This window comes from uncultured Aquimarina sp. (assembly GCF_947492405.1).
In the GTDB taxonomy this organism is placed as follows: domain Bacteria; phylum Bacteroidota; class Bacteroidia; order Flavobacteriales; family Flavobacteriaceae; genus Aquimarina.
Window position 1 is genome coordinate 115344 of the sequence record NZ_CANLMP010000007.1, and the last position, 115343, is coordinate 230686.

Annotated in this window: 93 protein-coding genes and 1 tRNA gene (2 of these 94 cut by a window edge); 49 read left to right on the forward strand and 45 right to left on the reverse strand. The window is 32.7% G+C overall.

The features are described 5' to 3' along the window. The 13 genes from Q0829_RS22135 to Q0829_RS22195 form a co-directional block, all read left to right on the forward strand. Positions 1-555 carry the 3' portion of an alpha/beta fold hydrolase gene (locus Q0829_RS22135; protein WP_298547067.1) on the forward strand. Its footprint begins 294 nt before the window's first position, so the window shows 555 of its 849 coding nt (coding positions 295-849); the start codon falls outside the window, past its left edge; it ends in the stop codon at positions 553-555. A 57-nt stretch (positions 556-612) separates the two neighbouring features. Further along, a complete protein-coding gene (locus tag Q0829_RS22140) occupies positions 613-900 on the forward strand; it encodes a hypothetical protein (protein ID WP_298547070.1) in 288 nt (95 codons plus the stop codon). Positions 901-971: 71 nt separating this feature from the next. After that, the gene (locus Q0829_RS22145; RefSeq protein WP_298547072.1) at positions 972-3365 is read left to right on the forward strand and encodes a TonB-dependent receptor; all 2394 of its coding nucleotides are present in this window, start codon (positions 972-974) and stop codon (positions 3363-3365) included. Between the two features lie 12 nt (positions 3366-3377). Beyond that, the gene (locus Q0829_RS22150; protein ID WP_298547074.1) at positions 3378-3950 is read left to right on the forward strand and encodes a type 1 periplasmic binding fold superfamily protein; all 573 of its coding nucleotides are present in this window, start codon (positions 3378-3380) and stop codon (positions 3948-3950) included. A gap of 828 nt (positions 3951-4778) precedes the next feature. Next, positions 4779-6389 (forward strand): tetratricopeptide repeat protein, encoded by a 1611-nt coding sequence (locus Q0829_RS22155; protein WP_298547076.1) that lies wholly within the window; start codon positions 4779-4781, stop codon positions 6387-6389. A gap of 233 nt (positions 6390-6622) precedes the next feature. After that, the gene (locus tag Q0829_RS22160) at positions 6623-7354 is read left to right on the forward strand and encodes a hypothetical protein (protein WP_298547078.1); all 732 of its coding nucleotides are present in this window, start codon (positions 6623-6625) and stop codon (positions 7352-7354) included. Positions 7355-7439: 85 nt separating this feature from the next. Further along, on the forward strand, positions 7440-8000 hold the full coding sequence (locus tag Q0829_RS22165) for a hypothetical protein (RefSeq protein WP_298547079.1): 561 nt from the start codon (positions 7440-7442) through the stop codon (positions 7998-8000). Further along, a complete protein-coding gene (locus tag Q0829_RS22170; RefSeq protein ID WP_298547080.1) occupies positions 7987-8604 on the forward strand; it encodes a hypothetical protein in 618 nt (205 codons plus the stop codon). Before Q0829_RS22165 ends, Q0829_RS22170 begins: the two co-directional genes overlap by 14 nt. Before the next feature lie 55 nt (positions 8605-8659). Continuing rightward, positions 8660-11143 (forward strand): WG repeat-containing protein, encoded by a 2484-nt coding sequence (locus Q0829_RS22175; RefSeq protein ID WP_298547081.1) that lies wholly within the window; start codon positions 8660-8662, stop codon positions 11141-11143. A 12-nt stretch (positions 11144-11155) separates the two neighbouring features. Further along, positions 11156-11713 carry a hypothetical protein gene (locus Q0829_RS22180; RefSeq protein ID WP_298547082.1) on the forward strand — a complete coding sequence of 186 codons (558 nt, stop codon included), beginning with the start codon at positions 11156-11158 and terminating at the stop codon, positions 11711-11713. Between the two features lie 257 nt (positions 11714-11970). Next, positions 11971-13461, forward strand: a complete 1491-nt coding sequence (locus Q0829_RS22185; protein ID WP_298547083.1) for an FGGY family carbohydrate kinase — start codon at positions 11971-11973, stop codon at positions 13459-13461. After that, positions 13461-14786, forward strand: a complete 1326-nt coding sequence (gene xylA / locus Q0829_RS22190) for a xylose isomerase (protein WP_298547084.1) — start codon at positions 13461-13463, stop codon at positions 14784-14786. The genes Q0829_RS22185 and xylA overlap by 1 nt, the downstream gene beginning before the upstream one ends. 63 nt (positions 14787-14849) lie before the next feature. Continuing rightward, positions 14850-15881 (forward strand): aldose epimerase family protein, encoded by a 1032-nt coding sequence (locus tag Q0829_RS22195; protein ID WP_298547085.1) that lies wholly within the window; start codon positions 14850-14852, stop codon positions 15879-15881. Positions 15882-15922: 41 nt separating this feature from the next. On the opposite strand, the gene Q0829_RS22200 is transcribed toward Q0829_RS22195, so the two are convergent. After that, entirely contained in the window at positions 15923-16954 is a 1032-nt protein-coding gene (locus Q0829_RS22200) for a LacI family DNA-binding transcriptional regulator (RefSeq protein WP_298547086.1), read from the reverse strand. Between the two features lie 545 nt (positions 16955-17499). Here Q0829_RS22200 and Q0829_RS22205 point away from each other — a divergent pair. The 11 genes from Q0829_RS22205 (at position 17500) to Q0829_RS22255 (ending at position 37111) form a co-directional block, all read left to right on the forward strand. After that, positions 17500-18222, forward strand: coding sequence for a glycoside hydrolase family 11 protein (locus tag Q0829_RS22205; RefSeq protein WP_298547087.1), 723 nt, complete (start codon positions 17500-17502; stop codon positions 18220-18222). 102 nt (positions 18223-18324) lie between these two features. Beyond that, positions 18325-19173, forward strand: a complete 849-nt coding sequence (locus tag Q0829_RS22210) for a formylglycine-generating enzyme family protein (protein WP_298547088.1) — start codon at positions 18325-18327, stop codon at positions 19171-19173. 378 nt (positions 19174-19551) lie between these two features. Continuing rightward, positions 19552-21168, forward strand: coding sequence for a sodium:solute symporter (locus Q0829_RS22215; protein WP_298547089.1), 1617 nt, complete (start codon positions 19552-19554; stop codon positions 21166-21168). A gap of 108 nt (positions 21169-21276) precedes the next feature. After that, entirely contained in the window at positions 21277-25443 is a 4167-nt protein-coding gene (locus Q0829_RS22220) for a hybrid sensor histidine kinase/response regulator transcription factor (protein WP_298547090.1), read from the forward strand. A gap of 543 nt (positions 25444-25986) precedes the next feature. Then, the gene (locus tag Q0829_RS22225) at positions 25987-28647 is read left to right on the forward strand and encodes a glycoside hydrolase family 3 protein (RefSeq protein ID WP_298547091.1); all 2661 of its coding nucleotides are present in this window, start codon (positions 25987-25989) and stop codon (positions 28645-28647) included. A gap of 132 nt (positions 28648-28779) precedes the next feature. Continuing rightward, the gene (locus tag Q0829_RS22230; RefSeq protein ID WP_298547092.1) at positions 28780-31917 is read left to right on the forward strand and encodes a TonB-dependent receptor; all 3138 of its coding nucleotides are present in this window, start codon (positions 28780-28782) and stop codon (positions 31915-31917) included. 30 nt (positions 31918-31947) lie between these two features. Next, the gene (locus tag Q0829_RS22235; RefSeq protein ID WP_298547093.1) at positions 31948-33498 is read left to right on the forward strand and encodes a RagB/SusD family nutrient uptake outer membrane protein; all 1551 of its coding nucleotides are present in this window, start codon (positions 31948-31950) and stop codon (positions 33496-33498) included. A gap of 4 nt (positions 33499-33502) precedes the next feature. Then, positions 33503-34699, forward strand: coding sequence for a hypothetical protein (locus Q0829_RS22240; protein WP_298547094.1), 1197 nt, complete (start codon positions 33503-33505; stop codon positions 34697-34699). A gap of 133 nt (positions 34700-34832) precedes the next feature. Further along, positions 34833-36215: an endo-1,4-beta-xylanase gene (locus Q0829_RS22245; protein ID WP_298547095.1), complete on the forward strand. Its 1383-nt coding sequence runs from the start codon at positions 34833-34835 to the stop codon at positions 36213-36215. Positions 36216-36581: 366 nt separating this feature from the next. Beyond that, positions 36582-36884: a hypothetical protein gene (locus Q0829_RS22250; protein WP_298547096.1), complete on the forward strand. Its 303-nt coding sequence runs from the start codon at positions 36582-36584 to the stop codon at positions 36882-36884. After that, on the forward strand, positions 36881-37111 hold the full coding sequence (locus tag Q0829_RS22255; protein WP_298547440.1) for a tyrosine-type recombinase/integrase: 231 nt from the start codon (positions 36881-36883) through the stop codon (positions 37109-37111). Before Q0829_RS22250 ends, Q0829_RS22255 begins: the two co-directional genes overlap by 4 nt. Before the next feature lie 26 nt (positions 37112-37137). On the opposite strand, the gene Q0829_RS22260 is transcribed toward Q0829_RS22255, so the two are convergent. The 9 genes from Q0829_RS22260 to Q0829_RS22300 form a co-directional block, all read right to left on the reverse strand. Then, on the reverse strand, positions 37138-37362 hold the full coding sequence (locus Q0829_RS22260) for a hypothetical protein (protein ID WP_298547097.1): 225 nt from the start codon (positions 37360-37362) through the stop codon (positions 37138-37140). A gap of 8 nt (positions 37363-37370) precedes the next feature. Further along, complete coding sequence (locus tag Q0829_RS22265; protein WP_298547098.1) at positions 37371-37853, reverse strand: hypothetical protein; 483 nt, start codon at positions 37851-37853, stop codon at positions 37371-37373. Between the two features lie 296 nt (positions 37854-38149). After that, positions 38150-38767 carry a hypothetical protein gene (locus Q0829_RS22270; protein ID WP_298547099.1) on the reverse strand — a complete coding sequence of 206 codons (618 nt, stop codon included), beginning with the start codon at positions 38765-38767 and terminating at the stop codon, positions 38150-38152. A 51-nt stretch (positions 38768-38818) separates the two neighbouring features. Continuing rightward, entirely contained in the window at positions 38819-39388 is a 570-nt protein-coding gene (locus Q0829_RS22275; RefSeq protein ID WP_298547100.1) for a transposase, read from the reverse strand. 580 nt (positions 39389-39968) lie between these two features. Next, entirely contained in the window at positions 39969-40913 is a 945-nt protein-coding gene (locus Q0829_RS22280; protein ID WP_298547101.1) for an RHS repeat-associated core domain-containing protein, read from the reverse strand. A gap of 482 nt (positions 40914-41395) precedes the next feature. After that, complete coding sequence (locus Q0829_RS22285; RefSeq protein WP_298547103.1) at positions 41396-41947, reverse strand: hypothetical protein; 552 nt, start codon at positions 41945-41947, stop codon at positions 41396-41398. A 652-nt stretch (positions 41948-42599) separates the two neighbouring features. Then, the gene (locus tag Q0829_RS22290; RefSeq protein ID WP_298547105.1) at positions 42600-43481 is read right to left on the reverse strand and encodes a tyrosine-type recombinase/integrase; all 882 of its coding nucleotides are present in this window, start codon (positions 43479-43481) and stop codon (positions 42600-42602) included. Next, the gene (locus Q0829_RS22295; RefSeq protein ID WP_298547107.1) at positions 43468-44403 is read right to left on the reverse strand and encodes a tyrosine-type recombinase/integrase; all 936 of its coding nucleotides are present in this window, start codon (positions 44401-44403) and stop codon (positions 43468-43470) included. The genes Q0829_RS22290 and Q0829_RS22295 overlap by 14 nt, the downstream gene beginning before the upstream one ends. A gap of 89 nt (positions 44404-44492) precedes the next feature. Beyond that, a complete protein-coding gene (locus Q0829_RS22300) occupies positions 44493-46019 on the reverse strand; it encodes a hypothetical protein (protein ID WP_298547109.1) in 1527 nt (508 codons plus the stop codon). A gap of 138 nt (positions 46020-46157) precedes the next feature. Between Q0829_RS22300 and Q0829_RS22305 the strand changes: the two genes are divergently transcribed. Further along, positions 46158-46532 carry an RstR family transcriptional repressor gene (locus Q0829_RS22305; protein WP_298547110.1) on the forward strand — a complete coding sequence of 125 codons (375 nt, stop codon included), beginning with the start codon at positions 46158-46160 and terminating at the stop codon, positions 46530-46532. 86 nt (positions 46533-46618) lie between these two features. On the opposite strand, the gene Q0829_RS22310 is transcribed toward Q0829_RS22305, so the two are convergent. From Q0829_RS22310 to Q0829_RS22335, 6 genes are all read right to left on the reverse strand, one after another. Further along, a complete protein-coding gene (locus tag Q0829_RS22310) occupies positions 46619-46912 on the reverse strand; it encodes a hypothetical protein (protein ID WP_298547112.1) in 294 nt (97 codons plus the stop codon). A 48-nt stretch (positions 46913-46960) separates the two neighbouring features. Then, positions 46961-47881 carry an RHS repeat-associated core domain-containing protein gene (locus Q0829_RS22315; RefSeq protein ID WP_298547442.1) on the reverse strand — a complete coding sequence of 307 codons (921 nt, stop codon included), beginning with the start codon at positions 47879-47881 and terminating at the stop codon, positions 46961-46963. Positions 47882-48875: 994 nt separating this feature from the next. Further along, on the reverse strand, positions 48876-49412 hold the full coding sequence (locus tag Q0829_RS22320) for an ORF6N domain-containing protein (protein WP_298547114.1): 537 nt from the start codon (positions 49410-49412) through the stop codon (positions 48876-48878). Between the two features lie 69 nt (positions 49413-49481). Continuing rightward, positions 49482-50363: a tyrosine-type recombinase/integrase gene (locus Q0829_RS22325; RefSeq protein WP_298547116.1), complete on the reverse strand. Its 882-nt coding sequence runs from the start codon at positions 50361-50363 to the stop codon at positions 49482-49484. Continuing rightward, positions 50350-51285: a tyrosine-type recombinase/integrase gene (locus Q0829_RS22330; protein WP_298547107.1), complete on the reverse strand. Its 936-nt coding sequence runs from the start codon at positions 51283-51285 to the stop codon at positions 50350-50352. The genes Q0829_RS22325 and Q0829_RS22330 overlap by 14 nt, the downstream gene beginning before the upstream one ends. Before the next feature lie 89 nt (positions 51286-51374). Beyond that, positions 51375-52901, reverse strand: coding sequence for a hypothetical protein (locus Q0829_RS22335; RefSeq protein WP_298547109.1), 1527 nt, complete (start codon positions 52899-52901; stop codon positions 51375-51377). A gap of 138 nt (positions 52902-53039) precedes the next feature. On the opposite strand from Q0829_RS22335, the gene Q0829_RS22340 reads away from it, so the two are divergent. Continuing rightward, positions 53040-53414, forward strand: a complete 375-nt coding sequence (locus tag Q0829_RS22340) for an RstR family transcriptional repressor (protein ID WP_298547110.1) — start codon at positions 53040-53042, stop codon at positions 53412-53414. 86 nt (positions 53415-53500) lie between these two features. Here Q0829_RS22340 and Q0829_RS22345 read toward each other — a convergent pair whose 3' ends face one another. From Q0829_RS22345 to Q0829_RS22360, 4 genes are all read right to left on the reverse strand, one after another. Continuing rightward, complete coding sequence (locus Q0829_RS22345; protein WP_298547112.1) at positions 53501-53794, reverse strand: hypothetical protein; 294 nt, start codon at positions 53792-53794, stop codon at positions 53501-53503. 48 nt (positions 53795-53842) lie between these two features. Next, positions 53843-60829: a DUF6443 domain-containing protein gene (locus tag Q0829_RS22350; RefSeq protein ID WP_298547118.1), complete on the reverse strand. Its 6987-nt coding sequence runs from the start codon at positions 60827-60829 to the stop codon at positions 53843-53845. Positions 60830-60833: 4 nt separating this feature from the next. Continuing rightward, positions 60834-64016, reverse strand: coding sequence for an RHS repeat domain-containing protein (locus Q0829_RS22355; protein WP_298547121.1), 3183 nt, complete (start codon positions 64014-64016; stop codon positions 60834-60836). Between the two features lie 304 nt (positions 64017-64320). After that, the gene (locus tag Q0829_RS22360; protein ID WP_298547123.1) at positions 64321-64890 is read right to left on the reverse strand and encodes a sigma-70 family RNA polymerase sigma factor; all 570 of its coding nucleotides are present in this window, start codon (positions 64888-64890) and stop codon (positions 64321-64323) included. A 471-nt stretch (positions 64891-65361) separates the two neighbouring features. Here Q0829_RS22360 and Q0829_RS22365 point away from each other — a divergent pair, with 471 nt between their 5' ends. The 7 genes from Q0829_RS22365 to Q0829_RS22395 all read left to right on the forward strand — a co-directional run bounded on the left by Q0829_RS22365 (position 65362) and on the right by Q0829_RS22395 (position 75327). Continuing rightward, entirely contained in the window at positions 65362-67074 is a 1713-nt protein-coding gene (locus tag Q0829_RS22365; protein WP_298547125.1) for a helix-turn-helix domain-containing protein, read from the forward strand. A 106-nt stretch (positions 67075-67180) separates the two neighbouring features. Continuing rightward, complete coding sequence (locus tag Q0829_RS22370; RefSeq protein WP_298547127.1) at positions 67181-68800, forward strand: helix-turn-helix domain-containing protein; 1620 nt, start codon at positions 67181-67183, stop codon at positions 68798-68800. 100 nt (positions 68801-68900) lie between these two features. Beyond that, the gene (locus Q0829_RS22375; RefSeq protein ID WP_298547129.1) at positions 68901-70568 is read left to right on the forward strand and encodes a S8 family serine peptidase; all 1668 of its coding nucleotides are present in this window, start codon (positions 68901-68903) and stop codon (positions 70566-70568) included. A 26-nt stretch (positions 70569-70594) separates the two neighbouring features. Then, positions 70595-72559, forward strand: a complete 1965-nt coding sequence (locus tag Q0829_RS22380) for a hypothetical protein (protein WP_298547131.1) — start codon at positions 70595-70597, stop codon at positions 72557-72559. 217 nt (positions 72560-72776) lie between these two features. After that, positions 72777-73433 carry an outer membrane beta-barrel protein gene (locus tag Q0829_RS22385; protein ID WP_298547133.1) on the forward strand — a complete coding sequence of 219 codons (657 nt, stop codon included), beginning with the start codon at positions 72777-72779 and terminating at the stop codon, positions 73431-73433. A 216-nt stretch (positions 73434-73649) separates the two neighbouring features. Next, the gene (locus Q0829_RS22390) at positions 73650-74147 is read left to right on the forward strand and encodes a DUF2628 domain-containing protein (RefSeq protein ID WP_298547134.1); all 498 of its coding nucleotides are present in this window, start codon (positions 73650-73652) and stop codon (positions 74145-74147) included. Positions 74148-74517: 370 nt separating this feature from the next. After that, positions 74518-75327 carry an endonuclease/exonuclease/phosphatase family protein gene (locus tag Q0829_RS22395; protein WP_298547136.1) on the forward strand — a complete coding sequence of 270 codons (810 nt, stop codon included), beginning with the start codon at positions 74518-74520 and terminating at the stop codon, positions 75325-75327. On the opposite strand, the gene Q0829_RS22400 is transcribed toward Q0829_RS22395, so the two are convergent. From Q0829_RS22400 to Q0829_RS22470, 15 genes are all read right to left on the reverse strand, one after another. Continuing rightward, on the reverse strand, positions 75328-76146 hold the full coding sequence (locus tag Q0829_RS22400) for a hypothetical protein (RefSeq protein WP_298547138.1): 819 nt from the start codon (positions 76144-76146) through the stop codon (positions 75328-75330). Positions 76147-76152: 6 nt separating this feature from the next. Continuing rightward, positions 76153-77730: a hypothetical protein gene (locus Q0829_RS22405; protein WP_298547141.1), complete on the reverse strand. Its 1578-nt coding sequence runs from the start codon at positions 77728-77730 to the stop codon at positions 76153-76155. 2 nt (positions 77731-77732) lie between these two features. After that, entirely contained in the window at positions 77733-81296 is a 3564-nt protein-coding gene (locus tag Q0829_RS22410) for a cell division protein FtsA (RefSeq protein ID WP_298547144.1), read from the reverse strand. Between the two features lie 14 nt (positions 81297-81310). Further along, the gene (locus tag Q0829_RS22415; RefSeq protein WP_298547147.1) at positions 81311-82846 is read right to left on the reverse strand and encodes a hypothetical protein; all 1536 of its coding nucleotides are present in this window, start codon (positions 82844-82846) and stop codon (positions 81311-81313) included. Between the two features lie 4 nt (positions 82847-82850). Further along, positions 82851-83240: a hypothetical protein gene (locus Q0829_RS22420; RefSeq protein ID WP_298547148.1), complete on the reverse strand. Its 390-nt coding sequence runs from the start codon at positions 83238-83240 to the stop codon at positions 82851-82853. A 4-nt stretch (positions 83241-83244) separates the two neighbouring features. Then, positions 83245-84558, reverse strand: a complete 1314-nt coding sequence (locus tag Q0829_RS22425) for a hypothetical protein (protein WP_298547150.1) — start codon at positions 84556-84558, stop codon at positions 83245-83247. A gap of 9 nt (positions 84559-84567) precedes the next feature. Further along, entirely contained in the window at positions 84568-84846 is a 279-nt protein-coding gene (gene yidD / locus Q0829_RS22430; protein ID WP_298547152.1) for a membrane protein insertion efficiency factor YidD, read from the reverse strand. Further along, complete coding sequence (locus Q0829_RS22435) at positions 84846-85082, reverse strand: hypothetical protein (RefSeq protein WP_298547154.1); 237 nt, start codon at positions 85080-85082, stop codon at positions 84846-84848. The genes yidD and Q0829_RS22435 overlap by 1 nt, the downstream gene beginning before the upstream one ends. Positions 85083-85204: 122 nt before the next feature. Then, entirely contained in the window at positions 85205-85423 is a 219-nt protein-coding gene (locus Q0829_RS22440) for a hypothetical protein (RefSeq protein WP_298547156.1), read from the reverse strand. A 22-nt stretch (positions 85424-85445) separates the two neighbouring features. Continuing rightward, complete coding sequence (locus tag Q0829_RS22445; protein WP_298547158.1) at positions 85446-86513, reverse strand: type I restriction endonuclease; 1068 nt, start codon at positions 86511-86513, stop codon at positions 85446-85448. 36 nt (positions 86514-86549) lie between these two features. Beyond that, on the reverse strand, positions 86550-86729 hold the full coding sequence (locus tag Q0829_RS22450) for a hypothetical protein (protein ID WP_298547160.1): 180 nt from the start codon (positions 86727-86729) through the stop codon (positions 86550-86552). Positions 86730-86738: 9 nt separating this feature from the next. Next, complete coding sequence (locus tag Q0829_RS22455; protein WP_298547162.1) at positions 86739-86945, reverse strand: hypothetical protein; 207 nt, start codon at positions 86943-86945, stop codon at positions 86739-86741. A 228-nt stretch (positions 86946-87173) separates the two neighbouring features. Beyond that, positions 87174-87851 carry a DNA-binding response regulator gene (locus Q0829_RS22460; protein WP_298547164.1) on the reverse strand — a complete coding sequence of 226 codons (678 nt, stop codon included), beginning with the start codon at positions 87849-87851 and terminating at the stop codon, positions 87174-87176. An 11-nt stretch (positions 87852-87862) separates the two neighbouring features. After that, positions 87863-89836: a hypothetical protein gene (locus Q0829_RS22465; protein WP_298547166.1), complete on the reverse strand. Its 1974-nt coding sequence runs from the start codon at positions 89834-89836 to the stop codon at positions 87863-87865. 37 nt (positions 89837-89873) lie between these two features. Then, positions 89874-90029: a hypothetical protein gene (locus Q0829_RS22470; protein ID WP_298547168.1), complete on the reverse strand. Its 156-nt coding sequence runs from the start codon at positions 90027-90029 to the stop codon at positions 89874-89876. 382 nt (positions 90030-90411) lie between these two features. On the opposite strand from Q0829_RS22470, the gene Q0829_RS22475 reads away from it, so the two are divergent. Then, positions 90412-91188 carry a hypothetical protein gene (locus Q0829_RS22475; protein WP_298547170.1) on the forward strand — a complete coding sequence of 259 codons (777 nt, stop codon included), beginning with the start codon at positions 90412-90414 and terminating at the stop codon, positions 91186-91188. 103 nt (positions 91189-91291) lie between these two features. Here Q0829_RS22475 and Q0829_RS22480 read toward each other — a convergent pair. Then, a tRNA-Ala gene (locus Q0829_RS22480) sits at positions 91292-91365 on the reverse strand. 80 nt (positions 91366-91445) lie between these two features. Next, on the reverse strand, positions 91446-92252 hold the full coding sequence (locus tag Q0829_RS22485; protein ID WP_298547173.1) for a universal stress protein: 807 nt from the start codon (positions 92250-92252) through the stop codon (positions 91446-91448). A gap of 187 nt (positions 92253-92439) precedes the next feature. Here Q0829_RS22485 and Q0829_RS22490 point away from each other — a divergent pair, with 187 nt between their 5' ends. From Q0829_RS22490 to Q0829_RS22510, 5 genes are all read left to right on the forward strand, one after another. Then, positions 92440-92940, forward strand: a complete 501-nt coding sequence (locus Q0829_RS22490; RefSeq protein WP_298547175.1) for a GNAT family N-acetyltransferase — start codon at positions 92440-92442, stop codon at positions 92938-92940. Then, positions 92937-94268 (forward strand): MATE family efflux transporter, encoded by a 1332-nt coding sequence (locus Q0829_RS22495; protein WP_298547177.1) that lies wholly within the window; start codon positions 92937-92939, stop codon positions 94266-94268. The genes Q0829_RS22490 and Q0829_RS22495 overlap by 4 nt, the downstream gene beginning before the upstream one ends. Before the next feature lie 213 nt (positions 94269-94481). Continuing rightward, a complete protein-coding gene (locus Q0829_RS22500; protein WP_298547180.1) occupies positions 94482-95249 on the forward strand; it encodes an enoyl-CoA hydratase/isomerase family protein in 768 nt (255 codons plus the stop codon). Between the two features lie 138 nt (positions 95250-95387). Continuing rightward, on the forward strand, positions 95388-95843 hold the full coding sequence (locus tag Q0829_RS22505; protein WP_298547182.1) for a 6-carboxytetrahydropterin synthase: 456 nt from the start codon (positions 95388-95390) through the stop codon (positions 95841-95843). A 38-nt stretch (positions 95844-95881) separates the two neighbouring features. Next, positions 95882-96655, forward strand: a complete 774-nt coding sequence (locus tag Q0829_RS22510) for a UDP-2,3-diacylglucosamine diphosphatase (protein ID WP_298547444.1) — start codon at positions 95882-95884, stop codon at positions 96653-96655. Between the two features lie 43 nt (positions 96656-96698). Here Q0829_RS22510 and Q0829_RS22515 read toward each other — a convergent pair whose 3' ends face one another. The 4 genes from Q0829_RS22515 to Q0829_RS22530 form a co-directional block, all read right to left on the reverse strand. Continuing rightward, on the reverse strand, positions 96699-98255 hold the full coding sequence (locus Q0829_RS22515) for an Ig-like domain-containing protein (RefSeq protein ID WP_298547185.1): 1557 nt from the start codon (positions 98253-98255) through the stop codon (positions 96699-96701). 220 nt (positions 98256-98475) lie between these two features. After that, entirely contained in the window at positions 98476-99444 is a 969-nt protein-coding gene (locus tag Q0829_RS22520) for an ABC transporter ATP-binding protein (protein ID WP_298547188.1), read from the reverse strand. A gap of 79 nt (positions 99445-99523) precedes the next feature. Beyond that, entirely contained in the window at positions 99524-101692 is a 2169-nt protein-coding gene (locus tag Q0829_RS22525; protein ID WP_298547191.1) for a prolyl oligopeptidase family serine peptidase, read from the reverse strand. Positions 101693-101997: 305 nt separating this feature from the next. Next, positions 101998-102369 (reverse strand): DoxX family membrane protein, encoded by a 372-nt coding sequence (locus tag Q0829_RS22530; RefSeq protein WP_298547193.1) that lies wholly within the window; start codon positions 102367-102369, stop codon positions 101998-102000. Between the two features lie 142 nt (positions 102370-102511). Here Q0829_RS22530 and Q0829_RS22535 point away from each other — a divergent pair, with 142 nt between their 5' ends. Next, entirely contained in the window at positions 102512-105058 is a 2547-nt protein-coding gene (locus Q0829_RS22535) for a M14 family zinc carboxypeptidase (RefSeq protein WP_298547196.1), read from the forward strand. 290 nt (positions 105059-105348) lie between these two features. Here the strand turns inward: Q0829_RS22535 and Q0829_RS22540 are convergent, their stop codons facing one another. The 4 genes from Q0829_RS22540 to Q0829_RS22555 all read right to left on the reverse strand — a co-directional run bounded on the left by Q0829_RS22540 (position 105349) and on the right by Q0829_RS22555 (position 108847). Beyond that, positions 105349-106341 (reverse strand): aspartate-semialdehyde dehydrogenase, encoded by a 993-nt coding sequence (locus Q0829_RS22540; protein ID WP_298547198.1) that lies wholly within the window; start codon positions 106339-106341, stop codon positions 105349-105351. Positions 106342-106577: 236 nt separating this feature from the next. After that, positions 106578-106994: a large conductance mechanosensitive channel protein MscL gene (gene mscL, locus Q0829_RS22545; RefSeq protein WP_298547200.1), complete on the reverse strand. Its 417-nt coding sequence runs from the start codon at positions 106992-106994 to the stop codon at positions 106578-106580. A 100-nt stretch (positions 106995-107094) separates the two neighbouring features. Further along, complete coding sequence (gene alr / locus Q0829_RS22550) at positions 107095-108207, reverse strand: alanine racemase (RefSeq protein WP_298547201.1); 1113 nt, start codon at positions 108205-108207, stop codon at positions 107095-107097. Further along, positions 108200-108847, reverse strand: coding sequence for a thymidine kinase (locus tag Q0829_RS22555; RefSeq protein ID WP_298547202.1), 648 nt, complete (start codon positions 108845-108847; stop codon positions 108200-108202). Before Q0829_RS22555 ends, alr begins: the two co-directional genes overlap by 8 nt. Positions 108848-109018: 171 nt before the next feature. Here Q0829_RS22555 and Q0829_RS22560 point away from each other — a divergent pair, with 171 nt between their 5' ends. From Q0829_RS22560 to Q0829_RS22600, 9 genes are all read left to right on the forward strand, one after another. Then, positions 109019-109819: a hypothetical protein gene (locus tag Q0829_RS22560; protein WP_298547203.1), complete on the forward strand. Its 801-nt coding sequence runs from the start codon at positions 109019-109021 to the stop codon at positions 109817-109819. A 60-nt stretch (positions 109820-109879) separates the two neighbouring features. After that, positions 109880-110227, forward strand: coding sequence for a DoxX family protein (locus Q0829_RS22565; protein WP_298547204.1), 348 nt, complete (start codon positions 109880-109882; stop codon positions 110225-110227). Positions 110228-110230: 3 nt separating this feature from the next. Next, positions 110231-110902: a 16S rRNA (cytidine(1402)-2'-O)-methyltransferase gene (gene rsmI / locus Q0829_RS22570; protein WP_298547205.1), complete on the forward strand. Its 672-nt coding sequence runs from the start codon at positions 110231-110233 to the stop codon at positions 110900-110902. 3 nt (positions 110903-110905) lie between these two features. Continuing rightward, the gene (locus tag Q0829_RS22575) at positions 110906-111253 is read left to right on the forward strand and encodes a HopJ type III effector protein (RefSeq protein WP_298547208.1); all 348 of its coding nucleotides are present in this window, start codon (positions 110906-110908) and stop codon (positions 111251-111253) included. A gap of 364 nt (positions 111254-111617) precedes the next feature. Further along, positions 111618-112286, forward strand: coding sequence for a M50 family metallopeptidase (locus Q0829_RS22580; protein WP_298547447.1), 669 nt, complete (start codon positions 111618-111620; stop codon positions 112284-112286). 142 nt (positions 112287-112428) lie between these two features. Then, entirely contained in the window at positions 112429-113223 is a 795-nt protein-coding gene (locus tag Q0829_RS22585; RefSeq protein WP_298547209.1) for a hypothetical protein, read from the forward strand. 220 nt (positions 113224-113443) lie between these two features. Beyond that, the gene (locus tag Q0829_RS22590) at positions 113444-113917 is read left to right on the forward strand and encodes a hypothetical protein (protein WP_298547210.1); all 474 of its coding nucleotides are present in this window, start codon (positions 113444-113446) and stop codon (positions 113915-113917) included. Then, entirely contained in the window at positions 113893-114675 is a 783-nt protein-coding gene (locus Q0829_RS22595; protein ID WP_298547211.1) for a sensor histidine kinase, read from the forward strand. Before Q0829_RS22590 ends, Q0829_RS22595 begins: the two co-directional genes overlap by 25 nt. 30 nt (positions 114676-114705) lie before the next feature. Beyond that, positions 114706-115343 carry the 5' portion of a response regulator transcription factor gene (locus Q0829_RS22600; protein WP_298547213.1) on the forward strand. Its footprint extends 16 nt past the window's final position, so the window shows 638 of its 654 coding nt (coding positions 1-638); its start codon is at positions 114706-114708; its stop codon lies beyond the right edge, outside the window.

A 115343-nucleotide genomic window follows, 5' to 3' on the forward strand; every position in this document is an offset into this window, starting at 1 on the left:
CTAGCATCTGTTTTAGATCATATTACTACTTCTAATTTCGAATACAAACAATTAATAAATCAAGAAAACGTAACGCTGATAGGACATTCTCGAGCAGGTGGAATTACAACTATCAAAACCTCAGAAGATACTAGAATTACAAAACTAATTACCTGGGCTGGTGTTTCAGATTATGAAAAGAGATTTCTTATTGGAGAAGCATTCCAAACCTGGAAAGATGATGGGATATTTTATGTCGAAAATGGTAGAACCAAACAACAAATGCCACATAGGTTTCAATTTTATACATCATTTATAGAAAACAAAGAAAGGCTTACTATTTCTAATGCAACAAAAAAAATTGATGTTCCACATTTAATTATTCACGGAACAGAAGATCCTACAGTTGCCTTACAAGAGGCCGAAGATTTACATAGTTGGAACCCAAGAAGTGAGTTGTTTTTGGTAAAAGGAGCAGATCACGTTTTTGGAGCAAAGCATCCCTGGAAACAAAAAGAAATGCCTAAAGATTTAACAATAATTACTGAAAAATCCATAGCATTTGCAATACTTTAACACACTTTAGTTATTGAATTTAGATAGGTTTTGATTTTTTTTTGTTTATTTGCGATTGTGAAGACCAATAAAAGACATATTATAGCTTCTGTATTTCTGATAGTTTTCAGTCTTATACAGGTATTGGATTTGCATGCCTTAAGTCATGATGCTAATGACTTAGATTGTAAAATATGTCAACTGGCTTCAGAAAATCTGGATGATGATTTTGTTTCTGTGGACACTACAGAAATACCAAAAGAGATTATTATTCCAGAAGATCGTATTAAGATCAATAATTCAGACACCTATTTTGATAGAGAAGCACACTATTCTTTTCTCAATAAAGCACCTCCTGTAGCTTAATCAATCAATCAGGTTTTTATACCGATTTTACTATTGCTTGTCAGCAATAGAGACCCTTTTTTATTTTTAGAATGAAACGAAACACATTATGTATTGTGTTTCTTCTAGCAGTTAATTATTTATTCGCTCAAGATTGTAATAAAACACTCTCTGGTCGTGTAATTGATTTTCACGATGGAGTTTCCCTAGAAGGAGCAACGATTACTTTTAATAGTACAACAATTAAAACTGATAGTAACGGGATGTATAAAATCTCAGGACTTTGTGCCACATCTTACGCATTTACGATTTCACATGAGGATTGTAATTCTCAGGTGGTTACTATTGATATCAATGAGATTTCCAATAAAGACTTTTATTTGGAACATCATTTGAACGAATTATTAGAGGTAAAAGTTTCTGGTAATAATAAGACTAAAACATCCTCTTCTCAAGAAGAAACTATTAGCAAAGATGTTATAGAAAGATATAGTAGTGCAGCCTTAGGAGATGCACTTAGAGAGATTACTGGTGTTTCCTCTCTCAATACAGGTTCTACAATTGTGAAACCAATTATTCAAGGTTTAAGCGGGAGTAGAGTATTAATTATGAATAATGGTGTACGGATGCAAGATATGGAATGGGGAGACGAACACGCGCCTAATGTAGATATCAATACTGCGGGTAATGTAACTGTTGTTAAAGGAGCAGCTGCACTGCGTTATGGAGGAGATGCTATTGGTGGGGTTATTGTTATGGAACCCAACAAAGTTCCTGCAAAAGATACATTATTTGGAAAAACTGTTGTTACTGGTGCTTCTAACGGTAGAGGCGGAACCATCTCTTCTGAGATAATTAAAGGATATAAATCTGGGTGGTTTTTGAAAGCGCAAGGAACCTTAAAAAGATTTGGAGATGTAGAATCACCTGATTATGTTTTATCTAACACTGGTATTTTTGAAAGAGGAGGATCTTTATCCTTCGGAAATAATAAATTTACTCAAGGTTGGGATGTTTATTATTCATATTACCAAAACGAAATAGGAGTTCTTGCTGCATCCCATATTGGAAATGCAGATGATCTCATTGAATCCATTAATAGTGGTCAACCATCTGTTATAGAAAACTTCACTTATACAATAGATAATCCAAAACAAGATGTTACACATCATCTAGCTAGATTACGTTACTTTAAGAGATTTGAAAAATTAGGTAAATGGACTACCCAATACGATTTTCAACATAACCAACGCTTCGAATTTGATATTAGACAAACTGAGGAGTTAAGAAAAATTCCAAGTTTAGATTTGGAACTCACAACGCATACACTTACTTCTGATTTTGTTCTAGACTCTAAATTTGATTATAACCTGGATTTTGGGATAGTAATGCGTTACCAAGATAATTTTGCCGACCCCAGTACAAGAGCCAGAAGGTTAATTCCGGATTATGATAAATATGATGCAGGATTATTTATATCTGGTAAGTACGATATCAATGATAATGTAACTATCGATGCAGGTGTGCGGTATGATTATAACCAAATCGATGCTAAGAAATTTTATATAAAAACCAGATGGGAAGAGCGAGGGTACGATCAAGAATTTAATGATCTTATTATTGCAGACGAAGGTACGCAATGGCTTACAAACCCAAAGTTTGATTATCATAGTATTTCTGCAACAACAGGTTTTAATTATGTTTTTGGAGATAGTTATGAGCTAAGAGGTAATTATGCACTAGCTCAAAGAGCGCCAAATCCCTCAGAATTATTTAGTGATGGCTTACACCACTCAGCATCTCGAATCGAACTTGGAGATCTAAGAATTGATCAAGAAACATCTCATAAACTCTCATTCTCTTTTCAGAAGAATGATGAGAACTGGACCTGGGAAATTGCTCCTTATGCTAATTTCATTAATGATTATATCCTATTAGAACCTACGAATGTTGAGCTCTCTATTAGAGGTGCATTCCCAGTTTGGGAATATCGACAAACTAATGCAAGATTATTAGGGATTGATGCTAAACTGACTAAGAAATGGCTCGCAAATTGGCAAACGAATCATCAATTTTCTTTGGTGAAAGGGAAAGATACTGAAACGGATATACCGCTTATTAACATTCCTGCAGCTAATTTTAGAAATAGCATTGTTTTTCAAAAAGAGGATTGGATGGGCTTAGTGATGAGTCTTGAAAGTGATTATACCTTTAGACAAAATGAATTTCCGGATAATATTATTGTTTTTTCACCTCAAGAGCAAGAAGATGTTCTTTTAGATATTAATACACCACCTGGAGATTACCACCTTTTACATATGAATGCAGATATTAAGATTCCTTTCTTTAAGGAAAATGAATTAAATATTGGTGTAACTATAAATAATATTACAAATAACAAATATAGAAACTATCTGAACCGTCAACGCTATTTTGCAGATGAAGTAGGACGAAACTTTTTATTGAGATTAACTTTTAACTATTAAATTTTTTAAATGATGAACACACGTAAATTTTTATCAATGTTAGCAATCGCAAGTGTATTAACGTATTCTTGTTCTGACGATGATGACAACCCCGCAGTAGTAAATGAAGAAGAGGTTATAACAACTATGACAGTTACTTTAACTGCAGGAACAGATGTAGTTACTTTAATATCTCGTGACTTGGATGGCCCTGATGGCCCTAATGCACCTGTGATTGATATATCTGGACCATTATCAGCCAATACAACTTATACTGGAGGGGTAGTATTACTTAATGAAACTGAAACACCAGCAGAAAATGTTAATGAAGAAATTGAAGAAGAAGCAGATGAGCACCAATTCTTTTTTGAAGTAGCTGGTACTTTAAATGCAACAACAATGTATACAGATACAGAAGCAGATTATCCGCCTAATACTGGAACTAATCCAGTTGGGATTACTTTTAGTCTTACTACCACAGATGCTAGTACAGGTAGTTTTTCTGTTACGTTACGTCACCAGCCTACAAAGCCTAATGATGGAACATTAGCTGATGCTGGTGGAGACACAGATATTACGCAGTCCTTTAATGTTACAATACAATAGGATAATAGAAATAAATTAGAACAATTATAAGTTGGGTTTGTTTATAATATAAACAAACATTTTTTTCAAGACAAGACTCTTGAGAAGTAGTTACCTTGAGAGTCTTGTATTTTAATTTAGAAAGAATAAACCACAACATTCAGTAAAATTGAAACTGCTATAATCATAGTATAATAATAAGTTGAGTTTGTGTATTTTATTATTAGTACAGATTTGTTTCAATCAAACCCTTGGGATATTTTATCCTGAGGGTTCTTTTATTTAGTACAAGATTTTAACCATTACATTCGAAATTCGGCATAAACTTTGATTAAATATTGTCAAATAAGTATCGACTTATGAGTTTTTAGGCGTAAAACAGCTAAGAATATGGTAACAAATTAGAGAGAAAAGATACTAATATATAGTAAATGTTGATTTTTAGTGAGTTAATCTCAGGAATTTTAATGAGATATTATGGCATCGTTAAATATGTATTACCACTTGAAATTGGTTTAAATATTTAAAGATTAGCTCTTATATTCGCGGCGTAAAAACCTAACCAAAAAAACAGCAAAATTGAAACAATCATAATTATGTATAAGTTGAGTTTGTGTTAAATATTATAATTTAGTTTCAATTCAGACCCTCAGGAAGTAGTTAGCCTGAGGGTTGTTTTTTTTAATGTAGTATCAATGCATAAATTTTAAACTATTTGATAAGCAAAGAAGTGCCACATCAAATTATTTCCTAAAAACAGATATTCATCATACATTTGTTTGATACTTCAGTTTATCACCAGTTGATTCTTAATACATGCGCATCCTTCTTTACATACTCCTTGCTTTTATGCCATGTTTATTAGTTGCACAAAATGAGCTAGATACAGTTACTACAGTTAAGGAATCTAAATTTAGTTTATCGATTGATAGTATTTCTAAATATCAAGAGTTGTCTGTACAAGCTCATCAAAAAGGAGATTTTAAAACTTTTAAAGAATATTGTGATGCTATTTTAGAGATTGCTAATACCCATGAATTAGATGATTTAAAGAATCAAGCCTTAGTAAACTTAGGAATCTATTATAGCAATGTTGATCAATTAGATAAAGCAATCGAAAAGTATTTAGAAGTTTCGGATAATCTAAGTAAGCTTCCACCAAATAAGAGAGCAGAACTTATAGTGTTGGCAAACTTGGGTAATTTATATAATAAGATCGAAGAATATGATAAGGCGATTGCTGCAATGAAAGAAGTAGTCGAACTTGCATCAACAATCGATCAATCTGAGCATTATTTGATGATGGCTTATAATGCCTTAGGAATCGCTGCTTCTGCTAAAAAAGAGTATTGCCAATCAGTAGAATATAGTCTAAAAGCTAAAGATCTAGCCGTAAAATTAAATCGCAAAGGTGCGATTATAAGTATTCTTTTAAACTTAAGTGATAGTTTTTTAGCATTAGAAGAGTATGATAAGGTTGTTTTTTACTGTAAAGAAATATTAGCAGCTATTACAGAAGAAGATTCTAAAAAACAAAAGGCTAATGCTCTAATACTTATAGGAGATGCAATGGTTCGTAATAAAAAACCAACTGAAGCTTTTTCATATCTAATAAAGGCTAGAGATCTTGCTGTTTCTGGAAACTTTTTTAAAATCCGAAAAGATGCTCATAAACTACTTGCTAAAGTATATGAGGCTAATGGAGATTTCAAAAAATCTTTAGAAGAACAGAAGTATTATACAGAGGCTAATGAAGAATATCTAAATACGCTTTCTAAAGCACAAAAAAAACAATTAGAAATAGAATCCGAAGAAAAGACAGAATTATTAACTGAGCAAACAGAGGAACTTAAGTTTCTTGCCAGAGAGAAACAAGTATATCTAATTTTTGGATGTTTATTATTGATTTTACTAATAGGTTCTTTTGTGATATATAAGAAAAAAAGAAAAAGACTTATATCTGAATCTTTGAGACTAAAAGCAGATAAAGAACTATTGACTAATGAAAATGAAGAGCTACAGGTAAAGCTAAAAAGGATCGCTAAGAATACTAAAAACAGGAAGGATATTAATCTTACTTCTTACCAGAATTCATCACTTACTTTAGATGATCGAAAATTATATATGCAACAAATTCTGGACTATATGGATAGTGAAAAACCATATTTGAATCATGAGATTAAACAATCAGATATAGCAAGTGATTTATCCATGAGTGTTCATCTTTTTTCTGAGGTGTTGAATGTTTGTTTTCATAGAAATTTCAATAGCTTTATTAACTTATACAGAGTAAGTGAGGCAAAATCATTGATGAAAAATCCTAAATACAAACAGTATAAGATTTTATCTATTGGTTACGAGGCCGGTTTCTCCAGTAAAACTTCATTTAATAGGGTTTTTAAAAACCTAGTAGGCTCGACACCTTCAGAGTATCAAAAACAACATCTTATTTTGGATTAATTGTATATCTCTTACTAGGTCTGTTTTTTCCTAATTAATAATTGTTGTTATAACATTTACAGGTTTCAAATTATAAGATGGAACCATTTTCACAGTATTTCTTTTTAACATTGGGATGTCTTAATTAATAAGGTTCTATATGAATTTGACGAATATCAAATTATAGATAAAATAACCTTATGATAAATTCGAAAGTTTCCTTTCGACAAGATTAAAAAAAGAAGAATTCATCAATGTTAAGAAGAAAAGAATCTATAGAGCTGTATAAAAGTTTCGAAAGTAAATTTGTGTCACCATATAGTGAAACAAGGGAACTGATAAAAGTACAGTTGTATAAACAGATAGTGTCTTCTAAAATATCAGTAAATATAAAAAAGAAACCATTGGTGGTTTTTTATTTCGCGTCTAACGGCTTGGATATTCCGAAAGAAGATTGGACTTATGAAATGAAACAAAGCGCAAAGCAGTATGCGTTAGACTATCCGGTGCCAGGTGCAGAGAGGAAATATTCTAGTTTTGGAAAAGTTACAAATGCTATAGCGGGAATAATAGTCTTGTTGATTTGTGTAACTATTTTTTATTATTTCAATCAAAAAGTAATTCAACTCAAGAATGATTTTGTTGAATTTACAAGTTTGCCAAAAATAGGAGATAAATACTACGGTGCTATTACTCAGTCTATATCTAATTCAGATATACCTGAAAAAAGTTATGGTTGGATAAAAATAATATATGTGAATCCAGCTGATAGTATTATCAGTTATAGAACAAGTTTTGATTTAGGAGAAGCCACTTTTAATACTTTAGATACTGATTATACTAATTTCGAATTCATAATTTTCGAAGGTAAATTTAAAGTTACAGAAGATCGCGAAATAAAGATTATATCACCAAATAAAAAAATGAAATTCGAATCTCAAGTGATTCATAAGGATGTAAGAAACTATAAAATTTCGGCGAATTAATTATGTAATAGTAAGTAGAATCGACAAGCCTATAAAACTAACTATTTTAGATCATTTCATTTTTGATTAATTTATGTTTAAAACCATGAGAAGAATTTTTAAAAACACAATTGTAAAAAGTAAACAATCCCTTGTTTTATTAATGTTAACAGTATGTTTTCAAGGGTGTAATATGTATACGCCAGAGAATTATTTTGGTAGGACAACTTTAAATACGAATAGGTATCACAATTTAGGTGCTAGAGATTTTGCAGAGATGAAAGCTTCTAAAAAAGCGAACATGCTGTATGGTAGTTTTTCTGAGGGAGGATTTAAGACTACAGAAAGCTATGAAACCCATATAAGAGGGATGAAAATGACCTTTTTAGAAGAAGATATTAAAAAAATTAAAGAACTAAAAGTAACTCCGGAGACAGAAGACTTGATACAAACCTCTTTAGAAGTTTTTGAATTTGTGAAATCAATTTATGAAAATGATTATATTGAAATTGCTAAATTGATGGATAAAAAGGCGTCATCTGAAGATTTAGACGCTGCGATGATGAAATTAGAGAATTCAGTTAATCAGTATCACATAAAGCGAGAAACACTTATGGAAATAGCAATTCCCTATGCAAAACAAAATAAAATAGATGTTAGATTTTAAGAAATATTTCGGTGTAATAATTACTATGATCTTCATAATAACGTCTTGTACTTCGCAAAACAAAAAGATACAAGCTCCAGAGGAAAAAGATGTTGTTTTGACTGCAAATCAAGACCAAACATCTCCATACGAAAAGTATCTGAATAACTTTCGGTTTGAGAATGGAACTGATACTTTATTAGTACAGCGCGAAAGCAGAATATTTTATTGCGGTACAGGAGCTATGGAGTATGATAAAGAATTAAAGAAAAATGGATTAGAAGAATATTTTAAAAAATATAAAGATTTAGTTCAATACCCTACGTTTTTGGAAAAAATAGAAACAAACAATGGAACAAAGATACTTTGGGTTGATAGAGGTAATGAAGGCGAACTAATGCAATTAGAAGATAAAACCATTCAAGCTAATAAAGAATTAGAAAAAAGACTTTTTGAAGAAAAAGCTTTTGTTCAAATTACCGAAAATCCTCTAGCAATGGATGAAGTAGAAATTTATACTACGATTTTTTATCCAGTATCCAATAAAACCGAAAATTTAATCCACAAGATCACTAAAAATCAAGGAGATTGGCAAATGGAATTATTGAAAAGAGAAATTAAGTAAGATGATAAGCGTATCATTCATTGAATATTATAAACATTAACAAGCAAGAAGTAAAATGCTAAAATTTCCCATTTCTAAATTATTAACCTTCATCTATATTGTTTTTGCATTTTGTAATTCATACGCTCAAAAAACAGAAAGAATTCTGCCAACAGAAGGTTATTATATTATTGATAGTTTATCATACAATATACCAGAAAAGACAAAGAAGTCGATTAATTGGAGTACTGCTATCGATTCTTTGCCTCAACAATCTTATTATTTTATAGAAACGGATGCTGCTGTCTCTTATATCAATGCATATACTAAAGAAAAAGTACAAAAAGATCAGATTGATTTTAAAGCATTAAAGATTCTGGATGATTCTGAGAACACCTTGCATCTTATTGATGAAGATCAATTCTCAATTAAACTAAAGATCAATTTTTCATTGACAGAATCTTTAGATTATCATATAAAAATGAAACTTAAAAAGGTGTCTGAGAATGATGATGAATTAGTTGACATTAAGACCCGAATAGCAACGTTTAAAAGAAAGAAAAAAAAGGAAAACGATAAATTTGCTCAGGATTTTTTGTCCGAAGGAAAAAGATCATTGGATGGATATATTAATGCTATTGAAACAAGTGATTATGGAGTGTCTATACCCATAGAGTATACTTCAAAATATCTTAAGAATTCACGAGAAAAAACATCTTTCTATGAATTAAAAAAAGATAGTATTCTCGGTGGGATTACTATCGGGAAGTATAAAAATAGTTATGATGGCCATATGAATGTTGGTATTATAACTTCTAAAGAACCGATTACTATAGGTGAGTATATAGCAGTGGCTCCAAATTACAGGCAAGAAGTATTTTTTCAGGATGAGAATGTGGTTTTATTCAAATTTTTTAATGAGTATAGATTTATCGGTGTCAAAAAAATAAATAATCAAACCTATGCTATAGCCGAAGCAGAAAGCCAAAACATAGAAGAACTAAAAGAATTTTACAGAATTTTCAATTCAGTAAATATAATTTCAAAAGTAAAAACATTGGATTTAAAACCTCTTTTTACAGAAGCAGCAGCATTTCTGAACACACATGAAGAAAAAGAGATATTCAAAAGAATAGAAAAAGAGGTAAATAAAAGCTTAAAAGATAAAATGAGACCGGATCATTTTGTAGAGAAACGGTTACCAAAGGGGTTTTATCTAGAGAAGTACAATACATATTCTGGTTTTTTCTCTATATCCGATGTGTCAGTAAATAAAATTAAAAAAGAGATATTAAAAGAATATCCTGAAGCATCTATTATTTTTCAAACTGAAAACAGTATTGTATTATTAACAAAAGATAAATTGTATAAACCTTTTGTTTTTAGGGAGTATCAAGGGTATACCTTATTTTTTAAAATGAAAGAAGGTTCATTTTCAAAAAATATTTCTTTACGACTTGCTGTTAAATTTTATCAGATAATAGAACGTTTGGAATTAGAAAAATATCCTTTTAAAAAAATGCTAAAACCATATTTAAATAGGTTTAGATCAGCATATATGGATAAGAATGATTCTACATATATTTTTATTAGTGATAAAGGTTGGGGTACCAAAGGAGTTATTTCTGATACAGGAAAAATTATTTTACCTACAAAATATGAGAATATTAGAAGTCACGAGCAAGGGTTTTTATTAACTATAGACAGCATTGTAAATAAAGAATCCTCGGAAACAGAAAAAAAGAAAGAATATAACGGATGGGCGAATAGAAAAGGTCTAATTGTTTTACAACCTAAATACGAAAGTATATATCAAATAGAAGAAACTTCTTTTTTGAATGTTAGAGATTCTCTCTTTGGTTTATTTGACACACATAAGAATCAGTTTATTATTCCTTCTTCTTATGAAACAATAATTTTTTATAAAGAAGCAGAACGTATAGGACTAAGAAAAAAAAATAAAGAATATTATTTAGCTGACTATACAGGTACAATACTTCATGAAAAACCTTTCACCAGTATTAGAGTATTGGGTAAAAAAACACCTATAACATATATGGCAACCAGAGATAATAAAGATTTTTTTATTGATCGAAATGGAAAACCTTTGGATAGCAATAAATATAATATGTTATATCCTCATTATAAAGAAAAGGTAGTTTATTATCGAATTGGATCTTATGGATCTGTAGACAATAAAGATGGATATTTAGATTATCAAGGAAATATAGTACAAGAGTTTTCTAGAATCTGTAAGGATATCAATAGAAAAATTGTAACTCGTCCAAACGAAGTTTTCATTGCAGATATAAAAGGAAATAGATTACATAAAACGTCTTTTAAAAGCGTGTTTAGAATCCCGAAAAAACGCCTATTCATTGTTACAAAAAATAAAAAAACGTTTATCGTTAATGACTCAGGAGTACCTATTAATACAAAGAAATATGACAGATTATTTCCTGTAGTACCAGAAAAAAGAATCTTTTACAGAATAGGTAAAAAAGGGTCACCTGATGTAAAGGAAGGTTATTTAGACTTTGATGGAGATGATATGCAATAAATTCGGAAAGTAATGGAATCGAAAATATTAGGAGTACTAAAACAAGATATTGGAAATTGGCCTTTAGAAAAGGATTGGATAACTATTAAACCAGTAGCAACCCCTTTTTTTGAGAACAAAGCAATACCATATCGATTAAATTTTAGTGAGGTATCTGATATGGATCTAAATACGATAGATCAAGTGCTTTCTAATTTTATGAATATTGATGTCTCCGTTATAAAGGAAGCTTCCAAAAGATCTTTTGAAAATTGGATCGCATTTAATAATGCAGTAGGTTACCTGGATACTATAGAAACCTATCAATCCACCTCTGATAAACCAAAATGGATGGTTCGTGAGTTGAAACGGATGTTACCTCTTTTGTCTCTTAATGAGCCCAAAAAAGTTTGGAAATACATAACACCAACAGAGATTATTGTTACTAAAGATAGACATCAGATGCATGATGAAATTTATGTGCAAATCTTGTGTAACTGTTTATGGGAAGAAGAACATGGGTTACAATTTGTATTAAAAAAAGGTAATGAACTCACTAGAGTTAGTGATCAAGACGGAAACTTGTTTTAATGACTATACGCACTACAATAGTAATGTAAAGAGTTTTTTCATTGCTTAAATTCAGTAAAAATGGCAAAGATCTTTTTTTAAATCTCTTCCATAACGATATCTGTACCAAATTAGTTTTTCCTTAAAAAAGGAAAATGCACTCTCCTATTTGTCAATTTTTACGAAAATTTACATATGAGTTTTCGTTCATATCCCTAACTTATCGATTGTAATCAATATAGTTTTTAGATTTTTATAACCAATAACCAAAGTGCCGGATGTATTATATAGGATTTGACATAGGAAGTTCATCTGTTAAAGCAGCGTTGATCGATTCAGAGAATGGAAAAAGTATTGCTTCAATAAATGAACCGAAAGAAGAGATGGATATTATCTCTGTAAATAGAGACTGGGCAGAACAGGATCCAGATTTCTGGTGGGAGAATGTTTGTATTGCTTGTAAACGATTAATAAAAGAAAACGCCATTGCTCCTGAACTAGTTTTAGGAATAGGAATATCGTATCAAATGCATGGACTTGTTTTGGTAGATAATGAAGGGAGTTTATTGAGAAATTCAATTATCTGGTGTGATAGTAGAGCCGTTGATATTGGAAATAAAGCTTTTAAAGAATTAGGAGAAGAAAAATGTAAAGAAAATCTTCTTAATTCTCCTGCAAACTTTACAGCTTCTAAATTAAAATGGGTACGAGATAATGAACCGAGTATTTATAAGAAAGCATTTAAGTTTATGTTACCAGGTGATTATATCGCTTATAAGTTTACTGGTAGTATCAATACAACTACATCTGGGTTGTCTGAAGGAATACTATGGGATTACAAAAAACAGCAGCCTGCAAACTGGCTTTTAGAGCATTATGGTATTGACCCAAGTTTAATACCAGATATAGCAGATACTTTTTCTAACCAAGGAGAATTGCATAGTAAAGGAGCTCAAGAAAGTGGTTTACAAGCAGGAACTCCTATTTTTTATAGAGCAGGTGACCAACCTAATAATGCGTTGTCTCTCAATGTTTTTAATCCAGGAGAAGTAGCACTAACAGGTGGAACTTCTGGTGTTATTTACGCTGTAACAGATAATGTATCCGGAAAAGAGCCTGTAAAGTATAATAATTTTGCACACGTTAACTATAGTGAGCAAAAACCAATAATAGGTAAATTACTATGCATTAATGGAGCCGGTATTCAATATAGATGGCTAAAAGATAATCTTAACCTAGAGACCAATTCCTATCAGTCTATGAATGAGCTTGCTTCAAAAGTTGCCGTAGGATCAGATGATCTACAAATAATACCTTTTGGTAATGGTGCCGAGAGAATGTTTGAAAATAAAACAATAGGAACCCAAATTTGTAATATCAATTTAAATAAACATACTAGATCACACATATGTAGAGCAACATTAGAAGGAATTGCATTTTCTTTTGTGTATGGGATGGAAATTTTAAGAAAAGATGGTGCTGATATAAAGGTGCTAAGGGCTGGAAATGATAATCTATTTAGATCTGAAATTTTTTCTAATACAGTCTCTACATTAATAGATCAAGAAATAGAAATTTATAATACAACAGGCGCTATAGGAGCAGCTAGAGCAGCAGGATGGACGCACGGTGCGTTTGAAGATATTGGTGAGATGATAATAAAAAATGATAAAGTGATGACCTATCACCCTTTAGATAACAATAATGATTATCAATTGGCTTACCAAAAATGGAAAAATGAATTAAATAGAATTTTAAAAAATAAGTAATGGTTGTACTAGGAGATAAAGAATATTTCAAAGGAATAGGTGAAATTAAATTTGAAGGGAAAGAATCTGACAATCCGTTAGCATTTAAGTATTACGATCCAGAAAGAATTGTAGCGGGAAAAACACTAAGAGAACATTTTAAATTTGCTATAGCATATTGGCATACCTTCTGTGGTCAAGGAGCTGATCCATTTGGTTGGGGAACTCAAAACTTTGCTTGGGATACATCTTCTGATCCAATTCAGGCAGCAAAAGATAAGGCAGATGCGGCATTTGAGTTTATTAGTAAAATGGGGTTTGATTACTTCTGTTTTCACGATTTTGATTTAGTTCAGGAAGCCCCATCGCTATTAGAATCAGAGAAAAGATTAACTACCATTGTTGATTATGTAAAGGGTAAGAAAAAAGAATCCGGTATTAAGCTATTATGGGGTACAGCAAATTGTTTTTCTAACCCTAGATATATGAATGGTGCAGCAACCAATCCTGATTTTAACGTGTTAGCAAGAGCAGGTGCTCAGGTTAAATCAGCATTAGATGCTACCATAGCATTAGATGGAGAAAATTATGTGTTTTGGGGAGGTAGAGAAGGGTATATGTCCTTGCTCAATACAGATATGAAGAGGGAATTAGATCATGTAGCCGAATTTTTGAGAATGGCTAGAGATTATGCACGAGCAGAAGGGTTTAAAGGAACGTTTTTTATAGAACCTAAACCAATGGAACCTACTAAGCATCAGTATGATTTTGATACTGCCACGGCTATAGGATTTCTTAAAGAATATGGTTTAGAAAAAGATTTTAAGATTAATATAGAAGTAAACCACGCAACCTTAGCACAGCATACATTTCAACATGAATTAGAGGTAGCGGCAAGTGCAGGAATGTTAGGAAGTATAGATGCTAATCGAGGAGATTATCAAAACGGATGGGATACGGATCAGTTTCCTAATAATATTTTGGAAGTTACCGAAGCAATGTTAGTATTTCTTAAAGCAGGTGGATTACAAGGAGGAGGAGTTAACTTTGATGCGAAAATAAGAAGGAATTCTACAGATTTAGAAGATGTCTTTTTAGCGCATATTGGAGGAGCAGATGTCTTTGCTAGAGCATTGATGACCGCAGATAAAATAATCACTTCTTCTTCATATGAAAAATTGAGAAAAGATAGATATAGTTCCTTCGATACTGGAAAAGGGAAAGAGTTCGAAAACGGTACATTAAATTTAAAGGATCTATATGAAATAGCATCAAATAATGGTGAGCTTTCTTTACAAAGTGGCAAGCAAGAGCTTTTTGAGAATATTATAAACCAATACATTTAATAGCTTCCTAAAAGATTTCCAGATATTATAGTAATACCAAACAAAAGATAATAGTTGTGATAAATGACTCATGAAATTGTGGATAAACAGGAATATACAGATTGTGTTTGTGTAGCACTCACAAATGATCAAGGAACTAAGTTAACCTTAACTAATTTCGGCGCATCTATTATTGGTTTAGAGATCCTAAACAAAAAAAGAGAATTTGTTAATGTCATTGTTGGTCTCGATGCTGTTAAAGATTACCAAGAAGTTGCATACCATCCAAGTGCTAAGTTTTTAGGAGCTTCTATAGGGAGGTATGCAGGTAGAATTAGTAAAGGAGGTTTTGTGCTTAATGATTATAAATATAAGTTGTATCAAAAAGCAGGAGTTCATTTACATGGAGGATTTCAAGGTTTCGACAAAAAACTTTGGAAAGTAGACACTATTAGTCGAGAAATAAATACAGTAGTGTTTTCATATTATAGCAAGGATATGGAAGAAGGGTATCCTGGAAATTTAGAGATAAAAGTAATGTATCAGTTATCTGATGATAACAATGTAACAATTACTTATAAAGCGGTTTCAGATCAAGATACTTTCGTGAACCTTACCAATCATGCGTATTTTAATCTCAATGGGTCAAATAACATTTTGGATCATTCCTTATTTTTAGATTGTCCAAAATATTTAGAAGTTGATACGAAACAATTACCCACAGGAAAACTACGATCAGTTGCTGGCACTAAGTTTGATTTTTTAGAGCAGAAAAGCTTACAGTCTTTAGTAAGTTTTGGTCTAATAGATGATACCATTATTTATAATACTAAAAAAGGAGCATCAATTGATACAGTCAAAGCTATACTTGTTGCTCCAGCGAGTGGTTTACAGATGAAAATCAAAACAAATCAACCCGCAGTGGTGATTTATACTCCGGAAAATTTCCCTAATTGGAATTTTAAAAATCAAGCGAAATATGATCGTTTTCCTGCTATTTGTTTTGAAAATCAAAATTATCCTGATGCACCTAATCATCAGCATTTCCCATCTCCTTTATTAAAAGCAGGAGAGGAATATGAAAACAGAAGTATTTTTGAGTTTTCAATTGTTTAAAACAGATAAAATTATAAGCTAGTTTCTACTACTGCCCTACTCTAATGAAGACGTTTTGTAGATTCTCTTTCAATCAAGTTCGTTTTTATTACTTTAGTGGTATAAGAAGTTTCTATGTTTTCATTTTCTATTTTGTCAATAAGGATTTTTGTAGCAGCTTCTCCAAGATAAATGCTGTGTTGACTTACGGTAGTAATAGATGGTGTTACATGACGAGGAAGAACACCATTGGTAAAGCCTATAATAGAAATATCTTCGGGTACCTTATACTTTTTAGATAATACCATTTTTAGAGTGCTAATAGCAGAGTCTTCTTCAAGACACAATATAGCATCGACTTTTTTCGAGTCAAGTAATATTTTTAGCAAAGTATTAATGTCATTGAATTCGTCAACCTTAAGTATTAAGTCTTCGTCAATTAGTATATCTGCTTCTGTAAGTGCTTTTTTATATCCTTTAAGTCTAAGTTTTCCAACACTAAGTTGGTGTATGTTAGAAACTATTGCAATATTTCTACAGCCTGTTTTAATAAAATAATTAACGGCATTAAATGCTCCCTCTTCATCATTTACAATAACTTTGTCGCATTCTATTTCATCAGTAACTCTGTCAATCATTATGATTGGGATCCCTTGATTTATTGCATTCCGAAAATGACTAAAATCCTTTTTGATTTGTGTTTCTTCTGCAATTGACAATATAAATCCATCTAAATCCGAGTTTTTTAATAGCTCCATAGCTGCGACTTCTTTTTCTCTAGATTCGTTAGAAATACAGGTAATAACATTATATCCTTTTTCTGTTGCAATCTTTTCTATGCCAACAAAAACTTTAGTAAAGAAGTGATTAAGCATATTGGGTATAATAACTCCTATTGTTTTAGTGTTTTTATGTCTTTCACTCGCAAAAGTGTTATTATTAGATTTGTATTGAAGCTCTTTAGCATATTCCTGAATCATAGATTTAGTGCTATTGCTGATTTCATAACTATCATTAAGAGCTTTTGAAACCGTAGCAATAGAAACGTTGAATTTTTTTGCAATATCTTTTAATGTAATTCTCTTTTTTTTCATACTAGTTTTTAAAGACGTTTTTGACTAAATAATGGCTAAGAGCAGTGTGTTTTGAGATATCAAAATTTCATGAAAAGTTTTAATAATTTATTCATAAAGATCAAGTAAATAAACCTTTACTGTAAAGTAATCTTAATAATTTAATTTGTAAGGATGTGAAATTCTAATTGCAACAAAATTTGTAAAGATTGCTTCAAATATTTTAGAGCTACCTCTTTTAGACGGATTAGAAGTGAATAAGTATTCATTTTCTCAGAGTAGGTCTTGTAAAATATCACTTTTAAAAATAAGTTGAAGCGACACCTTCATAAGTAAATAAGTAATGTATTGTTTTCTAAGCGTATAAGTGTTTACGAAAAGTTTTCGTAGAATTAGATTTAAAATCAATAAAATTATCAATTGTTTTTATACTGAATTATAATTTTAAGCATTGACTAAATTTTTAACACAAATTCATTCGTATTCGTAATTTATCAAACCTAAAAAGGTGTTATTGATAATTGAATATGAATTTTTAAATTATTCTAACTTAAACATATTTAATTATGAAAACTTTTTTAAGCATCTCAGTACTCTGTCTGTTTTTATTTACTAATTGCTCTGATGATTTGAATTCTGACAGTCTTCCGGAAACAACGGAAATAGAACAAAAGTCGATAGATAATAATGGATACATTAGTGATAATCGCACGGATGGATATAATCAGGGTTACTTTTGGACTATTTATAAAGAAGGCGGATGGGGTAGATTGAGATTTCCTTATGCGAACCAATATGGCGGTAACTTTGAGATCGAATACAATGACAATCAGGACATTGTTGGAGGGAAAGGTTGGTCAACTGGTAATGGAAGAAGAATAAACTACAATATTGGATTGCTGCAGGGATCCTATAACTTTGTTGGTGTATATGGTTGGACACAAACTCCACTTGTAGAATATTATGTGGTAGAAAAAGGAAGTATTACAGGTCAAAATCAAAACAAGAATTATACTGTAAATGGCAAGAACTATAAATTTAAGAAACAATTGAGATCCAATGCTCCTTCAATTTTAGGGACAAAAACATTTTATCAATATATAAGTGAGCATGGTAATGCCCCTACTGGTTCTAATCAGCAGGTTCATATGCAAGCACATATTAACCATTGGAATAAATATGGCGGACACAAATCAGAATGGGGAAATCTAAGGGATTTTGACTATCAGGTTTTTGGTATCGAATCCTATACAGGTAACTGGGGAAAAATCAATGCCAGTATTTGGTAATAAATACATGAAATACTAAAAACTATAAGGCCGATATCATTTCGGCCTTATGGTATTTACCAAATTATTAAAGATAGAAAGGCTATTAATTTTTGATTCATTATGAAAAGAATTTTGTTTTGTTTTTGTGTTGGGTTTCTAATGTTGTTTTCCTCCTGTAGCCAGGAAGGAACGAAAAAAGTTATTAATGATAATCTGGTTTTAATCAAAGGAGGAACTTTTATTAATAAGCAATCTAATTTATATGGCAAAAATGCATATGTACATGATTTTTATATGGCCAAAAGCGAGGTTACACAAAAGGAATGGATCGAAGTAATGGGGAGTAACCCATCCAAGTTTAAAGGAGATAGCCTACCTGTCGAAATGGTGAGTTGGTATGATTCTGTAGAATTTTGTATCAAAAAAAGTATAAAAGATGGATTAATACCATATTATAAAATTTATAAAGACTCTATAGACGAGTTTAACAACTCTGAGTTCGATAGTATCAAATGGTTAGTCAAGAAAAATCCAAAAGCAAATGGGTACCGTTTACCCACAGAAATCGAATGGGAGTATGTTGCGGGAGGCGGTCAGTTAACTAAAAACTATTCATATAGCGGAAGCAACAATGTAGATGAGATATCCTGGTACTGGAGAAATAGCGGGGATGCTATTTTAAAAGAAAAATGGAATTATCGTGTTTTAAAAACAAATCAATGTAGAACACATCCTGTATGTACCAAAAACCCTAATGAACTTGGTTTATATGATTTAACAGGAAATGTTAGAGAATGGTGTGATGATTGGTATGAAGATGAACAAATACCTCGTGGACATTTTCGTTCACAAAGAGGTGGTGGATGGATTGGTCTAGAAATTTACTCCAAAAATGACAATAGAGATTATTTTGAAGCTAGTGGTTTAGGACCTGATCAAGGTTTCCGGATCTGTAGAAATAAAAATTGATTTGTTTAGTGTTAGTTTACTAAGAAATACTTAATAATATAGTCTTTCTTGCTTCTTCATTTTTATTACTATATACTTATGCATACTAAAAAGAAATCTTTTTTTATAAATCGAAAAATACACTTCATGATGCATCATAATTTATAATATTCGCTTCAAATATTCCATCTAATTGAAGCACCACACAATAGTTTTGATTTTAATAAAATTTTAAGTAAAAACTAAATGATTTGTTAAGTTATGTTTTTGGAAATTATCAATCACATAATAATCTATAAGGATTTTCCAATACAATTTAGTAAATAAGATAGTCATTTAGAATCATATTACGAGGAATTATGAATCAATATAAATTATAGAAATAATCAAAGAATATTTATGGAATCAGTTTTGGAACAAATGGATTGGATAGTATTAGGTGTTTACTTTTTAGCACTTATTGGAGTTGCTGTCTGGGTAATATTACAAAGAAATAAGGATACAGCGGATTATTTTTTAGCAGGGCGTAATGTAGGTTGGTTTGTTATTGGAGCATCAATATTTGCTTCTAATATAGGATCGGAGCATGTAGTTGGTCTGGCCGGTACAGGAGCTGAATCAGGGATGCCAATGGCTCATTACGAACTACACGCTTGGATTGTTCTATTATTAGGTTGGTTGTTCTTACCATTTTATATGAGAAGTAAGGTGTTTACCATGCCTGAGTTTTTAGAAAAAAGATTTGACAGCAGATCACGATGGTTTTTATCCATTTTTTCTTTAGTTGGATATGTAATTACCAAGGTATCGGTAACTATATATGCAGGGGGAATAGTAGTTTCAGAATTACTAGGTATACCATTTTGGTATGGAGCTATTGGGATTGTTGTTTTTACAGGAGCATATACAATAGTAGGAGGTATGAAAGCCGTAATTTATACAGAAACCTTACAAACCGTAGTGTTGATTGCCGGGTCATTAATTATTACCTATCTGGGATTACAAGAAGTAGGCGGTTGGGAAAATCTAAGAACTACTGTAGGTTCTGATCATTTTAATATGTGGCGACCAATGTCTGATCCAGATTTTCCTTGGACAGGTTTGTTGTTTGGGGGGACTATTGTAGGTATCTGGTATTGGTGTACAGATCAATATATTGTCCAAAGAACTTTAGCTGCAAATAATATAAAAATAGGTAGACGTGGAGCCATTTTTGGAGCATATCTTAAGATATTACCAATTTTTATCTTTTTGATACCAGGTATTATAGCTTTTGCTTTAGCAAAACAAGGTGTTTTAACATATGATAAAGCGGATGAGGTATTTCCTGTTTTGGTAAAAACCCTTTTGCCAACAGGATTAAAAGGTTTAGTTGCAGGAGGATTGATGGCGGCTTTAATGAGTTCATTAGCGTCTGTATTTAATTCTTGTTCTACGATATTTACAATAGACATTTATAAAAAATTAAAGCCTTTAACTCCAGAGAAAAAGTTATTAAATATCGGAAGAGTAGCAACATCATTAGTAGTTGTTCTAGGAATTATTTGGATTCCTATTATGAATAAAATAGGTGGAGGCGTTTTGTATCAATATTTACAAAGTGTACAGTCCTATATAGCACCACCTATTACAGCCGTATTTATACTAGGGATTATTTGGAAACGAGTAAATTCTAAAGCTGCAATAGTTACATTGTTTTCTGGTCTTTTGATTGCAGCTTTTAGGATAACTGCAGAAATTGTCAAAGATGATTTGTCAGGTTTGGCATATCAGTTTGCGACTATCAATTTTGCACATATGGCTATTTTTATGTTTATCTTCTCGGTAATAGTTTGCATAGTTACTAGTTTAGTTACGACAGCTCCAGATTATACTACTATAAAAGGTCTAGCATTTGGAACATTGTCACCAGAACAAAAAGAAGAAACTAAAAATAGTTATACACCGATTGATATTGTTTTATCTGTATTATTAGTAGTCGTAGTAGTATCTATATTAACTTATTTCACCGGTTGATACCAAATATCTGCGTAAAGCGTGTTTCTTAAACCTGAGAGATATTAAAAATCAACGAAATATGATAAAACATGCTATATTTATTCTTAAGTATTGCAATATCAATTTATGAATATTAAAAATAGTATAGCATTTTTATTCTTTTTTTGTTGTTGTCTGAATTTCATTTGGGCACAAGAAAAATCTAATGATTTTAATTTTGTAAATATAGAAGATGGTACTTCTAAAATAGCTGTACCGGTGATTATCCAGGATTATGATGGTTTTATTTGGATAGGAACAAACGGGGCAGGTTTGCACAGATATGATGGAATTGAATATAAATCATATAAACATAAATTAAAGGATACTACTTCTTTAAGAAGTAGCTCTATTTACTGCTCATTTATTGATAAAAAGAACAGACTTTGGGTTGGTACAGAAAATGGATTAGATCTCTATGATCGAGAATTGGATCAATTTAAGAGAATTGATATTGTTTCTCAACTAAAAAACTTTTATCAATCAGATATTGCCGTTAATAGTATCATAGACGATGGGACTGGTGATATTTTTATCGGTACATATGAAAGAGGCTTACTTAAGTTAAATTCAGAAACCTATATTATAGAGGAGGTAACCAATGTCGATACTGAGGATAAACAAAGTTCTATAGATATTCATGATCTTAAAATAAATTCTGAAGGAAGAATATACGCAGCAACCAACTATGGATTGAAAGTATATGATCCTAAAACAAATACATTAGGTCTTGCGGTTTTTACAACAGAAAAAGGTATGCAATCGGTACGTACACCAATTATATCTTTATTGATCGACAACAATAATAATCTATGGTTAGGTAGTATATCCAATGGAATATATAAAATTGACAAAGAAGCCCATAATACCTTCAGTATTCAAAACTTACAATTTACCAATAAGAGAATTTTTTCAATGATTTCTAATGCAGATGGGTCTATACTCTGTGGGACTGAAAACGATGGATTGTTTCATATTAAAGCTAACGGCGAACTCATAAAAAATTACCTTTTTGATAAAAATAATAAGAATAGTATTCGATCAAATTCCATATGGTCTCTGTTTATGGACAATAACGAAAGGATATGGGTAGGATATTATAACAAAGGTATTGCAGTTTATGATAAGTTATATGATAAGTTTAAAAATATAGAAAGTCTAGCCAGTAACCCTAATTCTCTAGAAGCAGGTTCTGTTACTGGAATTGTCCAGGATAAGTCGGGCTTATTATGGATTAGCACTGATGGAGGAGGAATAGATATTTATGATCCAAACAGTCAGAAATTTATTCATATTAATAAAAAAAATGATGAAGATTTTTCGAATCTTACGGCCTATGATATTCAAACAATTTTTATAGATAGTAAAGAAAATATTTGGGCAGGAAGCTGGAATGGAGGTGTCTTTTTGCTAAAAAAAGGAACAAAAAGATTCATTAATTATACGATGGAAAATACCAATGGTGCACTCGCTTCTAATAGTATATTAAGTTTTGCAGAAGACGCTGAAGGTATCATTTGGATAGGAAGTTTTTTTAGTGGAATCATGTCATATGATCCGTCAAAAGAAAAGTTTACTCACCATAAGTCCGAAGAATTTTCTAAATATGGAATTCCCACCAGCGATGTCAGAAAGGTGTTAGTAGATGCGGATAATAACCTGTGGATAGGTACTGCTAATGGATTGTATATAGTAAGGAAAAAGAATACTGATCAATTTTCTGTTATATTATTAAGAGAGAAGATGAACAGTGAATATCAGAACGAATCCGATACAAATCATATACTTACGATCTATGAAGGAGCGGATAAATCTATATGGATTGGCACAAGAGGTGCAGGTTTATGTAGGTATAATCCAGATACATATAGCTTTATTTGGTATAATGAATTATATGAATTAGAAGATGAAAATGTCTCTGCGATTATTGAAGATGAATATCATAATATTTGGACAAGTGGTAATGCAGGGATTCATAAATTAGATCTTGAAAACAAACGAAGTATTAATTATAATATTAACGATGGTCTCTTGTCAAATGATTTTAATTTTAATGCCGCATTTCGAGATAAAAAGGGAAATATTTATTTCGGGAACTATAATGGTGTAGATTATTTTAACCCAAAAAACATACAAACAAATAATAGCTCAACAAGTCTATACCTTACAGATTTTAAAATATTTAATAAAAAGGTGTATCCAAATCAAGAAGGCTCTCCTCTAAATAAAGTGATCTCAGAGACCGATAGTATTTCTTTAAGTAATGAACAATCAGTTTTTACCATTGAATATACAGGTGTTAATTATACACGTCCAGAGAAAAATCAATATGCGTATTACTTAGAAGGATTAGAAGATTCCTGGAATTATGTCGGTAATACAAGAAGTGCAACATATACTAATCTGGATCCAGGAAATTATACTTTCAAATTAAAAGTAGCGAATAATGATGGTAAATGGAATGAAACTCCACTGCACTTACAGATAAAGGTTTTACCACCCTGGTGGAAAACAAACTGGGCGTTATCATCATATGTTTTATTGTTTTTGCTTGGTATATATCTTTTAAATAGAGTAACAAAAAATAGAATTAGAGAGAAGCAACTAATACGATATGAAAGAGAAAAAAGAATTAAAGAAGAAGAACTTCATAATAAAAAACTACAATTTTTCACCAACATATCTCACGAATTCCGAACTCCTTTAACGCTTATAATTAATCCTCTCGAAGACATACTCAAAAATGAAGAATTAAACTTACCCAAAGAGGTGAATGAAAAGCATCTGATAATTCACAAAAATACAGATCGCCTATATAGATTGATTAATGAGTTGATGGATTATAGAAAGCTAGAACTTAATAAATTGAGTATTAAAGCAAGACAACTTGATATCATCACTTTTGTACAAGATGTAGTAAGTCATTTTGTTGTGGAAGCATCTCATAAAAAAATAGACCTGACTATAAACCATGAAATGCCAGAACTAAAAGTATGGGTAGATATTGGTATGTTAGAGAAAATCATCTTCAATTTATTATCCAATGCATTTAAAGTTACTTCAGAAGGAGGGCAGATAACTGTTTCGATAAAAAAGGTTAGACAAACCCTTACAGAAAAAACTGGTGATGGTATTTTATCCGACTCATTCGAAATTAGTGTGTCTGACACTGGTCCAGGTCTTAAAAAAGAACAATTAGATAAGATATTTGAGCGATTTTATCAAGTAGATAACCTGAACAAATGGTATTATGGCGGTACCGGAATTGGTTTGGAAGTGGTTAGAAGTTTTGTAGAGTTGCATAAAGGAAAAGTAGAAGTTGATAGTGTTGTTAATGAAGGAACAACATTTTCGGTAATTTTACCTTTAGGCAAAAAACATTTCAGCGAAAGCGAAATTGTGCTAAGTGATGAAGACTCGGATGTTCTTCTTAAAACTAAATTTATAGGTAATGTTCATAATCAAAGCTTAGAAAATCAAATAGAAGAAGAACAAAAAACCAATAGATTATTAATTGTCGAAGATAATACCGAGTTGCGAAACTATCTGAAAACAGAATTAAGTAATACCTACAAAGTTTTTGATGCCAAACATGGTAATGAAGGTCTGGAAATAGCTAAAAAAGAAGTGCCGGATATCATTATTACTGATGTAATTATGCCAGAAATGGATGGCTTTGAATTCTGTTCAATGATTAAAAAAGATATAAAAACGAGTCATATTCCTATTTTAATGCTTACTGCAAAAACGATGGAAGATGATCGATTAAAAGGCATTGAATCCGGTGCAGATGTGTATCTCAATAAGCCTTTTGATATGAGAGTGTTAAAATCATATTTAACCCAGATGCTTACAATAAGACAAATAGTCTTTAATAAGTACTTTAGTGATGTTAGTGATGCCGATATCAATCAGAACAACACATCGCTAGATAAAGAATTTATTCAAAAAGTGTTGAATCATATCTATGAAAATTTAAGTGATCCGGATTTAAGCGTAGAATCTTTATCTTCAGAGCTTCATCTGAGTAGAAGTCAATTTTACAGGAAGATAAAAACACTAACAGGACAAACAGCCAATCAATTTTTAAGAAACATTAGATTACAAAAGGCGAAACAAATTCTAGAAAGCGGTTCTACCAACATTAGTGAAGTCTGCTATAAGGTAGGGTTTTCTTCTCCCTCCTATTTTACAAAGTGTTTCAAAACTCAGTTTGGAATATTACCTACAGAAGTGACTATCAATGAATCTTAAAATAAGTATTCTTAGTTAAATTATTAACGTTTTATATCTGAATTTTCAATTATACAATTATGAGCTTATTAATAACTTATACTTCTACCCTATTCTAATGCTATTTTAAGTGGAATAGAAAGATTGTTTATAGCCCAATGTATTTTCAACAACACGCTGTAATTTAAGACATGTTCAATTTTCTATAACATTCATTGTATAAGTATTAGCAAAAAGAACCATAAAATATATTCTTCATAATTAGACCATGTATTGGTCGATTTCAGCTATAACGATTGTTGCTTCAACTGTCTAAAATGTTGTAAAACCGTAGTAAAGCGGCTGGATGCAACAAATGTTTTATCATATGCTTTATCTGTGGCATTGTTTTTTTAATCCTGTATATAAATTGTTAAAAAATTGTGAATTAGTCAAAAGACATGAATAAGAAGTACTCTAAAATTAAAATTTTGGGAGAGATATTTTTAATAGCATTAGTGCTCGGATTATTCGTTTTTATACTTGACCTAATATCATAAAAAGAACCAGCTTTAACTAACAATAATGATAAGGAAAGAATCCAAAAAAAGATTAAAAAAACTTTTCAGAGTTAACAATTTAATTGTCGTTTCAATTATTTTTCAATTAAATATTGGATGTGTAACAAAAAAAGAAACAGAATATAAATTTAAGAACCCAGAACTACCTATTAATGAGAGGGTAAGTGATTTAATAAGTCATATGACTCTTTCTGAGAAGGTTTCTCAGATGCGATATGATGCACCAGCTATCGAACGTTTAGGAGTGCCCGAGTATAACTGGTGGAATGAATGTTTACATGGTGTTGCGAGAGCTGGTGAAGCTACAGTATTTCCGCAAGCAATTGGAATGGGAGCTACTTGGAACGCACCATTACTGTTTGATGTAGGTACAGTAATTTCTGATGAAGCAAGAGCGAAACATCATCGTTTTGTCAAGGAAAATAAAAGAGGAATATACCAAGGACTTACTTTTTGGACTCCTAATATCAACATCTTCAGAGATCCAAGATGGGGAAGAGGTCAGGAGACCTATGGAGAAGACCCATACCTCACCGGAAGAATGGGAGTTAATTTTATAAAAGGATTACAAGGTGATGATCCGAAATACCTTAAAGTCGTTGCTACAGCGAAGCATTTTGCAGTACATAGCGGACCAGAAAAATCAAGACACGAAGACAATTATCATACATCAGATAGAGATTTAAAAGAAACATATTTACCTGCATTTGAAGCTGCTATAAAAGAAGCGAATGTGCAATCTGTAATGTGTGCATATAATAGATATAGAGATGAAGCTTGTTGTGGAAGTAATTTATTGTTAAATGATATACTTCGAAAAGAGTGGGGGTTTGATGGTTATGTGGTTTCGGATTGTTGGGCAATTAACGATTTCTGGGAACCAAATAAGCATGAATTAGTCGAGACCCCTGCTGAGGCTTCAGCATTGGCAGTAAGTAGAGGTACAGATTTAAATTGTGGAGATGTATATGATCCAAATCTAAGTGATGCCGTTCTGAAAGGGTTAGTAGATGAAGATAAAGTAGACCAAGCACTGTCAAGACTTATGGAAGCTAGATTTAAGCTTGGTATGTTTGACCCGGAAGAGATAGTTTCCTGGTCTAAAATATCGTATGATGTAGTATGTAGCGATAAACATTATAAGTTGTCTGAAAAAACAGCAAGAGAATCCATGGTGCTGTTAAAGAATGAAGGAAAATTACTTCCTCTAAAAAAAGAAATAAAATCGATTGCAGTAATAGGCCCTAATGCAAATGCAAAACAAGCTTTGTTGGGTAATTATCATGGAACTCCTCTAAATAATATTACTCCTCTAAAAGCAATCAAAGAAAAATTACCAAATACAAAAGTGCATTATGCTAAAGGAAGTCATATTGCAAAAGGATGGCCTTTATTACAACCAATACCCGTTTCTGCATTAAGAAATGGAGATAATATTGGACTAAAAGGAGAATATTTCGATAATAAAGAGTGGAAAGGTGAACCAAAAGTAATCAGAAATGATAGCATAATAGATTTCATATGGGTTTCTAAAGCACCATTTGAGAATGCAACTTCAGATAGTTTTTCTGCTAGATGGACTGGAAAAATTGTTCCAGAAGAAAGCGGTTCATATAGAATAGGGTTAAGAGCTAGTAGTGCAGGTAAACTTTATGTGAACGATTCTTTAAAAGTAGATTTTAAAGATGATCACGAGCCAAAAATGAAGTATGTGGACATGAAATTAGAAGCTGGTAAATCGTATGATATTAAGATAAAATATTACAATTATCATACAGATCCACAAGCTCAATTGCTATGGTCTAAATTGGATGAAGACCTTTTGTCACCTGCAATAGAAGCTGCTAAAAAATCAGAAGTTGTGGTGCTTTGTTTAGGATTATCTCCTGACATAGAAGGAGAAGAAATGCCAGTCGTTTTGGATGGTTTCGATAAAGGAGATAGATCAGAAATCTCATTACCACAATCTCAGGTTACTTTATTAAAAGAAATACAAGCTCTAGGTAAGCCAACAGTGTTAGTATTAATGAACGGAAGTGCGCTTGCTATCAATTGGGCTAATGATAATGTTTCTGCTATTCTCGAAGCATGGTATCCAGGAGAATTTGGAGGAAGAGCTATTGCTGATGTTCTTTTTGGAGATTATAATCCAGCAGGTAGATTACCTGTTACTTTCTACAAATCTGTTGAAGACCTTCCAGATTTTAAATCCTATGATATGACCAATCGAACATATAAATATTTTAAGGGAGATCCTCTATATGAATTTGGACATGGGTTGTCATATACCACTTTTTCATATTCAGAATTAGAAACACCGGATACTATAAAAGTTGATGAAACCATTCCTGTATCAGTACAAATTACTAACACTGGAGATCGCAAAGGAGATGAGGTTGTACAGCTCTATCTATCTCAAGATAAAAAACAATATACCGATGGAGCTAAACACTCATTAATAGGGTTTAAAAGAATCAACTTAGAAGTCGGAGAAACAAAAAAAGTAAGTTTTACAATTACTCCAGAACAATATGCTGTTATTAATTCGGCTGGAGATAAGGAAAAGATATCAGGAGCATTTCAAATTTATGTAGGTGGAAAACAACCGGATCAAAATGATACTGCAACTACAAAAAATTTAACTAAAAAAATCACACTTAACTAAAAATGGAACCAAAAGATGAAGCTTTAATTAATTGGTATTTAAATAGTTGTAAGGGACAAGGAATACTAATTAAAGGAAAACAAAAGTAGCTATTAGGCACTTTTTAACTAAACTACATAAAAACAATGTCATATGATAAAACTTAAACTAGCAATTATTGCATTTATTTTAATTGGGACACAGCATGTTTTTTCGCAAGAAGATAGTGTAAGTGGAACAGTTACGGATCAATCAAATATGCCCTTGCCAGGTGTAACAGTCTTGGTAAAAGGTACTACCAATGGTGCATTAACTGACTTTGATGGTAACTATGAATTAGAAGGATTATCGAAAGGGAATATTTTGGTATTTTCTTATGTTGGGATGCAAACCGTAGAAAAAATTGTGATCGAATCAGGACAAATCAATGTTGTTATGATTCCGGAAGCAACAGATTTAGAACAAGTTGTGGTTATTGGGTATGGACAAAGTAGAAAAAAAGATCTTACATCGGCTATATCCACAATTAATGCAGATGTTTTAGAAAAACAAGTCGTTACTAATATTGATCAAGGGATTCAAGGATTAGTATCTGGTGTTACTGTAACACGAAGCTCCGGACGACCCGGAGGAGCGGTATCTGTAAGAATACGTGGTACTACATCGGTAACCGGATCTAATGAACCTTTGTATATTATTGATGGAGTAAACGTTCAGAATTCAGAAAGTGATTCCTTTAATTTTTCACGTTTCGGAGGAACTGGCGGGCAAACCGCAATAAGCCCTCTTTCTGCATTGAATCCAAATGATATCGAATCGATAACAGTTTTAAAAGATGCTTCTGCAGCAGCGATATATGGAGCACAATCCTCTAACGGTGTGGTTCTCATTACTACAAAAAGAGGAAAAGCTGGTAAAGCTAAGATAAATTATGAGACATATGGAGGGATTCAAACGGCACCAAAATTATTGGATATGATGAATCTTAGAGAATTTGCAGCGTATTCAAATGAGGTTAGACAAAGTCCATCAACTAATTTGCCTCCAGCTCCGCAGTTTGAAAATCCAGGCATTTTGGGAGAAGGAACGGATTGGCAAAAAGCAATTTTTAGAGCCGCTCCGATAACCAACCATCAATTATCAATTTCTGGAGGAAAAGAAAGAACAAAATTCTACGCTTCAGCAAATTATTTTGATCAAGATGGTATTATAATTAACTCTGGTTTAAGGAGGTTTGGTTTACGATTAAATTTAGATTATCAATATAACGATAGAATTAAATTTGGACACAATATTAATTTAAGTAGCTCATTAGAACAAATAGGATTAAACGATTCTCGAAATGGAACTATTACATCAGCTTTAAGACAAACACCTGATGTACCCGTTAGAAATCCAGATGGGACGTTTGGTTCTCCAGAAAATGGTTTGGGTAATACAGGAGCACTTAACCCAGTAGCTGCTTCAGAAATAAGAAATAGCACGCTGGAACGTTTCAAAGTGAATGGAAATATTTATTTAGATTTAAAATTAGCAAATAATCTTAAGTTTAGATCTGATTTAGGATACGATTACAATACAGCCAAAACAGAAAGCTTTTTCCCAACTTTTGATTTTGGATCACTTTCGAATGGCTTGAATTCTGCTTTTAAAAGCGCGAATGAAGGATTGTATTATCTATTTAAAAACTATTTGACCTATACTCCTCAGATAGGAAATCATGGGTTGGATATTTTATTGGGAACAGAAGCTCAAAAAGTTCAATTTCAAGGATTATCCGGACAACGATCCGATTTCCCTAGTAATGATATTCCTGGTTTAAATACCGGTGATGCAGAAACATCGTTATCAGAATCTTTCGAGGGAGCTCAATCACTTCTCTCATATTTCGGTAGAATTAATTATAATTATAACTCTAAATATTTTCTTTCAGCATCGCTTAGATACGACGGATCCTCAAAATTCGGTCCCAATAATCGATGGGGATTGTTTCCATCAGTATCAGCTGCATGGGTAGTTAGTGATGAACCTTTTATGGAAGGAATCGCTAGTGCTTGGAGTTATTTTAAGATCCGAGCTGGATATGGTACCAGTGGAAACCAGGATATTAATAATTTCCTTTACTTAAGCTTTCTTAGAAATCAAAATACAGCGCTTGGTAGTGGATTTAGTTTAGCCAATTTCGCTAATGCCGATGTAGCTTGGGAATCATTAATTTCTCCTAATTTGGGAGTTGAACTTGGTTTTGCGGATAACAAAATTAGACTGGATGTTGATGTTTATAGAAAAACATCCAAAGATTTTCTTGCGACAAGACCCGTTCCAGGCTTTTTAGGAAGTTTAAACACATTGTCTTTTATCGGGGTCAATGCTCCTGTAGAAAACTTTGGTGAAATGATCAATGACGGTATTGATGTGACGTTAAACACTAAAAATGTTACTAATGAGAAGTTTAGTTGGGATACTAATATTGTATTCAGTTTATATCGCAATGAAATCACAGAACTATCTGGTGAAAATGATGCTATTATAGGTACATTAAGAGATGAGGAAATTATTGCAGATTTGACAAGATCAGAAGTTGGTCAGCCAATCGGAATGTTTTATGGTTTTGTAACGGATGATTTATTTAGAACCCAAGAGGAATTGGACAATGGTGTAATCCCAGCAGAGAGTAGTCGTAATGAGGCGACTGGCACCTGGATTGGTGATGTTCGTTTTAGAGACCTTAATGGAGACGGTACCATAGACGATAATGATAGAACTTTTATCGGGAACCCACATCCAGATTTCACTTATAGTATAACTAATAACTTCCGATATGGAATGTTTGATTTATCAGTCTTCCTTCAGGGATCTTATGGTAACGACATTTATAATTATACCAGAACGTATATCGAGGGTGTAAATCGTTTTAATGCTAATCAAGCGACTTCTGTAATAGATCGATTCAGTGCTTCAAATACAGATGGAAGTTTGCCAAGATATTCTGATGGAGATAAAAACGGAAACAATAGAGTGTCTGATCGATTTATAGAAGATGGTTCTTATCTAAGAATTCAGAGTGTTACTTTCGGATGTACTTTGCCTAAAGATACGTTTGGTAAAACCAAAATTTTTGATCAAATTAGAGTATATACCACTATTCAAAATTTATACACCTTTACGGATTATTCAGGTTACGATCCAGAGGTAGGATCATTAAATCAAAGTGCTCTTTTTAAAGGGATAGACTTTGGTAGATATCCCGTTCCAAGAACAATGACCCTTGGACTAAATGTACAGTTTTAAAAAAATGAAAAAGAAAATAATATGTTCAGTATGAAAAATAGTAAGAATTTTTTAAAGTATTTCATTGTATTGACCTTTCTAACCTCTTGTGGTGATGATTTTTTAGAAATTGATGTTGTAGATTCTATTACAGAAGATAATTTTTATCAAACAGATGATCAACTATTAGCTGGAGCAAACTCCTTATACGGGCAATCCTTTTTTACAACCAATGATAAGTTTATGTATTCTTTGGATATGTTAGCAGGTAACTCCATCGGTTTCGAAGGAGATGCTCCTTGGAGACTATTCTCTGTAGGAGTTAATAATGGTACGCTTTTAGAAGGATGGGAAGGTTTTTATAAAGGAATTGCAGACGCAAATCAACTGTTAAAAGTTGTAGCAGGAGAATTGAACCCTGAGATTTCTGAAGAAGTTAAAAATCAAGTAGAAGGTGAAGCACGATTTATCCGTGCCTTTTCGTATTTCTATTTGGTAAGATTATGGGGAGAAATTCCAGTTATTGATGAAATCACTTCAGACACCTCTACTTTATACCCTCTTAATACGGTTTCTAGTATCTATGCTTTTATAGAAAATGATTTACAAAAAGCAGCAGAGTTATTGCCTCTAGGTTCTTCTGGTGGAATAAGAGTAGGAAAAACGGCAGCTTGGTCGTATCTGGCAGAAATGTATCTAACCCGTAAGGATTATGCAAAATCCAGGGAGTATGCAGAATTGGTTATCAACAGTGGCTTACATAATTTACAACCTAATTATCAAGATCAATTTATAGATCCGTCAGCAAGTGTAAATAGTGAAGGTATTTATAGATGGGTTTGGACTTCCATTAATGGATTATGGGGTATACAAAATACAAACCAAGCCTACCTTATTGCAAGCGACGATGTCATTGGTAATGATGGTTCTTTCGGATCTGTGGCACCAAGTATTGATCTGTATCTTGCCTTTGATAAGATAACAGAACCGGATGAAGAAGATTTACGAAGAAAATGGATTATTTGTGAACCAGGAAGAACGTACACTGAATTACTAACTACCCAAGGAGGGTGGACATTTCCTGAAAATGGTGATGAATCTTCGACAAAGTTACGATATAGAAAATATGTGGTAGGATCCTTAAATGAGTATCCGAATGTATTTTTTATGAGAACAGAAATGAGTACACAACTAATGAGATACGCAGATGTACTCATGATCTATGCAGAAGCTATTATGGGTGACGCAGATTCTACCGGAGATGTTCAGGCACTAGATGCATTTAATCAAATTCGAAGAAGAGCGGGACTTTCAGAAAAAGCACTGTTAACCAGAGAAGCACTTATGGATGAAAGAAGAATTGAATTTGCTTTTGAAGCTGGTAAATTTTGGCTTGATTTGGTAAGAATGGATAGAGGTATGGCAACATCTATTATAAGAAGTCAGGATCGAGGAACAGTAAATACGTTGGTTCCTTTAGATGTTTCATCGTTTTTTGTAGATAATGCCGGTGATAATGGCTTTACACTGCCAATTCCGTCTGCAGAGTTATCGTTTATAGATACTGCAAGTCCAGCAATAGATTATGTAATTAATAATTAAAGAAATGAAAAACAAATTAATAAATACGAATAAGGGATTACTTACCTTATCCTCTATAATGGTCTTGTTCTTAGGGTTGTTTTCTTGTGAAGATAACGAAGACGATGGAGGAGAATTCGGTACGCCAGAAATTGCAACTATCCTATCTCTTGGTGATGAACCTACGATCAATTCGGGTTTTCCGGATGAATTGGTTAGAGTAGAAGGATCAGGTCTAAGTGATATGAAAGAAATCGTCTTTGATGGAACTGTAAATACCTTTTTCAACTCAGCATTGAATTCTAATGTAGCGCTGTTCTTTAACGTTCCCTTTGATGCAGATCAAGGAAGTCGTTTTGGAACCCAAACAGTAAAATTTACTAATCTTTATGGTGAAACGGTATCTTCTGAGTTTGAGATAAAACAACCCGAACCTACATTGACGGTTCAGGATACTTTTTCTCCACCAAAAGGAGAAGCTGGTGTAGAAATTAGAGTGTTTGGTAACTGGTTTTTTAATGTACAGGATGTGCTAATTGATGGAGAATCCGTAGGAGATTTTATCGTGGTTTCTCCTCAGGAACTTATTTTTACTTTTCCTGAAGGTAGAACCGAAACAACAGAGTTTACCGTAGTTACTTCAGCAGGAATGGTTTCTAAAGATTTACCGATTGTAGGAGGTGTTGTGGAGGTTTTAATAACTGATTTTGAAGGTAATGGGATACCAAATATTAATAACGATTATAATGCTGATTGGTTCAGTTATGGAGACAACATGTTTAGAATTGCCAATGGGATAGGTGCAGATGGAAGTACTGGAGCAGAAATTATTTGGGATGATACGGGCACAGATGGCTTTACAGGAAGTTCTCATCAAAGTATTGCTTCTGTAACAACAGCTACGGATGCAGAAAATGCCTTCCTAATCATAGATATTAATGGAGATGGTTTTCCAGGTACGGTAATGGAATTTGTATTAGAAGACGATCGAAGCAATTGGCTAATCAAAGCTCCATTAGAAGGAACCGGATGGCAAACCTTAAGACTAAAAATGGCAGATTTCGGATTTGGATTTGATCCAGGAAATCAAGGGAATGGAGATGTAAATCCATCAACAATCATAGCTGTTAAGATGCAAATCAGCCATGAAGGAGGCGCTGGAGTGGTGCCTTCGGGATACAAATATGATAATATTAAGTTCGAGATTTTAGAACTGGAATAACTAATATTAAAACAAAAAAAGCCCCAGTTTCTTTTTTGTAAAAAAAGAAGTTAATAACCATATCAAGGAGGAGCTGATTCAAGTTAAGATTTGATGAGATCCTCCTTGTTGTATTAAATTAAAAAATAGTAAGATGAAAATAGGAAAAATAAATAACTCAACATTTTATGTCATTGTATGCCTTAGCATACTGTCATTTATGTCATGCTCAAGCGATGATGATGATAACGGTTCTTCTGGAGCAATAGCACCAGTAGCCCAAGAAGCAAGTGATATTTCTTTAACAAGTTTTAATGCAAACTGGAATAATGTATTTAGAGCAAGTGAATATGTGTTAGATGTTTCTACTGATAGTGGCTTTAGTTCCTTCGTAGACGGTTTTGAGAATCTGTCTATAAACCAACTGTCTCAATCAGTTACGGGATTGATATCAAATACTACATATTATTATAGAGTGAGAGCAGTTGTAAGCGGAGTAGTCTCAGGAAATTCGAATACGATTTCGGTAGAGACAAATACGGAGTTCCCTGATGATGTTACCCTAAAGAGCGCTACAGAAAATAACTTTTTTGTCGGTGTAGCAGTTTCTGAAGCTAGGACTAATATATCCTCTTATGATGAAGTATATACAAGAGAGTTTAGTAGTATCACTGCAGAAAATGATATGAAAATGGCTGCTATCTTTACGGGTATTGATAATACCGGTGCAATTATATATGATTGGAGTAAAGTAGATGCACTAGTTGATTATGCAGAAGCAAATAATCTAAATGTACACGGGCATACACTGATCTGGCATAGAAGTCTGCCTCAAGCATTAGAAAATTTTAGTGGTACAAATCAAGAGTTTGAAGACTTAATAGAACAATATATAACAGATGTGTTGACTAGATATCAAGGCAGAATTAATTCTTGGGATGTCGTTAATGAAGCCATTGATGATGATCCAAATATTCAATGGAGAGATACCGTTTTCTTACAGAGAATGGGTGAAGATTATGTCGAAAAATGTTTTGCTTTTGCAAGAGCTGCTGATCCTAATGTGAAGTTGTTTTATAATGATTATAACATGACATTTGATGCTACGAAAAGAGGAAAAGTACTGGTAATGGTAGACGACTTGTTAGCAAGTGATCTTATAGATGGTGTTGGGTATCAAATGCATATAGATTACAATTTTCCAAGCACTCAACAAATACAAGATGCTACTGATGAGCTAGTTGCAAAAGACGTATTAATACATTTTGCAGAGTTAGATGTAAAGGTAAACGCTGCGAATGATTTGACTGAACTTACTGAGGAAAGAGCAATGGCTCAATCTCAAAGAGTACAAGAAGTAGTAGAAATCTTTAATGCAATTCCACAGAATAAGAAATATGCAATAACACTTTGGGGATTAAAAGATGATGATACTTGGCTTATTCCAGAAAATAACGGTCGACCAGAATGGCCTCTTTTATTTGATGCTTCTTTTAATAAAAAACTAGCCTATCAAGGTTTCTTAGAAGGCTTATAATAGATTTTATTCATAACACACACATCGTCATAAACAATCCCTGTAAAATTATATTTACAGGGATTGTTGTTTTGTGGAGAAGATGGGACCCGAACCCACGACCTCTTGACTGCCAGTGAAAATTTTATATGTTGATATAATATGTTAATTCTTTGTAAACAGTTGTATTTAAAAGAGTTTTAAAGAGGGTTGTATTTCTTAATTTGTTTTGTTATATGCAAATTATTCATACATAAATTATGACTCAAGAATACTCTATATCCATATATCTAGATACAAGAAGGGCAAAATCTAATGGTAAATATCCAGTTAAGTTAAGAGTTTTTACTCCTAATCCTCGAAAGCAGAAATTATATCCTACCATTTTTGATTTCACGGAAAAAAGAATTTGCTAGTGTTTGGGAAACTACCAACACAAGAAAAGCATACAAGGAAGCCAGGTATGATTTACAAGCGGTAGAAAAGCAAGCAGTCGAAGTCGCCAAAAAAATAGTTCCTTTTTCCTTTGCAGCATTTGAGAGAAAACTTTTTAGAAAGAAAAATGAAGGTGTAAAGGTATATTATCATTATAAGGGTATTATATCGGAGTATACAAAACAGAATAGAATTTCTACTGCTAATTCATATTCATACAGCAAAGAGCAATTAAAAATTTCACAAAATTCATAAATCAACATCTTAAGAAGTTGTGTGAAGCCAATAAACTTCCTGAGAATATTTCTACATATTGGGCACGCCATAGCTTTGCAACCTTATCTGTTAGAAAGGGGGCTAGCATGGAGTTTATACAGGAAAGTTTAGGTCATAAGGATATGGCTACCATGCAGGCATATTTTGCAGGTTTTGATGATGATACTAAGAAGGAATTTGCAAAAGGGTTGATGGATTTTGATTGACTATCTAAGAATATGGTTAAAGGGTATCAGTTTTCAGGCTCTATAGAAAAGAAGTACACTTGATTATTCGCAAAAATTATTTCAAATCTAGAAGGATTATCATTCTTTACTTCTTCATAATCAATTTCTGGTTTAAGTGGTTGCTCCACTAATAAAATAGGTGCATTTATAGTAAGACCAAAAATCAACCCAGGCAATAGGGCTTGTAGCTTTTCCTTATCCTTTATAAGTTTTTTAAGTTTAGAAATCATAGGAAGTTTTATTCTAAGGTTAATACTAATAATTTACCAGTATCTCTATCTTTTTTAGAGATCTGATATACGGATAGAAATAAAGCGACTTCCTCTTGATGTGCAGTATTATGCACATTCTCTAATAGATTTTTTTTGGATAATTTTAGAAGTTCCAAGGGCGCATACTTTGTTTTAAAGTAATAAGTAATTATAGGATTCCATCTGCTTAGTCCTCGTTTTACTTCTTTATAAATATGAATCCAGTCATTCGATCCTTCGAACTCGCAAAAGTTTCCGTTGGGTAATATGGTAAATCCAAAAGGATCCACAGCGCTCTCCCGATCCATATCAGATGAAATAATGCGTTTAAGATGATCAGATTGTAAAGGGCTTTTGGCATAGTAGAGTAAAACTTCCATACGATGTAAAAGATCAAAGACTTCAATCTTTTGCATTCCTTCAAAATTACGCATGACTTTATATAATAGTTGTTGTTGTTCTTGTTTCATTGGTTGTAGTTTCTATTAGTATAGTGTACTAGAAAGAAGATATGTTACCCCAATATTTAGTTATTTATAGATTAAAATGTTTTTTCGCTTTTAGGCTATAAAAAACCAGCTACAAATCAATGTAGCTGGTTCTTAGCTTTTATTTTCTTAATCGTACGCCACACAGATTGCAGATATGCGCTATCATATCCGAGCCATCGGGGTTATTAATAGCTTTTGACATTTGATGACATAGGTTTCAAATTTCTGGGTTAAAAACTATTGTCATCAATATCTTCAAAAAAGTAGACTGCTTTCTAGGCAAAATAAAATATTTCTACAAAAAGGCACTTTTCGTTTCTCCATTTTATCCAACCTTCTGTAGTTTTTTCGGTATTGAAATTTTGATATTTTACTTTCATCCATTCCCCTTTTATTTCTACTGGAGATATTTTATAGTTGTTTGACTTTTCCGACAATATTGGATTTCCTTCTATAGATTCTCTAATTGGATTTTCTTCTAGATCTAAACCAATGGAAAAAATACTATTCAACAAATGTTCCTCCCAAGATTGAAGAATAACTAAACGGTCATCTTTTAAAATGTATTTGGTTTCATCATCTATGAAAATTGAGTAAATACTATCTTTCGCTCCAAAACATCTAAAAGAAAGAATTTCATATTCTTCTTTTGCTCTCCAAGCCTTAAAGGTTGACATATCTTTATTTAAAATCTTAAGCTCATCATTTTTATTAAAATTTTCGTTATTAACAAATAAGATGCCAATTGTATTTTCTATGTCATTACAATATGAAGGGTCTTTTAAATCAATTACTTCTGACTTTACTTTTTCTTCTATTTTACTTTCTCTTTTTACCTCTTTACAGGAACAAATTGAAAAGCTTGCAATAATTACTATTATAATATTTTTCATGATTTTTAAATTAAAACCCTTGCTCCCGCTAGTCTGTGACTAGTGGCATTTCTATTTGGTTAATCCTAATAGAAAACCATCACTATCAATTTCTAAGACAGTATGATCATACTGATAATTTCTGACACTACTATATTTCCAATCTATAGGATCAGTTACAAAACCGGACTCTATTGGATTATTATGAATATAGTCTATCTTTTGTTGGATTACTTTATCTGTCCATAATTCTATTGGTTTGTTATGCTGTTGCCAAAATTGTCTATGTGTAACAGTAGCATTCTTTTTACCAGCCTTTTCAAACATCCATAACAACCATTCTTTTCTACTCTCTTGTGGATTATTTTCTATTGCTTGTATTATTTTTTTGGATGTATACTTTTTGAAATCTCTAATTAATTCAGATGGATCATCATTCGCTGACCGAAAGATCAAATGCGTGTGACTTGGCATAAAACAATATGCATATACCTCCATACTCTTTTCTGCTCTGCAATGATCAATACTTTGTGCAAGGATCGACAAGTACTTTTCTCTAATAAAAACATCTATCCAATATACCGTAGCAAAGCTGACAAAATACAATCCAGATTTATTATGAAATTTATAATTCCTACTCATCTTAGCAAAATACAAAAAGCTACTATTATGCTACAGTAGCTTTTTGTTATCCACTCTTGCTGACCAATCGTTGACGCCACTAGTCGCAGACCAGCGGGAGCGGGGGGTACAAAACTTACCCTTAGAAGTTAAAGAAAAACTATTCTATTTTATTGATATGTCTATCCGTGACTTTAAAGCTGAAAAAGTATATTCTTAATCCATAAAAAACCAGCCACAAATTAATGTAACTGGTTCTTAATATTTATAAATCCGTCTTCGAGTATCCAGCTAAGTCAAGAGACTTTGCGGAGTGGGTTTTACCATATAATTCTATTTAATAAATACCCTAAAAAAATACCAAGTAACAATAGATACCACTTTACTTTAATTTTCTTTCTAAATATAAAAGTGAATATTGCGAAAAGCAAAAAAGGAAGTTCTCTTATAGAAAGTATTGTAAGAGTCATTGCTTCACTATCTTTACTGTTTCTATCAAAAAAATAGTTTTCTATACTGTTTGTGAAAATTATTTTAAAAAGTTCTACAAACAGAAACGAAGTTAATATTACTATTATAACTTTTATAATTTGTCTTTTCATTATTCTTGTGTATTATTATCTATTGCCTCTTGTAATGCATCTTGTAAATTCCGTTGTTGTTGCGTATATAATCTAATATTATTACCTCTAGCAAACCCATTCTCTTTTACTGAATTTATAGTATGACTAACAAATTCATTACTAGACTCAGAAAGTTTAATATTCTCAGAATAAGATTCTGTACTAGAGCCTTCATCAAAAATAGAATGTATACTATTCTTACCTCTAAAAACTGAAAAATTCTGTGTAGTTATTTCCGTAGTAACATTGACGGAACTATCCAAATCTATATCGGCATTCAAATCAATAGTCTCAGTAACTTTGGTTGTCGTCAGTACAAAAGAACCTGTCTTATTATCTTTAGCAGACACTTTATTACCTTCTTTATCAAAAAACTGACCTGTTTGTACTGTTGTTGTCCTATTGGCTGTATCAGTTTCAGTCTTAATACCTGTTGATTTATTCGCTAATTGAACTAAGCCTGAGCCTGTACTGTTTTTAACAGTATTAGATTTATTTATCTGAATAGCTTTATTGTTTCTAACCGAATTAGTATTAATTCTTGTTATGCCTTGTCTACTTTTTGTAGGTTGAAGCATACTTCCTGAAGAATACTCAACTTTATTATTTATTTGATGTTCTTCGGGACAATCTCCATTTGGGCATGGCATCATTCCATCAGGATCTACAAAAAATATAGGATTATCAAATGCATAATTATAAGGGGAGTGTCTCCTCATTTTTTCCGCAAGAGGATCAATATTCATCCATCTACCTATTGCGGGATCATAGTTACGTGCAGTAATATCTATCCACGCTAGATCTAACTCATCTTGTTCTTCTTTCCCACCAAAACCGTAGTTATGTTCTGATACAATTAGGTCATTATACCCTTTATGTTGTAGTCCAAATGGATAATAACTTATGCGTTTTTTTAAACGCACACCCTTTTTTTAAATGGTTACCTTTAAAGATGCTATTTTTTAAGAACGTTCTTTCTGTCGTGTATCTTTCTGCATTGCTAAAATAGTAATTCTGGCTTTACCTTGATTACGGGTTTGTGTATTTGTACTAGCTAACTTCTAAAGCCAGCTGCATTACCCAAGCTGTGTTACATAATCTTAGTTATACCTGCTCTTCCAAAGTCAGGAGCTATAACTGGAGTTTATGTAAAACAGCCGCGCAACTACTGCTATACTTGAAGATTTGAGCTTTAAAAGGATAATTCTTTGAAGGAATATTATAATACTATAGCTATATAATCGTGTTGTAGACTTGATTTAGTGAGTTCTGGAAGGCTTCCGGCTGATTACCGGAGGTTTTTTTAGCTAGTTTGCGTGACGTTCATTCGCCACTAAGGCTAACACTTCCAAAGCGGAAGAGCCTCTGCGCTCCATCCACTCGCTATTCCACTTTTGAAGCGTTTTTAATTACATAAACTTCTGGACACATAAGTTTTGTTGCCGTTTGAGTTTATATAATAACATCCTCCTCTTGGACCTCTTATATATCTTCGTGATGAAGTACTTTTGAAAGAGCTATAATATTTGGCTTTCTTTGAGCGATAAGTATTTCGTTTTTTCTCTTTTAAAGCTTTATTAGTTTTAACATCGTTTGCAGGTATATAACCTATTTTATTATTGTAAACTACTTTAAAGTATTTATTATTTGCATCGTATTCTATAACATAAATTTTAGTATCACGCTTTGTATCTGCAAGTTTTGAACTGTATCTGTTTGTGTTCTCATAAATGGAACCACTTCTTTTAATTTTAGATTCTATAGAAGTATTTTTCAAATGAGTAATGTCGATAAGCCCTTCAATATGGTCAAGTTCTACAGATATTTCGTGTAATTTATATTCAAGACTATTTTTTTCACGGTTTAATTCATCTCTTTTTTTATTTAATTCTTGTATTGTTTGACAAAAAAATATTTGAGAGAAAAAAAGAAGTAATAAAGTAAGTTTTGTTTTCATATTTATAGAGTAAATATTTGAAGGTATTAATCTAACATTTAGGGAGTTTTTATCCTAATTTCTTAAAACATTTATATTAAAGTTGGAGTGCGCAACTGCTGTTGTTGCTGATCTTCAGCTTTAATATAAATGGTAGGCAATCTGCCGATTGAAGATGCCTGCGTGGCGAACGCAGAAGACAAAGGCGTAGCCAAAGCGGAGAGGAGTAGCCGACACATAAAAAGGAGTGTAACGGTTTTATGTGCCAGACGATTTTTATGTGTTCCTATTTACTTGTGCTGAGCTTGCCGAAGTATCAAGATATAAACTTCAACATAAATAATCGGCTAGGCTGCGACCAAGCGGCGCAGCCAATGAAGTAGCGGTTTTGCTTAATTAATTATTCAGCGGTAGCGTTCATTATTGGTTTTAAGCAAAAAAGTAGCTACGAGTGAAAGAGGAACGTAATAAGGTCATATGTTTCTAGTGGAGACTGACGACCGAAGGTGAGGAAGTTGTAACGATCTGGAACAATTGCTTTTTCTGCAATTGTGGAAGAAGAAAATATGACTTATGAAGTGACGAAGGAACACCTTATAACAGTTTATTACAAAAGCCTTTTTCGGGCTGATGTGATAATAACTAATCGGAGCGTAGCGACTCACTTGGCTATTTAATGTATTGGATGGAAGTTGTTGATTATTTCGTGCAAGTTTTCTAAGTCATCTTGTAAATATCTTTCTGTAGAACTGATGTATTTATGTCCTGCCATTACCTGTGTTTTTCTAAGATTATATTGTTTGAGCCAGTTAGTGATTACACTTGCTCTGATCTGTTTAGCACTTTCTACTTTTTGATTTACTTTCTTTAGTTTTTTAATAATCGTATGAGTCATTGTAAATCGTTCACCAGATGGGAAGAGCCTGTCAGTATCACTATTTAATCGTGCTGATAAATGAGATCTAATGTTATTTAGATACGCCATAAAATCCATCATTTGCCAAGGCTTTAATTCTAATTCTCTGGCATTACTTCGTTTTCTACTAGGAACATAGATTTTACCTTTATTAAGTCGTACATCTTCTACTTTTAACTTGCTTAAATCTGCGGTATCTAATCCTTGATATACGAGTAATCCAACAATGATTTTATTACGTTTTGCTGTGTATTTATGATATATTTCTTGATAGTTTTCTGTAGAATAACTGTAATATAAGTCTTCAAGTTCTTCGGGTTCTAATAAGTTATAATGGATCGTTCGTTGTGTTCCTCGTACATTTGTGTTTTCTATTGGATTATCTATTCGATAGGCTTCACTGATCAGATAGGTAAAGTAGGTTTTTAGACTAGCTAATCTGTGATTAATACTTCTTTTACTATTGCCTTTTCTGGTTAGATGCTTGATGTATTTTAAACAAGTTTTATAATCGATTTCTATAGCTGTAGTAGATTGTCGTTTGCACCATTTGGTAAAATAGAGTTGTTCTCTTTTTTTTGTGGTAATCGTCTTTTGGGTATAGCCTTCTTCTTGTAGATATGTGTTATATGTTTTCATGTTTTATCGTTTTTAAAAGATGTGTGTAAATCTGTGTACTCTCTAAGCTGCTATGCCCTAAAAAATGTTTGATACTTTCTAGTGGTACTTCTTTTTGTAATAGATGGGTGGCAATAGAGTGTCTTAGTGTATGTGGTGTGATGTGCTTTTCTATAATCATTTTGTTTTCTGTGGCTTTCACAATAGCTTGTAATCGATTCGCAAAACTCATTTCTTGTAATCGTGTACCGTGTTGATTGAGTAATAAAGCTTCTGTATTATCCTTGATATTAAAATCTGGTCTGCCATCGTAGATATACTCTTCTAAAATGCTTAGATTATATTTGTTGATCGGCACAAAACGTTCTTTGTAATTCTTCCCTTTGCGAACATAGATACGTTCCTTATCAAACAGTACATCTTTGATGTCTAAGTGTACCGCTTCATTTCTACGAAGTCCGCAACTGTAGAAGATCATTAAAAGTGCTTTATCTCGTATTCTAATACATTGCCGTTTATGACTATAATTACAAGCTGCAAACAACTCTTTGATTTCTGATTGTGTCAAGATATTGATACGTTCTTCTGTGGGTTGAGTCTCTGATTTAAGATGTATGTTAATACCTTTATGATTATGATTTTTTAGGTATTCTCTAAACTTCTTTAATGCTTGTTGGTGTTTATTGAGATAGGATTTACTAAGTGCACCATCGATACGTTGGTTACTTCTTTCTTTTAAAACGGTATAATAATTAGTAACATCTTGTGTGGTAATATGATTAATATCAGTACGTTCTTGAGACTCTAACCAATAAAAGAACTCTCTAAGATGGTTTGGTAAGTTATAAACTGTAGTTTCTGCATACCCTAAGATGTCTAACCATTCTTTATAATTGGATACAAGTATCCTGTAACTATCATTTTGTAGCTTTAATTTTTTCATCCCTTGATGTTTTTTTGGATTCGGTGGCGAAGTAGGATTAATGTTCTTACTTTCAGTTTTTTAACTTCGCCATTTAAGTAGTGGCGAACCTATGGCGATGTAGCGAGGTTTATTTGTGCAATACTTTTATCTAATGCATTTTTTATCAACACCTTAAGTTCTTTGTATTCATCAATATTCACAATTTCAAAGTGATAAAGTTTGCCTTTTTTACCTTTTACTTTCTTGATATAGTTTTCTAGTAATAATTGCTTGTTATATCTCCTTAACGTGGTTTCTTTTACTCGCAAGTTTCTGCGTATTTCAGTATTGGTAAACGTAGTTTGAGTATTCTTTGATAAATATGCTTTTAGTTCTTCTAAATGATTTCGGCAAGCTCCTGTAAGTGTATCACTTTTACGAAGTAAAACCTCTATAATAAGTTCGTTAGCTTCTTGTATATCTTCAATGGTAGTTTCGATATACATTTCTCCTGTTTCTTCATTGGTTTTGTGTTCTCTTTGATATTGTTTGTAAAAGGTAATTGCTTCTATAAATTGTAAATAATGTGAGTTGGTTCTACGAGGTTTAAATACAGATTGAGGTAGTTCTAAGTATTCAGCAAAAGGATTGATTACTCTAATTGATTTCAGTACTCTTTGAACGTTTTTTAGTAATTCTCTAGATTTATGTTCTACATCTTCGTTTATTTTTCCTGCACTTATTAAGCGTTGATAGTTCATAATCCTAATATCTTGCTCGTGACTTTCATCGATGTAGAGTAGGAAGCTTCGATTGCTATTATCTTCGTAAACGGATTCCTGAGTAGTACAGCCTGCAACACTCACAGGACCTTCTACAGTAAGATGTACAGTTTTTGTTGTGCCTTTGGTATCTTTATGAACTACTGTTTTGGTAATTCGTTTTTTGGATTGTAATTCTCTAAGAGGGTAGAGTACACTTTCTGCACCATCTAAATCCTCAATTAAAATTAATTTATGCTGTAATTCGGTACGATTGAAGTAATAAAAGGCGTTGGCTGATAATACGGTGATTTCTATTTTATCTTCTTCGGGTATCAGTTCTGCAACTTTAGATTGTAAATGTGTTTTACCAACTCCGGAACTTCCTAAACTGATACAATGTAATGGATTATTGGTTTTACGGCTTGTAAATATTAAATACATTAAAAGTCGATTATCGACTTCTCCGATAACTCCCGATTTACCGATTAACTCATTGGTTTTGGTTAGTAAATCCTTTCGTTTTAAAAACTTAATAGCTTCTCGTTCTTCTGTTCCTGTGAGTTCTTTAAAATGAGGTTTACTGGATTCTTGCTGTTTTTCTAAGATTAAAAACCTATAATTCTCTAACGCTTTGGTTACATCTTGAAGGCATCTCCTTACTACAGAAGTACCTATCTCTAACCGTTCTGCTATTTTTCTGGTAAATCGTTCTATCTGATTATCATTGTATAAATCGATAGTATGTCGCAGCACATTGTGACTTTTAGGTTTCTGTATGCTCAATGTGATACGTAAACTTTCTAGTTTATTGAGTTTTATACCGCCTAGAATGTGTATTTCTAGTTCTTTTGTGATGTAACTGTAGTTGTTTGGATTGGATGTATCTAACATTGTTGAAAAATATTTAACTAATCATATTTGACTACAAATATATAGATTTTGTTTATTTATAAATATATAGTTTGATTACTATTTTTAATAACATTATATTTTATGTCTACAAAAAGTTAACTTTGTAAAGCATTTTTGATGTTTCATTTACCTATTATTACACTTATGTCGTTTGGAGATAACTTAAAGAAAATACGTGCTGAGAAAGATATTTCGCAAGGTGATCTTGCTAAGATGATTGATGTACACGCTACGCACATATCACGATATGAGCGTAATTTGACGTCTCCTACTATTGATGTAGCAAAAAAGATTGCTGATGCTTTAGAAGTATCTACAGATACACTTATCTATGGTTCTGATGAACAAATTATAAACAGTAAGCTAAATGATACCGAACTGCTACAGCTTTTTAATAAAGTACAGTTATTAAACAATGAGGATATCACTAGTGTAAAAGCTATGCTTAAAGCTTTTGTGTTTCAAAAAGATATACAAAAACAACTGACATAAAAAAACCAGTTACATCTCTGTAACTGGTTATTACTATTTATTTTCTTACTCATACCGCTGCGAAGTTAAAAACTATCGCAGAGTTTTTATTCATCAACTGGGTTTTCTTTTTCACTAATATACCTCAAAATACTAGCAATTCTATCTAGATTAATATACGGGAAAAACTCTTCAGAATTTGTAATATGCATTTGCATTGAATCCCAATCATCAAACAATGAACCATCTATAATAATATCTTCATAAGAGTTCCAATTATCTGTTGGAATAAACCTATAAAAATCCTCATCAAGATCAATCTCTTTTATATTCTCGCTCTCTAGTTTTTGGATGACCCTTCTAAAAAGAGTTTCCAATTCTTTTACTTTTATTTGCCTCATTTTCTAATTTAAATCTTTTTTAAGGTCTCTAACTCTTTATTTCAAAATTTATTGATTCCTTTTTATGGCTTCTAGTGTTGTTTTAAAGAAATCTCCTAAACCAAAATCAAAAGGATTTGATTCATCTAAACCTTTGTTCAATCCCATACTATCATCGCCAAAAGTATCTGTAAATATATTTTCAGTAAAATCAGTTACTTCTATTGCAAATTCCATTACTGAAATTGAAAAATCATCACTACTACTTGTTGTAGAGTTAGAACTATTATCTGAACAAGAATCTCCACAATCATCCGTGTTATTAGAATCTATAGAACCAGACGTAGCTGCAGTTGCAACCACAACGCTTGATGAATTTTGTGATAAATTGTCTAAATTCCTATTTAAATTATCTAACTTTTCATTAACTTTTTTAAGTTCTCCCCTTTGCTTTTTCATTTGCTTATCTAATGCTCCTCCTGGAGCACCTCTAGATTTAGCTCTTTTTAGTAATACTTCAGGGCTTGGATTATCTTTTGTCATTTGAGCAAGTCTCTCTGGATCAGTATTTCCTATAGGATCTTTATTAAACTCCGCTTGCTTTTTTATATGGGCGTTAATTTGCTTATTTAGACTTTTTTGAGATTTAAGAAGTCTTCCTTTGGCACCTTTTAAAGTTCTTTTGATATATCGCTTTATTAAAGATGTTATGGGATTTGTACCTGTTGGCATCATTCCATCATAATCTTGAAAATACACCGGATTGTCAAAACCAAAATTATAAGGAGAGTGTCTACGCATTTTTTCTGCAAGAGGATCAAGATTCATCCATCTACCGATTGCAGGATCATAGTTACGTGCAGTAATATCGATCCATTCTAAACCAAGTTCATCTTGTTCTTCTTTCCCACCAAATCCATAGTTATGCTTCCGTCCAGTAATAGTTGAGTTATACCCTTTATGTTGTAGTCCAAAGGGATAATAACTTATGCGTTTTTTTTAAGCGCATACCCTTTTTTTCTAACGGTTACCTCTAAAGATGCTATTTTTTAAGAACGTTCTATCTGTCGTGTATCTTTCTACATTGCTAAAATAGTAATTCTGGCTTTACCTTGATTACGGGATTGTGTATTTATACTAGCTAACTTCTAAAGCCAGCCGCATCACCAAAGCTGTGTTACATAATCTTAGTTATAGTCGCTCTTCGCAAACTCAGGGTCTATAACTGGAGTTTATGTAAAACAGCCGCGTAACTACTGCTATACTTGAAGATTTGAGCATTAAAGGATGATTTTTAAGGAAGATATTATAATACTACAGCTGTATAATCGTGTCGTAGACTCGATCCCAAGCATTGTGGAGTCATTCAATCGCCATTAAGGCTAGTATTTTAATAAAAAACGAAAGATCCGCGCCACAGCCAACGCATTCCATTTTTTCTTAAAATATTTTCCGTTTGAGTAAGACGATTATTATTGAAGCTGAAGTGCGCAATTGCACAAGTGAGGAGCTTCAGCTTCAATAATAATCATAGCCATCTGGCGACTGAAGATAACTGCGTGTGCGCAAAATAAAAGGCGTAGCCGAAGCGAAGAGGAGCAGCCGACACACAAAAAGGAGTGTAACGGTTTTGTGTGCCAGACGATTTTTATGTTTTCCGATTTATTCAATATTAACTTCAACATAAATAATCGGCTAGGCTGCGACCAAGCGGCGTAGCTAATGAAGCAGCGGTTTTGTATAACTTAACTCATAGCGAAGCGTTCCTTAACATACAAAAAGAGAGCTGCGGGTGATGGAGGAAGGAGTCACGTGAAGACCAGTAATAATTACTGACGACCGAAGGCGAGGAAGTGATTATGGTGCGATAGCAACTGGCGAAGCTGTGAACGAGTGACGAATGAACACCTTATAACAGCTTATTACAAAAGCCCTTTTCGGGCTGATGTGATAATAACTAATCGGAGCGTAGCGACTCACTTGGCTATTTCTTGTAGCCTATTTTCTTTCTGTCATTCTGTTCAGGTGTATCTAATTTTTGATTGAGTTCATCAAGATAATCAAAGACCAACTCTATATTTTTACTGTGATTGCTAAGTTTCTTTTTGATTTCTTCGATTTCTAGTTTTACACTTAGATTATCGGTTAACATTTGGCGTATTTTTGTAAATACTCTTATAATTCTAATGTTTACGGCTATTGCTCTTGGACTATTTAAAACACTAGATAACATTGCAACACCTTGTTCCGTAAAAACATAAGGAGCATAACGTAATCCCATTTTGTCTGAAGAATTGGAGGTGACAAATTGGCTCCTCCAATTTTGGAACTCTTCTTTTGACATTTCAAACATAAAATCTTCTGGAAAACGTTCCATATTTCTTTTTACTTGTCTCTTTAAATATTTTGTTTCTACACCATAAAGCTCTGCTAAATCTCTATCTATCATTACTTTTTGGTCTCTGATCAAGTATATTTTATTGGTTATTACTTCATCTGGTATGGTGATCTCTTGGCTCATTGTTTTTGTTTTCGGTTTGTAAAAATAGTTTTTAATCTTGGTATCGCAATTTGCGATACCAAGATTTGATTAATGTATTGGATGGAAGTTATTAATGATTTCGTGTAAGTTTTCTAAATCATCTTGTAAATATCTTTCTGTAGAACTAATGTATTTGTGTCCTGCCATTACCTGTGTTTTTCTAAGGTTGTGTTGTTTCAACCAGTTAGTAATTACTGATGCTCTGATCTGTTTGGTATTTTCTACTTTTTGATTTACTTTCTTTAGTTTTTTAATAATCGTATGTGTCATTGTAAATCGTTCTCCAGATGGGAAGAGCTTGTTAGTATCACTGTTTAATCGTGCTAATAAATGAGGTCTGATGTCATTTAGATACGCCATAAAATCCATCATTTGCCAAGGCTTTAGTTCTAATTCTCTGGCATTACTTCGTTTTCTACTCGGAACATAGATTTTACCTTTATTCAGTTGTACATCTTCTACTTTTAAGGTACTTAAATCTGCGGTATCTAGTCCTTGATATACGAGTAATCCAACAATGATTTTATTACGCTTTGCTGTATAGCTATGATATGTTTCTTGATAGTTTTCTGTAGAATAACTGTAATACAAGTCTTCGAGTTCTTCGGGTTCTAATAAATTATAATGGATCGTTCGTTGTGTTCCTCGTACATTTGTGTTTTCTATTGGATTGTCTATTCGATAGGCTTCACTGATCAGATAGGTAAAGTAGGTTTTTAGACTAGCTAATCTGTGATTAATACTTCTTTTACTATTGCCTTTTCTGGTTAGATGCTTGATGTATTTTAAACAAGTTTTATAATCGATTTCTATAGCTGTAGTAGATTGTCGTTTGCACCATTTGGTAAAATAGAGTTGTTCTCTTTTTTTTGTGGTAATCGTCTTTTGGGTATAGCCTTCTTCTTGTAGATATGTGTTATATGTTTTCATGTTTTATCGTTTTTAAAAGATGTGTGTAAATCTGTGTACTCTCTAAGCTGCTATGCCCTAAAAAATGTTTGATACTTTCTAGTGGTACTTCTTTTTGTAATAGATGGGTGGCAATAGAGTGTCTTAGTGTATGTGGTGTGATGTGCTTTTCTATAATCATTTTGTTTTCTGTGGCTTTCACAATAGCTTGTAATCGATTCGCAAAACTCATTTCTTGTAATCGTGTACCGTGTTGATTGAGTAATAAAGCTTCTGTATTATCCTTGATATTAAAATCTGGTCTGCCATCGTAGATATACTCTTCTAAAATGCTTAGATTATATTTGTTGATCGGCACAAAACGTTCTTTGTAATTCTTCCCTTTGCGAACATAGATACGTTCCTTATCAAACAGTACATCTTTGATGTCTAAGTGTACCGCTTCATTTCTACGAAGTCCGCAACTGTAGAAGATCATTAAAAGTGCTTTATCTCGTATTCTAATACATTGCCGTTTATGACTATAATTACAAGCTGCAAACAACTCTTTGATTTCTGATTGTGTCAAGATATTGATACGTTCTTCTGTGGGTTGAGTCTCTGATTTAAGATGTATGTTAATACCTTTATGATTATGATTTTTTAGGTATTCTCTAAACTTCTTTAATGCTTGTTGGTGTTTATTGAGATAGGATTTACTAAGTGCACCATCGATACGTTGGTTACTTCTTTCTTTTAAAACGGTATAATAATTAGTAACATCTTGTGTGGTAATATGATTAATATCAGTACGTTCTTGAGACTCTAACCAATAAAAGAACTCTCTAAGATGGTTTGGTAAGTTATAAACTGTAGTTTCTGCATACCCTAAGATGTCTAACCATTCTTTATAATTGGATACAAGTATCCTGTAACTATCATTTTGTAGCTTTAATTTTTTCATCCCTTGATGTTTTTTTGGATTCGGTGGCGAAGTAGGATTAATGTTCTTACTTTCAGTTTTTTAACTTCGCCATTTAAGTAGTGGCGAACCTATGGCGATGTAGCGAGGTTTATTTGTGCAATACTTTTATCTAATGCATTTTTTATCAACACCTTAAGTTCTTTGTATTCATCAATATTCACAATTTCAAAGTGATAAAGTTTGCCTTTTTTACCTTTTACTTTCTTGATATAGTTTTCTAGTAATAATTGCTTGTTATATCTCCTTAACGTGGTTTCTTTTACTCGCAAGTTTCTGCGTATTTCAGTATTGGTAAACGTAGTTTGAGTATTCTTTGATAAATATGCTTTTAGTTCTTCTAAATGATTTCGGCAAGCTCCTGTAAGTGTATCACTTTTACGAAGTAAAACCTCTATAATAAGTTCGTTAGCTTCTTGTATATCTTCAATGGTAGTTTCGATATACATTTCTCCTGTTTCTTCATTGGTTTTGTGTTCTCTTTGATATTGTTTGTAAAAGGTAATTGCTTCTATAAATTGTAAATAATGTGAGTTGGTTCTACGAGGTTTAAATACAGATTGAGGTAGTTCTAAGTATTCAGCAAAAGGATTGATTACTCTAATTGATTTCAGTACTCTTTGAACGTTTTTTAGTAATTCTCTAGATTTATGTTCTACATCTTCGTTTATTTTTCCTGCACTTATTAAGCGTTGATAGTTCATAATCCTAATATCTTGCTCGTGACTTTCATCGATGTAGAGTAGGAAGCTTCGATTGCTATTATCTTCGTAAACGGATTCCTGAGTAGTACAGCCTGCAACACTCACAGGACCTTCTACAGTAAGATGTACAGTTTTTGTTGTGCCTTTGGTATCTTTATGAACTACTGTTTTGGTAATTCGTTTTTTGGATTGTAATTCTCTAAGAGGGTAGAGTACACTTTCTGCACCATCTAAATCCTCAATTAAAATTAATTTATGCTGTAATTCGGTACGATTGAAGTAATAAAAGGCGTTGGCTGATAATACGGTGATTTCTATTTTATCTTCTTCGGGTATCAGTTCTGCAACTTTAGATTGTAAATGTGTTTTACCAACTCCGGAACTTCCTAAACTGATACAATGTAATGGATTATTGGTTTTACGGCTTGTAAATATTAAATACATTAAAAGTCGATTATCGACTTCTCCGATAACTCCCGATTTACCGATTAACTCATTGGTTTTGGTTAGTAAATCCTTTCGTTTTAAAAACTTAATAGCTTCTCGTTCTTCTGTTCCTGTGAGTTCTTTAAAATGAGGTTTACTGGATTCTTGCTGTTTTTCTAAGATTAAAAACCTATAATTCTCTAACGCTTTGGTTACATCTTGAAGGCATCTCCTTACTACAGAAGTACCTATCTCTAACCGTTCTGCTATTTTTCTGGTAAATCGTTCTATCTGATTATCATTGTATAAATCGATAGTATGTCGCAGCACATTGTGACTTTTAGGTTTCTGTATGCTCAATGTGATACGTAAACTTTCTAGTTTATTGAGTTTTATACCGCCTAGAATGTGTATTTCTAGTTCTTTTGTGATGTAACTGTAGTTGTTTGGATTGGATGTATCTAACATTGTTGAAAAATATTTAACTAATCATATTTGACTACAAATATATAGATTTTGTTTATTTATAAATATATAGTTTGATTACTATTTTTAATAACATTATATTTTATGTCTACAAAAAGTTAACTTTGTAAAGCATTTTTGATGTTTCATTTACCTATTATTACACTTATGTCGTTTGGAGATAACTTAAAGAAAATACGTGCTGAGAAAGATATTTCGCAAGGTGATCTTGCTAAGATGATTGATGTACACGCTACGCACATATCACGATATGAGCGTAATTTGACGTCTCCTACTATTGATGTAGCAAAAAAGATTGCTGATGCTTTAGAAGTATCTACAGATACACTTATCTATGGTTCTGATGAACAAATTATAAACAGTAAGCTAAATGATACCGAACTGCTACAGCTTTTTAATAAAGTACAGTTATTAAACAATGAGGATATCACTAGTGTAAAAGCTATGCTTAAAGCTTTTGTGTTTCAAAAAGATATACAAAAACAACTGACATAAAAAAACCAGTTACATCTCTGTAACTGGTTATTACTATTTATTTTCTTACTCATACCGCTGCGAAGTTAAAAACTATCGCAGAGTTTTTATTCATCAACTGGGTTTTCTTTTTCACTAATATACCTCAAAATACTAGCAATTCTATCTAGATTAATATACGGGAAAAACTCTTCAGAATTTGTAATATGCATTTGCATTGAATCCCAATCATCAAACAATGAACCATCTATAATAATATCTTCATAAGAGTTCCAATTATCTGTTGGAATAAACCTATAAAAATCCTCATCAAGATCAATCTCTTTTATATTCTCGCTCTCTAGTTTTTGGATGACCCTTCTAAAAAGAGTTTCCAATTCTTTTACTTTTATTTGCCTCATTTTCTAATTTAAATCTTTTTTAAGGTCTCTAACTCTTTATTTCAAAATTTATTGATTCCTTTTTATGGCTTCTAGTGTTGTTTTAAAGAAATCTCCTAAACCAAAATCAAAAGGATTTGATTCATCTAAACCTTTGTTCAATCCCATACTATCATCGCCAAAAGTATCTGTAAATATATTTTCAGTAAAATCAGTTACTTCTATTGCAAATTCCATTACTGAAATTGAAAAATCATCACTACTACTTGTTGTAGAGTTAGAACTATTATCTGAACAAGAATCTCCACAATCATCCGTGTTATTAGAATCTATAGAACCAGACGTAGCTGCAGTTGCAACCACAACGCTTGATGAATTTTGTGATAAATTGTCTAAATTCCTATTTAAATTATCTAACTTTTCATTAACTTTTTTAAGTTCTCCCCTTTGCTTTTTCATTTGCTTATCTAATGCTCCTCCTGGAGCACCTCTAGATTTAGCTCTTTTTAGTAATACTTCAGGGCTTGGATTATCTTTTGTCATTTGAGCAAGTCTCTCTGGATCAGTATTTCCTATAGGATCTTTATTAAACTCCGCTTGCTTTTTTATATGGGCGTTAATTTGCTTATTTAGACTTTTTTGAGATTTAAGAAGTCTTCCTTTGGCACCTTTTAAAGTTCTTTTGATATATCGCTTTATTAAAGATGTTATGGGATTTGTACCTGTTGGCATCATTCCATCATAATCTTGAAAATACACCGGATTGTCAAAACCAAAATTATAAGGAGAGTGTCTACGCATTTTTTCTGCAAGAGGATCAAGATTCATCCATCTACCGATTGCAGGATCATAGTTACGTGCAGTAATATCGATCCATTCTAAACCAAGTTCATCTTGTTCTTCTTTCCCACCAAATCCATAGTTATGCTTCCGTCCAGTAATAGTTGAGTTATACCCTTTATGTTGTAGTCCAAAGGGATAATAATTCTTCTCTTGTAGTATTTCGTGAGCATAATCATTATCTCCGTCTGCATCAGCATTATTTCTCAGCACATCAATTTTTCCATCTTTATCCTTATCAGAAAATGAGAGTCTGATGTTACCAAGATGGTCTTTATATTGGTATACATAATCAAACTCACCTTCTCCATTAGGTTCTATGTATCCTTCTGCATGGTTAAAGAACTTAAGTTGTCCGTTTTCATAGATGAAATTACCAGCATATTCAGTTGTTATTAAAGAACTTCCCTCTGTTACAATCTTTTTAAGCTTTGCTCCAGTGGCGTTGTAAATATAGCTAATATTTCCGGTATGATCTGCATTATCTACTACAACTGCACTTGGTAAGTTTAAATGATTATAGGTAATACCATTGATCCCTTTATTATGATCTATGGTCATATTACCGTTCTGATCATATACATAATCATCTCCAGTAGCGGTAGTCCTTTTAGAAAACCCAAAAGGCATCGTTACCTGATCGTTCACAGTACGTAACTTATTCCCCTCATTATAGGTATATGTAAGGTTGTCCATCATCCCAAAATCACTAGATCTACTCTGATCAGGGTTTGTTACAATGGCACCGGTTCTTTGTAGGGTTTCAATATTTCCGTTTTTGTCATAGGATACATTACTTAGGTTATACCTACCATCACTACTGGTTCCTGCAAGAATTCTATTCAAAGCATCATACTGATATCCATAGGCACGTTTAATATTGTCATTCGCAGTTTTCCAACTGGTTTCACTAATATTCCCGTTATACAAAGCAACTGTTCCTAAATTTTCGATTGTGGTATTGTAATTAATTGCAAAACCAAATAAATCTCCATTATCAGTAGTACCTTCGTTAATTGCTTTTAACCAACCTCTTACGTTATAGGTGTAATCTACCTTTTGTAGTCCTCCTTCGACTCCTTGGGCACTGAGCGAAGCCGAAGTGCCTCCTACAGCCTTAGACTCCAATTGTCCTAATTCATCATAAGTATTGGATACAATTCGCTCTTCCGCCTGATTGTTGATTGTTTGTCTTTGATCCAATAATCTCCCTATATGATCATACGTAAAAGTAGCTACCGTTACAATCGGTGCATTACTACCCTTGGTATGCGTCGTTGTGGTTTCTAATACTTTTCCTGCAAAATCTAGTTTAGTTGCTACAATATCTATTGTGTTTAGATATTCATTTTCACTTACTATATATATTGGTTGCGCCTTTTTATCATAATAAGTAACGGTAGTAATCCAGTCTAAGGTTTCTAATACCTTTACTTTGGTTCCCGTTGCTAACGATTTGGTACGATCAGTGATCGGTTGTTCATAAACGTTGATAGGATTCACAAAAGAAGTCACAGGAACAGTACCTAAAAACTGATAATCATTATAATAGTTGATGGTTAATACCTCTCCACTTTGTACATCAGGATAGCCACCATTGGTATAATACATGGTAGTACCACCAATCATTCTTTCTGGGCTGCTTTCTACCCATAAGTCTTCTGTAAACGCATTAGCTTCCGTTTGTAGTTCTGCTCTTGTTTTATTCGGAATGTTGATCTTACCTGTATAGGCAACTCTACCCAATGCATCATATTTTGTAAAGAGCCAGGCAGCATCTGCCATTAAAAGTGCATCCTGAGTCAATACAGGTTGATCCAATGTATTATACACAATAGATTCCCATCCTTTTCCCGGGATTTTCTTTTCGATCAATCGGTTTCTATGATCATACTTGTATTGATAGCACAGTTCGGAAAGCTCAGTATCAGAGATATCATTAGTTATATCCACTTTAGGAGGTATTACATAAGTCAAATTCCCAAAATCGTCATATACATAATACGTATCGTGAGCTTCTCCTTGATCAAAAGTTCTTTTTAGAATAACTTTTCCTGATTTGTCCGTATATTCTCTAGTAGTATGATCATCTTCATATGTTTGACCAGGTTGCCAGTTTTCGTCTTTGGTAATGGTTACATATAATTCATTAAGGTTATAATGCCCATTTTGAGATAAGCTAGGCGCTTCTGTATTAGTTGTATCACTAAAAGTAACTGAAAAATAAGCCACTTCTTCCAGCGCATTACTACTCCAACCAAACTTAATGGTATGATCCGTATCTGAGTCTTTATCAGCTTTCCAATCTTTTCCCGGGGCTCCTTGTTTTACCATTCGTTGTAAAGGTGAAGCTTCAAAAATACTTTCTGAATACGCATTGACATCAGCTGCTTCCATTTCTGTAAAGTCATCAGCATACTTTGTCTGATAATAGCTATTGATATCTGTAGTAACATCTACAGCTTGATAACTCCCTAACGGATCATCTTGTCTTTCAAAAGGCAAATACTGTTTTGCTTGTCTTCCATAGGAGTCATATTCCATATGCGTTACAATATCTCTTTCATCCGGAGAGGCTTTGATTGCTATTTGCTGTTTAGCACGTCCTAATCCATCAAAATACCCAATGCTCTCGATCACATCTTTAGTATACCTAATAGAATCTGATGATGTCATCCCCTTTTGGTATACTCTGGTGTACACATAGTTTTCATTACTGAAGGTTACATCCTGATAAGATCTTTCATTACATCCATTTATAGTTCCTGCTATATCAGGGCATTGATCTGTGTTATCAGCAACATAGCCTGTAGGTTGAACACATTGCGTTTTTATAACTGTGGAATCTCCAAAACCATCTCCGTCCGTATCCGCATACCATATCGTCAGAGGATTGATTGCTGCATTACTATCATTACAGTCTGTTACAGGTAGTACGGTTTGTGTATACCCACTACCAGGATTATTACATTGTGTTAGTTTTGATGTTGCAAAACCATCTCCATCGGCATCCAGATACCAATCCGGAATAGGAATGATACTGTAATTAACCGTTCTTACAGGACTCCAACATAAAGAATTGTTGTTTCTTGCTCTTAAGTAATACGCACTACCGCTTGTTCTACTTACAGTAGCATCACTATTAGCCGTGCTGGTCCCTCCAGCAGTATCCTGCCAATACCAGGTCACACCACTTGGTGGATTACTTCGGGTAAGCACACTATTGCCACAGTTGCTGTCAACCGTTGGTGCAGTTGGCGTTACAGGAACTTCTTTGATACTGTAATTAACCGTTCTTGCTGGACTCCAACATTCTGTACTATTATTTCTAGCTCTTAGATAATATACATTATCGCTAGTTCTGGTGACAGAAGGACTACTATTAGCTGTGCTAGTCCCTCCAGCAGTTTCCTGCCAATACCAAGTCACTCCACTTGGTGGATTGCCTCTGGATAGCACACTATTGCTACAGTTGTTGTCAACGCTTGGTGCTGCAGGTGTTATAGGCACTGATTTAATACTATAATTAACTGTTCTTGCAGGGCTCCAGCATAAAGAAGTATTATTTCTTGCTCTTATATAGTGAGAATTATCGCTAGTTCTGGTGATAGAAGCACTACTATTAGAAGTACTGGTTCCTCCAGCGGTAGCTTGCCAATACCAGGTCACTCCACTTGGTGGATTGCCTCTGGATAGCACACTATTCCCACAATTATTAGCAACACTTGGTACCGTTGGAATAGTAGGTACTGATTTAACACTGTAGCTTACTGTTCTTACTGGACTCCAACATCCTGAACTATTGTTTCTTGCTCTTAGATAATATTTACTACCATTGGTTCTAGTAATAGAAGGATTGCTATTCAAGGTACTGGTCCCTCCTGAAGTTTCCTGCCAATACCAGGTAATCCCACTTGGAGGAGCACTTCTGGTAAGAACACTACCACCACAGTTATTATCAACGGTAGGTGCCGCTGGCGTAGTAGGAACCAATTGAATAGTATAATTAACTGTTCTTGCAGGACTCCAACATCCTGTAGTATTATTTCTTGCTCTTAAGTAGTACGCACTACCACTAGTTCTGGTTATTGAAGAGTTACTATTAGCGGTGCTGGTGTCTCCGGCAGTTTCCTGCCAATACCAAGTCACTCCACTTGGCGGAGTACTTCTTCTAAGCACACTATTACCGCAGTTGCTGTCAACGGTTGCTGCAGCTGGCGTATTAGGAACCAATTTAATACTATAATTTACTGTTCTTGCAGGACTCCAACATCCTGTAGTATTATTTCTTGCTCTTAGGTAATACGCACTACCACTAGTTCTGGTTACAGAAGGGCTACTATTAGTAGTACTTGTGCCTCCTGCAATATCCTGCCAATACCAGGTAATCCCACTCGGCGGATTGCTTCTGCTAAGCACACTATTGCCACAGTTGTTAGCAACTGAAGGTGCAGTTGGTGTTACAGGCACTGATTTGATACTATAATTTACGGTTCTAGCAGGGCTCCAACATCCTGTGTTATTGTTTTTGGCTCTTAGATAATACTTGTTATCGGTAGTTCTGGTTACAGAAGCACTACTATTAGAAGTACTGGTTCCTCCTGCAGTACTTTGCCAATACCAGGTCACTCCACTTGGTGGGTTGCTTCTGCTAAGTACACTATTTCCACAATTATTAGCAACACTTGGTGTAGCTGGTGTTGGAGGTACAGCTTTGATACTATAATTAACTGTTCTAGCAGGGCTCCAACATCCTGAAGAGTTATTCCTTGCTCTTAGGTAATGAGAATTATCACTGGTCCTGGTGATAGAAGCACTACTATTAGAAGTGCTGGTTCCTCCTGCCGTACTCTGCCAATACCAGGTAATCCCGCTAGGAGGATTACTTCTGTTAAGCACACTATTTCCACAATTGTTATCAACACTTGGTGCAGCTGGTGTAGGAGGAACCAATTTAATAGTATAGCTTACCGTTCTTGCAGGGCTCCAGCATCCTGAACTATTGTTTCTAGCTCTTAGATAATATTTACTACCAGTGGTTCTGGTAATGGATGCATTACTATTCAAGGTACTGGTGCTTCCCGCAGTTTCCTGCCAATACCAGGTAACCCCACTTGGTGGATTACTTCTTCTAAGTACACTATTCCCACAGTTGTTGTCAACCGTGGCTATGGCCGGTGTCGGAGGTACCGATCTAACACTATAGTTTACGGTTCTAGCAGGGCTCCAGCATCCTGAACTATTGTTTCTAGCTCTTAGATAATGAGAATTACCACTGGTTCTAGTTACAGAAGAACCACTATTAGTGGTGCTAGTTCCTCCAGCAGTACTTTGCCAATACCAGGTAACACCACTTGGTGGATTGATTCTAGTAAGTACACTAACACCACAATTGTTAGCAACATTTGGTGTACTAGGTATCGGAGGTACAACTCTAACACTATAGTTTACGGTTCTTGAAGGACTCCAGCATCCTGAAGAATTATTTCTAGCTCTTAGATAATATGCACTACCAGTTGTTCTGGTAATAGAAGAACTGCTATTAGCCGTGCTAGTACCTCCAGCAGTACCCTGCCAATACCAGGTTACCCCACTTGGTGGATTGCTTCTGGATAGCACGCTACCACCACAATTGTTAGCAACACTTGGTGCGCTTGGTATAGACGGTACTGATTTAATACTATAATTAACTGTTCGTGCAGGACTCCAACATTTTGTCGTATTGTTTCTTGCTCGCAAGTAATGTCTACTTCCGCTGGTTCTGGTAATAGAAGGACTACTATTAGCAATGCTAGTTCCTCCAGCAGTACCTTGCCAATACCAGGTAATCCCACTTGGTGGATTGCTTCTGGATAGTACACTACTACCGCAATTATTAGCAACACTTGCTGCGCTTGGTGTTGGTGGAGGAGTGGATTCATCAATCAACCCATCCTGATCATTGTCTTTTCCATCACATAATTCAGTAGCGCCAGGATAAATGCTGGCATCGTTATCATTTTGATCCCATTGAAATTGTCTGGCCACATATCCGGTAGGTCGGGTTTGAGCACAAATCGCTTGATGAGGATTCCCGTACCCATCAGCATCAGCATCTAAATACCAGGGTTGTCCTCCAAAATCGTCCCCTCTACAAGGGTTTAAAACAATCTGAGCACTAGCAAACTGAGCAATACACAGAAATATAAAAGTTATATAATAATATTTGAAATTCATCTTCTTAGTTGTTTTTGTAATGGTACTGGTTTTCTGATAAGATGTTTCCATCTTCATCTCTTACTACGGATAATCGATTAAAACCATCATACTCGTAATACATCGTATAGCCTCTGGGATCTGTCATACTGGTGACTCCAATCAGTGGGTCATAAGTATAATAACTCATTTCTGCATTGGCAAAAAATGAATGAGATCGTAGTGTTTCTAAATTAGTTCTCATAGAAGCTTCTGCAGTACTACTATTTTCTGTATTAGATGTTATTTTGATCTGATCAATCAAATCGATTACCTCTGTAGGCATCCCTGTATAGGAAGCGTTGGCAATTTTCGCTATTGGATATTGGTTATTATATCCCCAGATCAATATTTGAGATATATCATCTTTTTTATGAAACTGGAGTATGTTTCCATTTTCATCTCTACTATCAATTATTGATTTCTCTTCTATTAGTTCATCTCCTTTTCTTTTTGAAATACTTCTTGGTAAGATTACTTCATTGTTAAAGTTTCCATAATCGAACATACTCATATTGGTTAATCGATTATTGAATTTATTTTCTTCCCTAATTGGTTCAGCTACCCTGTTTTGAAGTATTAAATCCGTCATATATGTCAAGCTGTTTATTTCATAATCAAAAGGATAGTATGTGTTTGTTTGTAGTGTATTAGTATTGTCAACTAAACTATATTGTTTAAGAAATGGGTATTTATCATCATATTGAAAAGTTTCTTCTGTAATTCTATTTCCGTTTTCTAGATAGTCAGTAGTAATCTTTTTTGATTGTAAGTTTCTTTCTATATTCAATTCTGAGGAATGGTAGAAATGCCAAGTTCCAAAATCTAAATTTTGATCATCTCTCCCATAATTATCTAAAATATCTCTATAACTAAGGTTGAGTGTGTTGAAAATTTTCCTTTTATAGTCATAATTAATAGTTTTTAAAGTTTCGTTTGATTCATTACGGTATTCTATCAGTGAGGGCTTACCTCGTAAAATATCGTTATCCACATAATTTGAAAATGGATACGCACTGTTGTTCTTTAAAAAATTTAAAGCAGCTTGATCATTTATCCCTATATGATTAGGATTTCCAGTATTACTTGTAATATATGTTTCTGGAATATTAGGTGCTGTCTCCGGCGAAATAAATTTATGTATTGTATGACCGTTTCCTATTTCTTTTTCAATAACTTCGGAATAACCTACAAAACTGCCATCTGTTAACTCTAGGGCACTTCTAGATTTGTCAAAAACAGTAAAAGATACATTATTAGTGGTTTTGGAAGGATCCCACATATAAGGATATCCAAAAACTGGTATATTATTTATGTAACCTGATGATTTGTCGTTTCCGTGTTTATATTCATACTCTAAAACTTTTACGTTTTGATTTTCATCGGTGAGTCTTTGACTTTTAATTCTGGCACCTCCTGCCGTATATTCTTTTCCAAGAAAATTAAATCTATGTGTTTCATACTCAAACTCACTTTTACCACCAGTAACATACTGAATAGACTTTAGTGTTCCTGTTAAAGAATAATCATTAGATTGTAAACTGTAATCTCCAGTAATGGTAACATGACTTTGATCTTGTATTGGAAATGGAAGTATCGAATTTGCCCCTTGGTTTTTGTGATAATATAGAATAGGCTGTTTTCTTTGAGTACTTGATGTTTCAGGTGTTGTAACACCATTGTTGTTATAGTACCCTAAAAAATCTTGTTGTAAAGCCTTCACTTTTGGTAAAGGATTTGTATAATTATAATCAAGTGTATACAAATCAATAGAAGTATCGTCTCTTCCAATCTGTCTAACTCGTTCTAGTTTTAATCGCTTACATTCGGGTTGGGAACAATTCTCTTTTGATATGAAATAATCATAATCAAACTCAAACCTTTTTATTATTGAATTATGAATATCTTTTATTACAATTTCCGTCAATGCGTTTTCATCATATGCATCCTGTCTAATATGACCATATACGAATTCTACTGCCCCTTTATGAAAATTAATCTTACTTAAACGATGAGCCTTTTTATATTTTATATAATTCAGGGATGACCTAAATACATTCTCATTAATTTGGTTATTATTTTCGTTGAAAGAATTTATCAATGGTAGATGACCAAAAACTTTAACCGAAACCCAATCATCAGGATCAACGTGATTGGTTAGGGCATCTTCAATCATCGACCTTTCATGTTGAACTGTGGCTTTTTGATATTCTTCGTAGTTAAAATTAACAGTTGTATTGCTTCTGGGGTCAAACATGCTTGATAAATGATGTGCCGTAACACTTGTAGTAACTTTACCTCCATTTGTAGGACTATATTTAGCTTGTCTGGATAAAGATTCTCTTAAATCTTTTTTGTCAAAAATATATTTAATACCATTTGTATTAATTAATTCAAATTTATGATATCCATAGTAGTTAAATATATCAGTCCAGTTAGTAGTAGGTGAATATCCGTTATAATCAAGAATTTCCAGTTCATTAAGTTGAAAACCTAAATTATTAGATTCAACCTCTCCATACGTAATAGGATTACTGTTAATAATACCTGATCCATCAATGGGTAAAATATTAAACGAATTATTGTTTTTTTCTAAAATAAATCTTGAAGATAATCCTGGAGCATTCGCAATAAAAATATCTGGAGAAGCATCTTCTTCTGCCTCTAAATCGTAACCTTGATAAAGATCATAATGAGAATTAATCTGTAATATCTCATCATATTCTCTCAAATACCCTTTTTGAGTAACATATTCATAAGTAATCGATCCGTGATCCCAATCATTTTCGCTAATTAAACCTCGTCTAAGCGTTTGATCCGGAATATCTTTAATAATTGTTGCCACACTTCCAGAGGCATTTAAGTTCCAGCCAAGTCCAACATTTGAGGCTATATCATCTACCTTTATACCCCCCGAATTATAAGAAAGACTGATGGGAATATTAATATTTCCAGAAGTGATTTCATATAAAGGTAAGTTTACTTCGATTTTACCTGTATAAAGGTTTATTGGTAGTGAATTATACTTATGAAAAGCCATCACATCTGGAGTAGCCACGAGTTCATCGCCCGGTATTAGACTATTAAAAGGATTGTTTCCATTAGATTGACAATAAAAAATGCTTGGCCATAAAAATGTAACCAATATAATCCTAACAATTTTTCTCATAAAATAATACTTAATAATTTATATTCAATTCAATTTTTCCGATCGCAAACTCATCAATTTCTTAATGTGATTAAGAATACTTCTGAGGTAAATTTTGCCTCCCTACTTGTACGTGTCGTTAGAAAGAGAAATGTTACCCCTGTTTTTTACTTTTTTTTGAAAATTCTATACGATATGATGTTTTTTAGCGTGTTTTGTACTTCGGACTTCGAGACCTGTTCTCCTATGGAGGAATCTCGGTCCTCAGAGACTCACTTACTCATCAACTATGTAGTACTCATTACTTTGTACTCCGCACTAACTCCTAACTCATCACTAACTCCTGATATACCTGATCACTTTGTATCATACGAAGCAGGCGTTCTTTAATCATACATTTCTTTTTTCGTGTATAGCCTTCTGTATATCCGTTGCTGGTAGCGATATCTTTCATACTTTTTCCTTCCAAATAGGATCCTAGTATATTTTTATTACGGTCCGTGAGCCTGATAAAATGTTTTTGATATACTTTTTGTTGTTCTTCTTTATTGATCGTTTCCAACACGGAATCCGATGGGTCTAAAGCATTCTCCATAAGCTGTTCATTGTATGTTAACAGTTGTTTTTTGCGAATTTGATTCCTCCACATGTTCTTACAAATCCCCATAAAATAGGCGTGGATAGAGGTGTGAATTTCAAAGTCACTAGCTCTTAGTTGATGATATAGTAATACCAATGCTTCCTGAAAGATGTCCTCCACATCCTCTGCAGTTCCTCCATACTGTAGGAGTAACTTTCTAACCGGCGGTAGATTCTTTTTATAAAATGATTTAAGAATACTACTATCCCCAGTAATAATTCCATCGATGACGTGTTGATTTTTTGTTGTATTCATTTTTATTGTATGTGATTTTCCCTTTTAAATTTTGACATAAAAGTCCCCTTTCGGTATTGAAAAACACCGTTTTTAAGTGCTACAAATCGGTAGTTGCAGTAAATTGTTTTATGGATTATTTAGATCCATTGATCGTTAAATCAATTCGATCTTTTCTCTATGCTAAAAAGTTGATTTTTTGAAGTCCTTACGGAAATCTATAAAGTTGTTATTGATTTTTATGGTAGTTTTGCGACTGATCAGATGTTCGACTACGTTTTTGTTTCAGGGCAAATATATGAGGGAGAATTGCGTTAGTGCAAGTGGAGGTAGTCGTGATTTATGAATTACGATACCCTAATTCAAGAATTTCGTGTCTTTAAAACACCACATTTATAAGTAAATTGACAATAAATTTAATGCATAGCGGAAAATTTCTTATTACTAACTTTAATCCTATTAATTCTCAATAATATCTATGAATATTTAAATATGTCTTTTAATAAATACTTAATTAATTTATTACTTCTTTTTATAGGTAGTCAAACTTCTACATCGCAGGTAGAGAATATTTCTTTGCAGGATTCATTGACCAAATTGCCGTATGATAAATTACAAAAAGCGTATTATGCTAATGAAGATAATCGTATAAAATCAAAAAGCTATGCAGAAGCATATTTAGGAAAGGCTAGAAAAGAAATGGATTCTTTTAGGATGTCTATTGGATATCATTTTTTAGGATACCATTATTATAATGAATTAAGCTTTAAATACTCAGATAGTATAATTTTTATAAGTAAGAATAAGGGCTATAAAATATATCCTCTTTCTGCTTATTTACTTAAAGCTGATATTTATTTTACGAATAAAGAATTCAAAAAATCATTTGATAATTATATTGAAGCTAAAAAATATGTAAGTAAAGATGATGCTGAAACGAACTATTACATTAATCATCAAATAGGAGGGATAAAAGCCAAACTTCTTTTAAACAGTGAAGCATTAAAGATTTTTCGTGAAAGCTGGAGATTTGTAAATGATAACAAATACAATAACAGCAATGAATCAGAATATCTACAAGCATTAACCGATCTGGCTATACAATATGTAAGAAATGATAAAATAGATTCAGCTACGGTTTTAAATAAACTTGGAATTAAAATGGCTCTTAAAGAAAGTGACTCTTTAAGATACAATCTTTTGGTTTTAAATGAGGGTATAAGTTTATTTTTTCGAGATGAGTTTACTAAATCAAGAGATAGTATTATCAAAACCGTTACTTATTTTAAAAAAATCAACAATCATGAATGTTTATCCTTTAGCAATTATTTTTTAGGAAAAATAGAACAAGAATTTAATAATGAAGATTTGTCTATTGAATATTTTAAAAATAATGATTCCATATATCAAATTACTGGAGATATCCATCCTTTGTTAGTTGATGGTCACGAAACCTTAGTAGACTATTATAAAAGAACCGATAATAAAGAAAAAACCTTATCCTATATAGAAAAACTTCTAGATATTAATAAATTAATAGATAGTAACTATCGTCATTTGTCTACTAAAATTATAAGTGAATATGATACCCCAAAACTAATTTCTGAAAAGGATAAGATTATCAATTCCATTAAAAAAGGAAGAAATCGATTTCAAAACTATTTCATTGTTTTTTTCTCTATTTCTATATTATTATTTTTTCTTTGGATATATAATTATAGAAAGCAGAAAAAATATAAAACTAGATTTAAAAACATAATTGAGAAAACCTCGAAAGAAAATAATAGTAAAAAATTAGATAAAAAGCTTCCTTTAGCAGATCCTAGTAAAAAGAAAAGTATTGACATATCTGACAGGGTTTTAGAAATGATCTTATCTGGATTAGAAAAATTTGAAAAAGATCTTGATTATACTAAACAAGGAATAACGCTAGGTGGTTTAGCTAAACAAATCAATACCAACTCTCGATATTTATCTTTAGTAATAAATCACTTTTTTGAGAAAAGCTTTGTTTTATATGTTAATAATCTTAGAGTTAATTATGCAATAGAAAAACTGAAAACAGATAAACTTTTTAGAAAATATACAATAAAAGCTATTGCGAATGAAGTGGGCTTTAATTCATCTGAATCTTTTGCATCGGCTTTTTACAAGGAAACGGGACTAAAACCTTCATATTTCATTAAAAAAATAGAAACCAGTTAACGTGTTGATTTTAATTAATTCATACAATTGTGTTAAGAATGACATATAGATTAGTTTGTTCAATACTGTTATTACTAGTTGCAGAAAAAATTTCTCACAATCTAATGTGGAAGACTCTTTATCTCAAAAATCACTTTCTGAGTTATTAAATCTATTTGAAAATTCTCAAGACAATCTAAATAAGCAGTATTGCATTGAAGCATTTATAAAAAAAAGTAAGCAAAGAAGCGACACGTCCTCCATAGTTGAAGGATATAATCATTTAGCTTTAATGCATCAACAAAACACTTTTGGATTAAATTATGCTGATTCTATTATACAATTAACAAAAAACAATCCTACCTCACTTTATCCTGCAAATGGTTTTATGCTTAAAGGTGACCAATACTTTTTTGTTCAAGGTAACTTGAAAAAAGCATTTGATAATTATTTATTAGCAAATGACTATGCTGAGAACTTTTTTAATAAAGAAACAAAATTTGGTAGTAATCATATGATTGGCCTGATTAAGGATAAGATTGGGTATTCAAAAGAAGCACTCCAAATTCATAATGATAACCTCCAACTCGTAGAAGAAAAGTTTAGCTATCCTGTAAAATCAATTTTCTCTGGTACTTCTTTACAAGCTATTGCGTTCACCCATAAGAATCTCGGAAAACTTGATTCAGCATTACACTATAATAATCGGGGCATGAAGATAGCACAGAAAATTAATCATATTTCATTGATAAACCATCTATTATTGAATGAAGGAGTTATTTATTATCATAGATCGGAATTCCAAAAATCTCAAACATCCTTAAAAAAATCATTAGAATATTTTGAAAAAATTCAAGATAAAGCTAATATGGCAGAAGGTTATTTTTACTTAGCTAAAACCTATGATAAACAAGGAAACGAAGAAAGATCAGTTGAGTACTTAAAAAAGGTAGACTCAATTTTCATTGACACAAGAACTTTATCCTCTGATATTCGGGAATGTTATGAAATGCTTATTAATTACTATAAAAGAAGAGAAGATCCAAACACTCAACTTGTCTATTTAAAAAGATTGATTTCATTAGATAGTATATTGAGTTCTGATAAGAGCTATTTATCGAAACATCTTAAAGATAGTTATGATATACCTAAGCTCATGAAAAGAAAAGAAGTTTTAATTTCTGAGCTTGAAAAAGATCATCAGTACCTTAAATACATATTTATTGTTATTGGTATAGTTTTCATTTTTATTATTATTCTATTTTACAATAGACAAAAAAAATACAAAAGGAAATTTGAAAAGATAATAAATAATAACAGAACATCTGAAAAAAAAGAACTCCCTAAACAAGAATCATTTCAAAAGAAAAGAGTTGACAATCTGGAGGTTCCAGAAAATTTATCTCAAGAGATTTTAGTAAAACTCAAATCCTTCATCGCCGAAGAAAAATTTAAAGACAATAAACTGACTTTATCTGCTCTTGCCAAATTTTGTGGAACAAACTCAACTTATTTATCGAAAACTATAAATCATTATTTTAATAAATCTTATACTAATTATATCAATGATTTACGTATTAATTATGCAATCGATAAACTCAAGAGAGATAACTCATTTAGAAGGTTTACTATTAAAGCGATCGCTCAAGAATCTGGTTTTAAGAGTGCAGAAACATTCTCTAAGAGTTTTAAGAAAAATAGTGGTATATACCCTTCTTATTTCATAAAACACTTAAATAATCAATAAAAATTTCAATTTTATAGGTAACATATCCCCTTATCAGTACACTTACTAGTAGAGTATAGACCTAAAAAAGAAAAGTCGACAATTAAAACAAAATCATCCCATGAAAAAAATTTTAAAACTAACCATACTGATTTTTCTGGTGTATCAGTGTCCACTAACAGCGCAGACGACCAAGGCGTCTTCTGCGAATAAAAAAGGTATAATCATATCAAAAACGCTATCCAAAGAACAACTAAAAACCTGGTATCATAAAGATTTTGCAGAGGATACTATCCCAGGTGTAAGCTTAGAAAAAGCATATAGAGAAATTATAAAAGACAATAAAGGACAAGAGGTTATTGTTGCAGTGCTAGATACAAAGCTAGACATTCATCACGAGGATCTGAAAGATCAAATATGGCGCAATACTGATGAAATCCCTGATAATGGTATTGATGATGATAAGAATGGCTATATCGATGATAGTAACGGGTGGGATTTTCTAAGTAATACCAAAGGTGAATTTGTAAAATATGAGCATTTAGAAAGCACTAGGATAGTTAAAAAATATAATGCTCTTTTTAAGGGTAAAAAGGCGAACCAAGTATCTGATCAAGATCAAAAATCTTATGAATTGTATACAAAAGCTTACAAAAAATGGGAAAGTGGTATTGTCGAAAATAAAGAAAGTCAAAAAAATATTCAGCTGCTTAAAGAGGCGATCATATATGGTACAACCTTATTAGATAGTATCTATCCCAAAAAAGAATATAAGCTTGCGGAGTTAGATAGTTTATTACAGGTGTATGAAAACGATTCGATTGCCAAAAATGCTATAGAAGGAGTTCAAAAAGGGATACGATATGATCTTACCCCAAAAGGATTGGATATATATATTAGTAATTATAAAAAGAGAGAAGAAACGATTCTCCATATAGATCATAACGAACGAGAGATACCAGGAGATAATCCCGATGATATCAATGATAACAACTATGGAAGTCCTGTAGTGTATGGAGATGTGCCTTTTCAACACGCAACAGTAGTAGCTGGAACCTTAGGGGCTACCCGATCTAATGATCTGGGTATAAAAGGGTTTTCGGATCATATCAAGATAATGCCCGTGGTGATGGTAGCCACAGGTGATGAGCATGACAAGGATATTGCTGTAGCCATACGTTATGCAGTAGATAATGGTGCCAAGGTGATCAATATGAGTTGGGGTAAAACACTATCACTTCATGAAGATTGGGTAAATGACGCTATAGAATATGCTGCTAATCATGATGTCCTTTTAGTTACCGCAGCCGGTAATAACAATACAAATAATGATCTTCAAAAATCTTATCTGAACGACTACACTGATGAAAAAGAGTTTGTCGACAATTTTATAGTAGTTGGTGCCAGTACTTGGGATCTTCAAAATTTAAGAGCTAGTTTTTCCAATTACGGTAAAAAGCACGTGGATGTATTTGCTCCTGGAGTTGATATGTACACTACCAAATATAGTAAAGATGCATATACTTCTACCAGAGGTACATCTCTTGCTTCTCCGGTAGTCGCAGGAATAGCAGCGTTGGTAAGATCCTATTATCCTAAGCTATCTGCAAGACAAGTGAAACAGGTTATCCTTGATTCTGGAACTAAGTATGATGTTGATGTGGAACTGAAACTAAAGGATAAAAGCGCTAAACTAGTTCCATTCTCAGAGCTTTCTAAGTCTGGTAGGATAATAAATGCTTATAATGCACTATTATTAGCAGAGAAATTATCAAAAAGTAAAAATTAGCAAAAATTATTATAGTATTAACTACCATGAAAAACATCCTAAAACTACTCATCCTAGTAGCTATTTTCTATCAATATCAACTATCTGCTCAAACCAAAAACATATCCAGAAACTGGACTTCATTTAGTCAGTCTGTAGTGGTAACAGCAGACTCTACAAAGAAGTTTAAGGTGATTGCAAAGGTAAAAGTTGAGACAGATGGTGAAAAAACTTGGGCTGGGATCTGGGCCCGTGTGGATAACAAAGCTGATCAAGGAAGAGGTTTTTTTGATAATATGAGGAATAGGCCCATAAAGTCTGATACCTGGAATACTTATACAGTTCAGGGAGTGATTGATGCTAAATCCGAAAAACTGGTTTTTGGTGGGATTTGTACCCATAATGGTAAATTTTTCTATGATAAATTTGAGGTCTATATTGAAGATGATGCCGGAGAATTTCAGCCAGTACCAATTGATAATGCCAGTTTTGAGACGCAGGTAACTACTACTAGCTTTCCTGGATGGACTTCAGGTATTTCTGGAGCTAAGATATTGGTGAGAGAATTTTCATTTACTAGTACGCAGGATCGAGTAGATGGTGATTATGCGCTTTTAGTAGAAGGAAAAGGAATCTCAGAAAACACAGGAAGTATAGAAGGTGTTTTCCCTAATATAGGCATGGTGATAGCTATCTTTTTTATCTTACTCCTGTTGTTTTCACTAATGACCTATACTTCTTCTACCGAAGATGAGCAATGGTCCATCTGGGGGCGAGTTGGATTTAGGTTTTCGTGTATCTATTTTTTATTTTTTATCTTTTTTTACAACAATGGAGCGTATCCCTTTTTTGAGGAACTGGTAAAGATACCTATAGACCTCATGCAACAATTTGTGCCCTGGTTTGGTGAAGACATCGTGGGGATTCCTTATCGCGTAAATACCGGACCTAATGGTAGTGGAGATACGAGTTATGAGTATTTGCTCGTATTTGTAATTTTTATGTTCGCTGTACTGGGTACATTAATTTGGTCTTTATTAGATAGAAAGCGCCCTAATTATAAAAAACTATATTATTGGTTAACTACAGCGATGCGTTATTATGTAGGACTGATGTTGATTAGCTATGGATTGGTAAAAGTGATTCAATTGCAGTTTCCGGCTCCTAGTTTTTATAGACTTATGCAACCCTATGGAGAATCTTCGCCTATGGGATTAGCCTGGACATTTTTAGGGTTTTCTGAAGGGTATAACATGTTTATGGGTATTGCAGAAGTACTAGCAGGGTTATTGTTATTTAGACGTACCCTCACATTTGGAGCGGTTATTACTTTAATGACTGCTTTAAATGTCATGGCGGTCAATTACTTTTTTGATGTTCCGGTTAAGTTATTATCTACACATCTGGTAATAATGACTTTGTTTCTATTAGCTCGAGACATAAAGAGAGTTATGACATTTTTGGTCACCAATAAGGCTGTAGAAAAACTTACTGTAATACAACGCCCTGCACTAAAAAAATGGATTCATATTAGTTTGAATGCTTTAAAAGGACTGATTATAGCGTTTGCATTGGGTTATGGTTTTTACGAAACTTTTAAGGGTAGCAAACTATATGGTACAGAACGTCCTAAGCCGGCATTATACGGTATATATGAAGTGACAAACTATGTCATTAATGGAGATACTATTACACATTATAAAAGCGATAGACGTTGGAAAGATATTAGATTTGAAAGAGAAGGAAGCGTTCAAGTAACAAGAATGAGTAAAGAGAAGATGCGTTACAGCGTAGAGATAGACTCCACAGCTCAAAAAATTAAATTTATCTCATCTTCTGGGGAATCCGATTCTTTTGATCTTAACTATACTAAAACCAAAACCACTTTAGATTTTAACTATATCCATAAAAACGATACGATCTATGGTCAAACCAGACGATTGGATCAAGATGATTTTTTATTAACGAATAGAGGTTTTCATTGGATAAGTGAAAATCCTTTTAATAGATAAAACACTATTAGTAACCTTATAATAAGGTTTATAGTCAGAGGTGCAATAGACCATTACTTATGTAATCTCTTCTTTTTTTCGATGTGCTCAACTATTTCAAAACAGGTTTCGATTGTTTTAGTTTATAGGTACAACATTTAGCTTTAGCTATCCTCTTATTTTTTAATTAATTATGGAAGAGTAACTTAATTGATTAGGGGTTATATTTTACAAAAAGATGAAATCAATAGGTAACATTTTTCCTATTTATGACACTTACCAATACCAATCATTTTATATAACACAAAAAGCAACATCTATGCAAACATTATTTAGAGGTATTGTCTTACTTATAACTCTGACATGTACATTTTTACAAACCACGTTTGCTCAACAGCAAAAAGGAACATACATTAATGCATCGATAGGATTGGGAATCACTACGCCTAACGAGAATGTTGATGTATACGGTAATGGTATTTATATTCAAGGAGAATATGTCTGGGCTCCTAAAAAATGGTTTAGTTTAAGACCGTATGTTGGTTATATTAATACCTCTACGGATGAAGATGGTTTATCAGAAAATCTTATTGGAGCAAGGGCATCTACAAATGCTTTTTTTGCAGGAGGAAAAACCAAATTGTCTATCCCTATTCCGTGGGTTGCTCCTTATATAGAAATAGGATTAGGAGCTTCTGTAGGATCTTTTGAAACAGTGACCCCTACGATCAACGAAAAAGAGAATGGTGTAACACTCCATATTCCTTTTTCGTTCGGATTGGCATTAGGACGCCATAATAATGTGGATGTAGGATTAGCGTATTATTTTTATCCTATGTTAGAGCAATTTAATGGAGCTTTTGCTGTGGGAATTTCATTTCCGTTGAATAGATAGAAAAGCAAAGTAACCTTATGATATGATAAGGCATGTAGTTAAAGAGTAGAACATTATCGTTTGTGTAAGTTGTTCCTTTTTTCCATATGCACGGTTATCTTATAATAGGTTTTCACAGTTCTGGCTAATAGATATGATACGCCTATGGTTTTAACTATTGTAAAAACAAGGTTAACAGAAGATTTAAAGTAAGTAAAAGAAGATAACACAATAGTAATGAAACATACAGAAGAGCATTATACATCATTCTTTATGGACGAAGATGATTATTATATAGATGTAGTAAGAAGTTATGGCAATGGGAGGAGATTTAGATTTAGTCCTTATGCATTTTTCCTGGGAGTATTTTGGCTTTTATACAGGAAAATGTATTTAACCGTTTTCACATTATTCTTATTGGGTATGGCCGAAACGATGTTTATGGATTTATTATATGAAAATTATCTAATTTCGGATCGAACCTATAAAACGATAGATATTATATCCAGAATATTATGGAGTGCTGGTTTAGGTTTCTTTGGAAATAAATTCTATATACTTGAAGCAAATAGAAAGATATCCAAAGTGTTAAATAAAAATTTATCCGAAGAAGATACAAGAGTTCAACTTGGTAAACTAGGCGGAACCACTTTATTACCACATTTAATTATTATAATTCTAACGGGCGTGCTTGCGTTTTTATTTAGTCAAGGATATATAGAAGATGTTTGGTGATAACAATACTCAATGTTTGTTTTAAGTATTATTACTCTCTACAAGCATCTCTTACTTCCTTAAAAGAGCGAATCATTTTGTTGTGGCACCAAAAAATGTTTAGGGAGGTATAGTATTCTAAAGACAGTTACACCCATTACAATCGCATTGGTTACTATTTTTACTAGTATTTTTTGTAATCAATGTATCAATTGCATTGAGGATAGTTTTGAGAAGCGTTTGTAATTCTCAGAGTTCCTTTTTTTATTGCTCCTTATATTAAGTACGTTACAATTGTGAAATGTTACCTGAAACGAATTTACGGAAATCCTCAATTCTAAAATATTCCTTTTTATTACATTTAAAAGGTAACCCTTCTAAACCCTATAAGATGTATAAAAAATTACTGGTGTTCATTTTCCTATTGATATATAGCTTTTCCTTTGGTCAGAGCTCTTCGATTACATTAATATCCTGGAATATTCGCGATTTAGGAAAAACAAAAGATAATAAGGAATTAGAACGAATAGCCGATATTGTTAAGGATGCAGATATTGTAGCGATACAAGAGATTGTTGCAGGATTTGGTGGAGCACAAGCGGTGGCAAAACTAAATGATATTCTTAATAGAAAAGGAGTTGCATGGGATTATGTAATTAGTAACCCAACGCACAGTCCTCCATATATGACGGAGCGATATGCATACATTTGGAAAACAAAAGATATTAAAATCAAAACCAGAGGAAGATTACTAAAAGAAGTAGATTCTAAAATTGATAGAGAACCTTTTTTAATCGATTTTTATATGGATAGAAGAAAGTTTACTATTCTAAATTTTCACTCTCGTCCTTATAGTAAGAATCCTAAACCAGAAATAGAAGCATTGACAAGGTTTGTAGCAGATTCTCTTAAAACGCCGCTAATTTTGGCAGGAGATTTTAATACGAATGAAAATGATGAGGTATTCTCATCATTTAAAAAAAGTGGTTACAGCGTAGCTACCACGAATAAGAAAACTACGTTAAAGCGTTCTTGTGTAAGTGGCTCTTATCTCAATTATGTTATTGATAATATTTTTTATTCTAAAAATATAACTAAAATCAAAGGAAGTGTTATTGATTTTGTAAAGGCCTGTGATGAACTTCCCAAAGCAAGAAAATTGTCTGATCATTTACCAGTGTATTTAGAGTTTACATTCTAATCAAAACCCAAAAAACCCTTTTTTGTCTTTATTTGCTTCCTTATATTCATTCAGTTTTGTTATGAATACTTGATCAAGTTCACTGATAGAAGTATTGATCTCAGATATACTCGTTTTTACTGTTTTTTCAATAGCTTGAATATTGTCTACAAGTGTTTGTATTTGATTGTCTTGAAGTAGTGTTTTGAGCTTTGCGTTTGTATCATCCGTCATTGTATGAACGGTATTTTTGCTAATTTCTAAGGATTCGGTTATTGCTTTTTCACCTTTGGTAGCTATATGTCTTATTTTAGTATCCAATGTGTTTTCTATAGTTGCCACAGTGTTTTCCATTTCATTTTGGATAAGTTTTAGGCTTTTTTCATAGCCCGAAATTAACAGCTTACTTTTACCATACAGTTTTTCTAATGCTTCGTGACTATGTATTAATAGTGGCTTTAATTCTTGATTTTTAGCAATGCTTTCTTCAGTTCTTTGTAGTAAGCTTTCCAGAAGTGTATTGGTCTCTTTAACCAAAGCTGTTAATGATTGGTAGTCTGATTTTATGAAGCTTGTTAATTCATGAAAATTCTTTCTGTAATTTTTTGTGAATGTTTTTGTTGCGTCTTCAATATCGTTTAATTTACTTTCTGTATTTTGGGAGAAAATAGTCACATTTTTATTGATGCTATCAATACTTCGATAAAATGATTGGTTGATTTTTTTAAGCTCATTCGTTATATAGTTGTGATTATTCTTTTTATAGGCATCCAGGTATTTACGTAATTTATATAATACAATAAGATGCGTAATCGTGAGTAGTATGATTAAATATATCATGTGAGTTTAGATTATTTTGATAGTTACTTTGTTTACAACTTTCCATTGATTTCCCTCTAGCGTCATTTCTCCGTCACCTCCTATTTGCTCAATAGTAGTTCCGTTTCTATTGAAGTTTTCACTGGTTAGATTACAAATAGGTAATAAAAAGATATCATAACTCTGTATCCCTGCCTGCATCATATCAGGATAGTCATATAAAAGGCTGAAAGTCGCTCGAGAAGTATCATTAGGATTTATAATAAATTGTAGAGCACTATCACGTTCCTTTATTTTTGATTTTTTATCAGCAGCAACTGCTCCTTCGCCATTTGTAAAAGGGAAATACACAGTTAGATTTTCCCGAACTCTTTTCTCTATTTCAAGGTTGATATTCATTTTGATTTCTGTAATATGTCTGGATAATTGATCATTATTAATGGTTGGAGGTAACTCGTGAATTAAATTCCTTTTAGATCTCTCTATAAGCGTATGTATTTCTTCAGAAGAAATAGTTTCGCTAACCTGTGTAGATATAAAAGAGTGACTTTGTAATTCTTGTTCTATTTTTGTTGTTGCTTGTTTCCTATCGTTACATTGTTTTAATGATGCTTCAAGTGAAATAGTACTATTTTTTAGCTTTTGATCAATGGATTTTTGGAGTTCACGTTTTGAAGAAAATCGATTTGACTGTATGTTTTCTATTAATTCTGATTTAGATTTTTCTAAAGTATCTTTTATAGTAGCTATACAATCTGAAGGGTATGCAGCAGTAAATTCTGCGATCCAACTAGCAGATGCCTCTTTTGTAATCTCTTCAATTTCCTCGGCAGATAGATTATCTGTTGTGGTTTCTGATATATCTAAAAAATTAGTATTTGTAGCAGCTAATCTCTTTTTGATTTTAAAAAACAAGATTCCTAAAAAGATGTTTAAGACTAAACTTATGATTAAAATTATCAATAGTATGGTGCTATAGTCTTTTATGATAGTTTCGAAACCTTGTTTTGATGTTGGTTTTTCTTTTTCATCTGGAATTATTGTTGATATATTTTGGACTTGCTCATCTTCGTTTTCTATCTTTTCATCATCAATTTTAGTTATTTTAAAATTATTTATGGCTAATGTTATTTGTTCTTTTATTTTAGAAATAAGCTTTTTATAGGGTTGTTCATTTCCCTTATTTTTTATAATACTTTTGGAAATCAAACTTGTACTTAGAATTGCTTCTAAGGAATCTGTGAATTCCTTTTTTGATAAAAAATCACTTTCGATATATTGTTTTCTTAATTTAATAAATCGTTCCGTGTAACTGTAAAGAGAATCTATATTTCGATCAGTTCTATCAAACGCATTAAATATTGATAGCATACTGTCCAATTTGACATTTCTTAAGTTTGGAATAGCATTCTGATTATTTTCAAAAGCTCTATCTTTCATAACCAAATGAAGGCTTTTATAAGCAATGCTATCAAACAGTTTCTCAATCAGTTGTTTATTTTCATCGATTACCTCATTAGAATTCGTTTGACCAATGAGTGTATACCAATTTAATATTATACATATTAATACTATAGAGAATTGTATCTGTGTTTTTTGTTTCATAGTTACACTCCTTTAAATTGGTTTATTTTTTCTGATACAATAATTTTGGAGAAAGCATATAAATAGGCTTTTATCGCTTCAAAAAATAAGGAGTCACTTAAGTTAGATTCTTGCTCTACGGTTATTTTATAATTGATGACTTCTCTAATGGTATCACTAATTTTGGAAGGATCAGAAAAGAATTTTTGTAACTTTTTTGGATTGTAAGATTTCTCCAAACCAAAGTTTTTAATCAAATCAGCATCAAACCATAATTCATCAAAGAAGTAATCGAAAAAACTGATTACATTTTCTGTTACTTCTTGTATAGTAAGGTCAGATTCTTTTATAAAATTAGCATACTGAACTGTTTTCTTTCTATCAGTATCTGAATCAAGAATCAAGTCTTTTGCGTTCCCTATAGAGATATAAAAGTTGCTGGTATCTGCTTCTGAATTTGATTTTATCTGTTCCAATCCTTTGATACCACCAATTGCCGTAGATTCTTTTGGATTTTGCAATATTTGTAGTTCTATTGGTGGAACTTCTTCTTTGTTAAAGATTTTCTTTACAATAAGACATGTAAGATGAGCAATACCTTTAGATCGATTTAAATCATTGGATCCATTAGTGATTGCTAATAATTTAGCTCCATTTCCACTTACTCCAACATAAGATGGAAATTTTTGGATACTACTCATTCCCAGGATCTGAAAAGAATGATAGAAGATAGCACTATTATGTATGAGAAATAGCAATTTAAATTCACTATCCAGTATCAGTTTTTTAGCAAACCCTTTATAATTGAAAAAGTAACTTATTAAATCTGTGGATAATAATCCTTTAGAACTTTTTATATAATCAATAATATCTGTTTTAGAAAAGTCAGTACCAAAAGCCTTTCTCATGACTGATTCGTACTTTGATACAAAACCATTATCAAAAGGATCATTATTACTCCTAGATTCGAAAAGACTGTTTCCGGCAAATCTAAATGAGGTAGTTAAAGCAGGTTTATTATTCTCAAATACAATCATATCTGTTGTTCCTCCACCAATATCGAGATTCATATAGATTTCTCCAGAACCAAAAGTTCTGTCATAACTATAATACGGAGCCCAGGATTCTGTAATACTGGTTAGCTTTTCGATATTCGAAGATTTGCTGTAGTAGCTGGTGTATAGTTCATTCCAGATATCATTGAAAACTGTCATCTGATTACTACCCATACTCAAAGGTTTAAACCATAATAGATTGGTTGCTTCGGGATTGATTCCTTCACTCAATAATTTATTTCTTCCCATCCAGACGAGCTGTTCTATGAATGCTTTTAATTTGTTTTGGGCTGCGATATTGGTTCCGTCCGTTACACCCCATTTGATATTAGAATGTACAAAATCAAAATCCCGGCGTAATACACGTTGTCCGAAACCAAAAGGAATATTGGTACTGGATAATACATTAACGTTATTGGTTTGTTCAGGATTTGTATCATTATCAATGTTGATAATAGAACGAATAGGGAATTTAAACAGCGCTTCTTTTCCTATCAGTGTAGGCAAAAATTCTGCAATTTGAGCAGCCCCATAGACAGGTTTAATAGGATCTAATTCGTACTTTTTAGATACTTCTAATTCCTGATTTGGTTGATGTAACATAACCATATCCGGATCCGCAGATTGCTCATTTCCTTTATAAGAGGATAAATTTTCTATGGTATTCGATGTTTTAATAGCTACAAAACTGTTGCTGGTTCCTATATCAAAGGCAATAGCAGCCTCTCCATTTGCTAACGAAATAGCTTCTCCCATCAATGGAATTAAAATACCTTCTGAGATTACGTTTTTATCAATGTTATCAATGCGCACGTGAATAGCATCAAAGGTAGCATCTGTCTTTGTGTCCAATTGTATTTCTCCTTGTTCATTTTTATGAATAGTTGTTACGTCCAGATAATTGGTTACACACGGATATTTCTCATTACTTCGTGTTCTGGAATGTATTTTTGAAGGAATTTTTAATACTTTGGGTTTGGTAAGTTCTTCCCTTATAAATTGATACGATATTTCTTCCCCTTTAAGATGATAAGAGAGTATCTTGTATTTATCATTATACTTTGTATCCGTTACTCTAAAGAATGGATAGATCCCAAATGCCATAGAAGTTTTAATCAAAGCTCCGTGTTCATCATTATCAATGGTTTCAGGGTTTACGGCATCATATGTTCTTTCAAAACGAATAGTTCCTTTTCCTTGATCTGCTTTTACAGGAATTTCTAGCGTTACTACAATAGCACCCATTTTCAATTTGTCAATAGAGATTTGTTTTTTTAGATCTTCTAAGGTGAAATAATTGAAATAGGTTTCTTTAATAGGTAATATTACATTATCGACTATACCCGACGGTAACCAGAATTTAGCCTTATTTGCCGGATAATCTAATTGTATCAGATGTTTAGAAAGTAAATCATCTCGTGTAATCCAAGGGTACTCAACGACAGATTGAGGTAATTTTCTTTTCTGGATGGGTGTATGGGTATACAACTTGACATCTTCAGTAAATTTATTACCACCATAATAATTCCATCGCTTTTTGTTTATACCTTCTAATAAAGCTAAAGGTGGGTTTTTTAAAGTTTTTGATGTTTGTATGATATAGTCACTATCTTTAATAGACTGAGCTTCTTCTAGGCTATCGAATTTGTCACAAATAAAAGGAATGGTTCCTCCTAAGAAGCTTATTTCCTGGTTATTGATTTCCAGAATTTCGTATTCATTTGTATATTCTTCTCCTTGATTTCTGCTAAGACCGTTAATGGTTTTTAGAATATGTTGATCTTCGATATGATTTCTGCTATGTTCGATATAACTATATACTTCTTTAAAAGATTGAGTAATGGTAGGATTAGATGTGAAGAAGACGTTCATGAATTCCTGAAAACTTGGATTTCGTTTATATAATGGCTCATTGTTGGTGAAGAAATAGCGATTTTTATAATTGCTTTTTAGTGTTTTTGGAAGCGTATCACCAATCGTAAAAAAACCTGTATATGGGGAAGTTCCTGCTATAACTTGATGATCTAAAAAGATTAAGGTGAATTCATTGAAGGCATTGGTGATTCCTCTATTGCTAAATCGGGAATCTTTATTATAATTATCAATAAATATTCTGAGGGTTTCCGCAAAAGTTCTGATACCTGGATTATGATCCTGCTGTAAGCGTTTTAGCTCTTCTGCTTTCCAAACTTCTATTTCGATTTTTCCTTTTAGTTTAAGAGTATCATAGCAAAAAAGTATTTCGAATATGTCCAGACAATGCGAAATATATTTATGATAGGTAGTGTTGCCAGATAAAGCAGTAGCATTTTTACCAGAATTCATATACGCTTTATTTACAAAAGAAAATGATGTTTCGAATAAATGCATTTGTGCAAAAGGCGAAGGAATCGAAGTAACAGGTACTTCTGATACTCCCATATTATCGGTAATGTCTCCTATTTTTCCTTCATCGTATGGATTGTTGGCAAATTGATTCCAACCTGCAGATGGAATAACCTGTTCTTTGATAAGGCTTAATTTATGTGGCATGGTTTTGTAGCTTTTTAAAATGAAAATCGGTCATTAATAATATTGGATATTCCTTGATTGATGAGGGTACTTAATGTTCGCTCTTTATTTCCTAAAGGTCTGGCGGCAATATCTTTTGCTATTCTAGAGAATTCTTCATCATATTTAATCTTGTCCTTTTTGAAAAAATTACTGTTGTTGTTGGCAGGAATCCCAGTGACGAGTGTAAATAGCTTTTTATCATCGACAGTAACTTCTGCGGGTATTATTCCGGAAATATCTTTAGTTAGTGTTGCTTTATTAGTTATAATGGATAAATCAAATGGGAGGAACTTTCGATCATGTTTTTCTAGGGAAAGTTCTAAGAGCCAACGGTAATAATAGTGATCTGTAAAAGATGCTAATTGTTTAAAAAAAGGTTGTTTTTGGTAATTGTTAGAAAGTTTTAATTCATTTTTCCAGGCAAGCTTGTCATTATTCAAAGCATCTTCCATAAAAGCAGATACATAAATGTTGTAATAATGAAAATTTAGCAACTGTTTAATATGGTCATCTTGTTTGAGATGTGTAAGGTGTAAGCTCCCGGAATCTTGGTTTACTCCATATTCAAAAAATCGAGAAGCTTGCGATAGATCTTCTTTAGTACCTGCATTGGGTTCATAGTCCAGAAACTCTAAGATAGAGGAAGCGGCTGTTAGTTCTATAAAATTTGCAGGGTTCTTTTGTTCGATACCACCATCAAAATTCTCGTAATTACTCTGTCGTGTATCTCCAATATAAAACATGGTATTTACTAATTGTTTTAAATTTCGATTGTAATAGGATAAAGCGGCTTTGGTTTTGGTAATAAAGGTACTGGAGTTGATGGCGCTATCCCCACTATTAAATTTTTCTACATCTACCTGGAAATAGGGGAGCACAGAAACACCTCCAATAATAGCATTATTGATATAGGTCTTATTATTTAAACCACTGTTTTCATCTCTAAAAACATTCATTAATAATGGAAATCCTGCGGCTCCCGTTCCTCCAAAAATAGAACTGATAATAAAAATGCGATCATTTTGCTTAAAGTCTTGTGTGAATTCTTTGAACTCCGAAGATTCCACCACGTTTTTAAGCACTACACTCCCTACATTAGGATTGCCAAGAAACCCTTTTTCTAGCGGCATATCTTTATTGGCATTACTATACAGGAGATCAAATAATGCTTTGGTAGTGTTAAGGTTTTTTGAAGAAAGAGAGTTATAATCCACCATATCTTTTAAGGTTCCATAATCGGTACCACTGATATTCATCTCTTTTGGAGGCATGATCTTAGTTCTAAAAAAATGTCCATGATCTTCTTCTTCGGGCACGCCCGTATATATCGTATTGTGGATTTGGTTATAGTTTTGGATCAGTTTTCTGCATTTTTCTACATCTCCATTATTGATATCTGTATCAATAATCATGGGAATGATTTTTTCGGTATTTGCTTTGATTCCACTGGCAAGTAACATAGTTAAAGATTTTAGCACTCGAGAACCGGTACCACCTATAGCAAAGAGATATAATTTTGGTTTAGACATACTATTAGAATTTTAGAGGAATGAATTTAGAATAGATAGAAAAGCGTTTGAATGCTAATGATAATAGGAAGTATAATACAAAAGCGTAGCAGGCGTTGATCATAGCAAATAACCAGATTTCATAATAGAAATCGCCTAAAGTTGCTAACTCAAATACAGAGAATCCTTCTATAGCAATAGATATAATAAAAACCGTAAATACATTACATACTCCAAATAGAAACCATCGAGGTAGTGTAGAGAATCGCATACCTCTTCTACCAAATACAATATAAAATAGTACGTTATAAAGAAAGGAAAAACATAGAAGAATCATAAATCCTATGGTATATCCTTTTTCATCCCAGGTTTGCCAGTATTGTTGACTTTCAAATAAAAAGTAAAAAAGTTCCATAATGTTATTGGTGTTTTTTGGTGAATGTAAAGTCTGCTAAAGTGTCGTTTTTGCCTTTAAAAGCTCTATCAAAAGCCTTTGTAATAGCATTAAACCCAAAGGTCTTATACTCCAAAGAATCGGCAGTGATGTTTAGATCATCAGTAAGGTTTGCTTGTTGAATCCAAATAGGCGTTTTGTTATATAAAGTGATTGAAATCTTTTCTGAATCTTGATCCAGATCGTGAAAAGTAGGTTGTAGAAAGTGTGTGAGTTTTTTTTCTTCAATGATATTCTTTGGAACTCCTTTTTTAGAAAGTATACTTTTATCAACTATTTCAATGGAGGTAGTTTCTTTAAGAAATTCGGGTTCGATCGTGTAATTTTTTGGGTTCATAAACTGTTTTTGAACACCTTTAGATTGGTTATTCAAGTCGATCCCAATCGTAAATTGTACAGGTCGTTTTTTGGATACTTCTTTTATCCGTAATAGGTTGTTTTCAGAATCAATAGATACTTTGCCTTTGTTAGGACCATCTAACAATTCGTATGACATATCCTTCATAGGAATGTTATAGAAATGAGACTGCTGATAATTGTCAAAAAAATCTTTAGAAACTAATTCTTTAACAGCTTGTTGATGGCCAAATATCCAGATGTAAAAAGGACGGTTTTTTAGTATTGTATCATAATAAGGTCTTCTTCTTGGATTATTACTTCCGGTATTAAGGCGGTCATAATAATAAGTACCATTGAAATCACTGAGATATTGAAAAACAGCAACGCCCATATTTTCTTTTGTGATGAGATGCTTATATATTTTTGTTGTGATTTTAGAACTATTAGCTTTGGTGTCATCACTTCCTAAATCTGGAATACAATCGGAAACGAGAATACTCACTGAATTTTCTGTAACAGCATCTATTAGGTGACTAAATACGTTTTGTAATTTAGAAGATCTTCCTCCCAAAATGGCTCCTCTGCCAAGTTGATCTTCAAACTTTTGTATACCTCTGGTATATAGATTGGGTTTATTAGTAACTGTATAGAGTTGGACACTATCTGGATATATTTTATTGAGATCTGTTAGCAAAAAAGGAATCACTTCTTTTAGAGGGTAATTTCCAGCAGTCTGCGTATTGACATACCCTTTCATACTGGCAGAAGTTTCCATAAAGAAATCAACTCTTTCCAAGGTTGTTTTTTGCGCTGCTGGTTTTTGGTAAGGGTTGAATTTATATTCAATTGATTCTGGACCACAACTTACCGTAATCAATAGTATAAAAACGCCTAAGATTATTGGTTTTATTAGAATGTTGTATTTGATTTTTTTATTCATTATTTCTATCTAGTTGTTGAAAATTCTGTCTTGAATTTCTTCTTGGTTAAAGACTTTGTGATTAGCGGATATAAATAATTTTGTTTTATTCATTTCAAGAATGTGATATCCAGACCTACAATGTTGAAACCTGAATTTTAATGCTTTAAGTCCTTTAAAAAACCCTTTTTGTTTTGTGATATCATAGACATAGTGAGAGCAACTCTTTTTGAAAACACATCTTTTTCGTTTCGATTTTGGAATCAATATCCAATAAGATCTAATGATTAATAAAAGAAGACTTTTCATTAGGAAGCTTTAGAAAAAACAACCATTTGTCGAGAAGTTGTATATCCAGGAGTTCCTCCCAATCCAAAACAACCGCTTTCCGGTTGCACAAATGTACTTACGCTCTCTAATCGGATATATTGCCACCCAGAATTAGCGTGATGTTTGATAATTTCTTCTAATTGTTCTGCAACTTGTTTCGAAGCAATTTTATTTTGGCTAACAGAAGCTACAAAAGGGATTACTTTATATTCCATAATTTGATTTTTTAGTGATATATCAAAGCTATGGATGTGGGGAATTTATTCTTTACGGAAAACCATAATCACAAAAAAGAACGGTGTAATAACCGTTCTTTTTCTAACTAATCTCAGTACAATTAGTTTTCCCAACCACACAAATCTCTTCCCAGTTCCTTTGCTTCTGATAATGTGACTTTATATATCTTGGTAGAACATCGGGATAAGCCTCTGCAATCTTCAGTATAATGATATCGCTTGCTTTGTTTTCCTTTGCAGATATATACTTTTGGATCATTTTGATAACTTACCAAAGTGAACGCACAAAGTAACAATGTGAATTTTATATAGTCTTTCATTAAGGATGGGTTATTGAAAAAACTAAATTTCTTTTTGTTCATTCTCATAATAACCTACTGTTCTTAATAACTGATCCTCGAATTGGTAGATGTCTTCCAAAGTTTCTATATACTCTCTAGTTTCATTTTTGTTTTCATCAAATATTCCTATGTATTTTTTAGTTCCATTAAAATGAAGTCTGCATAATGGTTTTCTATTATTATCATCGAGTAGAATTCCAAAATATGATTGTGTATCCCGATGTATGATACGGTGAGCGATTACTTTACGTCTTAGAATGGCGACTACAATTCTATAACCTTCGAGCTCCTCTTCTGTAGTGATAATTTTAGAGAATTCTTCTGCATCTTCTAGCACTTCTTCCTGTTGTTTTTGAGTTTCTTTATGGAGTGCTGCATTTAATCGATCACTAACTTTTTCGCTTATAGTTTGATTAAATGCTTTATGAACCAATTCAGTAAATTCTTCCATCACTCTAGAAGTCAATTTACCAGGATATGTTTGCCCAGCAAATAATCGTACAAAATTGTGACTTGGTGCATTCAGTTCTTCGTATATCAACTTTTTAAGTTCTTTGGTGTATTTTAAAGAACTCGCATTATCTACAATTTTATCGACATCAAAATTAGATTTGTGAAATTTGGCAATTTCGTGAATGGTATTTTCTTTAAGATTGGTAATATCAAATTCTAGAAAAGGTTTTTTATCCATTTTATTGGCTGCTTCCAGATCTGTGTAGAATTGATAGATAATTCCGTTAGTTAGTAGTGCAAACCGTGTTTTGGTTGCATGAAAATATCTAAATAACTGAGAGTTGTGTGTATTTAGATCTTCTTGCCAATGCTTGCACTCTATGATTAGAATGGGTTGTTGTTCTTGAAAGATCGCATAATCTACTTTTTCTCCTTTTTTTAAACCAATATCTGCGGTAAATTCGGGAACCACTTCTATAGGATTACGCGTATCGTATCCCAAAAGATCGATAAAAGGTAATACAAATGCGTGTTTAGTAGATTCTTCTGTATGTGTATGTTTTTTGTGTAATAGGATTTTATCCGCAAGAGTCTTGAGATGGTTTTGTAGTTCCATAGTGATTGATTTTTTTGTAGTAGTTTGAGACTATTGTTAATTGCATTTACAACCAGTTCCTACGATCCATTGACAACAAGCATCAGATTCGCACGCAGATTTGGTTTTTCCTGAGCAACCACAATTAGCAGTTGTGGCACAAGTTGTTACATCATCACTTTGTTCATCACAAGCAACTATTAATAACAGTACAAAGAGTAATTTTAGTTTTTTCATGGTTTTAATTTATGAGGTATGACAATCTTTTGAACAATGGATACATCCATTAGATTGAGGATGCGTTTTTTTAGCCTCTCTAACTGCTGAATAGCAAGTGGTATGAATTCCCAAATCTTTTTTACTTTTTATAAAAGGAATCCATCGACATCCTTCTTTGTGTACTTCGTGATCTCCGTTAGCTTGAGCAGTATTGTTTACATAATATCTAGGCATAATTTTAATTTTTTAAATATTAATACTATTCAAACTTAAAACTACTATGAACTAGTTTGTTATGGTTATCCGTAAAGTGATAGGGTTTTATGAAAAATGATTGTAAGACATGACAAAAAGGAGTAATCTCTACGGAAATTTGTAGCGTTATGATATAATGAAAGAAAAAGACCTCACAGGTTTTAAAAACCTGTGAGGTCTGATAAAGAAAGAGCATATTCCTGTATACTATAGATGCCCTTCTCGAATGAGCATTGCAATAAGATTCGTAGTGTTTTTTGCTTCGAAATGTTCGGATAACCTATTTATTCGCTTTTCCAAAGTACTTTCGCTATTAGGAGAAATTTTATTGCGCTTTAGTTTTTCTACAATTTCTTTCTTGTTAAGTCCATTAGCAAGTTCCTTCAGAATAAGAATATCATAGTCATCTAACTCAAAAGTATTATTGTGACTATGTAGTGCCTGTTCTACCCTAGGCGAAATATAGGTTTCTGCCTGATATACTTTTTGGACGGCCTGCACTAATTCCTGTAACCCATCACGTCCTTTACACACATATCCATGGATTTGCTGTTTTTTAAAAAGCGACTTGATTTTTGCAGGATTATCTTCCATAGAATATACAATGATCTTAATATCTGGCTGTACAAGCTTAACAGCATCAATAAGCTCGCTACCAGATGTATATTTACGATGTATTAAAGTGTTTTCTAAAAACAAAAGATCTGTAATCAATAATCCGAAAGGTGTATTATTGTCTTTTGCTACCTTAATTCGATTATACGCTTTATCACAGTATTGCTCTTTTTCTATTTCAGGGATTTTTAGTTTCTCAACTAATGTCTGAACAATACCGTGATTGGTACTTCCGAAATCTTCTGCTACTAAAACTTTATCGAACATCATATAAATACTATTTAATTTGGGATTCGTATTTCGGCTTTAAAACCATCTCCTTTTTCAGTATCAAATTTAATTGTTCCATTAATCGCTTGGATACGGCTTTCCGTATTCTTTAACCCATTTTTTTTATTCATCTCTGTTACAGAAGCACCTTTGCCATTATCAAAGTAATTCACTTTTAAATAGTCTTTATCTTTTGAAAAAGTGACGGTGACAACATCTGTCTGACTGTGTTTTTTCATATTGATCATTAGTTCTTGTAATGTGGTAAAGAGCGCTATTTTGTCTAATGCAGATAGAGCAGACCAGTTTATACTCGCAAGTCCTTTGATATAAGATTGCGTTGTAGGTGGGGTATAGGAACGAAGCATTTCTGATAACTCGTTTTTATAATTTTCTCCAGTATCAATCTCGCTATTTTCTCTGGAGAAATTTCTACTTTGATTGTACACATCATCTATTTGATCTAATATTTTGGAAGTATCAATACCATTTTTTATTGACATCATAATACCGTATAATTTAGCAGCAAAACTATCGTGTATTTTTTTTGAGAATTGTATACGTTCCTTATAAGAAGTTTCTAATTTATCAATTTTGTTTTGTTGTTTCAATTTCACCGCTTTTTGTTTTAGATCTTTATTTCGGCGATTAAGTAAATAAGTGATAAATCCTGCTAATAATAATAAAACAATAGATATGGAAATATAGATTATATTTTGATTTCTTGTTTTTAAAACCTGTTTATCTTTTTCTGCATTTTCCTTTTCTAATTTTTCGTTCTCATATTTAGTATCAGCATATAAATCCCGATTGCTTTGATTGATGCTTTTTATTTCTTCGTTTACTGTATGGTATATTTTAGCTTCTTCTGTTATATTTTCTTTTAAATCAAAAATGAATCCTAACGCTTCGAGAATCGCGGTTCTGCTATTCCGTTTTTTTGCCTTGAGATATGCTCCTTCAGCATATGTTAGTGCTTTCTCCTTATCTGTATCAAGATAGTATTTGGTTAAATGAATGTTACTAGCAATTAATCCTTGGGTATCTTTTTTGTTTTTTCGTATTGTTAATGCTTTTTGTAATAAAGAATCTGATGAAGTGTTATTTGGATTTTCTAACCATTTAGTGTATCCTAGATTGCTGATTACTCTGGCATATTCTTTTTGATCGTTTATTACTATAGAATCTAATAGTAACTTCGATAGGATATCAATAGATTCATTGAATTTTCCATGAAGAGCCAGAATATTGGCTTTTGCGCTTTTTAATTTTAAAAAAGTACTTTTTCCAATTTTTTCTATAAGTAAAGATTCTTTTTCCAAAGACAGTGCTTTGGTATTATATTCTAATGCTTTATCAAAGTTTTTTTGTTCTTTATAAGCTACTGAAATATTGAGCAATAATCCACTGATTCTTTTTGTTTCCGAAGTGCTTTCTATGTGTCGTAAGCCATCCGTAGCAGTTATTTTACTACCAATGTGATCTCCAAGACTTTTTTGAATATTGGCCATATATAGCAAGCTTTTACCTGCTTCTAAACTGTCATTAGTTGTCCTCGAAATTTTGAAAGCTTTATTATGATAAGAAAAAGCTTTCGCCAATTGATTTTTGTTTTTATGATAAATTCCTAGTTTGGTTAATGCTTTTTGCTGAAAAATTAGGTTTTTGTTTTCTTTTGCATAGTCGTATAAAAATTCAGAGTAATAAATTGCACTATCACGTTTTTTTAGCTTATTAAGAATTTTCGTTTTTCGCATTAATCCTTTATAAATTAGAGAATCTTTTTTATATAAAAATGCTCCTTTTAAAAAGTGATTAATATTTTCTAATTTTTTAATTTCAGGAATAGTGTCTGATTCAGTTAAATTGAAATATGCAGAAATACTATCTGTACTTTTTAATGTCGTTTTTTGAGCAAATAATGAAGTGCTATAGGGGGAAAATAATTGAATAAATATAAAAACAAAAAAGAGGGAATATTTCATCCCTCTAATTTAGTAATTAATTTGTTTTAGGGTATGTTTACCCTTCATCTTCATCCTCTATCTCCGGGTCTTCACCTTCTGTGGCTAATACATCAGTATGTAGTTCTTCGGTTTCTTCTAGGTTGTCAATAGAACAAGAAGTAAGGTTCGCGCCCATAAATAAGGCTATCATTATATACAAAATTGATTTCATTTTCTTAAAAATTTTAGGATTTAAGCAAAGGGGATACTGTCCGAGTTTTTACTCAGGTATGTATGCTTTGCAGACTCAGTTAAAAGGGAGTACTCCTTTGTTTTTTGGAAAGTGAAAATCCGAAGCGGCAGCGTTTAGCTACTTTCCAATTGGCTGAATACCAACCGCATTACGGAAATCCGTAGCAACGAGTTTTGTACATTTGTTATGTTAGCATTTCATAACAAGAACTTGTTGTTGATACAAATCTAGAATATACTGTTGAGGCAGTTATAGACACATATTCGACTTGTTTTAGTCAAGTTTTCGACACCTTTAAATACAAGTGTTTTCATTGATCTTGTCGAATACTTGTCTAACAATTAATTTTTCTTTTTAAATAATGGATCAAAAAATAGTAGAGAAAGTTGTTAGAGAAATGTTTGAAAAAGCAAAAAACGGGAGTGTTTCTCATTCCAAATATGCATTATCAAAGTATATTTCAGAAGAAACAGATAATTGTATTAAAACAAAAACAGCTGAGAGAGCCTATGAAAAATATATCCTCGGAAGAAAAAGAGGAAATCCTCAAGGTGAAAGTGTAGATAATTTTTGTAACTATTTAGGATATAAAAATTACAAAGAATATGTAGAAAAAAATAAGGTTCCAGTTAATAGAGGGGGTACAATAGTCGATACGCCACCTAGTGAACCTCCAATAAATGGTTACGTTAAAATTACCATAGGAACAGTAATATCTATATTCTTAATAGTATTCATAAACTCACAAATCAAAAAAGGAGATAATAAGATCAATGCTAACAGTAAATGCATGGCTTGGGTAGAAAATAGTTATAAAGAGATCTCCTGTGATTTAGAATTTCATCCTGATTCTGGGGCAAAAACAGAACCCTATGATGCAAAACGCTTGAAAAATTTTACGAAAGTTGAGGTAACCGCGAGTTATGATTTTTTTGTTGGTAACAATACTAAGAAACCGAGAATTTGGTATTATAAGAACAGCAATGATGAAATTGAATATTTTACGTCTTCAGGTATACATCCTACCAATGGAGAAACTTTGAAGAAAATTACACCACATATTATAGATACGTATGTCCCTAAACATATTTTTAAACCAGATTCTTTTATTGATACGAATACTGAAAACAAACAATAACCCTCATAATCCTTTGCAGAAACTAGCTATCCTGTATGCAAATTGTATGCACATGAAAAAAGGCTTTAGAAAGAAAATCTCTCTAAAGCCTTGTTATTATTAGTGGAGAAGATGGGACTCGAACCCACGACCTCTTGACTGCCAGTCAAGCGCTCTAGCCAGCTGAGCTACATCCCCATTTTTTCTTGTGGTGATGTAGCGAAGCGCCTGTCCGCCGCAGCGTAGCGTTGGAGGAAGCTACATCTCCGGAATATTCACTAATCACGCAGAGCACCCTTAAGCACTAACAAAGGAATTCTACTTTCGAAATCTTTTTTCAATATGGTGTTCTCTTCCCATAGTTTGGCAAAAAAACCTCTTCTACGCCTAAATACACATAATAAATCTGGATTATTCTCATTAAGATGTTCTAAAACTCCCTGAAACAAGGTTGCATTTTCTGAAGATTTATAGGATGTTATAATTTCTGCTAAATCTTTTTGAAATTCTACATCCTCTGGCAAAAAATCTTTTGTCTTTACCTGAAGTAGCTTTATTTCTGAATTAAAAGCACTTAAAATTTCTTTTATAGGATTCAATGCATTTTGCTTTTTAATGACTCCTGATTTGATAGCCATCAATGTCTTATTAATTGGCTTAAAAACATAATTTTCAGGAATAATTAATACAGGTATCTCTGTTTTCTTTACTAAACTTCCAGAGGTTTCTCCAAGAAAATAAGAATTTTTGATATCATGGCTTTCCGCACCCAAAACAATTAAATCAATAGAGTGCTTTAGATTGAATTCTGGTATAGCTTCTAATAAATCACCTTCTAATGGTAACGCAATTAGATCTACACCTTTTTTATCAACTTGAGCGAATTTTTCTTCAATCGTAGTAACTGAAATATCTTTTAGTGTTTGGTTGACAGAAGGAATACTACCCGATCTAGGTAATTCTTTAAAAATCTGCACGGCATATACTGTTCCACCTAATTCTTTTGCAAAATCTATAGTGTATTGCAGTCGAGCGATACTAACTGAGTTTTCTGATAAACCTAAAGGAACAAGAATGTTTTTCATTACTAAGCTTGATTTGTGAGTCAGAATGCAAAATTACAATTTTTGAATAGGAAACAATACTTTTTAAAAGCTCATAATTCTATAGATATCGCTTCTTTTCTTAAAGTTTATATAAAATCTGTCCTGACATATGCCAAATCATTACTGTAGAAAGAATAGTTCGTATTTTTGGCATTTGAAAAAAAGTATGATTCGTAAAGCGATACACTCAGATTTGGATGCTATACATAAATTAACACAGGCTTGTGCTAAAGCTATGATAGCTCGAGAAATTTATCAATGGAATGAACACTATCCAACTCGATCTCGTTTTCAGAAAGATATAGAATTACAAGAATTATATGTTCTGGAAGAGGAAAATCATATTAAAGGTATTATTGTAGTTACAGAATTGATGGATGATGAATACATTCCGATCCAGTGGCTTACGGAGGATCAAAATAATCTATATATCCATCGATTAGCAGTACATCCTGATTATTGGGGTAATGGACTTGCACAACAATTAATGAATTGGGCGGAAGCCTTTGCAGTAAAGAATGAGTATCAATCCATTCGCCTGGATACCTTTAGCCAAAATAAAAGAAACCACAAGTTTTATGAAACCAGAGGATATAAAAGGTTGGGGAATATTTTTTTTCCAAAACAAAGTGAACATCCTTTCTATTGTTACGAATTAGTGTTGTGAGTAGTGTTATAAGTTTTAAAAATATAAACCGATTAGCCATTCCCGCAATTATAGCAGGTATTGCAGAACCTGTATTATCGGCAACCGATACTGCGATTGTTGGTAATATACCTGTTCATGGTACAGAATCACTTGCTGCTGTTGGGATAGTAGGATCGTTTTTGTCTATGCTCATTTGGGTATTAGCGCAAACTCGCGCTGCTATCTCGGCGATTATTTCACAATATTTAGGAGCAGGAAAATTAGATGAAGTAAAAACATTACCCGCACAGGCGATACTTTTTAATATAGGTTTAAGCGTTACTATTCTTCTTGCGACTGTTCCGTTTATAAAAGAAATCTTTATGCTTCTAAAAGCAGAAGGTCAGGTGCTGGAATATTGTATTTCATATTATAGTATTCGTGTATGGGGATTTCCACTATCACTATTTGTGTTTGCTATTTTTGGAATTTTCAGAGGGTTGCAAAATACATATTGGCCAATGATCATAGCACTTATTGGAGTCGTCCTTAATATTATCTTGGATTTTGCTTTGGTGTATGGAATAGAAGGTGTTTTAGAACCTATGTATCTTGAAGGAGCTGCATGGGCAAGCTTGTTTTCTCAAATTCTGATGGCTATTTTGTCACTTATATTGCTGCTTAAAAAAACAGATGTATCATTACGATTAGAAAAGCTTTGGCATCCAGAGATGAAGCGTTTTTTGGTGATGAGTGGAAATCTTTTTATTCGGTCATTAGCATTAAACACCACTTTACTTTTAGCCGTATGGGAAGCAACAAGCTTGGGCACAAATTATATTGCAGCACATAGTATCGCTATACAACTATGGTTGTTCTTTGCTTTTTTTATTGATGGGTATGGTGGTGCAGGCAATATATTAGGAGGTAGGTTGTTAGGGTCCAGAGATTATAAAAACCTAATTGTCATGGCCAAAAAAGTGAATATATATGGAATCATAGTAGCTTGTATTCTTGGAGGACTTTCTCTGTTAATTCCAGAACAGCTAGGATTGATTTTTACTAAAGATCCAGAGGTATTAGCTATTTTCAATGGTTTCTTTTATTTGGTAGTAATAGCATTGCCGATAAATGCATTGGCGTTTGTTGGTGATGGAATATTCAAAGGACTTGGTGAGACTGGCTTTTTGCGTAATGTATTGTTAGGGTCTACCTTTCTAGGTTTTATTCCTACTTTGTTATTAGCACGATATTTTGATTGGAAACTATACGGAATATGGATTGCAATAACCGTGTGGATGTTAATCAGAGGATTAGCATTGGTAATAAAATTCAGGAATAAATATTATCGATTGGCAACTATTTAGAATGCAAATTTTAAAATAGCCATTACAATAACCACATATAAACAAATCAGAACAGCTACTAATCTGAACTTTTCCAAATACTTTTTTTCCATAGTTCAAAAGTAATTTAAGAGATCAAAATTGCAAATACGTGGAAATACGGGTTTATACAATACGATAATACGTAGTATCAGAATCTAAAATATTATCTATTTTTATCAAAAATCTAGCACAATGACCACTACACGTTCCAACGGAAGTTTATATACACATATAGAAAATCACATTGCTACTCTAGAATTTGGGCACCTCGCAAGTAATTCTTTTCCATCAGAATTGTTAGATAGATTAACAAAAGCTATCGATACCTTGTCTAAAGATTCCTCTGTTTATGTGATTATTTTAAAATCAGAAGGAGAAAAAGCATTTTGTGCCGGAGCCTCTTTTGATGAATTAATATCAATTATAAACCTCGAGGAAGGAAAACAATTCTTTTCAGGATTTGCCAATGTGATTAACGCAATGCGAAAATGTAAACAACCTATTATTGGTAGGATACAAGGAAAAACTGTAGGTGGAGGTGTAGGATTGGCTTCCGCTTGTGATTACTGTATGGCAACAGAAGCTGCATCGATTAAATTAAGTGAATTGACTATTGGGATTGGACCTTTTGTAATTGAACCAGCAGTATCTAGAAAAATAGGGTTAGCTGCATTCGAAGCATTGGCTTGGGATGCTTCACAATGGAAGAATGCCTATTGGGCGAAAGATCAAGGATTATTTTCCAGAGTCTTCGAAACTATCTCCGAGCTGGATAAAGAAGTCCAATTATTTGCAGAGAAATTAGCCAGTTATAATCCAAAGGCAATACAGGCAATGAAAGAAGTAAATTGGAAAGGAACAGCTCATTGGAAGGAGCTACTAATCGAAAGAGCAGCAGTTTCAGGAGAATTAGTACTTTCTGAACTTACAAAGAAAGCATTAGAAAAGTTTAAAAAATAAAACATGGATATACTCAATTTTTTAGGAGGTAATGGATTGTTTCTGATCTTAGGAATTATATTAGTAGTAGTTTACTTTTATAATAAAAGAAAGAGAAGATAATGTTCATTAACTTTGCAGAAAGTTACAAAGCGACAAATGAGTAAGATCAGAATCACCAAACAATTTTCTTTTGAAACAGGTCATGCATTATATGGTTATGATGGAAAGTGCAAAAATGTCCATGGACATAGTTATAAATTAAGTGTCACTGTCATTGGAAGTCCTATAACCGATACATCTCATGTAAAATTGGGGATGGTGATCGATTTTGGAGACCTTAAGAAGATTGTAAAAGAAGATATAGAAGATGTCTTTGATCACGCAACTGTTTTTAATAAAAACACACCACATATAGAATTGGCCAAAGAACTGGAGCAAAGAGGACACAATGTTATTTTAGTAGATTATCAACCTACTAGTGAAAATATGGTGATTGACTTTGCTAAAAAAATTAAGGCCAGGCTTCCGGAAAATATATTATTACATTCACTAAAGCTTCAGGAAACCGAAACTTCTTTTGCAGAGTGGTATGCATCTGATAACGATTACTAATAAATATTTTTTATCATCTAATAACGTACATGAAACTTATAAATCTTCCAGAAGGTAAAAAGATATACTTTGCATCAGATAATCATTTGGGAGCTCCAACCTCTGAAGAGAGTTTTCCGAGAGAGCAAAAGTTTGTACAATGGTTAGATACTGTTAAAAAAGATGCTGCAGCGATATTTTTGTTAGGAGATCTTTTTGACTTTTGGTTTGAATATAAAACAGTAGTTCCTAAAGGGTTTACGAGAACACTAGGGAAACTGGCAGAAATTACCGATTCGGGAATACCTGTATACTATTTTGTAGGGAATCATGATCTTTGGATGAACGGTTATTTCGAGGAAGAATTAAACATCCCTGTATTTCATAAACCTCAAGAATTTGGTTTTAACAATACAACATTCCTTATTGGTCATGGAGATGGATTAGGACCTGGCGATAAGGGATACAAACGCATGAAAAAAGTGTTTACCAACCCTGTAGCCAAATGGTTTTTTAGGTGGTTGCATCCAGACTTAGGAGTAAAATTAGCACAATACCTTTCTGTAAAAAATAAATTAATTTCTGGTGATGAGGATGTTACATTTCTTGGAGAAGATAATGAATGGTTAGTACAATATTGTAAGCGAAAATTAGAGGCTAAACATACAGATTACTTTGTCTTTGGTCATAGACACCTTCCTATGGAAATTGAGCTGAATTCAAATTCGAGATATACCAATCTAGGAGATTGGATAGTGCATTACACCTATGCTGTTTTTGATGGTAAGGAAATGAAGTTGGAGCAATATAAAAAGGATAAAAAAAGCGGATAACCTAGATTGATCATCCGCTTCAAAAAAAATCTAAGGATTGATTTTATTGTTTTGTTATTTTTTTAGTAATCACTGTATTATCTAATCGAACTTTTATAATATAAAGTCCACTCGAAATCATTTTTTGTTTCATATCATTTAATGAAACAGATTTAGTACCTGATTCCATAACACCCGTATTCTTTTTTGCAATACTATTCCCTTTTAGATCTATAATTTCAATAGATGAATAGCTCACTTTTTTAGGTAATGAGATCGTTAGATTAATATCATCAGAGGTCATCGGAATTGGGTATACACTAATCGAATAAGGTTCTATAGTTTCTTTAACTAATTCATTTAACCTGTTTGTGTTTAAACCTTTAATAATAAATTTTTCCCAAAGCCCAACAGCGTCTCTATTACAGTTGATAGCTTTAGTACCATTTTCATGACTTACATACTTACCATTATTTCCTTTAATGGCATAAAGATCACCTCCTAAAGATTCTAAAGTAAATTTCTCCCAAGATCCTACAGCATTTCTATTGCAGTTCATTGGTTTAGTACCATTTTCAGAAGCTACATATTTACCGTTACTACCTTTAAAACTTACTGTTCCGTTTCCTGCTGATTCAACAATAAATTGTTCGTCCGTTCCAGCAGAATTTCGATTGGCTCGCATCGTTCTGGTGCCACCTTCAGAGCTTACATATTTATTAATACTTTGTCCTAATATAGTCACAAAATCATTGGTTTCTCCACCATCTCCATTACCTACAGTAAAGGAAATAGTTTTTGTTGTTTTTGCTCCTTTGTTATCTGTAGCTTCTGCTTTTAATGTGTAATTTCCTTCTCCAAGATTCTTTAAGGCGTTATCCTGATTGTTATTATTCCATGTATATGGGCTAACATTTTCTTGTCTTATAAAAGAATTATTAAGATATAAGCGTACGTTACTAACACCATCATTATCAGTTGCACTAACGATAGCTTCTATGGTTGCAGGTGCAGAAAAAGTGGCATTATTGGAAGGAGTGGTAAATGAAATGTTAGGACCAGTATTATCTCCGCCTCCGCTTCCACCAAATCGAGGTCTGGAACTTAACCAGTTCATATCGAATTTAGGTCCTTTACATTGACACCCTTGACTGCCTTGGTCTACACGACCAGGACATACTTTTTCGTCCTTAATTCTCTTACCTTGTATAGTAATGGCGTCGTCATGTCCAGGTTCGTTACCACATTGTATCGTATTATATCTGGGATCTCCATTTGCTAGATCCCTATAACTAGGATGTTTTTTAAGCTCATCACAAATATCTTTAATATTTCTCCCTTGTCCATTGATATCGATTTTGAAATTACCAACACCGTGATCAAAAGAAGATTTACAAAAACAAAAGCCATTTGCTTGATAGCTATCCTTCCACGAATTTGCATTAGGAACAATTCTCACACCTTGGTCAAAAGTATCTTGACCAGTGCAACCTGTATCTGGGACATTGGCTATAGCATTATCGGTTGAACTTTGTTGTTGCGCGTTCGATTGCTGTGCGAGCATTAGGTTAGCAGTAAATAAAACTGCCAAAATGTTTAAAATAAATAATTTACGTTTCATAGTTTTCGGTTTTAAGAGTAAATGGTTAATAAGGTATTATTAATTTTTTGGAGATATGTTTAGACATCTACCAACTATAAAAATAGTGTAATAATGTGAATTTCAGAGACAAAAAGTAGAATTCGTAACGGATGAATGAGCTTTCGTATAAACAGGTAAAATGGATTTCTAAAAGTGATAGTTTATTCACCTAGAAGTGATATTATATTAACTTTTTGGTTTAAGTTCTTGAAGCAATAATTTCTTTAGAAATGTGTATTCTTATTTCTTTAGCATCTTCTATCGAATTAGGATGTTCAATAAAGATTACTCGATTGTTAAAAATAGCTTCAATTAGGAAATGATTTCCATTAAAATAAGACTTCTTTACTATAGCTGTTAGATTGGAATCTTCTACTATTTTTAATTCATGCGGGTATAAGAGAACCGTTTTGTCATTGTCATAATCTGGTACAACAGAAGAAATTGATAATTCATTTACTTCCCCAAAAAGAGAAGCGATATAATAGTTATCAGGATTTTGATATATGTTATGAGTATTCCCTTTGGTAATAATTTCACCTTTATGAATTACAATAGTTTCTTCAGCAAAGGATAGTATGTCTGTTTTATCATGAGTTGCAGTAATACTAGTAATTTTATTTCTTTTTAAGTAAGCGAATAGATTTCTACGCAAGGAACTTCGTCTGAAATTATCAATATTTCCAAAAGGTTCGTCTAATAATAATAACTCTGGTCTTTTAGCCAGTGCTTTTGCTAGTGCAACTCTTTGTTTTTGACCTCCACTTAGGTTTTCAATTTTAGTATTGGCAAATGGAGTCATTTCTACTATTTCCAGAAGTTCATTGACACGACCAAGTTTTAGTTCTGGTTCAAAATTAGATAGATATTGACCTATATTTTCTGAGACAGTTCTGTAAGACTGAAGCTCAAATCCCTGAGAAAGATATTTCATATTTTCTTGTCCGGGAACTAAATTATAAGCTGGTCCTAATATCTTTTGATCATCCCAAAATAGCATTCCTTGATCTACATCCAAAAGTCCATAGATGATTTTCAATAAAGTGCTTTTTCCGCAGCCGCTAGCTCCGATGAGTGCAATATGTTGTCCTTTTTCAATAGTAAAATTGATGTTTTTTAAAACCGGAACGGTATCATAAGCGAAGGAAACATTTTTAACTGTAAGCATATTTCAAATATAAATAACTTCAACAAAAAAATCCGTCTCTTTTCAGAAAACGGATCTTTTAATTTTAATAATAAAATAATTATCCTTTTATCTCATCATTTACTTGTTCTGGTAAGACTTCATACCCCATGTTAAATAAAGTAAAGCTAAAAATATCGGCATACTGCTCAATTGTCTTTTTAACAGGCGTTCCTGCTCCATGACCAGCGTTGGTTTCTATTCTAATCAATGTAGGATTGGTTCCTTTTTGTTTTGACTGCAATTCTGCGGCAAATTTAAATGAGTGTGCAGGTACAACACGATCATCATGATCTCCGGTTGTAACCAGTGTAGCTGGGTACTTTACACCTTCTTTTACGTTATGTACTGGAGAATATCCCTTTAGGTATTCAAACATTTGCTTATCATCTTGTGCAGTTCCATAATCATATGCCCATCCAGCACCAGCGGTGAAGGTGTGATAACGTAACATATCCAATACACCAACTGCAGGTAGTGCTACTTTCATTAAATCAGGACGCTGTGTCATTGTAGCTCCTACTAACAATCCTCCGTTTGAACCTCCTCTAATAGCGAGATACTCACTGGAAGTATATTTGTTTTCTATTAAATATTCTGCAGCTGCAATAAAGTCGTCAAATACATTTTGTTTTTGCATTTTTGTTCCTGCATCATGCCATTTTTTACCATATTCTCCACCTCCTCTTAGGTTAGGAACAGCATAAATTCCGCCTTGCTCCATCCATACAGCATTGGCAATACTAAAAGAGGGAGTAAGACTGATGTTAAATCCACCATAAGCATACAGTATGGTTGGGTTTTTACCAGTAAGTTCTACTCCTTTTTTATGAGTAATAATCATTGGAACTCTAGTACCGTCCTTAGAGTTATAGAAAACTTGTTTGCTTTCGTAATTCTCCGGATTAAAGTCTATTTTAGGCTTACGATATAATTCTGAAGTACCTTCTGCTATATTGTACTTATAGATGCTTCCTGGAGTTTTATAATTGGTAAATGAGAAGTACAATTCTTTTTCCTCTTTTTTAGTACCAAAACCACTTATGGTTCCTACGCCAGGTAATTTTACATCACGTACTAGTTTTCCATCATAATCATATTGTAATACTTTGGATACTGCATCTTCCATATATTCTGCAAAGAAATAGCCACCTCCGGTATTAGGACTTAATACATTTTCGGTTTCAGGAATAAAATCTTTCCAATTCTCTGGTGTTGGATTAGCAGCATCTACCGTGACAATTTTTTGGTTTGGTGCATTTAGGTTGGTAACCAGATATAGTTTAGATCCTACATTGTCAATAACATAAGTATCACTATCTGTATTATCTAAAATAGTGATTAGTTTGCTGTTAGGTTTAGTGAGATCCTTAATAAATAATTTGTTTCCTGATGTAGAGGTGCTTGCCGAAATAATTAAATATTTATCGTCTTCTGTTGCGCCACCATATATATATCTATGTTTTTCTTCGGGAGTACCTCCAAAAATTAACTGATCTTCTTTTTGTGGCGTTCCTAGTTTGTGATAATACACTTTGTGTTGATCTGTTTTGGCAGAGAGTTCACTTCCTTTAGGTTTATCATAACTAGAATAGTAAAAGCCTTCATTTCCTCTCCAGGACATTCCCGAAAATTTAATGTCTACTAAGGTGTCTTCTATAATTTCTTTGGTTTCTGAGTTTTTGATAATTATTTTTCTCCAATCACTACCTCCTTCAGAAATAGAATAGGCGAGTAATTTTCCATTCTTAGAAAAGCTAATTCCACCCAGAGAAGTTGTTCCATCTTCACTAAAGTTATTAGGGTCTAAGAAGACTTCAGGTTCATCACCTTCTTTTTTAAAGCGATAAATAACATATTGATTTTGTAATCCGTCGTTTTTATAAAAATAAGTATAATCACCTTCTTTAAATGGTGCTCCAACTTTTTCATAATTCCATAAACCGGATAATCGTTTTTTTAATTGATCTCTAAAAGGTATACTATCTAGATAACCAAAAGTAACTTTGTTTTGTTCGGTAACCCAGTCTTCCGTTTCTTCACTGCGATCATCTTCTAGCCAGCGATAAGGATCTTTAACCTTTGTATCAAAATAAGTATCTATAGTATCTACTTTTTTAGTTTCAGGGTAATTCAATGTAATAATAGTTTTAGCAGTTTCTATTTTTGTTTCTTCTTTACATCCTATTATAAATGAGATCAAAAATAGTATTAAAAGTGATTTTTTCATGATGAGTTACATTTTGCAGGCTAATAATTAGTTGAATATTATGTGTTTTATAAGTAATTCAACTTCTTTTTAATACCTATTGCGAGTTAACTCACAAATCTATTAAAAGTCCTAACTGCAATATGCTAAAGAAAGTATAAAAAAAAGACTGCTCCACTAACGATTATATAATTATTACACATTAGAGTGTTGCTTTGGGGTTTAGCAACGCTGCTTATCGTTTCATGTGGAGCAGTCGGAATTTTCCGTCCCCTAAGAAACGAAAAATTTTGCTTTTATGCCAGTAAAATTATATGAGTAACCTATTAAAACAAGCTTTTGAAAGTATTCCAGTTCGTGTAAATTAGGAATGCATTTACTAGAAAAACAAACGCTCCGGGAGCTATGTTTGCTGGATCAAGAGTAGCATGGAAGAGAATTATGTTTACAGAAATAGGAGCCATTAATACCAATGCAAAAGGCACTGCTTTATTGCTCACCAATAAAAGGCCGACAATTACTTCTATCAATCCGACAGTTTTAAGGATGTAACTACCAGCTAATGCTCCAAAAAGAACTCCAGCCTCAGGATTAGCAAACTCAAAATCAGGTAAAAAACCGATAAACTTATTGCTTCCGAAAACGATTAATAAGACTCCTAATAAGATTCTTAAGGCTAATATTATTTTAGTATTCATTGTTTTGTTTTTTTATGATTAAGTGATGTATTAGAGGGGTAAATGTTAAAAACCTTACAAATGTCATTAAAAACCGAAGTTAAAAAAATACCTTACACCCACTGAATACGAACCAATTGAAGTAATTTTAATCCCAGAAATAATGAGGCTCACACATTTTTTAAAACTCACTTTTTTTATCTCTTTGCTATGTACAATTCCTGTTATTGGACAGGATTATTTTTTAAAAGATAAAGCTCCTTTTATTCCGGAAATTCCATCACCCGAAGAATTCCTAGGATATCCAATTGGGGAACAACATACACGCCATGATCAAATTGTGGCATATCTCACAAAACTTGCGGAATTATCAGAAAGAGCATCTATTCAAAGCTATGGGAAAACGCATGAGAACAGGAAATTAGTAATGCTTACAATTACTACTCCCGAAAATCTAAATAACTTATCTAAACTTAAAGAACAACATCTGGCTTTTACCAAAACGTCTATTACTCCTGTAAACTATTATGATGTGCCGATTTTTGTTCAATTGGGATATAATGTTCACGGTAATGAACCTTCTAGTTCTGAAGCAGCAATGTTAGCTGCATATACTTTAGTGGCTTCTAATAGTACAGAAATAAAAACATATCTGGATAATGCAGTTGTATTTATTGATCCAACAATTAATCCAGATGGACGTGAAAGACATACCCAATGGGCTAATCAGTTTAAAGGTAGTCCATTAGTAAGTGATCCTTATGATGCTGAGCATAATGAAGGATGGCCTCGTGGTCGAACAAATCATTACTGGTTTGATCTCAATAGAGATTGGTTATTAGGTATTCATCCGGAAAGTCGTGGAAAATTAGCTTGGTATCATGAATGGTATCCAAATGTGGTTACTGATTTTCACGAAATGTGGACCAATAGCACCTATTTTTTTGAGCCGATGAAACCTATTGGCTCGCAAGATCCGATTATGCCCAAAGAGAATTATGAGGATTTGAATAATCTGTTTGCACCATATTTTTCTAATGCTTTAGATAATATAGGCTCTTTTTATTTCACAAAAGAAGCTTTTGATGGCACCTATCCGGGTTATGGATCATCTTATCCTGATTTACAGGGAGCATTGGCATTATTATTTGAACAAGCTAGTTCCAGAGGACATTTACAGGATACAGATTATGGAACAATTTCATTTCCATTTACAATTAGAAATCAATATGTTTCGAGCATGGCTACTATAAAAGCAGCTGTCGAAAATAAAGGAACACTCCGTAAGTATCAACAAAACTTTTTTAAATCTGCAGTTACTAATACTACAAAAAATAACATTTCGGGTTACGAGTTTGGAGATGCTTATGATCAGAATAGAAATAAAGCTTTTATTGATAAATTATTGCTTCATAAAATTAAGGTATATAAAAAAGGAGACCGATATGTTGTACCGGTAAAACAACCTCAAAAACGAATGGTACAGACCATTTTCGAAACCTATAATAAATATCGAGATAGTGTATTTTATGATGCCTCTGCTTGGAGTGTTGCCAATTTTTATAACTTAAAATATAAAAGTTTGAAATCTATAAGCTTAGGAGAAGAAATAACTTCTACCGAAGGAATAGCGACTATTTCAAAGGTTTCAAAATCTGATTATGCATATATATTAGATTGGGATGATTACAATGCCCCAGCAGCATTATATTATATGCAATCCAAGGGATTACTTGTGGCATCAGCCTTTAAACCATTTAGTATCATTACCTCCAATGGAAACAAAAGCTTTAACTACGGAAGTGTTTTGATTCCTGTAAGTAAGCAGAAAAAGAATAGTGATGAAGTATTTACAATAATTAAAGAAGTACAGGAAAAGTTTAATATACCGATTTTTAGCACAAATACAGGATTTAGTACGTCAGGAATTGATTTAGGAAGTGGTAATTTTAGAAAGTTAGATACGCCAAAGGCGTTGTTACTAATCGGAGAAGGAGTTAACTCATATGAAGCAGGAGAGGTATGGCATTTATTGGATACTCGAATTCATATGCCAATAACCAAGTTAAGAATGAGCATGTTTAACAGCGCTCCGTTAAAAGAATATAACACTTTGGTTATGGTTTCTGGAAGATACCAACAATTAGATTCTCTTCAACAGAAAAAAATAAAAGAATGGGTGTCTCACGGAAATACATTGATTACGATTGCAAATGCTTCGAAATGGGCTATTGACCAAAAAATGGTTAAAGAGAAATTGATCAAAATAGAAAAAGATACGATAAAGAATAAAGTTGTAAAACGATTACCGTATGTCGATGCAGGTGAAAATATTGGACGAGAACAAGTTGGAGGTGCAATTTTTGAAGTAGATCTTGATATCACACATCCATTAGGTTTTGGGTATCGATATGCTTCGCTGCCTGTGTACAAGAATAATGAGGTATTTATTGCCCCTAGTATGAACCCATACGCAACCGTGGCAAAATATACAGAAAATGCTCATATTGATGGATATATATCCAGTGATAATTATGAGAATTATTTAAAACCATCAGCTTCATTACTCGTGAGCGCCATAGGAAGTGGTCGCGTAGTTTTATTTGCGGATAACCCAAATTTTAGAGGTTCTTGGTACGGAACAAACCGTCTATTTCTAAATGCATTATTTTTAGGAAAGCATATCTATGTTCCTAGAGTCAGAGAGTAATTATTTATAAACTGAATTCGACGAAGCAAAAACTACTAAGTGTTGTTTATTGTTTAATATTTTAGAGAAAAACATCCTCTCCCAACCTCTCCTTCAAAGGAGAGTAGCTAAAAAGTCCCTCTTTGAAGAGGGATTTAGGGAGGTGTATTCAAATAGTTGTTAAAATATTGTTTTTTTTGATTAAAAATCTGAGGAATAGTTCTTAGACCAAACTCAGCTTTTTAATATAAAATAAAAAACCCTTGTTATACTTTTACAATAACAAGGGTTTTATAATAAAGGTTGGTTATTTAGCCGATTAAATTATTTTCTACTAAGTATTCTCCAATCTGTACAGCATTAGTAGCTGCTCCTTTGCGAAGATTATCTGCTACAATCCACATATTAAGAGCATTTTCTCTAGAATGATCTCTTCTTATTCTACCTACAAAAACATCGTTCTTTCCCTCTGCATAGATTGGCATCGGATATGTATTCGTATCTGGATTATCTTGTACAGTAACTCCAGAAGTGCTATTTAACAACTGCCGAATTTCATTTTCCTGAAATTCATTGTCAAATTCCAGATTTACACTTTCACTATGTCCTCCAACAACCGGAATTCGAATGGCTGTAGCAGTAACAGCGATAGTACGATCATCAAGAATTTTCTGAGTCTCATTAACTAACTTCATTTCTTCTTTAGTATATCCATTTTCCTGAAAAACATCACAATGAGGTATTGCATTACGGTGGATTGGGTATGGATATGCCATTTCGCCCTTTTCACCAGCATATTCATTTTCTAACTGCTGTACTGCTTTTACTCCAGTTCCTGTGATAGATTGGTAAGTAGAAATAATGGCACGGTTGATCTTATATTTCTTATGTAATGGTCCTAATGCCATCACTAATTGTATAGTCGAACAATTAGGATTAGCGATAATCTTATCATCTTTAGTTAAATCCTTAGCATTTATTTCTGGTACGACTAACTTTTTAGACGGATCCATTCTCCAAGCCGAAGAATTATCGATCACTGTGATTCCAGCATCTGCAAATTTAGGAGCCCATTCCTGAGAAGTACTTCCTCCTGCAGAAAACAATGCTACATCGGGTTTCATTTCTATAGCAGTGGATAGTCCAACTACTGTAAATTCTTGATTTTTATATGATATCTTTTTACCTATAGATCTTTCTGAGGCTACAGGAATTAATTCCGTTACCGGAAAATTACGTTCTTCTAGTACTTTTAACATGACTGTACCTACTAATCCAGTGGCACCTACAACAGCTACTTTCATCTGCTTTATTTATTATTGACTTCTTAATGACACAAAAATCGGTCTTTGTTTTTAAATTCCAGCAAATGTGCTGATTATTTCTATAAGAATAATGATTTTCTGAGATATTATATCAATTTAAACATTTTGTTATTTATTTAACAAAATGTAAAAAAGAACCGCTCTGTTTATAGAGCGGTTTAGTTAGAATATGTAGTATAGCGGTAGCTATAGATAATTCTTTTAGTATAGAGATTTTATTTTTTAAGTAAATCTCTGATTTCAGCTAATAACTCTTCTTGAGTTGGACCAGCCGGTGCTGCAGGAGCTTCCTCTTCTTTCTTTTTAGATTTTTCATAAGCTTTAAGAACAATAAAAATGAAAAGACCTACTATGATAAAGTTGATAATCGCTTGAATAAGGTTTCCATAAGTCATAACTGCTGCTCCAGCTTCAGTTGCAGCTGCCAGAGTCGCATATTCTCCACCATCTAAAGCAATGAATTTTTGAGTAAAATCGGTTCCACCCGTAATAACACCAACGATAGGCATAATAATATCCGCAACAGCAGAGCCTACAATTTTATTAAATGCACCTCCAATAACAACAGCTGTTGCTAATGCTACGATATCTCCCTTTAATAAGAAAGACTTAAAATCTTTAAAAAATCCCATTTTATTATATTTAGATAATTAGTATGCTACTAATTTAACAAAAATTAAGAGACAAATTAAGAATTACTGTAGGCTTAAAAATTACGTTTTTCGATAAAAATCAATTATTATCGATAATAATACGTTTTACTCTAGGAGAGATTGCTGTTAAGAGTTCATAAGAAATAGTACCAGCATCTTCGGCGATAATGGCAGCAGATGATGTATTGTCAAAAATAATTACCTCATCACCTTCTTTACAATCAATATCAGTGATGTCTATCATAATCATATCCATACATACATTACCAATAATAAAGGCCTTTTTACCAAGTATGGTAACAAAACCTTTTTTGTTTCCATATTGTCTGCCGATACCATCTGCATGTCCGATTGGAATGGTCGCAGTTTTGGTAAAGTTGTCTGCCTTAAAAGCTCTGTTGTATCCCAGAGTTTCTCCAGGTTCTAACATATGAATCTGTGAGATAATGGATTTTAAAGATGCTACAGGTTTTAATTCAGTATCATAAATTGTATCGTTACCATATCCATATAAACCTATTCCTGTTCGTACCATATCAAAATGCGCTTCGGGGTAGTTTAGTACTCCCGAAGTGTTAGATTGATGAAGCATGGGTGTGTAACCCAATTTGGAAATCATTTCTGAAGCAGTTTTCTTAAATGAATCGATTTGATTTAAAGTAAACTCTTTCTCATTATGGTCTTCACTTGCCGCTAGATGAGAAAATAATGATTGTATTTTGACTGTGTTAGTTTTGTTTAAATGATCTATGATGTATTCCACATCGTTCTCCCAAAACCCAATACGATTTAATCCAGTATTAAACTTAATATGAACAGGATATTCCTTTTGCTTTTCAGTCTCAGCTATTGCTATAAATTCTCTTAAAACTCTTGGACTATACAGACTAGGTTCTAGTTTATAATGTATTAATGCTAAAAAATTTATGGGTTGCGGATGTAGTACAAGAATAAGAGTTTTGATTCCTGCTTCTCGTAACGCAATTCCTTCAGAAACATAGGCGACAGCAAAATAATCGGCTCCTATTTTCTCCAAATGCTTTGCCATTACTAAAGCATCACTACCATAACCAGCAGCTTTTACTACAGCTAATAGTTTTACTTCTGGTTTGAGCTTACTTCTTAAATAGTTATAATTATGAGTAAGGTGCGCCAGGTTAATTTCCAGAACTGTTTCTTTTACACTACTCATTAGGTTTTTCAGAATTTTTAGATAATTCTTTAGGATCAGTAACCTCTATTTCTTTCACTTTTTCTCTTAAAGAAGCTTTGTAATATGCGGCACGACTTAATGGTTCGTACTCATCGGTTTCTCCGAGTAATACTAAATCATCTTTTTTTGATTTCCGAAAACTAAACTGGGCAAGATTACCGGTTCGCGTGCAAACAGCATGAACTTTGGTAACATATTCTGCAGTAGCCATTAGTGCTGGCATCGGTCCAAAAGGATTTCCTTTAAAATCCATATCTAATCCAGCAACGATTACTCGGATACCTTTATTAGCTAAATCATTACAGACACTTACAATTTCATCATCAAAAAACTGTGCTTCATCAATGCCCACTACATCACAGGTATCCGCCAGAATTCTAATATTAGCTGCTGCCGGAACCGGAGTAGAACGAATCTCATTAGCATCGTGAGAAACTACCATTTCGTCATCATAACGAACGTCGATGGCAGGTTTAAAAATTTCAACTTTTTGTTTGGCAAACTGTGCGCGTTTAAGTCTGCGAATCAATTCTTCGGTCTTACCCGAAAACATCGAACCACAGATAACTTCTATCCACCCAAATTGCTCTTTATGATTTACCGTATTTTCGAGAAACATTTTGTATTTTTCAGCGTCAATTAAAAGAAACCCTACTCCTTTAATACCAAATAAAATGTAAGATCATAATATGAAACAATCTTACATTTCACTTTATTATTTGGTATTGCTCTAAAGATGAGGTAAATTTATTAAAAAACAAAAAGCATAGCTCAAACGAACAAGAAAGTTATGAAGAAGAAATTGGAAGCAGAACTAATAAGCATTGCTCATAAGATACTACAAGGTAAGGATAGATCGACCTTGCCACAATTACAGGAAGAGGCGAGACAGCTATACGAAAAATTAAGTATTCTAAATTTTGCAGAATCTCATTTTGCTGATACCCAACCTACAATTTGGCAGATTAAAAGGGTTTTGGAAGAACAAAATACCTCGGAGATTCACGAAGAAGCTATAAAAAAGGTACAACCCAAACCGATTATTAGCTTAGAGGAAGAACCGGAAGCAGAAGAGACTTCTGCAACGATGTTTAATCTTGGAAATAAAGCGATTGAACCACCCGTAGAGGAATTCGAAGAACAAAAACCTGAAATCGTTATTGAAAAAATCAATGAGAAGGTGACTGAAGACCTCTTTGTTCCTGTTCCAAAATTTACGGAAGAAAATGTTTCATTATCAGAACCAGTATATGAAAAAAATGATAAAGAAGAGATCGGATCAGTACCACAAAGCATGCCAATTTTGGACAAAGTCAATGATGTAGATGAAAAACCAAAATCACTGAATGACCAATTAAAAAAAGGAATAAATATCGGTCTTAATGATCGTTTGGCTTTTATAAAACATTTGTTTGATGGAAGTTCTACCGATTATAATCGTGTGCTTTCGCAACTGAATACATTAAATAGTAAAAGTGGAGCGCGACAATTTGTTAAGAATATGGTGAAACCAGATTATAATAATTGGGTAGGAAAAGAGGAATATGAAGAACGTTTTATGGAGATTGTCACTAATAAATATGAATTCTAAGTAAGGATTAATGTTTTTTAATCACTAAAGACCTCAAGTAATAAAACAACAACAATTTATATGAAAATTATCTACTGGATTGCTACGATAGCAATGTGTGGAATTATGTTATTTTCTGCACAGATGTATTTTAGGAATACCGAAATGGTAAGAGGATTTTTTGAAAACCTTGATTATCCAACCTATTTGGTTATACCTCTTGCTATTGCTAAAATAGGAGGAATTATTGTGATTCTAACTAATAAAATAAAGTGGTTAAAAGAATGGGCGTATGCTGGATTCTTTTTTGATATGGTATTAGCCTATACCGCACATTATATGAAAGATGATGGTCAAGGATTATTTGCTACTTTAGGATTGATATTTTTAATCGTATCATATGCAACCGGTAAAAAAGTAAGGCCTTAATATATGTCTAAATTATACTTAGTTCCTACGCCTATTGGTAACTTGGAAGATATGACTTTTAGGGCTATTAAAGTACTCAAAGAAGTTGATTTAATTTTAGCCGAAGATACCCGTACCAGTGGAAAATTACTGAAACATTATGAAATTATGACACATATGCAGAGTCATCATATGCATAATGAACATAAAACTACAGAAAGTATTGTTAGAAGATTACAAAGTGGCGAAACGGTCGCATTAATAAGTGATGCAGGAACTCCGGCTATTAGTGATCCTGGGTTTTTACTAACCAGAGCATGTGTAGAAAATAATATCGAGGTAGAATGTTTACCAGGAGCAACTGCGTTTGTCCCAGCTTTAGTTAATAGTGGATTGCCAAATGACAAGTTTGTTTTCGAAGGGTTTCTTCCGGTAAAAAAAGGAAGACAAACCAGACTCAAAATATTAGCAGAAGAAACCAGAACTATGATCTTTTATGAATCCCCTCATAAGCTTATAAAAACATTAGGAAATTTTGTAGAATACTTTGGATCGGAAAGATTGGTTTCCGTGTCCAGAGAATTAAGCAAGCTCCACGAAGAAACCGTTAGGGGAACTGCTCAAGAAGTACTTTCTCATTTTGAAAATAAACCTCCCAAAGGAGAAATAGTTATTGTGGTTGGAGGTAAAAAATAATATATGAACATATCAGAATTTATTAAAAAACTTAGAAACACTACAGCAGAAATAACATTTCAGAATACAATGGATATTATAGATGCTCATTATAGTTTTGAACCTGTATCTTTTGTTAATGGAAATATGACCAATCAAGCTGGAGAAAACTCTGGTTCTTGTAAATTATTTTCTTTTGCAAAATTGCAAAACCTGGAGAAAGAAGAAACATTACATTGTTTTGGAAAGTATTATAGAGATGTTCTCGAAAACCCTGAAGGAACAGATCACCAAAATATTCGTAATTTTATGAAAGAAGGATGGAGTGGAATATCTTTTGAAGGTCAGGCACTAACCAAAAGACTCTTATAGTTTATCATCATCGCTATTCAAGCTTTTTCCGATTTCATCGATTGTTTTTAAGCTTACTGCTGCCTCATTAGAAGATTAATTTCTAAAGAAGGATATGCGTTGTATAGCGGTATTTTTTGAATCTAGTAATGAACTTGTTATAAAGACTTCTTTAAAAGATTTCTTATTTTAAAAAGTTGATCCTTCTGTAACTTTTTCCTGTTTGTGAATACCAATAGTCATAAAGCACACCAGAATAATAAAAAGATACTTATAGATGGAAACATTTATAATAAATGATTTTTTGAAATTTGGTTTGTTTTAAATACCATAAACCAATTTAAAAATCACAAGTATCTCTAAACGTTTTGATTATAGTATAATTATTGTTGCTTTAGTAGTAGTTGTACTATGGCAGTTACCCTATTTTGGATGGTTTCAATATCCTTTTCATTTATTAGGAACCTGGTTTCATGAAATGGGTCACGGACTAACTGCCTTGTTAGTAGGTGGTAATTTTGAGTATTTAGAAATTTATGAAAACGGAGGAGGTGTTGCCTATTATCACTTAGGAGGAAGCTATCTTTCATCTTCTATTGGTAATGCATTAGTAGCTGCAGGCGGATTATTAGGGCCAGCAATTGTGGGAGCGTTATTAATTGTATCAGCAAAATCGCATAGAAGTTCTATGATCGCTCTCAGAATACTGATAGGTGTTATGGTACTTTCCTTATTGCTATGGATCAGGTCTTTCTGGGGAGTGGCGGTAATGAGCAGTTTTGCTGTACTTTTATTTATTATTACCCTATTTAAAAGTAGAAAGTTAGAAGTAGTAGTAATTCTTTTTTTAGGCCTACAGTCCGTATTAAGTACTTATCTTCAGTTAGATTATTTATTTACAAAACAGTTCGAAAGAGATGGTGCTATTCAGATTTCTGATACGCAGGCTATTGCTCAGAACACCATCGGGACCTATTGGATATGGGCCATTCTTATCATTATAATAAGCATCTATTTACTTTGGAAGAGTTTTCGATATTATTTTAAGAGATAAAAGCCCTAGAACATGAGTAATTGTTCTATGTGGAAAACCCCTGTTTTAATAGGGTAATTACCCAATAATACTCAGTACATTCTTTGTTGAGTCATTTTTTGTTTAGTTTTAAGATATTTTTAATCACTTAATTAAAACCACAATGGAAAACGTACTCACACAATCAAAAGAAATACTTGAATATGAAGGTATTCTTTCAAAAGAATTTTTCGAAAGTTATATAAATAACTGGGCTACAGAAGAGGTATTATTACTAGCCAGACATTTTCATAAACTTAACGATACAAAAACACAATTTGAACGAGTAGATCGCTTTACTGCTGGCCCATCCGGAGTTGATATACTCAATGCAGTAAAACCTTATGGAATTGAAATTTTTAGGATTTATATGAGTCTTGATGGAGAAAGTAAAGATGATTTTACCTTTATTCCTATTATATATTTACTGTTAAAAGATGGTCTCGAAATAGCATTCCCTCTTATTCCAAAAGGAAGAGATAAATTAAATCCAGGAGTGATAGAAGAAACGGTAAATAGTGGTGGTCAGATAGTACCAGGTATTTTTAAGCAGATGATTACTCAAAATTGGGATGTCTTTGATGTTAATTTAATCGATGATCTTTTTGTTGCGGTGGACTCAGATACAAGAGGAAGACTTAGAGTTGATTTTTATGAGATAAATGGCGATCTACTTACTTTTATTAATGATAGCATCCTTGGTAATATTGAGGATTTTACTTTATACCCAGGAGTAGATATGAATAAATTTCAGAATAGAAATCTAATCTCTTTTACTCCTACTATCGGTATAGTGCCTAAAGAAACGGTCATAACAGATATTATATCCAGACATTCTATAATGGAAATCCCTAAAGGAGAAGGAGGTGAGATTTTTATGGAATACCTTAGACCTTGTCCTCCGACATGTCCTAAGTAATAAAACTAGATGAAATCTTAATTTGGTTTAAAAAACAAGCTTGATGAGTAAAATTTTATTTGAAAATTTAACACTAGTTGCTTCGGTTATTTTGCTAGTTCCCATCCTAGTGTCTATTTTTAGATTCAGATTTTTGGATTCATCTCAAAAAAAATTATTAGTTCTAGTTTTGACTACGGGTTTAGTGGAAATAATCTCTTGGATACTTTGGTATAAAAAAATGAATAACTTACCATTATATCATTTTTACGCAGTGATTGAATTTTTGCTGATCATTAATATATACAGAAAAGTATTATCTGGACTATTCTCTAAAAATTTCTTTATTATTCTGGGGATTGGTTTTGTAATATTTTCTTTGGCTAATACCTTATTTTTTCAGGATTTGTATACCTTTAATTCTAATGTGACAACTCTTATAGGATTACTGGTTATTTTTTTTAGTTTAAGCTATTTTTATGCTTTATTAAAAGAAGTAAAATATAGCGCTTTAGAAACTAATCCAATGTTTTGGATCAATTCTGGGTTTTTGATATATTTTTCGAGTAACTTAATACTGTTTTTTATTAATAACAATATGTTCAAGGGATCTACCGAAGCAAGTTATTTGGTTTGGGGACTTCATGCTATTGTAAACATTGTATTGACTGTTTTTTATACCATTGCTTTATGGGTGAATCCGAAGAAGCCATAACACTAAAGATCATCATTATTGGTATGGTGGTAATTTTTTTGCTATCACTATCAGTGATTATGTTTTTTATTGTATACCAACGCAGATTACTTGCTCAGCAAAAAAAGCATCAAAAGACAGAGTCAGATTATCAAAAAGAATTACTGAAAACGGCTATCCAGAGTCAGGAGGAGGAACGCACTAGAATAGCTAAAGAGTTACACGATGATGTAGGCGCTATGCTTACGACGACTAAACTTTATATTGGTCAGATAGAACCAGAATTGTCGCCAGAAGAGTTAACAGGCATAGCGGATAAAATAGGAGGATTTTTTGACGATATGATCCAGAGTGTACGCAGTATTTCTCAGGATCTAAGACCAGTTGTATTAGAGAAGTTAGGCTTCTTAGAAGCTATTGATAGCTTGGTACAAACGATAAAGGATTCAGGAAAAATCAAAATTTCTTTTGTAAATAATACTACACAGCCTATAGCTAAAACAAAGGAGTTGAATATTTATAGAATCATCCAGGAGTTAATTACCAATACACTTAAGCATGCAGAAGCTTCAGATATAAAAATTGAGATGAAGAATCAAAATGATTCATTAATAATTGTATATGAGGATAATGGAAAGGGACTAGATCAAAAACAACTTCAATACAGAAAAGGATTAGGACTAAAAAACATTGAAAGTAGGTTGTCTGTTTTATCAGGAACCATTAGTTTTTTAGAAGAAAAATCCGGAATGAAAGTTCAACTAAAAATACCAGAATGAGTACTCTTAACAACCTAAAAGATAACAACCATGAAAACTATTACACTAGGATTAATAGATGATCATAATTTATTTCGGGAAGGCATCAAATCGTTATTGGATAAAATGGACAATATAGAACTTGTTCTAGAAGCAGTTAGTGGAAAAGATTTGTTAGCCAAATTAAATAATACAGTTCCTGATGTGATACTATTAGATCTTGAAATGGAAGAAATGAATGGAATGGATGCAACAGTAAAAATAAAAGAGTTGTATCCAGATATGAAAGTCATTATACTGACTATGCACAAAGAAGAACGAATGATATCGTATCTTATGGAAGTAGGTGCAAGCGGATATTTATTAAAAGATACGAATCGGCAAGAGTTAGAAGATGCAATACGATCCGTATGTGAAAAAGGTTTTTATTTCAATCCTTTTGTTTCTCAAGCATTATTAAAGGGATTGAAGAATAAATCGGCTAAGCCTCCATTAATTGGAAAAGATTATCATCTTACCTCAAGAGAGTTGGAGGTGTTAGAATTAGTTACTAAAGAATATACTACCGCAGAAATTGCAGAAGAATTATTTCTGAGCGTTCGAACCATAGAAGGTCATCGTAAAAATTTAATGATGAAATTAGAAGTAAAAAATACCGCTGGATTAATTATAAAAGCAGTAAGAGAGAA

Bases quoted from the DNA above. Each gene is read 5' to 3' on its own strand.
- Q0829_RS22145 (WP_298547072.1), top strand. From the start codon at position 972: ATGAAACGAAACACATTATGTATTGTGTTTCTTCTAGCAGTTAATTAT.
- Q0829_RS22150 (WP_298547074.1), top strand. From the start codon at position 3,378: ATGAACACACGTAAATTTTTATCAATGTTAGCAATCGCAAGTGTATTA.
- Q0829_RS22155 (WP_298547076.1), top strand. From the start codon at position 4,779: ATGCCATGTTTATTAGTTGCACAAAATGAGCTAGATACAGTTACTACA.
- Q0829_RS22160 (WP_298547078.1), top strand. From the start codon at position 6,623: ATGTTAAGAAGAAAAGAATCTATAGAGCTGTATAAAAGTTTCGAAAGT.
- Q0829_RS22165 (WP_298547079.1), top strand. From the start codon at position 7,440: ATGAGAAGAATTTTTAAAAACACAATTGTAAAAAGTAAACAATCCCTT.
- Q0829_RS22170 (WP_298547080.1), top strand. From the start codon at position 7,987: ATGTTAGATTTTAAGAAATATTTCGGTGTAATAATTACTATGATCTTC.
- Q0829_RS22175 (WP_298547081.1), top strand. From the start codon at position 8,660: ATGCTAAAATTTCCCATTTCTAAATTATTAACCTTCATCTATATTGTT.
- Q0829_RS22180 (WP_298547082.1), top strand. From the start codon at position 11,156: ATGGAATCGAAAATATTAGGAGTACTAAAACAAGATATTGGAAATTGG.
- Q0829_RS22185 (WP_298547083.1), top strand. From the start codon at position 11,971: ATGTATTATATAGGATTTGACATAGGAAGTTCATCTGTTAAAGCAGCG.
- xylA (WP_298547084.1), top strand. From the start codon at position 13,461: ATGGTTGTACTAGGAGATAAAGAATATTTCAAAGGAATAGGTGAAATT.
- Q0829_RS22195 (WP_298547085.1), top strand. From the start codon at position 14,850: ATGACTCATGAAATTGTGGATAAACAGGAATATACAGATTGTGTTTGT.
- Q0829_RS22200 (WP_298547086.1), bottom strand. From the start codon at position 16,954: ATGAAAAAAAAGAGAATTACATTAAAAGATATTGCAAAAAAATTCAAC.
- Q0829_RS22205 (WP_298547087.1), top strand. From the start codon at position 17,500: ATGAAAACTTTTTTAAGCATCTCAGTACTCTGTCTGTTTTTATTTACT.
- Q0829_RS22210 (WP_298547088.1), top strand. From the start codon at position 18,325: ATGAAAAGAATTTTGTTTTGTTTTTGTGTTGGGTTTCTAATGTTGTTT.
- Q0829_RS22215 (WP_298547089.1), top strand. From the start codon at position 19,552: ATGGAATCAGTTTTGGAACAAATGGATTGGATAGTATTAGGTGTTTAC.
- Q0829_RS22220 (WP_298547090.1), top strand. From the start codon at position 21,277: ATGAATATTAAAAATAGTATAGCATTTTTATTCTTTTTTTGTTGTTGT.
- Q0829_RS22225 (WP_298547091.1), top strand. From the start codon at position 25,987: ATGATAAGGAAAGAATCCAAAAAAAGATTAAAAAAACTTTTCAGAGTT.
- Q0829_RS22230 (WP_298547092.1), top strand. From the start codon at position 28,780: ATGATAAAACTTAAACTAGCAATTATTGCATTTATTTTAATTGGGACA.
- Q0829_RS22235 (WP_298547093.1), top strand. From the start codon at position 31,948: ATGAAAAATAGTAAGAATTTTTTAAAGTATTTCATTGTATTGACCTTT.
- Q0829_RS22240 (WP_298547094.1), top strand. From the start codon at position 33,503: ATGAAAAACAAATTAATAAATACGAATAAGGGATTACTTACCTTATCC.
- Q0829_RS22245 (WP_298547095.1), top strand. From the start codon at position 34,833: ATGAAAATAGGAAAAATAAATAACTCAACATTTTATGTCATTGTATGC.
- Q0829_RS22260 (WP_298547097.1), bottom strand. From the start codon at position 37,362: ATGATTTCTAAACTTAAAAAACTTATAAAGGATAAGGAAAAGCTACAA.
- Q0829_RS22265 (WP_298547098.1), bottom strand. From the start codon at position 37,853: ATGAAACAAGAACAACAACAACTATTATATAAAGTCATGCGTAATTTT.
- Q0829_RS22270 (WP_298547099.1), bottom strand. From the start codon at position 38,767: ATGAAAAATATTATAATAGTAATTATTGCAAGCTTTTCAATTTGTTCC.
- Q0829_RS22275 (WP_298547100.1), bottom strand. From the start codon at position 39,388: ATGAGTAGGAATTATAAATTTCATAATAAATCTGGATTGTATTTTGTC.
- Q0829_RS22285 (WP_298547103.1), bottom strand. From the start codon at position 41,947: ATGAAAACAAAACTTACTTTATTACTTCTTTTTTTCTCTCAAATATTT.
- Q0829_RS22290 (WP_298547105.1), bottom strand. From the start codon at position 43,481: ATGAAAACATATAACACATATCTACAAGAAGAAGGCTATACCCAAAAG.
- Q0829_RS22295 (WP_298547107.1), bottom strand. From the start codon at position 44,403: ATGAAAAAATTAAAGCTACAAAATGATAGTTACAGGATACTTGTATCC.
- Q0829_RS22300 (WP_298547109.1), bottom strand. From the start codon at position 46,019: ATGTTAGATACATCCAATCCAAACAACTACAGTTACATCACAAAAGAA.
- Q0829_RS22305 (WP_298547110.1), top strand. From the start codon at position 46,158: ATGTTTCATTTACCTATTATTACACTTATGTCGTTTGGAGATAACTTA.
- Q0829_RS22310 (WP_298547112.1), bottom strand. From the start codon at position 46,912: ATGAGGCAAATAAAAGTAAAAGAATTGGAAACTCTTTTTAGAAGGGTC.
- Q0829_RS22320 (WP_298547114.1), bottom strand. From the start codon at position 49,412: ATGAGCCAAGAGATCACCATACCAGATGAAGTAATAACCAATAAAATA.
- Q0829_RS22325 (WP_298547116.1), bottom strand. From the start codon at position 50,363: ATGAAAACATATAACACATATCTACAAGAAGAAGGCTATACCCAAAAG.
- Q0829_RS22330 (WP_298547107.1), bottom strand. From the start codon at position 51,285: ATGAAAAAATTAAAGCTACAAAATGATAGTTACAGGATACTTGTATCC.
- Q0829_RS22335 (WP_298547109.1), bottom strand. From the start codon at position 52,901: ATGTTAGATACATCCAATCCAAACAACTACAGTTACATCACAAAAGAA.
- Q0829_RS22340 (WP_298547110.1), top strand. From the start codon at position 53,040: ATGTTTCATTTACCTATTATTACACTTATGTCGTTTGGAGATAACTTA.
- Q0829_RS22345 (WP_298547112.1), bottom strand. From the start codon at position 53,794: ATGAGGCAAATAAAAGTAAAAGAATTGGAAACTCTTTTTAGAAGGGTC.
- Q0829_RS22350 (WP_298547118.1), bottom strand. From the start codon at position 60,829: ATGAATTTCAAATATTATTATATAACTTTTATATTTCTGTGTATTGCT.
- Q0829_RS22355 (WP_298547121.1), bottom strand. From the start codon at position 64,016: ATGAGAAAAATTGTTAGGATTATATTGGTTACATTTTTATGGCCAAGC.
- Q0829_RS22360 (WP_298547123.1), bottom strand. From the start codon at position 64,890: ATGAATACAACAAAAAATCAACACGTCATCGATGGAATTATTACTGGG.
- Q0829_RS22365 (WP_298547125.1), top strand. From the start codon at position 65,362: ATGTCTTTTAATAAATACTTAATTAATTTATTACTTCTTTTTATAGGT.
- Q0829_RS22375 (WP_298547129.1), top strand. From the start codon at position 68,901: ATGAAAAAAATTTTAAAACTAACCATACTGATTTTTCTGGTGTATCAG.
- Q0829_RS22380 (WP_298547131.1), top strand. From the start codon at position 70,595: ATGAAAAACATCCTAAAACTACTCATCCTAGTAGCTATTTTCTATCAA.
- Q0829_RS22385 (WP_298547133.1), top strand. From the start codon at position 72,777: ATGAAATCAATAGGTAACATTTTTCCTATTTATGACACTTACCAATAC.
- Q0829_RS22390 (WP_298547134.1), top strand. From the start codon at position 73,650: ATGAAACATACAGAAGAGCATTATACATCATTCTTTATGGACGAAGAT.
- Q0829_RS22395 (WP_298547136.1), top strand. From the start codon at position 74,518: ATGTATAAAAAATTACTGGTGTTCATTTTCCTATTGATATATAGCTTT.
- Q0829_RS22400 (WP_298547138.1), bottom strand. From the start codon at position 76,146: ATGATATATTTAATCATACTACTCACGATTACGCATCTTATTGTATTA.
- Q0829_RS22405 (WP_298547141.1), bottom strand. From the start codon at position 77,730: ATGAAACAAAAAACACAGATACAATTCTCTATAGTATTAATATGTATA.
- Q0829_RS22410 (WP_298547144.1), bottom strand. From the start codon at position 81,296: ATGCCACATAAATTAAGCCTTATCAAAGAACAGGTTATTCCATCTGCA.
- Q0829_RS22415 (WP_298547147.1), bottom strand. From the start codon at position 82,846: ATGTCTAAACCAAAATTATATCTCTTTGCTATAGGTGGTACCGGTTCT.
- Q0829_RS22420 (WP_298547148.1), bottom strand. From the start codon at position 83,240: ATGGAACTTTTTTACTTTTTATTTGAAAGTCAACAATACTGGCAAACC.
- Q0829_RS22425 (WP_298547150.1), bottom strand. From the start codon at position 84,558: ATGAATAAAAAAATCAAATACAACATTCTAATAAAACCAATAATCTTA.
- yidD (WP_298547152.1), bottom strand. From the start codon at position 84,846: ATGAAAAGTCTTCTTTTATTAATCATTAGATCTTATTGGATATTGATT.
- Q0829_RS22435 (WP_298547154.1), bottom strand. From the start codon at position 85,082: ATGGAATATAAAGTAATCCCTTTTGTAGCTTCTGTTAGCCAAAATAAA.
- Q0829_RS22440 (WP_298547156.1), bottom strand. From the start codon at position 85,423: ATGAAAGACTATATAAAATTCACATTGTTACTTTGTGCGTTCACTTTG.
- Q0829_RS22445 (WP_298547158.1), bottom strand. From the start codon at position 86,513: ATGGAACTACAAAACCATCTCAAGACTCTTGCGGATAAAATCCTATTA.
- Q0829_RS22450 (WP_298547160.1), bottom strand. From the start codon at position 86,729: ATGAAAAAACTAAAATTACTCTTTGTACTGTTATTAATAGTTGCTTGT.
- Q0829_RS22455 (WP_298547162.1), bottom strand. From the start codon at position 86,945: ATGCCTAGATATTATGTAAACAATACTGCTCAAGCTAACGGAGATCAC.
- Q0829_RS22460 (WP_298547164.1), bottom strand. From the start codon at position 87,851: ATGATGTTCGATAAAGTTTTAGTAGCAGAAGATTTCGGAAGTACCAAT.
- Q0829_RS22465 (WP_298547166.1), bottom strand. From the start codon at position 89,836: ATGAAATATTCCCTCTTTTTTGTTTTTATATTTATTCAATTATTTTCC.
- Q0829_RS22470 (WP_298547168.1), bottom strand. From the start codon at position 90,029: ATGAAATCAATTTTGTATATAATGATAGCCTTATTTATGGGCGCGAAC.
- Q0829_RS22475 (WP_298547170.1), top strand. From the start codon at position 90,412: ATGGATCAAAAAATAGTAGAGAAAGTTGTTAGAGAAATGTTTGAAAAA.
- Q0829_RS22485 (WP_298547173.1), bottom strand. From the start codon at position 92,252: ATGAAAAACATTCTTGTTCCTTTAGGTTTATCAGAAAACTCAGTTAGT.
- Q0829_RS22490 (WP_298547175.1), top strand. From the start codon at position 92,440: ATGATTCGTAAAGCGATACACTCAGATTTGGATGCTATACATAAATTA.
- Q0829_RS22500 (WP_298547180.1), top strand. From the start codon at position 94,482: ATGACCACTACACGTTCCAACGGAAGTTTATATACACATATAGAAAAT.
- Q0829_RS22505 (WP_298547182.1), top strand. From the start codon at position 95,388: ATGAGTAAGATCAGAATCACCAAACAATTTTCTTTTGAAACAGGTCAT.
- Q0829_RS22515 (WP_298547185.1), bottom strand. From the start codon at position 98,255: ATGAAACGTAAATTATTTATTTTAAACATTTTGGCAGTTTTATTTACT.
- Q0829_RS22520 (WP_298547188.1), bottom strand. From the start codon at position 99,444: ATGCTTACAGTTAAAAATGTTTCCTTCGCTTATGATACCGTTCCGGTT.
- Q0829_RS22525 (WP_298547191.1), bottom strand. From the start codon at position 101,692: ATGAAAAAATCACTTTTAATACTATTTTTGATCTCATTTATAATAGGA.
- Q0829_RS22530 (WP_298547193.1), bottom strand. From the start codon at position 102,369: ATGAATACTAAAATAATATTAGCCTTAAGAATCTTATTAGGAGTCTTA.
- Q0829_RS22535 (WP_298547196.1), top strand. From the start codon at position 102,512: ATGAGGCTCACACATTTTTTAAAACTCACTTTTTTTATCTCTTTGCTA.
- Q0829_RS22540 (WP_298547198.1), bottom strand. From the start codon at position 106,341: ATGAAAGTAGCTGTTGTAGGTGCCACTGGATTAGTAGGTACAGTCATG.
- mscL (WP_298547200.1), bottom strand. From the start codon at position 106,994: ATGGGATTTTTTAAAGATTTTAAGTCTTTCTTATTAAAGGGAGATATC.
- alr (WP_298547201.1), bottom strand. From the start codon at position 108,207: ATGAGTAGTGTAAAAGAAACAGTTCTGGAAATTAACCTGGCGCACCTT.
- Q0829_RS22555 (WP_298547202.1), bottom strand. From the start codon at position 108,847: ATGTTTCTCGAAAATACGGTAAATCATAAAGAGCAATTTGGGTGGATA.
- Q0829_RS22560 (WP_298547203.1), top strand. From the start codon at position 109,019: ATGAAGAAGAAATTGGAAGCAGAACTAATAAGCATTGCTCATAAGATA.
- Q0829_RS22565 (WP_298547204.1), top strand. From the start codon at position 109,880: ATGAAAATTATCTACTGGATTGCTACGATAGCAATGTGTGGAATTATG.
- rsmI (WP_298547205.1), top strand. From the start codon at position 110,231: ATGTCTAAATTATACTTAGTTCCTACGCCTATTGGTAACTTGGAAGAT.
- Q0829_RS22575 (WP_298547208.1), top strand. From the start codon at position 110,906: ATGAACATATCAGAATTTATTAAAAAACTTAGAAACACTACAGCAGAA.
- Q0829_RS22585 (WP_298547209.1), top strand. From the start codon at position 112,429: ATGGAAAACGTACTCACACAATCAAAAGAAATACTTGAATATGAAGGT.
- Q0829_RS22590 (WP_298547210.1), top strand. From the start codon at position 113,444: ATGAATAACTTACCATTATATCATTTTTACGCAGTGATTGAATTTTTG.
- Q0829_RS22595 (WP_298547211.1), top strand. From the start codon at position 113,893: ATGGGTGAATCCGAAGAAGCCATAACACTAAAGATCATCATTATTGGT.